This is a genomic window from Pseudomonas sp. NFACC46-3 (assembly GCF_900114515.1).
GTDB lineage: Bacteria > Pseudomonadota > Gammaproteobacteria > Pseudomonadales > Pseudomonadaceae > Aquipseudomonas > Aquipseudomonas fluorescens_Q.
In genome coordinates this window covers 57,672-160,213 of sequence record NZ_FOTH01000014.1, presented here as the reverse complement: position 1 = coordinate 160,213, position 102,542 = coordinate 57,672, and the positions used below count along the sequence as shown (strand labels likewise).

Here is a 102,542-nt window from a genome sequence, read left to right as displayed (position 1 = left end):
AATGCCTGGTAACAATCAAGAACCGGGTTCCTCTACCCCAAGCAACGAACTACATTATGCGATCAGCGTCACTACTCTGGCGATTTCATGCCTGTGCACGAGCTATCAAAGGGCGCGATCGCTTGATCTTCAACGTCAAAAGCCGGCAATCTTGCGCAGCGTCAAATGGACTGCGGCAGCGATAAGGACAACCGATGCTATTCAACCAAGCCTCACGCCTGGCCAAAGTCACCAGCCCCCTGGGACCTGAGGTGCTGTTGCTCAAGGACATGGGCGGCGGTGAAGAATTAGGGCGGCTGTTCAACTACGAGTTGCAGCTGCATTCGCTGGACAATGCCATCGACCTCAACCAGCTGCTCGGCAAGCCCATGTGCGTGAGCCTGCAGCTCGATGGCGGTGGTGAGCGCTACTTCCATGGCATCGTCGCCCGTTGCAGCCAGAACGTCGACCAAGGCCAGTTCGCCAGTTACCAGGCGACGTTGCGGCCGTGGTTGTGGCTGCTGACCCGCACTTCCGATTGCCGGATTTTCCAGAACCTGACCATCCCGCAGATCATCAAGCAGGTGTTCCGCGACCTGGGCTTTTCCGATTTCGAAGACGCCTTGAGCCAGACGTATCGCGAGTGGGAATACTGCGTGCAGTATCGCGAGACCAGTTTCGACTTTGTCAGCCGCTTGATGGAACAGGAAGGCATCTACTACTTCTTCCGCCATGAGCAGGGCCGCCATGTGTTGGTGCTGGCTGACGCCTATGGCGCCCACACCACGGCCCCCGGCTACGGTTCGGTGCCGTACTACCCGAAGAACGAGCAGCAGCGCGAGCGCGACCACATCCACGACTGGCACCTGGCCCAGGAAGTCCAGCCCGGTTCGCTTGAGCTCAACGATTACGACTTCCAACGCCCCAGCGCACGCATCGACGTGCGCTCGGCCATGCCGCGCCCACACACGGCTGGCGACTATCCGCTGTACGACTACCCCGGCACTTACGTGCAAAGCACCGACGGCGAACACTACGCCCGCACCCGCATCGAAGCCTTGCAGAGCCTGCACGAACAGGTGGAACTGGCCGGCAACGCCCGGGGCCTGGGCTCGGGGCATCTGTTCAGCCTCACCGGCTTCAGCCGCCAGGACCAGAACCGCGAATACCTGATCGTCGGTGCCCGCTATTACATTTCCCAGGAAAGCGGCGAGACCGGCGGCGGCGCGCCGTCGGCCCAGTTCGAAAGCAGCTTGACCTGCATCGACGCCCAGCAGAGTTATCGCCCACTGGCGACTACCCACCGCCCCATCGTCAAGGGCCCGCAAACCGCGTTGGTCGTGGGCCCCAAGGGCGAGGAAATCTGGACCGATCAGTTTGGCCGGGTGAAGGTGCATTTCTACTGGGACCGGCACGACCAATCCAACGAAAACAGCTCATGCTGGATTCGGGTGTCGCAATCCTGGGCCGGGAAAAACTGGGGCTCGATGCAGATCCCGCGCATCGGGCAGGAAGTGATCGTGAGCTTTCTCGAGGGCGACCCGGACCGGCCGATCATCACCGGTCGCGTTTACAACGCGGAACAGACCGTGCCCTACGACCTGCCTGAAAACGCGACCCAGAGCGGCATGAAAAGCCGTTCGAGCAAGGGTGGTACGCCAGCGAATTTCAACGAAATCCGCATGGAAGACAAGAAAGGCGCCGAGCAGCTGTACATCCATGCCGAGCGCAATCAGGACATCGTGGTCGAGGTGGACGAGAGCCACTCGGTGGGCCATGACCGCAACAAGAGCATCGGCCACAACGAAACAGTGACCATCGGCAACAACCGCCTGCGCATCGTCAAGCAGGAGGACATCCTCTCCGTTGGCCAGCGCAAGACCGACAGCATCAGCCAGAGCTACGTCATCGAAGTGGGCGAGAACCTGCGCCTGGTGTGCGGTGAAAGCATCCTGGAGCTCAACGCCAGCGGCCAGATCAACCTGAGCGGCGTGCAGATCAGCTTCTACGCCAGCGGCGATGCCGAGTTCAACACTGGCGGCGTGCTGCACCTGAACAACGGCGGCGGCCCCGGTGCCACGCCGGACGGCCAGGGCGTCAAGGGCAGCATCGACGCCAACATCAGCGCCGCGTTCCCCAAGGGCTAACTTCGAGATTTATGCGCCATGACCTACCGCCTCAATGAATTCCAGCTCCAGCTGCCGCCCAGCGAGTTGCTGGACGCGACGATCAACATCCTCAAGTTCCCCGAACTGGGCACCTCCTTGATCGTCAGCCGCAGCCTGCTGGCCGACGGCGAGACCCTGCAAAGCAACCTCGACGACCAGCTCAAGCGCCTGGAAAAACAGGTCCAGCAACTGCGCTGCCAACCGGGCGCCACCGTGCGCGTGGGCGCCAACCAGGAAGTCGAAGCCATTGAATTGCGCAGCCAGTTCAACAAGGGCAACGAAAAGGTCTTCCAATATCAGCTCGCACTGGTACTGCCCGGCACTCGCAAGATGCTTGCCTTGAGCTATGTGAAGGCCGAGAAACTCGGCGATGCCGAAGCCGTGCATTGGGCGACGATCAAGGGGTCGCTGGTGTTCTACACCCAACCCTGACCCTTGTGGGAGCGAGCTTGCTCGCGATAGCGGTGGGTCAGCTTGCATGGATGCCGGATAACGATGATGCAGCCCCGGCTGCTGTCGACGTACAACCCTACCGGCAACACACTGATTCCTTTGGCAGGTTTCAACATGGGACTGGAAGACGAATACGTGGGCGATGACGGTTGGCGAAGTTTTGTACGCTTGTATGAAGAGGATTATCTCGATGACAGCGCGCGTACGTTGGCCAAGGCCATGGATGAGCACCTTGATTTGGCCGTCGTGCTTTATGGTAAAAGAGGGCTCGAAGAAGGGTTGTGGTGGATGGAGCAAAAAGTGCCCGCGCTAGGTGATCTACGCCCTACCGATTGTCTCAAGAAACCAAAGCTGATCAAGCGCCTGAAAATGGCATTAATGGGCATGCCGTAACCCACAAGGACACCGGCGCAATGGAAGGCACCAAATTGCTTGAACCCACGATCATCCGCCCCCCTACCCGCCTGAGCAACGTGCATGTCTGACGCGCTCTGGGCCGCCCGCCTGGGCGATGCACTCAACCACACCTCAATGATGGCCGACATCCTCGGCGGCGTGCTGGAGGTGGCGGCCAATATCGCGATCACCGCCCTGGCGACCGCCGCAGTGGTCGCGGCCACGGGCATCACCGTCGCCACCGGCGGCCTGGGCTGCTTCGTCCTGGGCCTGGTGGTGGGCACCGTCGTCGGCCTGGCCATGAGCAAGACCGGGGCCGACAAAGGCCTGAGCAATTTATGCGAGGGCATCGGCAACGCCCTCTTTCCGCCCACGGTGCAGGCCAACATCCTCACCGGTTCCAAGGACACCTTCACCAACAACATCCCCTCGGCCCGCGCCGCCGGCGCTGTGGTTTCCCATGTGGCGCCGGCCGGCACCGAACTGGAAATGCCCGAGCCGGAAGAAGAACCCAGTTACCTGGACATGGCCGGGAATTTCTTCTCGCAGATGTGGCGCCCCACTGTCGCCTCGCCCGCCCCCGGTACGGAGACCCGACCGGAAGACCTGGTGATCTGCACCAAGCACCCACCCATGCCACCGCAGTTCATGGCCGAAGGCTCGGAGAAGGTCACCATCAACGGCCAGCCCGCCGTGCGCAGCGGCGACCGCAGCACCTGCGATGCGACGGTGGTGTCGGCTGGACTGATCTCGCCCAACGTAACCATTGGCGGCGGCTCGGTGGTGGTGCGCGAGATCCGCAGCGGCAAGACCCCGGGCGTGGGCCTGGCGGTCACCGCGCTGCTGATGCTCAAGGGTGGCAAGGGCAAGTTCTTCAGCAAACTGCCGTGCATGCTGGTGGGCGGCGCGGTGTCCATGGCCGCCAGCAGCGCGGCGAACGCGGCCGCCAACGCCGCCATGGGTTCATCGAACCCGGTGCATGCCGCCACCGGGGCCAAAGTGCTGGGCGCCGACGAGGATCTGGATTTCGTCTTGCCCGGCATCCTGCCGATTGACTGGCAGCGCGTCTACAACAGCCGTGACGAACGTCGCGACAGTTTGTTCGGTGCCGGGTGGAGCGTCGCCTACGAAGTCCAGGTGGAAATCCAGCCTCATCCCGAGGGCGGCGAAACCCTGATCTACACCGACGAACAGGGCCGGCCCATCGACATGGGTTCGATCCCCTTGGGCGGCGCGGTGTTCAGCGCTGGCGAAGGCCTGGCCGTGCGCCGCCATGTGAACGGGCAATTGCTGATCGAAAGCGAAGACGGCCTGTACCGCTTGTTCGAACCTTCGCCAGCCAACCCATCACACTTGCGCCTGAGCCAACTGGGCGACCGCAACGACAACCGCATCCACCTCGACTACGACGACGCCGGACGCCTGGTACGGCTGCGCGACACCTTCGACTTGGTGCACGTCGAGCTGATCCGCGCAGGCGAACGCGTCACCCACATCGAGCGCCTCTACCCCGACCAATCGCGGGAAGTGCTGGTCAGCTATGCCTACGACGCAGCCAACACCCTCGCCGAAGTGCGCGACGCCACCGGCCAGGTGCAACGGCGCTTTTGCTACGACACCGGGCAACGGATGGTCGAGCACCAGTTGCCCAGCGGCCTGCATTGCTTCTACGAATGGGACCTGATCGACGACCAGGAATGGCGCGTGGTCCGGCACTGGACCGACGAAGGCGACGCCTACCAGTTCGACTATGACCTCAAGGCCGGCATCACCCGCATCAGCGACAGCCTGCAACGCGTCAGCACTCGGCACTGGAACAGCCAGCACCAGATCACCCACTACATCGACAACCTCGGCCAGACCTGGCTGTTCGAGTGGAACGATGAGCGCCAGATGCTCAGCGCCACCGATCCACAGGGCGGCCAGTACCAATTCAACTACGACGACGCGGGTAACCTGATCAGCGAAACCGACCCATTGGGCCGCAACGAATCCACCCTCTGGCTCGAACACTGGGCCCTGCCGCTGGTGGACACCAACGCCGCCGGCCACAGCTGGAAGTACCGTTACGATCAACGCGGCAACTGCACGACGGAAATCGACCCGCTGGGCCACGTCACCCGCTACCGCTACGACACCCACGGCCAGGTCGTGGAGATCATCGACGCCACCGGCAAAAGCAAAAAACTGCGCTGGAACCCGTTCGGCCAATTGGTGGAACACGTCGATTGCTCGGGTTACCCGACGCGCTTCAGCTACGACGCGCGCGGTTACCTGCACACCATCACCGACGCCCTCGGCGAGCGCACCCAATTCAGCTACGACGCCCAAGGGCGCCTGCTCGGCAGCCAATTACCGGACGGCCGCACCGAACACTACCAGCGCGACACCGCCGGCCACCTCATCGGCTACACCGACCCGGCCGGGCACACCACGCTCTACCAACACAACCGCCGCGGCCAGGTCCGCCAACGCACCGACGCCCAGGGTCGGCAAGTGCAGTTCACCTACGACAGCTTCGGCCGGCTGCAAGCACTGACCAACGAGAATGGTGAAAGCTACCGGTTTGCCTGGGACGCCGGGGATCGGTTGACCGAACAACAAGACCTGGATGGTAGCGCCAAGCGCTACGACTACGACCGCCTCGACAACGTCGCGGCAGTGACGGCGATGCCCGCGCCCTACGGCACGGGCCTGGCGCTCATTCCCGAAACACCGCCGGCATCCATCGTCCATCGCCTGGAACGCGACGCCGTAGGCCGGCTGATCGCCAAGGTCACCGACGATGGCCGCACCGAATACAGCTACGACCCGCTGGACCAACTCACCGCCGTCACTTTCACCGACCTGCAGGGCAACGCCCAGACCCTGAGCTTCGCCTACGACGCCCTCGGTCAATTGCTCGCCGAAAACAGCGCCGCCGGCAGCCTGCAGCACCACTACGACGAACTCGGCAACCTGATCCAGACCCAACTGCCCGATGGCCGCTGGGTCAACCGCCTGTACTACGGCAGCGGCCATCTACACCAGATCAACCTCGACGGCCAGGTCATCAGCGACTTCGAACGCGACCGCCTGCACCGCGAAGTGCTGCGCACCCAAGGCCAGATCAGCACCCGCAGCGAATACGACCGCAGCGGCCGCTTGCGCACGCGACAACGCCGCCACAGCAGCCAACCCTCGCTGCTGCCGGCGGCGGTGCAAAAACACTTCGAGTACGACCCCGCCGACAATCTCATCGGCAAACTCGACCAGCAACCCGCCGCGCAACAGCGCCAGCTACTGCACTACGACGCCACCGGCCGCATCGTCGCCAGCCAGGACAGCCTGCACGGCCAACGCGAGACCTTCACCTACGACGCCGCCGCCAACCTGCTGGACGGCCCGGCCCCCGGCGCCGGGCTGGTGGTGCACAACAAACTGCTGACCTACCAGGACAAGCGCTACCGCTACGACGCCTTCGGCCGGCTGATCGAAAAACGCAGCGCCAAACGCGGCGTGCAACACTTCGCCTATGACGCCGAAAGCCGCTTGATCGAGGTGCGCAACGACGACGGCAGCGTGGTCAACATGGCCTACGATCCACTGGGCCGGCGCATCGAAAAAACCGAACACGACAGCAATGGTTACCCGCTGGGCGAAACCCGCTTCACCTGGGACGGCCTGCGCCTGTTGCAGGAACACCGCCACCAGCAAACCAGCCTGTACCTCTACGAAGACGACGGCTACGAACCCCTGGCCCGCGTCGATGGCAGCGGCCTGCTGCAAAAGATCCGCTACTACCACAACGACCTCAACGGCCTGCCGGAACAACTCACCGAGGCCGACGGCCACAACGTGTGGCAGGCCACGTATCGGGTGTGGGGCAATACGCTGGAAGAAGTGCGTGAACCGTATTACATCGAAGAGCAGAACCTGCGATTCCAGGGGCAGTACCTGGACCGGGAAACCGGGCTGCATTTCAATACGTTCAGGTTTTATGATCCGGATGTGGGGCGGTTTACTACGCCGGATCCGATTGGGCTGAACGGTGGTCTGAATTTCTACGCCTACAGTCCCAACCCCTTTGGATGGATCGATCCACTGGGTCTATCTTGTCGCCTGAACTCTGTAGGCAGAACCCCTGGGAAGAGCAGCCGTACCGGCAAAGCGGTGATCGCGCGGATGAGAGCCGAAGGAAAAATAATCGGTACCGGGAAAAACATGAGATTCCAGAGCACCGACAAGAAATGGTATTCGATTAAAGACGCTGACATGGCTCATAAAACGGATGCCGTTAAATACTGGAACTCCAAAGGCGGTTTCCATGGGGCTAAAACCAAAGAAGTGAGGGGATGGATGCGCGACCCTGACAATTATGAGCTGGAATATTATTCCCATAACCGGTCCAAAGGCGCGCTCCTGACGGATCGATATAGGGACCCCGGCGATTTTATTGGTCCCGCAGAAAAGCCCATTTACTAGTAAAGGAACGTCATATGAAAGACTTGGCAGATGAAAGCCCGACGCTGGCAGACGAAATAATGCGCATCATGGCGTCGGGTAATGAGCTCGATGAGCAAAGCAAAAAAAATGAAGCTCAAGCCCTGTACCAAAAAGCTTGGGACCTGCTTCCTGAACCGAAGCTGGAGTGGACACCTTTGTCAGCCTGGGTCACAGGTTCTTTTTTCAACCTGCATTTCGACAATGGGGATTTCGCGGCGGCTAAAGACTGGGCACAAAAGACCTTGGATGGCCGGGAGTCGGACATCGATACAGGGCCGCTGATTAACTTGGGAATGGTCTATTTTGAGCTGGGAGACCACGCGCAGGCTTATAGGTACTTTGATGACGCCTACAGCTTCGGCAAGGCTCGAGCCTTTCAAGAAAGACCCAAAAAATATCTGAAGTTTTATTTGGAAAAAAAGGCCTGACCAAGGCATGGCTCTAGAGCCCTCACGGCCATTCGGCGAAACCTCAAGCCAGTGGGGCAAGGTCGAGCAGGATTTAAAGAAGCGCGACTATGCGTTGTACTTCGGGGTGTGCGAGGGCGAAGAGATTTTCTACAACATCACGCGGGTCCCGTCGGACAACCGTGTGCTTGCAAGATATCTGCTGGATAATCCTTGGGGCGGAGGAAAGGGCAAGGCATTGCTCGAGGGGTTTCATTAACGAATCATCTCTCCCGCAGCATGGGCTAGCCGATCCAGTCGGTACTCCCAGGGTCGCACCTCTGCGTCCACTCAATCCAAAACGAAGAAACAAGACGAAGCAGAAAAGCGCGCCCTGGATTACTACCTGCTACCGAAGCCGGAAAAATCCGAAAATGCATCCAAACCGGGCCAGCTATTCACCGTGAAAAAAAACGCCGACAACGAATGCCTGCTCGCCAACCTTAGCGAAAACCTGGCATCCGCCGACGCGATGATCAGCAACCTGGCCTTCGACCTGGAAGGCCCCCGCCGCCACATCGCCCTCGGCATCCAGCAACTGATTGAACTGAGTTCATTGCTGGCCAGCCGTGTGCTGGATAACGTCGACCCACGCTAGCCGCTCCAGCATCAATCCCGTGGCGAGGGAGCTTGCTCCCGCTCGGTGGCGAAGCCGCCCCAAAACGGCCGGCGCATTCCTACAGACAAACCGCATCAGCCGATTTACGACGGCTGCGCCGCCGAGCGGGAGCAAGCTCCCTCGCCACGGATCCTGGGGCATTACGAAGGTTTGTTTATTCTCCCTCCGCAACACTTCCACCAAGCTACGAATCCTTGCGCCATTGCCTACAACTACGCCAGAATCCGCCCGCTTGTGCGCCTTGCTCATGGGTTCTATCGTTTCCCTGCCACTGCCCATCAGTGGTCGGGTTTAGTAGCCCGGTAGTAGTAGTAACGGTTGCATGAGTCTCATCAGTCAGGCATTGCCTGCACTCGATGGTGGCTGTGCGCATGGCGCCTTCGGGCGCGCCGGGATCCGTTACCTCTACCGGTCTACTAACTTGCGCACAGCTGCCTCCTTTCGTTTAGTAGCGAGATGGTTGCGGCCTACTCATTAGAGGTAACGCAACGATGTTCAAAATTACTCCAAATCCTCCTGAAACTGACTCAACGTCTACCCATTCCGGTCGCAAAAACAAAAAGCACGACGAAGCTACCAATCGAGCCTTGGATTACTACCTGCTACCGAAACCGGAAAAGTCCGAAGATGCATCCAAACCGGGCCAGTTGTTCACCGTGGCAAAAAACACCGACAACGAATGCCTGCTCGCCAACCTCAGCGAAAACCTGGCATCCGCCGACGCGATGATCAGCAACCTGGCCTTCGACCTCGAAGGCCCCCGCCGCCACATCGCCCTCGGCATCCAGCAACTGATTGAACTGAGTTCATTGCTGGCAAACCGAGTGCTCGATAACGTCGACCCACGCTAGCCGCTACAGCATCAATCCCGTGGTGAGGGAGCTTGCTCCCTCGCCACGGATCGCCTACACCTCAAAAGCAAGCATGTAACCCGCTGCTCCCCATGATGATCTCTCTCTAGCCACAGACAGCAACCGGCCAAAAGCAGCCATTAACGACCGGCAGCAACAGTAGAAAACGGCCAAAAGCGCCCCATCGGATTACTAGAAAGTCAGAGACTCTTCAACCAATCGCGGATTTGTTCAAAATTTTGCATTGGGAGGATGAGCAACTCAAACGACCATTGCCTAGCTAAATCTATCTTAAGACCGGTATTGTGACTCGAAAATCGGGTACAGTCCGTTAGTGAGCATATCGAAAAAGACAGTTAGTAAGAATAAATTATGGAAGGGTCATCTTGTCTATGGATCAGTCTTTTTCAATAAAAAATCTTAATGACTTACTCAAAGGCGATAGGGAGAAAGGAGGGGATCTTGAAGAACGATATATTCCTGCTGCCTTCGATATAAGAGTCAAGCTCTACGAACTGAACAAACTTAAATCATTTTCGAGGTACCGATTCCGCACTGGAAAAATTACGCCAGCGTTCTATGAGAAGCGTATGTCGCGTCTGACTATGGTTATAGACAAGCGCAAAATTCAGCACGGACGTTTAGTTGACTTTGAGCTTGAAAGAGTCTCTAAGATAATTAGTGGAAAAGAATTCAGAATAAATGTAGCTCTCCTACCTGCTCTGGTTGGAGGGAAAAAAGTTTACGGAGTCGGGAATAGTTTAGAGCAGGTTCTTGCAATTAGATTTGTTCAAAGAGCACTGAAGGTTCTGTACGAGCTCCGCATGCCGCCACGCGATACACTAGTTAGTCAAATAAAGTCATTAGCTTTAGATGGCGTACCCAAGTATATAATAAGGTCGGATGTCGAGTCGTTTTATGAGTCTGTCAGGCACAAGGAGTTGCTTGATGGAATTCACCAGGCTCCAGAGCTATCGGTACTGATTAAAAGGATTTTAACGCGACTTATGAAAGATTATGTCGTTGTTTCGGGGGACGAAAACGGATTGCCGCGCGGCATAGGAATAAGTGCATATCTATCTGAGATATATCTGTCGAGTATTGACGCTGAAATTAGACGGCAAGATAATTTATTTTATTACGCCAGATATGTTGATGACATGGTGCTTATGTATGCCCCCCAGCGAAAGGAGCTTGCAGCGAAATATTTAGAAACTCTCAGCGAAATACTTCATGGAAAGGGGCTAAAATTCAACGATAAAACGAAATCCATTAATTTGCTAGAAGAGTTCAAAGGTAAATTTGATTACCTTGGATATACATTTGACGTATCTAGTAGCACTTCCGGCGTACAACTGAGCCAAAGAAAGATCAATAAATATAGATCGCGTATCGACAAAGCTTTCTCAGACTACAACTCAAAGTTCACATTCATTCCAAAGAAGTCTGAAGAGGAGTTGGTGCTTAGGTGTCTTTTCTTAACCGGAAATATGCGCTTGTTCAATAGGAAAAGCAACGCATTCATCGGTGTTTACTTCAGCAATAAGTATATAACTGACACTAGTCAGCTTTCCGGATTAGATCACTACTTTCGCAATAAAATCAAAGGCGTAGCTAGTCCATCATTGGCGAGAAAGCTCTCGAAGCTATCTTTTGAAAAAGGCTTCAAAGAAAAACTATTTAGAAATTTTGATTCCAAGCAGCTTTCAGAACTTTCGCGAGGTTGGAAGCATGTCTAGAAAAAAAGCATTATCTATAAACTTTCCTGTAGAACGGGTAGTGTTGTCTGATGTGCTTCCATATGAAGTTCCGATAGTTTTTTCGAATAGATATTTTTATAGATTCCTATGTGAGCACGATATAAAGTTTAACGGAAACAGAATTTCATGGCGCTACAGCGATGAAGTGCTAGACAACCTTGTAAAAATGGTTCTAGGTGTTCCGCCTACTACGGCTGTTCGACATGCTGCCGATAACGGCAGACCTGTATCCATAATAGAACTAGAAAAATCAGACCTTGTCCATACTGTTCCTTTCATTTTCTCGACTACGCATAAGCAGGATCAGTTGCGCCAGTTGTCGCTAATGCACCCAAAGGGTCAGTTGCTGGTAGTAGATTTCTATGACCAATTTAAAGATCTGATGATTTATTACACTGGTCGAAGTGAATTCAGCCTACGATCACCAAGGCGAGTTGCTGGGTGTACGTATATTGACTTTCGCTCGCAAATTGAGCGGCAGGATAAATCTGACACTTTGGTAGAAGTAGATGGCGAAAATTATGAGAACTTAAAATCTTTTTTTGTATATGAACGGTTCAGTAATGTTTTCAAATTTTACGAGTCGAGAGAGCACCTCCGTAGCGAGCGCGATTTCAGAACCCTTACAAAGTTTGATGTTTCAGGGTGTTTTGATAGCATATATACTCACTCGCTAGCATGGGCGATATACGGAAAAGATTTTGCAAAGCAGAATCTTAAAGCTATATTAGGATCATTTGCGGGTAAGTTTGACTCATTGATGCAAAAGTTGAATCATAACGAAACGAATGGGATACTAATCGGCCCGGAGGTTTCAAGAATTTTCGCTGAAATAATCCTCCAGGCAGTTGATATTGATATAGCAAGCAAATTGCTTGAAAAGGGATATGTACATAACTCAGACTTTAAGATTTATCGCTACGTAGATGATTACTTCGTCTTCTACAATAGTGATGAAGTCTGTCACCAGATAAAAATGACACTTCAGGAAAGTTTAAAGCTATATAAGCTATCATTAAATAAGGGGAAGGAGGAAACTCTAGGGCGCCCTATAATCACGCCGATATCTATCGCAAAAAAGCGTATCTCTGATCTTTTTGATCGTGCGCTAGCTTATGAGGTCGCTTCAGAAGTTAAGGAGGGTGAAACATTTCCAAGGGGTCAGATTTATATTGGCAGGTCTTCACTTATAACTGACTTTAAGTCCATTCTTGCAACCTCTGGAGTCAACTATGGCGAAATTCTTAATTACTCTCTTTCAGTAGTCGAGCGAAAAATTGGCTCTTTGATTGAATCTTACAAAAAAATAGAGAAAGTTAGCGGTGTCGATAAAAGTTTTTCAAAATCAATGGAGGCTCTTCTAGGCTTTGTATTTTTTATCTATGCGGTATCGCCAAAAGTCAACACAACGATTAAGCTTTGTCGAATATGTCAGCGCGTTCTTTCTTTTTATAAGCTTGAGACCATAGGGCTCAGCTATGAGGCATTAATCTCGCAAGTGATATACGAAAGATGCCGGAGCGTTATGGGTCATAATTCAGACGGTAAAAGCGCGAAAATTGAGGTCATGTATCTTCTGGTTTTAATGCGCCAGCTTGGTAAAAACTATCGTATAGATGAAAAAGTGCTGGGCCATAGCTTCGGCTTTGAATTTTTAGACGGGCATTATCAAGCGAAATCCAGTTTGAATTATTTCTCCATAGTAACTCTTCTTTTTTATATAGAAAACAAAACGCGTTATTCATTACTAAGAAACGCTTTGGAAAAACATATATTGGAGAGATTTAGGCTGAAGCAGGACTCGTTGGTCGGTGACTCTGAAATGATTCATTTAGCGTTAGATCTTATCGCATGCCCCTTCGTGAGTAATGAGACCAAGATTAGAGTTTTACAGTTGTACGGCGTGCCTGCAAACAACCTGCTAAGAATTCAAAAGTATAGCGAATATTGGTTCACCAAATGGGGCGAATTCGACTTTTCTAAAGAGCTAGACGCTAAGGTCAGTCAGGAAGTATATTGAGCGGGATGCATCACGCACACAGAAGACCGTTTGCGGTCGCACACACCAGCATCATGGCCCGGTTGTTCTATGCACGAAAACCTTGCCTCGTTGAATCCTCGTGAGTTCTGCGGTCTTGACTCCTTCACTTTCCTCATAGCTTTAGGCCTACCAGGGGAGTGAAGGATGCTCGATTATCTCAGCAATGATCCCGGATGGCTGCATTTGGCCGATTGCTGGCCCTCGCGACGGGCTGCAATCGACCCAAAGCTGACGATGGCGACGGGCAGAGGTCGGCCAGTACCTGACTTTCAAAGCGTCTACTAAAAAAGGGACGGTTCAGCCAGCTTCTTCAGTAAAAAAACAGACACCATCCAGTGAAACGTCCGCCCAAAAACCGGTTTTAGAATTAGTGTGTTTTTAAAAAACTAATTAATGCCAGTCTCCGACGTATACGGTTTCAACGTATACCTCTGCATTTACACAAGGTAGAGAATCTACGAACTTATCTTTTATGCACACCCAAAAAAGGGCCTTAAATGATATTAATCCAGTGGCCACATCAGTGAAAATTACCGCTAGGACGACAGCTGCAAGTGCGGAATTTTCTGCGCAATTACGAATTGATTTTTCATAGTTGATTATGCTATTCGGCACCGAAATTGCGGCTATCAAGTGATATTCTTGGTCTCGGAGTTGGAACTCAGGATAGTAGAGGTCGAAACTGACACAACCTATTTTTACCGTGTGCCAATCCCATTCCCAGCGAGTAGCAGGAAGGGCATCTGAACGAGCCACCTGCCAAGCTGTTATTTTATTGTCATTACATCCAATTCTCTCTTGATTTTTACCCATCTCATCCACAGCATCCTCTATAGGATCGCAAACGCGTTTAATACGCGCCCCACGCTTTGACTCAAGTTCTGAATTACTTATCGGCTGGGCAGTCTCTTCAGAAAATGATGTTTTTTGTTTGCTTCCCGCGTTATCTTTTGGGCATGCTAGCTCGTTAGGAGTTGGAACTGGCTTGAGGTGGCTCCTCTTAGCCTCCTCCTTCATCAACTTTAAAATGTAATCTTCTCTTAGCCTCTGACGCATTGAGTTTTCTTTGTTTTGATCAAGCCTCCTGTCAGTTAAAATTTTTACTGTGTAGCAGCGTGAACACCCGAATGAAAATGGGCTTATATCTGGATTTAATTTAAGAAATTTGTCTGCATAGCGATCCACATCTCCTTCTGCAAATGTATATGAGCTAAATGCTCGCTCTATTCGACTTTTCACTTCCTCTGAAATGTCATTTTTGATGTACAGGAGTACTGCTGTCGTTATTAGAATTTTCTTGCTAGCCGTTGTACTTATAGTGAATTTGTTTATTTCCTGTCCCTTATCTAGGAGGGTCCAGTACTGTACGACAGTCCATGGAACGTCAGCGCTGGCGATGGCAGTGCCCAACTCGAACGGTTTAATCGTGGATGGATGATAATCAGGAATGTTTTCTGCCGGCGATTTCCAGTCCTGACCAATCGAACCGTGTTGAACGAACGAGACCAACTCTTCACTTGATAAATCAATTTTCGAATTTCCGGAAAAGATCATTTTTATTCCACCTCACATAAGTTATGTGCATGTTTTCTTCGCTAGTTAATGCAGAAACAGTGATGACGGCACATGCATAACTGTAGTCAAGAATCCTCCATGCGAAAGTTTTCAACATGGAACCCGTTCTGTTGCATGACTTCCAGTTGGGAAGAGTCGGTGCGTCCTGCAACTTATCGGCGTCTATGAGGGGGCCAGGCGCAACTTGAGAGCGTCCGCTTTTGGCCGTTAGCGGCCAGATTGTTTGTCCAACCGGGCCTCTTTCTCTGGTCGACACCATCACCCAACACGCCGCCTGCGAAGTGGCCCTCGAGCATAAACATGGCCTGCCGGACCGCCCGGCCTTACTGACCCAACTCATCCAGACCGGTGATCACTTCATGGTCCCCAGCTACATTCCCGCTTGCTGGGCCACTTTGCGCCGCTGGCAGGAAGCGCAAATCGAGGGAAGCACATTGGCGACAAAACGCGAATATGAATGGATCGATCATGCGCTGACACGGATTACCCAACAGTTGCGCGATGAAGAGCGCTACCTGGCAGGACGGCGCGCGCCTAATGGGCGTAGCGAAAGCGCCATCAACATTGCGCTCATCCGTGAGGTCGACAAGCTGCACAACACCCGCGCGCGCCTGGCTACGCTGCGCACCGCGTCGGTCAGCGAAAAAGACGTTTACGGAAGCCTGGTGGAACAACCCGAGCAACTGGCACACAACCTGGCCCGCTGGCAGGCACACCCGGAGAACAGAGTGGCAGAGCAGCTGGCGATGGCACCGACCCTGGATGACGATAGTGATTTGATCCGCGGTGCCCATGGGTATGCGATCGGTAAACCCTATACGCTGGATCTCGATTCCATCATCTGAGCGACAGCTGCTCCGCCGAGTGGGAGCAAGCTTCCTTGTCATGGACTGCGTACGCTTCAGGCCGGGGATGTATGTGATGCCGCCATCGCGAGCGAGCTCGCTCCCACAGGAGGTTGGCGGCGGGTGTCCATGATTGAAACGATGCACTGAATGGCCGATCTCAGGGGGGACCGGTCATTTATTTACTCTCCCACCCTTGCCCTGAGCAGTCTGATCGCTGCTACGTTTTCCAAACGTTCTAAGCCAGCCTCTTCCGGGCAGACCGCATTCACCGACCTGCGACGGCTACGCCGCCGAGCGGGAGCAAGCTCCCTCGCCACAAGATCACCGCCTCGCCATTGAAGCAGCCCATGCCCCAACCCTGCGCACACCCGCGCCAACAAGGGGCGATTTACGGTCAAACTTATTGGCCATTTCGATCCCCTTTTGGCCTCTCCTGCCGTTCTCTGAAACGCCGCGCGCCGCAAGACTGTGTTCAAACCGACTAGCCTTGCGGAGAACAAAAACATGCTGACGATCTACTCAGACGACCACCACCTTCACCACGGGCGCTGCGAGTTGATGGATGGGCAATTGATGCCCTGCTTCGAGATGCCGTCCCGGGCCGATCATGTGTTGGAGCGGGTCAAGGCGCGGGGGCTGGGGCCGGTGGAGGCGCCGCGGGATTTTGGCTTGGGGCCGATCCAGCGCATCCACAGTGCGGCGTACCTGGAATTTTTCAAAGGCGCCTGGGACCGCTGGGCCAAGTACAACCGCGACGGTGATTTGTTGCCCTTCACTTGGCCGGCGCGAACGCTGCGTTCGGTCATCCCCACGAGCCTGCACGGCCAGTTGGGTTATTACAGTTTCGACGGCGGTGCGCCGATTACCGCCGGTACTTGGCAGGCGGCCTACAGCGCCGCGCAAGTGGCCCTCACCGCCCAGGCGGACATCCAGCGCGGCGCGCGCAGTGCCTTTGCGTTGTGCCGCCCACCGGGGCACCACGCCGCGGGCGATTTGATGGGTGGTTATTGCTACCTCAACAACGCCGCCATCGCCGCCCAGGCTTTTCTTGACCAGGGCCATCAGAAGGTCGCGATCCTGGATGTGGATTACCACCACGGCAACGGCACTCAATCGATTTTCTATGAGCGCAGCGACGTGTTGTTCGCGTCGATCCACGGTCACCCCGAGGCGGAGTTTCCGTTCTTCCTGGGATATGCCGACGAGCATGGCGAGGGCGACGGCGAGGGCTTCAATTTCAACTACCCTTTGCCGGCCGGCTCCGGCTGGGACACCTGGAGCGCGGCGCTGGAGCAGGCCTGTGGGCAAATCCGGGGTTACGACGCCGATGTCATCGTCGTGTCCCTGGGTGTCGACACGTTCAAGGACGACCCCATCTCGCAATTCAAGCTCGACAGCCCGGATTACCTGGCGATGGGCAAGCGCATCGCGGCGCTCGGCAAGCCGACACTGTTCGTGATGGAAGGCGGCTACGCGGTGGCAGAAATCGGCATCAATGCCGTGAACGTTCTTGAAGGTTTCCAAAGCGCCCCATGAGGAATCACAGCATGAATAGACTCAAGCGTTTTATGGCTCCAGCCGTGTGCGCCGCGCTGCTTTGCGGCGCTGTCCAGGCCGAGGAGCGCACCTTGCGCGTCTACAACTGGTTCGACTACATCACGCCCAAGGCCCTGGACGATTTCAAGGCCCAGAACAGCCAGGTCAAGCTGGTCTACGACATCTTCGACACCAACGAGGCCCTGGAGGCCAAGTTGCTGACGGGTAACTCCGGCTATGACGTGGTGGTGCCGTCCAACGTGTTCCTGGCCAAGCAGATCGAGGCCGGGGTGTTCCAGCCCCTGGACCGCAGCAAGCTGCCGAACTGGAACCACCTCGATCCCAAGCTGATGAAGCTGATCGAAGCCAACGACCCGGGCAACAAGTTCGCCGTGCCCTACATGTACGGCACCATCCTGATCGGCTTCAACCCGGACAAGGTCAAGGCCGCCCTGGGCGACAACGCGCCGGTGGACAGTTGGGACCTGATCTTCAAGGAAGAGAACCTCAGCAAGCTCAAGCAATGCGGCGTGGCACTGCTCGATTCACCTTCGGAGATCCTGCCCCTGGCCTTGCAGCACCTGGGCCTGGACCCCAACAGCAAGAAGCCGGCGGACTACGCCAAGGCCGAAGCGCTGATGATGAAGATCCGCCCGCACATCACCTATTTCCACTCGTCCAAGTACATGGCCGACATCGCCAACGGCGACATTTGCGTGGCGGTGGGTTACTCCGGCAGCTTTTCCCAGGCGGCCAACCGCGCCAAGGAGGCCAAGAACGGCGTGACGGTGGACATGCGCCTGCCCAAGGAAGGGGCGCCGATCTGGTTCGACATGCTCGCCATTCCCAAGGGCGCCGCCAACCCAGGGGACGCCTACGCCTTCATCAACTATTTGCTGCAACCGCAGGTGATCGCGCCGGTCAGTGATTTTGTCGGCTATCCGAACCCGAACAAGGACGCGACCGACATGGTCGACCCGGCGATCCGCAACAACCCCAACCTGTACCCGACCGAGGCGGCGATGACCACGCTCTATACCTTGCAGCCGTTGCCAAGGGACGCCGAACGGGCGCGGACGCGGGCCTGGACGCGGATCAAGTCGGGCCAGTAGCTCTGCCTGTAGCAAGGTTTGTCTGGCCCGGGGATAGGGTGGCCTCTTACCCGGGCTGACACTGCGCCCTATACATAGTTACCACCCTCCCTGTTTTGCCGCGCCCTAGCATGGCGTTCCCGAAGCGTTCGGCTTTGGGCATGCCATGTATCGCGAGACAGGGAGACTCAGATGACCCAACCCTTAACCCCTACACCCGCCGCACCCGACGCCAGCGTTGGCGACGCGGTGCTCAACCAGTTGCTCGCCGGCCCGACCTCGCCGGAGGTAGCCGCCGCCCTTCTGCGCAGTGCGCTCAAGAAGCTCTATCCCCATTTGCATCTGGACCCGAACAATACTGTGATCGGTGAACCGGACTGGGAAATCGTCGACGGCCAGATCGTTGAGCGGCCCACGCGTTACCAGACACTCAGCAACATGCTGGCGGCACGGATGAATGAGGACTATGCGACGCTGCTGATAGAGGGCTTTCACTTTCTGACCCACCTGCCGCTGACGACCCCCGAGGTGCACCTGCCGGTGCGCATCGCTCAGATCGGCAGCCTGATCAATGAACTCGCGCCCGTCATGGTGTCCGCCTGCCAAGAACAGCAACTGGCGTACTGGAACGCCACGATCGGCACCGCGCCGCCGCGCTGGCATGAGCTCTCCAGCCTGCTGCACAGACTCTGGGACGTTAAGCAGGTCAAGGGCTGGACGGACTCCGACTGTGCCATGGCCAGGCAACTGTTCCTGTACCCCGACCTGCAGGACCGCAAGGCCAACGACCCTTATGACACCCATGCGTACCTGATCGACATCGATGAGGTGGATGGCGACAAGTTGACACGCATGGTCGACAACTCCCTGGTGGTGCTGATCGGAACCGTCGACAAAAAACAGACCATCCTCGCCTACTCGCTGCGTCGCAGCTACGAGAAGTTCGATTCGCTGCAAGCATTCGGGCAGACCCTGCCTGATCATCTGGGCAACGTGGAGGGCAAGAGGATCCAGTGGCGCTTCTTTGAGCCCGAAGGCAACATTTTCGATCACAAGGCCTGCGGCTTGATTGCCACCCAGGTACAGATCCTGGGCTCTCCCGAGATCCTGAAAGGGTTCATGACCGACGACAGCGAGCAGCCCGCGCTCAGAGGCACACAGACCGACACCGGTCCTGATGCGGCCTGGTACGAGAAGCAGATGCCTGACTGGCTCCAGCAAGCATCGACGTCCGACCAGATCCTGTTCGCCCAACACATGAAGAACCTGTCCGCGCTGAGCAGCTCCCATGCCGGCAAGACCTACCTGGACGATATTCCCCCCATCAAACACTATGCGCTGAACGCGTTGAAACAACAGATGCAATCGGAGCATGCCGACGCCGCGACGCTCGACCCGCAACGGATCGAACTGCAAATCCGCAGCCCCGTTGTCTGGGGCACCTTCGTTGTTCCCGGCAAAATCGAGATCACGCGGCTCAACCTCGTCGACCTGGCGCTACAGAACCTGATTGCGCTGCCCCTTGGCGACAAAGTGGTCCGGTCTCTCGACGGCGACAAGCTGCCCGGATGGATGACGGTCGATTACGTCGAAAATCTGGTGACCAAGGTCGACATCGGTCGCGTTTATCCCGAACTGGTCAAGAGCAAGCTACTGGGCGATACCGTCGAATCGACCCGCCGGGAAAATCTCTACACGGCTCAGCTACGCATCCAGTTACCCATGCTGGCTCTGGAGAGCAAGATTCGCGGCGATTGCAACATCGACGAGCGTGGCTACCGTTACATCGCCGCCGTGATGGAGACCGACGAAGCCGAGCGCAAGGTCGACGGGCAGACGATCGTCATGCGCGAGCTGGCTTTCGTCTCCGGCCAGTCCCAGGGCACTGCGGGGGACGTCGTGACCAACATGTTCGTGATCGGTCCGCAGGATTTCGATGCAGGTCCCTGCGTGCTCTATCGCCCGCTGCTGGAACCGCAGCTGTGCCAGTATCCGACGCCGAGCAATCTGATCTACGCCATCCGGCAGACACCCTCCTTGCGTCAATCGGTGCTGGCCTGGCTGCCCGACGGAGTACGCGAGAACTACAGCCGATACCTCTTTTCCGGGCCGATCCCCTCGCCCTGGATGATCGTCGAATTCGCCACCGACCCCTTCTCTTCGTGGACCAACAGCGCCCCCGTCAGCTTGAGCAACCAGACTCTGGGGGCGGATTTCCTGCCGCGGTTGTTCAGGTCCAATGCCGAGGCCTTGACCGCCCTCGCTGATCGTCAGTCTGTGTCCAATAGCGAGAACCGCTGGGAAACCTTCAAACAGGCCAGTTGGTTGATTTTCAACCTGGCCCTGCCCTACCTCGGGGCTGCAGCAGGCACCGCCATCTGGCTTTGGCAAATCCTCGACGACGTTGAAACGATGACACAAGGCGATGAAGAAACCGACAGCCAGGCCACGTGGGAAGCGTTTGTCGACTTGTTGCTGAACATGGCCATGGCAATTACCGCACATGCCATCGAGCGCGCCCGGGAGAATACTGGCAGCCGCGTGACAGAAGCCCCCCAGGTCGTGCCCGAGCTGGAAAAACTGGCCAAGCCTGCGCCCATCATCGAGCAATTCATACCGCCCAAGGACACCAGGCTGCCCGCCGAGCACTACGACACCATTCATTCCAGTGGCGCCTTGGCGGGCAAGTCCGGCGAGCATGCCAAGCTGCTCAGGCCCTTGAGCGTCAACAAGCCCGAGCACGCCGAACAGCTCAAGAGCGAAGGCCCGCTCAAGGGCCTCTACCAACAGGGCGATGATTGGTTCGCCAAAATGGCCGACAAGTGGTTCAAGGTAAAAGTGGAAGGGGACCATGTGTCCATCGTCGACGAAAAAGACCCCTCCCACCCAGGGCCGGCACTGATGCGCCATGCCCACGGCGAATGGCATGTCGACACGCGCCTGCGTCTGCGCGGTAGTGGATCGAAAGGTGCCCGGCAGGAGGTCATCGCCGATGCCAGGCGCCGTGGCACTCAGCTGCTGGCCCAGTTGACTCGCTTCGAAGAAAAGAAAATCGAAGGCCAGAAGTTGCTGACCATGGATGCCAAGGAGCTGGGTAAGGCGTCCGGCTCTGCCAAGGAGCTCAAACGCATCATCTATTTGAGTACGTTGAAGACCCAACGGGAAAGCTACGAAGAAGCGTTGAAGATCCTGACCGAATGGCCGGTCTTTCAATCAAGGCCCGACGCGCCTCAAGTCCGACTCGGCTACTTGAACGCGCAGATCAATTTTACGTTCGAGGAAATAGACGCGCTGAAGGCTCGCTTCACCCCCGCCCTGAGAGAAGCCCTGGACATGGCCACTTCGACAATCGAGGAAATCGAGCAGCAACACGTCGATGCTGCCGATGCCATGATCCGGGTCGGTGACGACATGATCGAGCGCCTGGATTACATGGAAACCCGCTTCTACCGACTCAAGAAGCAGGGGCGCGAAGGCTTTGAATTCCTGCGCCAGCACCGCGGGAAAATGCCGGCCTACAAAAGCGATGCGATCCGCCTGATCCAGTTGGACATGTATCGCCACCTCTGCCTGTCGCTCGACAGCATCCACACCGTGCCTGAGGGGTGGGCAGATCTCAACCAAGTGGTCGATAACATCACGGTTGCATTCCAAAGCCTGCACGACGCCATCGAGGAGCGAAGTGTGATCAGGCTGGACGAACAGATCGATGCATTTGGCAGCCTGACGGAACAGTTCACCGCCATCGAAGAACATCTCGAATACCTGGGCGATGAATATAAGGCCAGTGTGCGCCCGGCAGAACTCAATCGACTGATAAAGCAGATTGGCCAGACCAAGAAACGCGCAGTCCGTCACCTGGCCTGGGCCCTCGATGAGCGAAGCAACCGGCGCAGCCTCGGCAACCCGTACGAGCAGCGCCCCCGGCCTCGGAAAAAGTTCATCAGGGCGCGTTTCTGGGGTCTGGTCAGTGGCGAACCCCGGCTCTCGAAAACCAAGGAAGAGACGGGCTGGGTCGATGTGAAAAACCCGCTTTCAGAAAAAATCATTGCCACGTTTCATCGCAAGGAAACCGGTGAGTGGGTGCCTCACGTCATCGCCGAAGCGCCGGCGCCCGTTCCTGCGTTGGCAACCAGCATCACCAAGGGCAAGGCCCTGATTGACGGGCTGGCAGCGTTCAAGACGCAAATCCAGGAATACGCCAACAAACCCAGTCGATCACCCACCGGCATCGGGATGATTCTGAATGCACACGCAGGCCGCATGGAGAAAGTCGCCGTGGCGATCACCAAGGCGCTGGACAATGCCTCTAACGAAACGGTGGGTGTGTCGGCCCAAGAGCGGCAGTTGGCCGAGTCCACCCGCAAAGCACTCAAGCAGGCGTCCAAGACGCTTTATGAGGAAGGGTTCGAAGGCATCCTCAAGGTCATCAAACAACGGCCACCGACCATGAGTGGCTTGATATGGCTTAAAAGCCGGAACCAGATTTCCATCACTCGGCAAAAGAACCGGCAACGCCTCCGAGGTCCTGTTTATGGCTATCTGGACCGGTACGAGATCAAGGACCTGAAAGAGAACAAAACGCTGTGGTTCGCCGACTTCCGTTATTCCACTGACTGGGCGCCTGCCCATGCTTATCTGTCGGCGCGTTTGAAAACACCGGAACAAGTCAGCCTGGGCCGGGCCGCCGACTCGACCAAGGAGTTGACCCAGCGGCAACTGATCGATCTTTACCGCAGCGAAATCGCCGTGGACCAGGCCAAGGAGGTATTCTTTCCAAAACGACTGTCGTGACGGACAAAGCCAGGCGTCTGTCGACGCCCGGCACTCATGTCGGCCAGGCCTTCGCCAGACGCGCCAGCGCGGCATCGATCGTCGCAGGTGGGACCGCCGCGAACCCCAGCACCAGCCCCGCCCGTACCTGCGTCGGGGCAGTGGCAGGCAACCAGTAGCTGCTCAAGCCATTGACCTCGACGCCGGCTTCGGTGGCCCGGGCGATCAGCTCGCGCTCGCGCTCGATGTTGTCCACCGGCACCGTGACGTGCAATCCGGCGACGACCGTGGGCATGGCGCCGACGCCGTTCAACGACTTCGGCCAACCGGCCAACAGCGCATCACGCCGGGCCAGCGCAGCGCGGCGCATGCGCCGGATGTGCCGCTGGAAATGTCCGGCGGCCATGAACTCGGCCATCACCGCTTGGGTGCTGACTTCCGAATGGCGCACATCCACCGCGCGGCGGCGGGCGAACGCATTGACCAGGCCCGGCGGCAACACCAGGTAGCCCAGGCGCAAGGCCGGGAACGCCACTTTGCCGAACGTGCCGACGTACAGCACGCGCCCCTGGCGATCCAGCGCCGCCAAGGGTGCCAGCGGCGCACCGCTGTAGCGATATTCACCGTCATAGTCGTCCTCGACGATCCAACCATCGTTGCGTTCAGCCCAGGCCAGCAGCTCCAACCGCCGTGCGAGGCTCATGACCACCCCGGTCGGGTATTGATGGGACGGCGTGACGTAGGCCAACCGACAATGGCTCAACGTATCGAGCGCCGAGCAATCGAGGCCTTCGCTGTCGACCGGCACGCCTTTCACCTCGGCACCGGCCACGGCGAACGCATGCCCGGCCGCGCGGTAGCCCGGGTTTTCCACAGCCACGACGTCGCCGGGGTCCACCAACAGCTGTGCACAAAGGCTGATGCCCTGCTGCGCGCCGCTGGTGATCACAATTTGTTCAGCGGTACAGTGCAGGCCACGGGAGCTGCGCAGGTAGGCCGCGATCAGGCCGCGCAAGCGTGCGTCACCTTGCGCGTCGCCATAACACAGTTGCTGCAGATCCGGCTTGCGCCAGAAAGCCGCATTCAGCTTGGCCCAGACGTCGAATGGGAACAAATCGAACGCCGGAACGCCGACCCTGAACGCCTTGGGTGGGCCACTGGGCGGCTGGGGCAAATGGTGTTTTTCGACGCGGTTCAAGGCATCGCTGTGGATAACTTTACTGGATGGGCCCACAGGCAAATCGAGCCAATCTGTGGATAAGGCTGTGGGTAAGCCTGTTGAAAACCCTGTGGGTACTTTTGTGGATATGTTTTTCAGCGGCAGTGTCGTCGAAGACAGTTTCGCCACATAAGTCCCATCGCCCACGCGCCCTTCGATGAAGCCCTCGGCATAGAGCTGGTCGTAAGCCCGCACCACGCTGTTGCGGGAAATCGCCAAGGCCGCCGCCAGGTCACGGCTGGCGGGCAGACGCGTGCCACTGGCCAGGCGCCCGTCCAATACTCGCGCGCGTAACGCCTGATACAGCTGACGACTGAGCCCCTGACGGCGGTCCAGCTCGATTCCGGCGGGGTTGAACGACAGGGGTGGCACGGCGGTGTTCATGATGATCCTCGCAAATGGACCTATCGAATTGGTCATAAGTGGCTCTTACAACAGACCAATAGCCTGCCTAGGATGCTCCCATTCGCCAAGGAAAATCGTCATGTACAACCCAAAAGCCTTTGCCGTCGAAGACCTGCCCCAACTGCATGGCATGATGAATGATTGCCGTCTGGCCGTATTGATCACGCACGGTGAACACGGCTTGCAGGCCAGCCACTTGCCGCTGTTGCTGGACACCCAGCAAGGCCCCAATGGCAGCCTTTACGGGCACATGGCCCGGGCCAATCCACAATGGCGCGACCTGCAAGCCGGCGCCGAAGCCTTGGTGATCTTCGCCGGGGCCGATGCCTATGTGAGCCCGGGTTTCTACCCCAGCAAGGCCGAACACGGCAAAGTCGTGCCAACCTGGAACTACGTGGCGGTGCACGCCTACGGCACGGCCGAGGTGTTCAGCGACCCTCATCGTCTGCGCGACCTGGTCGGCGCCCTCACCGATCGCCACGAAAGCGGTCGCGCCCAGCCGTGGACAATCGATGACGCACCGGCCGAGTACATCGACAGCATGCTCAAGGCTATTGTCGGTTTCGCCCTGCCGATCCAGCGCCTGGAGGGCAAACGCAAACTCAGCCAGAACCGCAGCCCGGCGGATGTCGCCGGCGTGCGCAACGGCCTCGCCGCCAGCCCCGACCCGCAGGACCAGACGCTCGCGCGGCTGATGCCTGATCCATCGTCCAAGGAGTGAATATGAGCCAGACCGAAATCCGCCTCGTCAGCGCTGACGATCACGCCGCCTGGCTGCCGTTGTGGCAGGCCTACTTGCGTTTCTACAACACCGAATTGCCGGACGCGGTCAGCCAAAGCACCTGGAAACGTTTACTCGACGACCGCGAGCCAACCCACGGCGCCCTGGCCTGGAATGGCGACACGGCGGTGGGCCTGGTGCATTTCATCTACCATCGCTCGAACTGGAGCATCGAAAACTCCTGCTACCTGCAAGATTTGCTGGTGACGCAACAGAGCCGCGGCACCGGTATTGGCCGCCAGCTCATCGAGTTCGTCTACCGCACGGCCAAGGCCGATGGTTGCTGCAAGGTGCACTGGTTGACCCATGAAACCAACGCCACCGCGATCCAGCTCTACGAGCGCATCGCCGAGCGTCCAGGCTACATCCAATTTCGCAAAGCCCTTTAAGGAGCGCAGCATGTCGACTTCACTCGCCGATTGGAAAGGTGTCCCGGCGCCGTCTACGCAACTGATCGAAGGGCGTTTCATCCGCCTGGAAAAACTCGACCCGGCCCGCCATGCCGACGGCCTGTGGCAAGCCCTTGAAGGTCCCGGGGCCGACCCGAAGCTCTGGGATTACTTGCCTTACGGCCCGTTCAAGGACCGCGGCGCTTTCGATGCCTGGCTGGACAATCATGCGGCCAATACCGACCCGTACTTCTTCAGCGTGATCGACCGTGCCAGTGGCGACGTGCAGGGCATTCTCAGCCTGATGTCCATCGTCCCGGCCCAGGGTCGCATCGAGATCGGCCACGTGACCTTCGGCGCGCCGATGCAGCGTTCGCCGAAGAGCACCGAGGCGGTGTACTTGTTGGCCAAGGAGTCTTTCGCCCTGGGTTATCGCCGCCTGGAATGGAAGTGCAACAACGGCAACGCCCGCTCCAAATATGCCGCCGAACGGTTGGGGTTCACCTTTGAAGGTGTTTTCCGCCAGCACATGGTGGTCAAGGGGCAGAACCGCGACACCGCGTGGTACTCGATGCTCGACTCGGAATGGCCGGCGATTGGGGCGGGATTCGAGCGGTGGCTGAGTGAGGAGAACCAGCGCGAGGGTGGGCAGGTGCTGGGGTTGGTGGAGTGTCGGTCGTCGGTTGTGGGGGACTGAGGGTCCGCTATCGCGAGCAAGCTCGCTCCCACAAGGGATCTGCGGTGAACGCTGGATCTGTGGACACTGAAGCCCCCCCTGTGGGAGCTTGCTCGCGATGGCGGCGGCACAATCAACATCACCGCCCGACCATCACGAGCACCTCACCGTCACTCAGGTTTAGGCTTCACCTCACCAATCTTCTTGAGTGACTCTGGGGTCACGCCCCGCCTTGCGTACTGCCAGGCCCAGTCCGGAATGGCCAGGTGGCTTTCCACGTACACGGCAAAATCCAGGCGGCTATGGCCCAGGCGATCGGTCGGGAAATCGAAGTTGTACAGATACTGCTGGGCCCGCCGTTGGCCGATGGACAGCAGCCGCTGGATAATCTGGTTCGCGCGGAACTCTTCCGGTGCAAGGCTGCCTCTCAAGGCCAAGGCAAGATGCAACTCGGAATTCAGCGCCCGGGGTTCGGCCAGTGTCTTTCGGATGGTGGCGTCGCTGAAGTGCGGCCCGATCAGGTCGGCCCAGATCTGGCTGGCGTAATCCTTTCGGAGTTTCTGCAGAGAGCTCCACAGATTCGGGGTCTCGAACAACAGGGCAACCCTGGCGTTGGACGGCGGCTGTCCCGCAAAGCTGAACAGTTTTGCGACCGCGGGGATGTCGTTGTCCATGATGTTGCCCCACGCGCCCCCCAGGAACACCAGGAAATCCGCCAGTTCTTCCTGACGCGTGACGATGTTCTCCAGGTTCCGGTCGTCAAACAACTGCATCCAGTCGACATCGATGCTTTCGGTGCGCTGCAATTCGGTGTAGCGGGTGCTCGCATACTCCGCAAGAAGCTGGAAACGCCTATCGGACAAGGCCGGGTTACGTAGCCACCGGGCCACTTCGCCCACCCGCAACAAACCGCCCAGGTTATGCGCGATGATCGGCGACCTGAACAGAAAATTCGCCCGTCTCAGCAAGACGGGGAAACGCCCGAGAGCGGTCTTGAACAAGTTGACAGTCCTATCGGCCCTGTCCGTGTAAATGAAATGATCGAACAGCTCCGAAGTATCACTGACGTACTTGCCAGAATCGGCCACCAACAAACTCTTGGCATCATCCAGATCATCGCTATTGACCAGGTAGGCCCCATCGAGCAGGGCTTCAAGCTGGTCTTCGTCCAGATGACCGTGCAGCGCTTCGTCATACAGGATATAAGCCGAACTGTTATTGGGATGGTGATTGACCAGTTGCCTTGCGGTCACGCCGTACTCCAGCAGGATATGGGCCACGTCAGGAGTGATCAGGAGGAACTGGTCATCAAGCAGGGCCTGGATCAGTTCAGGCTCAACGGGCCGCTCCAGGATGTCCTGGAACAGTTGGTCCATGGATTGTCTTTCCTGCCCTGTGAAGGGAGCGTTGATGCTTGGCACCAATCTGGCCGGAGGCCGATCAGACAATATACGCCCGACTTGCTCGAGGATTTCTGGCGGCAACCTGGTTCCAGGGTGTGCAGTGATCGCCGTGCGCACCGAACTGTTCGCATACAAGTCCAGATAACGCAGGACCGGTTGAAACAGGCGAAGCGGATTGGGCGCGCCATAAACAATCCGAGTGAGATCGAGCATCGCCGCCTGCCCCATCAGGTTGACCAGCGAAGGCGCATTTTCAAAAAGCGCTTCCTGGATCCGGGTGGCTTGCGGCGGCAGGTAATGGCCTAGCTGCGGATGCTGATCGACATAATCGGCCACTTCGTTTCGCAAACCTTGCATCGAAAACGTTTCCTGCGCTTGCCCTTCATTCAAGCCACGCGTCATAGCATTGAAGAAACAATCGCCGTCGGCAGGAATCTCGACGATCTCTTCGCCCAGCACCACGCTGTAATGATTCTGCGCCGTTCGACGCAACACCACATCGGTGTCTGCTCGATCCGGATGGCCATCCATTGGAAAAATGGTTTCGTCCTGCCCAGGGCTATAGCGCACCGACCAGACACGCTCAGGCGTCAACTCATCGATGATCAACAGGCTACGGTTCTGTGGCCAACTCGCCAGACGCGTCATGATCGACGGGACCAGGTCCATGACCTGGGTGTTCCAGGTACCCGGGGTCCGAATCGAAGCGGCAACGGTAGAGAGCGCCATGGCCGGGATCTTGGGCTTGGATGGTCCGGGCTGAGGCGATGAGTCCGCCGGTCGTTTACCGCCTCCCCGACCAAATCCCACGGTGCGCCATTCTCCGTCCGACATTCGCGCCACCGTACTTCTCATGACGCCGCTGGAGCGGATGTTCAACCCTGTCAGCGGATCGACGAGCACGGCCTCGGTGGCGTTCAGCTTCGTCTGGTCGTGCACGCGGAACACCGTGCCATCGGGTTGGCGTACGTACACGGGGCGGGCTATCACGCGACCTGTCGCCACGTCGCTGACCGTCGCACGATAGAAGCCCCGGGCGTCCGCTGCCAGACCTTGTATCACCGAGGTATCCGCCACGGCATAACGGCCGTAGATCGCGCTATCCAACGGCAATCCGGTCAGCGCCTCCTCCGGACTCTGGCGTGCCGTCACCGCGCGGAAAAACGACTGGCTTCGCGTGGGCACCGCCACGCCTGCGGACAGGCGCCATCCGCCGTGGTTCGCTATGGTGTGCACCAGCGCCAGGGTTCTCAAGTTCAGCGGAATGGCCCCGGTCCTGAATATCAGCAAACCGGTCTTGATGGCGCTCTTGAGCATGTGGATACCGGGCGCCAGGAACAGCCCGGCCAGCTCCAGGACAATCTCGATCACCATCTGTCCGAACCGGCCATAGGTTTGATGGCGAACATCCCGGTTGCTGTTGGAGCGGTGATCGGCATGGGCGCTGTGAAAGTACACGTGCGCTCGATGCAGCGCCTCGAACAGGTCGTCGGTGATCAACGCGCCGCGAATCAACGGACGACCACCCTGCTGCCCCAGTGTCCGCTTGATTTCCGCCGGGTTGCTGGTGGAAATGCGTGCCCGGAAATATTCTTGCCAGTCCTCACGGGGCAACAGCTGCGCAATGCCATCGCTCAGATCGGCAAACTCATGGAAGTCTTCCCCCTCGGGCGCATCCGGGAAATAAACGCCAACGGTGCCCTTGATATCCGGCCCCGCCTGATCGGAAAAGATCAGCGCGCCATCGATGCTGGTCGCATTGCTCTGCCTGGCCTGCTGCCCGCCCGCCGCCATGCTGCCACCCAGCAAAAGACCGTAGACATGAACCGCGCGCCCCATGACCGGCGCGCGGTGCCTGGCTGATGGCGAGCGCAGGACGGCGTCGAGCCAGAGGGCGAGCTTCTTTGCCGGTTTCGGAGGATTGAAAGCCTTATCGATCAGGCTGGCCTTGAACACCTCGTCGCCCTTGAGCGAGGCCTCGTAGCCTTTGAATTTCAAATTGGCGAGGTACGCGGTCTGCCAAGTCTTTTTATAGTCCGGTTTATTCATCTCCTCCTTGAGCATGGCTTGATAACTGCCACCGGCATCGATGCTCGTCACCATCCGCGCGAGTTCGCGCCCGGTCAACGTGATGAAATAGCCGTTGGCCGGATTCCGGATGCGTTGGCCGTCCCCATCGACCAGGTAAACGCTCAACACTTCGCGCATGCCGTTCGGGTATTGAGCCGGGCGCAGGTTGTCGAGCAACAGTTGGGTCAGGCTGGTGCTGCGCGACTGCCTTGGATTGGCGCGTTGGCCATAGAAAAACGTGACCAGGCTCTGGTCAGGGTCGGGATCGATGCCGGGGTGCACGGTTTTTTTCAGGTACTCCTTGACCTTCTGGCGGGTGAACTGCAACAAGGTCTGGATATCGCTACTGCCCAACTGATAGGCCGCCTCCAAGACCTGGGTTTCCAGGCTGCGATAGGTCGATTTCTCCGTACGCGTGGCGGTCTTGTAGAAATCGCCACGGCTGTTTTCAACCAGGATTTCCTGACGGACCGCCAGCGGCCCGGCCAGCGACAACATGGGCAAGTCCAGCGCATCCTCAACGTTCAGGGCAAAAGCGGTCAAAGCGACCGTCTCGTTTCCCGGAGCATTCAAATACCTTTCCAGGGCGGTGCTTTGAATCTGCAACAGGTCATCTGCCGCCACTTCAAACACAGACCCGGACAATTCAGAGGCAATATCCCGGATCGCACGTTTCTGCCCTTCGTAGATGGGGCTCACTTTATTGATCAGGTCTTGGACAGAACTGAATCGCCGTATTCCGCCTTCCAGGGAGTACAGGAACAGATAGGGTTGATCGGTCCGTTTGATCACCATCGCCGCCGGCCATTTTTTCGGCGCTGCAGTGCCCATATCGAGCATGACGGCGTACACATGGGGAATCGGGGCCCGCAGCAAGCGGTTTCTGTCGGCCATGGAAGGATGGGTGGTGATGAGGTCCAACAGGCGATCTTCCTCAGCCTGCCGGGTTCGTGCGTCCGGGCTCGATTGGGTGCCTGGATCGCGATCGATTTTGTACAGGTCGAAGAGATGCAAGAAACGTCGTGAAAGCAGATGAGCGAGTGCCGCGTGCGTGGTGGACGCCGGGGTTGGCGTATCGAGAACGTCTGCGCCGCTGCTGTTACGGAAGCGCGTGAGATCGTCGCGCCATTGCTGTTTCAATTCTTCATTGCCGGTGGGCTGGGCGATATAGAACACGGCCTCCAGGGTCGCCGCCGTTTTCGTGTCCAATGGGCTGGCGAAGACGCTGTCGGCCTCTTCCACCGAGTCTGGGCGGCTGAAGAACCCTACGCCGCCGACCGTATAAGTGGGCGGTGTATCCGACACCAGGCAGTCCAGCATCACGTCGGAAAAACGCTGCGACGAGGTCAATGAACGGCTGCCCGTCGCGTCAACAGTAAAGTGGTTCACGTACCAATGATCCGGGTCGATGTCTTGAAGCAGCGATCCACGGAATTTTTTCTGCGGGATCTTCGCCTTGATCCGGCTGGCCAGCAGATTCTTGAGCACCGAGTCGAACGTTGGAAGAGCGGCAAACAAGCGCGCCAGTTTCACCTGATTGGTGTCCAGCAACGCCAATTGCCTGGCCTGTTCCTTTTCACGGGCACCGAGCAGATTGCCCTGGGCATCCACCTCAGTCATGACGGGCTGGCCGATGCCCTGGTAGCCGGGTGCAATGCCGGCGCGCAATTGCTGCAGGACGTCTGGCGCAAGAGCCTTGCCGTTGGCCCGCAGTGCCGAGAAGTCCAGGGACATGTGACTGATGTGGGGATAAATCCAGCCCTCGCGGGGGGAGTGACCAGAGGAAGATCCGCGGCTTTGATGAGCGATCAGAAAGCCTTGGGTCACGGCGTCACGCAAAGGCACCGAGGTGCTCTGGGTGACGGCGGCCGAGTCGATAGTCTCGACTTCTTGATACGTGACGTTGACCTGTGTATCGCCGGTCAGGCCCCATTGACCTAGCCATTGATCGGCGAATACATGCGGTTGAAAGCGAACCCCGTTGGCCAACAGGCTGATGGGTTTCAAGCGCGCGGCAGGAAGAGGCGACGGCGCGCTAGGTTCATGTTCGGAGAAGACAGGCATTGAAGTGTCCCGGTTGTGATGAGGACTGGGACCCTATCGCGCCGTTCGACCGGAAATGACATACATATGTATAGGAGTGGCTGGCGGGCTCGGAGAAAAGCGTAAGGCGGGATGTCCTCGCCACAAAGGCAGTCCAGTGCGTCTCAATGGATGCAGGCGGCAGCTTCTACTTTTGTGGCGAGGGGATTCATCCCCGCTGGGCTGCGCAGCAGCCCCAAAGACGCTGAATGCAATCAACCTGACACACCTCAGCGGCAGGTTTCAGGGCTGCTGCGCAGCCCAACGGGGATGAATCCCCTCGCCACAGGGGTACCGTGTCCCCGGCCCAAACAGGTGATTCCATCGGTTCAGGGTAGCTGTTGCGCCAACACCGCAATATGCTCCGGCCCGATCCCGCAGCAGCCGCCCAAATGGCTCGCCCCGCGCTTCTGCCAGTCAGCCGCCCACTGCAGGTACCCCGGTGGATCGAGGTCTTCGCGCAACGGATCCAGCCCGTCGTTGGCCGTCGCTTCCTTCGGTTGCGGCGGGAAGGCGTTGGCGTACGCACCGATGTGGATCTTCACGCCCAGGCGCTCGAAGGTGTCTCGCGCCGCATCAATGGCCGCGCCGATCACTTCCGGCTGGCTGCAGTTGAACAGCAGGGTCTCGACGCCCAGCTCGGCCGCGACCGCCGCCGCGTCCGCCACCGGTTCGCCGGAGCGCAGGCGCGGCACTTCGTCGGTGTCTTCATCTTTCAGCGTGAACGAGAGCCAGAACGGCTTGCCGTCCTGCGGCAGCCCGGCGTGAATCGCCCGCGCTTCGACGGTAGAGCTTTGGGTCTCGGCCAGCCACAAGTCGACATGAGGCGCCAGGCCGGTCACCAGGGGGGCCAACAGTTCACTGGCGCGGGAAGCATCGAAAAGATCGGGGCGATAGGAACCGAACAACGGCGGCAGCGACCCGGCCACCCGTACCGTCTTGCCCGAAGCCTGCACCGCCCGCCGCGCCAGCTCTCCAGCCAGGGCGGCCAGCGCCTGGCCTTCCGCGGCGAAACGCGCCTCGCCAATATGGAACGGCACCACGGCATAACTGTTGCTGGTGATCACGCTGGCGCCGCTGGCGATGTAAGCCGCGTGCACCGCCTCTACCGCCTGGGGCGCTTCGCTCAAGGCCAGGGCCGACCACTCGGGTTGCCGGAACGGTGCGCCACGGCGTTGCAGTTCGCGGCCCATGCCGCCATCGAGAATGACTGTCGTTGCTGCGCCCATATGCGATTCACTCATAAGCTTATGAAAAATACTCACTACCGGAGTTGTTCTTATAACTATTTAATACGCACCATTCAGTTCACTACAACTTATTTTTCTACCCCAGGGATCTCACGTGAAATTACAACCATTGCTGGCCCTGGGCCTGACTCTACTGGCCGCCTCGTCGCAGGCGTTCGCCGGCGCCACGCTGGATCGCATCGAACAGAAAAAAGAACTGGTCGGCGTGTTGATGGAAAGCTATCCGCCCTTCTCGTTCCTCAACGATCAGAACCAGCTCGACGGTTTCGACGTCGACGTGGCCAAGGCCGTGGCGCAGAAACTGGGCGTGAAGCTGCGCCTGGAAACCCCTTCCTGGGACGTCATCGCGGCCGGGCACTGGAGCGGGCGCTATGACATCTGCATCTGCTCCATGACCCCGAGCAAGGCCCGCGCCGAAGTCTTCGATTTCCCGGTGCAGTACTACGCCTCCCCAGCCGTCATCGTGGTCAACGCCAAGGATGACCGTATCCACGGCGCCAAGGACTTGAGCGGCAAGAAAGTCGGCCTCACCAGCGCCTCCAGCTATGAAAGTTACCTGAACAAGAACCTGGTGATCGAAGGCGCCGAGGATACCCAACTGAGCTATCCCTTCGAGGACGTGCAGGTCGCCCCGTACGATACCGATAACGTGGCGTTCCAAGACCTCGGCCTGGGCGCCGGGGTGCGCCTGGACGCGGTGTTGACCAACCTGGTGACCGCACAGCCGCGCCTGACCGAAGACAAGCGCTTCAAGCTGGCCGGCGAACCGCTCTATTCCGAACCGAACTCGGTGGCCATCGAAAAAGGCGATGCCCAGTGGGACAACAAGGTGCGTGAAGTCTTCGCCCAGTTGAAACAAGACGGCACCTTGAGCAAACTCTCGCAAAAATGGATCGGCGCCGACATCACCCAATGACTTCTTTTCCACCCCCTCAGCCACCGCCAACGGTGGCTGAGTCTCGCCTGCAAAAAATCTTCGGTTTTCGCACCCGGTTGTACCTGACCTGGGCGACGATGCTGGTGCTGTTCGCGAGTTTCTTCCTGAGCTTCGACCTGAAGTTCTCCATCATCCTCGACAAACTGCCGAACCTGCTGGGCGTGCACCTGGCGCCCAATGGCTTTTTGCAGGGCGCGGTGCTGACGTTGTTCCTGTGCCTGTGCTCGATCGTCGCGTCGTCACTGCTGGGCTTCATCACCGCCCTGGCGCGGCTGTCCAGCAGCGCGGTGGCGTTCGGCATTGCCAGTTTCTATGCGTCATTCTTTCGCGGCACGCCGCTGCTGATCCAGATCCTGCTGATCTACCTGGGCCTGCCCCAACTGGGCGTGGTCCCGGGCGCCATCGCCGCCGGGATCATCGCGCTGTCGCTGAACTATGGCGCCTACCTGAGCGAAATTTTCCGCGCCGGCATCCTCGGCGTCCCCCACGGCCAACGCGAAGCCTCCCTCGCCCTGGGCCTGAGCGAAACCGTGATCTTCTGGCGCGTCACCCTGCCCCAGGCCATGCGCACCATCATCCCGCCGACCACCAACCAGTTCATCTCGATGCTCAAGGATTCCTCCCTGATCTCGGTGATGGGGGTTTGGGAAGTGATGTTCCTGGCGCAGTCCTATGGTCGTTCCAGCTATCGCTATATCGAGATGCTGACGACGGCGGCGATCATTTATTGGTTGATGTCCATTGCGTTGGAGCTGATCCAGGCGCGGATGGAGCGGCATTATGGGAAGGCGTATCTCAAGCGCAGCTGAGAAACCACGGCTGGTCAAATCGACATTTCCGAGGATGCTGTAGGGCAAAGCTCTCTGTCATGGAAGCCAGCACGACGATACGCTGCCCCCCCGACCCGCAGCCTACAGATTCGATCTGTCGTGTCTTGCCGACGGCCAGGAGATGGCTGGCATCGCCCTCCCGGCTGAATTTTTAAAGTGCGGACTCCTTTAATGAGAGGCCGCATTCGATGTCTATCCAACACCTATACCCACCCCAACGCCTGGCCCTGACAATCGCCCTGGTGCTCGGTTGCGCCGACGTTTCGATGGCAGGGCAACCTGCTGATCCGCCCGTCGTCCCCAAGACAACAGCCGACTTGCAAGCTCAACTCAAAACGTTCGCCGAAGCAGTGGATACCACATCGCCCAAAGTCACCAAGCCCCACAAAGGCGTAGAGAAACTGGATGACACCAACGATCTGGCCCTCGTCGGCGGACGCGGGAAGTTCAACGGCGCTGTTGATGGTGGCGGAGGAACCAACATGCTGCGATTGGAAGCCAGCAAAGGTGGAAAATTGGAAGGAGCCCATAACTTTGAGGCTTTGCATGTTGCAAAAGGCGAATGGGAACACACCGGGAATTTCACTGGCTGGGGAGTGATCGAGCCGGAAACCACGTTGATCAACACCGGCCATATCGACGGACAAATCGGGGTTCTCGGTACATTCGATAACAAGGGCGTTGTCGCCAACAACGTGATCGTCGAGCAAGACGCAGGCATGAGCAACTCAGGTGCCGTGAATGGCGCAGTCCATGTACTTGAGAAGGCCAGCTTCAGCGGCAACGGATCTGTAGGGTTCCTGAGCGTGGCAGGCCAGCTGAAGGTCGGTCCTGAAGTCGGTGCACCCTCGATCAGCGGAAACCTTGAACTGTTTAAAGGCGCTGAATTGATCTACGGCATCGATGCTGCGGGCGCCAGCGCCACGGTCAATGTCGCAGGCACTGCGACGCTGAACGATGCGACCCTGAGAATCGACGCCGTACAGGTTGAGGACATGGGCACAAGCGAGCACACCGTGATCCGTGCGAAGCAGATCGAGGGGGCGTTCGGCACGATCATCAACAATCTCCCCTTCATGACCGCGACCCCGCACTACAGCGGGACGGAGGTTGGCCTGACGTATGCGCGCAATGGCGTTCCACTCAACGCTGCAGCAAAGAACGAAAATGCAGAAAGACTCGCCGGCAGTATCAAAGAACCACAAACGGCCACGCCACTGCCGCCCAAGCCTGTCGACAATGGAGCGGCTGCTGAGGCACCTACAACCCAAGCAAAAGTCGATGATCCGGCACAACGTCCCCGCCAAGCGTCGCCAGTCGTCAGCATTGAACCGAAACCCACCAGCCTGCCGCACAACATCCCCGTCGCGAAACCCAACGCCGCCATCAACGCCCTGCTCGGCAGCAACCTGGTCACCGCCGCCGATGGCCTCGACCAGTTGAGCGGCTACGACACCGCCGACCTGGGCAACGCTACCCTGAGCAGTGTCACGCCCATCAGCACCGGCATGCTCGCGGCCATGGGCCAGAACACTCCGCAGGGCGCCCATGGCAATGGGCAGGTCTGGGTCCAGGCCATCGGCAACAGTGGCCGCGTCGGCAGGCATCTGGACGATTACGCGCTAAAGCACTCGACAACAGGTTTGCTGTTGGGAACCGACTGGGCGATCAACCCGACTTGGCGCCTGGGGATCATCGGCGCCAAGAGCGAGACGCGGCTGGACGGTCATCGATTCGAGGGCCGGCTCGACAGTTGGCATGTCGGCGCCTATGCCCTGCGTCAGGATGGGCCGCTGGCGCTACGCCTGGGCGCGGTGTATGGCGATCACGACGGCAGCACCAAGCGCCACGTGGCTTTCAACGGTTTCAGCGATCGACTCAAAGGTCGTTACGACGCCAACACGCAGCAGGTCTTCGGGCAAGTCGGCTACAACCTGGACATTGGGCATTTCGATATCGAGCCCTACGTCCAAGTGGGCTACCAGCGCTACCAACGCGATCACTTCACGGAGAAAGGTGGCGACGCCGCGTTGCGGTACAACAGCCAGGCACAGGAAAACTACACCAGCGAGCTGGGCCTGCACCTCGCCCGCCCCTTCGTTCTGGACCAGGGAGCGCGGTTGACGCCACGCCTGAATGTCGGCTGGAAACACCTCTATGGCGACGTCCGAGGCAGCTCCCGTCAACGTCTGGTCGACGGCGGCATGACCTATACCGTCGAGGGCATCGAGCTGGACCGGGACAGCTTGCTGCTGGAAGCCGGACTGGACCTGGCCGTTTCGCCACGACACACATTGGGGGTGAGCTACAAAGGTGAAACCGGCCAGGACAACCGCAACGGTGCGCTGATGGGGCAGTGGCGGATGATGTTCTGACAGGCAAAAAAAAGGGGAGCACATGCCCCCCCGAGGTTAAAACGGTGTATCGAGACTGTTAAATCAGCCTTCGATCTCGATCAGGATCTCGCCCGGATTGACCCGGTCGCCCTTGACCACATGAATCGCGGTGACCTTGCCGGCGATGGCCGCCTGCACTTCGGTTTCCATCTTCATGGCTTCGGTGATCAGGACGGCCTGACCGGCCTTCACCACATCGCCCTCCTTGACCAGCACATCGACGATGTTGCCGGGCATGGTGGTGCTGACGTGGCCCGGCGCAGTGGCTTGCTTGCGCTTGCTGCTGCCGCCGCCGACAAATTCATTGAGCGGTTCGAACACGACCTCTTCGGGCATGCCATCGATGGACAGGTAGAAGTGACGCTTGCCTTCGGCCTTGACGCCCACCCCGGTGATGTCGACGCGGTAGGTTTCGCCGTGAACGTCGATGACGAACTCGGTCGGCACGCCTTCACCGCCCACCGAGCTCACGCTACCCGCCTCAGGGATCGGCAAGAGCACTTCCGGAGTCAAGGTGCCGGCTTCGCGCTCTTCCAGGAACTTGCGACCGATGTCCGGGAACATGGCGTAGGTCAGTACGTCCTCCTCGGACTTGGCCAGCGCACCGATTTCACCACGCAGCTTGGTCATTTCCGGCTTGAGCAAATCGGCCGGACGCACATCGATCACGTCTTCGCTGCCGATGGCCTGGCGACGCAATTTCTCGTTCACCGAACCTGGCGCCTTGCCGTAGCCGCCCTGCAGATAGAGCTTCACTTCGTTGGTGATGGTCTTGTAGCGCTCACCGGCCAACACGTTGAAAAACGCCTGGGTACCGACGATCTGCGAGGTCGGGGTCACCAGCGGCGGGAAGCCGAGGTCTTCGCGCACCCGCGGGATTTCCGCCAGCACTTCATTCATCCGGTTCAGCGCGCCCTGCTCTTTCAACTGGTTGGCGAGGTTGGAGATCATCCCGCCCGGTACCTGGTTGACCTGGACGCGGGTGTCCACCGCGGTGAACTCGCTTTCGAACTGGTGGTATTTCTTGCGCACCGCGTAGAAGTACAGGCCGATTTCCTGCAACAGTTCCAGGTCCAGGCCGGTGTCGAACTCACTGCCTTTAAGGGCCGCAACCATCGACTCGGTACCGGGATGGCTGGTGCCCCAGGCGAAACTGGAGATCGCGGTGTCGATGTGATCGGCACCGTTTTCGATCGCCTTGAGCTGGCACATCGCAGCCAGGCCGGCGGTGTCGTGGGAGTGGATAAAGACTGGCAGCGACTGCTCGCTCTTCAGCGCCTTGACCAGCTCGCCAGTGGCATAGGGGGTCAGCAGGCCGGCCATGTCCTTGATCGCCACCGAGTCGCAACCCATGGCTTCCATTTGTTTGGCCTGGGCCACGAACGCATCGATGGTGTGCACCGGGCTGGTGGTGTAGGCGATGGTGCCCTGGGCATGCTTGCCGGCGGCCTTCACCGCTTCGATGGCGACCTTGAGGTTACGCACGTCGTTCATCGCATCGAAAATACGGAACACGTCGATGCCGTTGACCGCCGCTTTTGCCACGAACGCCCTGACCACGTCATCGCTGTAGTGGCGATAGCCCAGCAGGTTCTGGCCACGCAGCAGCATTTGCAGACGGGTGTTGGGCAGCGCCGCGCGCAGTTGGCGCAGGCGTTCCCACGGGTCTTCCTTCAGGAAGCGTACGCAGGCATCGAATGTCGCGCCGCCCCAGACTTCCAGCGACCAATAGCCGACTTTGTCGAGCTTGTCGCAGATCGGCAGCATGTCTTCGGTGCGCATGCGGGTGGCAAGCAGCGATTGGTGGGCGTCGCGCAGGATTGTGTCGGTAACAAAGATCTTCTTGGACATGGTCATACTTTCCTTACAGGCCTGCGTGGGCGGCAATGGCGGCGGCGATGGCCAGGGCCAGCTCTTCGGGTTTGCGCTTGATCGAGTAGTTGGTCAGTTCCGGATGGCTTTCCACGAAGCTGGTATTGAACTGGCCGCTGCGGAATTCCGGATTGCGCAGGATCTCCTGGTAATACGCTGCGGTCGTCTTGACCCCCTGCAGGCGCATGTCATCCAGGGCTCGCAGGCCACGGTCCATCGCCTCTTCCCAAGTCAACGCCCAGACCACCAGTTTCAGGCACATCGAATCGTAGAACGGCGGAATGGTGTAGCCGGTGTAGATCGCCGTGTCGGTGCGCACACCCGGGCCGCCAGGGGCGTAGTAGCGGGTGATCTTGCCGAAGCTGGGCAGGAAGTTGTTTTTCGGGTCTTCGGCGTTGATACGGAACTGCAACGCAAAACCCCGGTGCACGATGTCTTCCTGCTTGACCGACAGTGGCAGCCCGGACGCGATACGGATCTGTTCGCGAACGATGTCGATACCGGTGATTTCTTCGGTGATGGTGTGTTCCACCTGCACCCGAGTGTTCATCTCCATGAAGTACACCTCGCCTTCGGCGAGCAGGAACTCCACGGTGCCGGCATTCTCGTAGCCCACGGCCTTGGCCGCGCGCACCGACAGGTCGCCGATGTAGGCGCGTTGCTCGGGCGTCAGTTGCGGGCTGGGCGCGATCTCGATCAGTTTCTGGTTGCGGCGCTGGATCGAGCAGTCACGTTCGAACAGGTGCACCACGTTGCCGAAACTGTCCCCCAGGATCTGCGCTTCGATATGCTTGGGATTGACGATGCATTTTTCCAGGAACACTTCCGCCGAACCAAACGCCTTGGTGGCTTCGGAAATGACCCGCGGGAAGGCCTGTTCGAGTTCTTCGCGGCTGTTGCAGCGACGGATACCACGACCGCCGCCGCCGGACGTGGCCTTGAGCATCACCGGGTAACCGATCCGATCACCTTCGGTCAGCGCTTCTTCAATGCCCGATACGTTGCCTTCGGTGCCGGGCGTGACCGGTACACCGGCCTTGATCATGCTGCGGCGCGCTTCGGTCTTGTCGCCCATGCGGCGAATCACTTCCGCCGACGGACCAATGAATTTGATGCCGCGTTCAGCGCAGATGTCTGCCAGTTCGGCGTTTTCCGAGAGAAAACCGTAGCCGGGGTGCAAGGCATCACAGCCGGTTTCCACTGCCAGGTTCACCAGTTTGCGCGGGTTCAGATAGCCGGCCAGCGGATCGGCGCCAATGCTGTGGGCCTCGTCCGCACGCTTGACATGCAACGCATGGCGGTCCGCGTCGGAGTAGACCGCGACCGAGCGAATGCCCATCTCGGCGCAGGCGCGCACGATTCGAACGGCAATTTCACCACGGTTGGCGATCAGGATCTTTGTTATCAATTGGAGGTTCCCTTGAGCCGGTGATACCACGGCCTGGGGTCCAGGCCGACGCGTGACCAGATGTAACAATTGGTCGCAGCACCACACTAGTCCTGGCTGTTGATTAACAAAAATGAATATTTATTGGGTCATGCATAAGCAAAGACTTATAGTTGTGCTAATCGTCCCGGTCGAGAGTGCTTAGAAAATGCGTAAGTCATTGATGCGTATGACATTGCGTCAATTGCAGATTTTCAACGAGGTGTGCGACCTGAGGTCCTACAGCCGTGCAGCTGATGAAATGTCTCTCACACAACCGGCCGTTAGCCTACAGATTCGATCCCTTGAAGAGCTGATTGGCCAGCCACTGTTTGAGTATGTAGGCAAAAAACTCTACATGACCGAGGCCGCCGAAGCACTGCAACGCGCCAGCCGGGACATCTTCGGGCGCCTGGAAAACCTCGATATGCAGCTCTCGGACATGCAGGGCTCACTGCAAGGCCAATTGAAGCTGGCGGTGGAGTCCAGTGCCAAGTACTTCGTCCCGCACCTGTTCGCCGCGTTCAAGCGCCAGCATCCGGAGGTCAACCTGAACCTCACGGTGGTCAATCGCGGCCAGGTCATCCGTCGGCTCTCGGACAACCGTGACGACTTGGTGATCATGTCCATGGTGCCTCAGGACATGGGGTTGGAATTCCTACCGTTCCTCAACAATCCGATCGTGGCCGTAGCACCGCCGGATCATCCGCTGTGCCACATGGGCCCGCTGCGCTTGCAGGACCTGGAGCCCTATACGCTGCTGTTGCGCGAACCGGGGTCCGGCACGCGACTGGCCTGCGAGGAGTACTTCAAGGAGAAACGGGTGCATTTCACCCAGACACTGGAAGTGGCCTCGGCGGAGGCCCAGCGCGAGTGCGTGGTGGCCGGGCTGGGCGTGGCACTGTTGACGCGCCACGCCGTGAGCCGGGAATTGTCGTCCGGCGCACTCATCGAGCTGCCGGTGGAGGAGTTGCCGCTGTATCGCAGTTGGTGCCTGGTGCAGGCCCGGGCCAAACGCCTGTCACCGGTGGCTCACGCCTTCCTGGCATTCGTTCGCGGTGAGCGCGCTCAGATCATCGGCCTGGTTGAGCGTTTCGACGGGAAGCCGCCGGCGTTGCCTGCCAGTAATTGAACTCTGCCGCGTCAGGAAATTCGCTGATTTCGGCCAGGAGCTGGCGCTGTTCATAGCGGTCTTCGATGGCACGACGGAACGCCATGCGGCGCTGGTCTTCCTGCTGACGACGGGTTTTGACGGCGCTGCGTTCTTCGTAGGACTGGGTCATGTCGAGACTCCCAAGACGTATACGGGAGCTTTACGATGACGGCGCGGGATGACGGTTTGGCGGCGCGTGCGTTACAGAACGATGAATTCGGGCGATGGGATCTTTTGGAGGGTAAGCCTGTGGCGAGGGGATTTATCCCCGTTGGGCTGAAGCAGTCCTCCCGAGAAGCCCCCACTTCAAATAGATACCCCTGAGGACAGCTTGGGACTGCTGCGCAGTCCAACGGGGATAAATCCCCTCGCCACAAGAGCGCTTGCCCTACTGACTTGGGATTTAGTCATCCAACGCCTTCACCGACTTGGGCGACAGCCGCAAGCTGCGCAGGCTGCGCTTCACACTCTTGAGATGGTTGACCAGGCTTGGACCACGAGCCATGGCGACGCCCATCGCCAATACGTCAATCACCACCAGGTGGGCAATGCGCGAGGTCAGCGGCGTGTAGATCTCGGTGTCTTCATGCACGTCGATGGCCAGGTTCACCGTGGACAGTTCCGCCAATGGCGTCTGGCTCGGGCACAAGGTGATCAGTGAAGCGCCGCTTTCGCGCACCAGGTTCGCGGTGATCAGCAAGTCCTTGGAACGCCCCGACTGGGAAATGCAAATCGCCACATCGGTGGGTTTCAAGGTCACCGCTGACATGGCCTGCATGTGCGGGTCGGAATAGGCTGCAGCCGTCAGTAGCAACCGGAAGAACTTGTGCTGGGCATCGGCTGCTACCGCGCCCGACGCGCCGAAGCCATAAAACTCGACACGCTGGGCCTGGGACATGGCCGTGACGGCTTTTTGCAACGCCACCGGGTCGAGCTTCTCGCGAACCTCCATCAGCGTATGCAGGGTCGTGTCGAAGATTTTCAGGCTGTAGTCCGCCACTGAATCGTCTTCGTGGATCGCAAACTGACCGAAGCTCGCACCGGCGGCGAGGCTTTGCGCCAGCTTGAGTTTCAGGTCCTGGAAACCCGAGCAACCGATGGCCCGGCAGAAACGCACGATGGTCGGTTCGCTGATGCCGACGCTGTGGGCAAGATCGGCCATGGAGCTATGCATCACGGCCGCCGGATCAAGCAGTACGTGATCGGCGACTTTCAGCTCCGACTTGCGCAGCAAATGGCGTGACTGGGCGATGTGTTGCAACAGGTTCAAGGGGCTGGACTCTTGTTATGGGCAGGTGCTGGGATGTAGCAAGCTTGTAGTTATACTACAAGAATTGGCTTTTTGCCTGCCCCAATACGTAACCGGGTTAGCCTGCTACCCCTTGTTTTCGCGGAGAACGAGCCATGTAGCCACCCAGGAAGGCTCTGATGCGCGAGAAACCTCACTCATCCCTGAACCAGAGGCCTCCGAAAGTGGCTGACTGGTTAGGGAAACGCTGGAAAGACTTCCAAATTGGGTGAAGCACTTGTCTCACACGCACCGAACGGTTGAATTGCGATGAACCAGAGGGTGGTGCGCAAACGGCAATTGAGCCCAGTCGAGGCGCGTCTCACTTGCTCGACCAACTTAAAATGCTGCCCGCCGCCTATCAATCACACAAAACCCACCTCCCAAATAATATTATTTCCGCTGATTTTTTCCGTTTATCAAACGCATTAAACCCACCTGCCTCGTTCACAAAACAGCTGCGTTTACTTAAACCTCAGATTCTGTTACACAAACTCACCCTCGCATTGATAGTGCTTTTCATTTTGTCTTGCTAGCATAAAAATTCCTTACCTTACTCAAAAATTTAATAAACACCAAACAGAAGACTGATAATGGAATACAAACACATATACCTTGCAGGGCTTTTTTTTCTCAACACTCAAGCTTTTGCTGTGTCTCAAGAATTTTGCCCGGAAGCACAAAATATTCATCTTACAGGCGCATACTATTCGGCCGAAGGTGGATGGTTAGGCCAAGCACAAACAGGTGACAATAGTCCATTGCAGCGCTTTGTCGGCGGTATCTACCAGCCCAAGGATGGCTCTTCCAGCCCAACGGGTGGACATATAGCGAGGTGTACCTACACGACCCAAAACGGCAACGAGGTCAATCTACTATACCCACTGAACGCACAGGGAAAAACTGCAGTGGTAAAGCTTGAAAAACTGGAAAACTGGAAAACCGCAGAAGGTTATTTCGGAACAACTATCTATGAGTGCACAACCCAAGCGAAAGGAGCCTGTGCGTTCTCCCGACTCGAAGAATAAACCGCTAACCAAGGGGCTTACCTGCGGTGAGATGCAACTGCCTTGCACCTCACCGCAGGTACACGTTTAAAATTACTGGGAGCTCTTTCACAAGTCTAATTCGGGCGAAACCAACTTATTAGCAGCAGAGAACCACGGACCATTTAGTTCCGCTCAAGCAACAATATTCAAACAGTAGAAACAAGCCCCCTCCTGACAACCAACTTTCGCTTACAATATCAACCACAACAACCCTCACCACTCTCAGTCAAATCCGATATATTGGCCTCGCAGGACGCAATCAACTTAACGTACAGGAGTTACCCACTATGAGCATTACTACTAAAGATTGGACCGCACAAATTGACCGTATGCCCGGCGCCGCTTCGTTCCGCGTCTATGGATCGGTAGAGGTATCGAACAGTGGCATCACACCAAAGTTGGTACTGAGTGAAACACAAGACAAATCCTTCGATCTACGCCTGGATTTGCAACTGGAACAAAGTGATGAAGTTGCACTGCAAGTTATCACGCACAAACAGGTCGAATACAAAGTGCTTGGCGACTCGAACGTAACCGGAGTCAGCATCTTCTTCAACAATCAACTCGTTCATCACATTGATGAAGTCATGATTACCCATTAATACCTCATCATGTTCCCGTCGGAGCGACACCGTGCGTGCCACTCCGACGGGACGTTTCACTCCTGGCGTTGCTCCCGCAGCAGTTGGGCCAGGCCCTCGGCCTCGACCGGCCGGCTGATGAGATAGCCCTGGACCTCGTCGCATCGCTCGGCTTCCAGGAACTCAAGCTGCCCCTGCCGCTCCACGCCTTCAGCCACAACCTTGAGCGACAAGCCATGAGCCATTGCAATGATTGCCCGGGTAATTGCCGCATCCACGCTGCCCTCACCCAGCCCGCGAATGAACGCCTGGTCGATCTTCACGTAATCCACCGGGATGCGCTTGAGATAACTCAGGGATGAGTAGCCAGTGCCGAAATCGTCGATCGCCAGCTTGACCCCAAGGTCACGCAATTGCTGGAACGTAGCGATGATGTGTTCAACGCTGTCGAGCAACTGGCTCTCGGTCAGCTCCAGTTCCAAGTATTGAGGGGCCAGACCGGTTTCCTCCAGTACCTGTCGCACCAGGCTGACCAGCTTGCCCTGGCGCAATTGATGCACCGACAGATTGACCGACACCCTGATCGGCGCGAGCCCCTGGCGCTGCCATTCGCATGCCTGCCAACAAGCCTGGCGCAATACGAATTCGCCGATCGGCCCGATCAACCCGGTCTCTTCGGCCAGGCCAATGAAATCCCCCGGCGGTACCCGACCCATGGCCGGATGATCCCAACGCACCAACGCCTCGGCGGCGTTCAGGCGTCCGGTCGCCAGGCACAGTTTTGGCTGATAAAAAACCTTCAGTTGCTGCTCTTCCAAGGCCTTGCGCAGCTGATTCTCCAGTTGCAGGCGCTCCAGCGTGCTGGCCTGGAGGCTGTCGGTGTAGAACTGGAAATTGTTGCCGCCCAAATGCTTGGCATGTTGCATGGCCATGTTCGCCTGGCTGACCAGCATGGCAACTTCTCGCGTGTTGTCGGGCAACAGGCTGATGCCGATCGAGGCACTGAGCACCAGTTCATGGCCCTCTATGGTCAGTGGCACACGCAGCTTGGCGGCCAGCCGAGTCGCCACCCGCGCCAGGCTCGAAAGGTTGCCATAGGCATCGAACAACACCGCAAACTCATCGCCCGATAGCCGCGCGATGGTATCCGCCTCGGGCAGCGCATTGATCAGGCGTCGTGCCATTTTCTGCAGCAACTGGTCGGCGATGTCATGGCCGAGGCTGTCGTTGAGCAACTTGAAACGGTCCAGGTTGATATGCAGCAACGCCAGGCTGCGCCGTCCGCCCTGGCGCACACGCTGATGAGCTTCGTGCAGGCGCTCACGAAACAGCGAGCGATTGGCCAGCCCGGTCAATTCGTCGTAATGGGTCAGGTAGCGCATCCGCTCTTCGGATTCGCGTCGCGCCGAAAGATCGGCGAAGAAGCCCACGATATGGCTGACATTTCCCCGAGCATTGCGCACGACGTTCAGTTGCAGCCATTGCGGATACAACTCGCCGTTGGCCCGCGCCTCCACCAACTCACCCTGCCAGGTGCCGTGCTGCTTGAGCGCTTGGCGAATGATGGGGTAATGCCGGCGCGCGTCGCGACTGCACGGCAGGTCCACCACGTTGCGCCCGAGCATGTCATCGATATTGAAACCGGTGACCCGCGTGAACGCCTGATTGGCAGCGAGTAGTACGTAGTGGGGGTCGAAAATCACGATACCTTCGCTGGCGGCTTCGAACACCGTAGCCGCCAGTTGCCGTTGCTGCTCCAGTTCCTTGCTGGTGCTGATGTCTCGCCGGGTACCGACCATACGCAGCACCCGTCCGCTGACGCTGCGCTCCACAGCCCGACCGCGGTCTTCGATCCAGACCCAGTGGCCATCGCCGTGGCGCACACGGTATTCGATCTGGTAATCCTCGCTGCGGCCCTTGAGATGTTCGACCAAGGCCCGCTTGAGCGCCGGCAGGTCCTGAGGGTGCAGGCGCGGAGTGAGGTGAGTGAGCATCGCCGTGATGTATTCGGGCTCCAGGCCGAAGAGCTCCTTGAGCTGAGTGTGATGGACTTCGTCAGTCTGCAGGTTCCAATCCCACAACCCCAGCTCACTGGCCTTGAGCGCCAGGGCCAGACGCGCCTCACTCTTGCTCAGGGCCTGGCTGGCGACCTCCAGTTCAAGACTGCGCTGCGCGACCCGCGCCTCCAGGCCAACCTGGGCCGCTCGCAGTTTTTCCTCCGCAGAACGGCGTTGCTCGACCTCCCGGGCCAGCGCGTCGTTGAGCTGGGCGCTGCGGGTTTGTGCTTGCTGCAGATGCTCGATCAGCGCCTGGTTCTGGAAGCGCCGCAACAAGCCGCTTTGGATCAAGCGGTTGACTTGCCAGGCGACCACGCTCAGCGAGACCAGCACGATCAGCCCGAGCCAGCCCCACCCGCGTTGCTGCTCGTCGCCGCCCCAGAAGAGGTAGCCGATGGCCGGTAACAGGCAGGGCAAGGTAAAGGACAGGAATGCGGGAAGGCTCACCGCGTAGGCCACGCTGGCCGACAGGGCGGCCGCGCCAATCAGGCCGAACACCCAGGCCTGCTGCTGGAAACTGTCAGCCGGGACCAGCGCGATACCGGCCCCAGCCAGCGTCAGGCCGGTCATCGCCGAGCCCAGCAAAAACATACGCAACCAGATCGGGTGTGCCTGGCGGCTCGGCATCGCCGAATCGAAAGCCGCCACCTGGATCACCCGTAAGGCCACCAGCGACAACAACCAGACGAGCCAGACGCTGACCAGGAAATAGCGCCGCGGCTCCCATAACAGCGCGGCGCAGACCAGACCATTGAGCAGCATGAACAGCGTAGGCAGCAGCGAGCCTTGATACAACAGACGTGTGCGCTCGACCGCCATCTCCATGGCGTACTGCTTGCAGATGACCCGCGGCTCCACACAGGGGCCCGCCGGATCGGAATTGAGGGTTATTGGCACTGTTTTTGTTCTTATTCAGTGGAGCGTGGAGAACCCGAAACAAGCACCGAGCATACACAAGCCACGGGGCATCCCACACTGCCCCAGCTCATAAAAACACGGAAAAAAGTCGCTGTTTCATTGGGTGGCGACCCTTTCGAGCGAGTCCCGCCAACGCCTGTAGCCCATGACCCACCGGTCATCATCAAGCGGTCTTTTATCGGCTGATGCAAAGCTCGGTTTGCCCGGGATGACGCCGCCCCCTAGAATGCCCCGATGCGCGATGATCTCTCCCTTCTGCTGAACTCCCTCAACGATGCCCAACGTCAGGCCGTAGCTGCCTCCGTGGGTCGTCAGTTGGTCCTGGCCGGTGCCGGCTCCGGTAAAACCCGAGTGCTGGTGCACCGTATCGCCTGGTTGATCCAGGTCGAGAACGCCTCGCCCCATTCGATCCTGTCGGTGACGTTCACCAACAAGGCCGCGGCCGAGATGCGCCATCGCATCGAACAACTGATGGGCATCAACCCTGCCGGCATGTGGGTCGGCACCTTTCACGGCCTGGCACACCGCTTGTTGCGGGCGCATTGGCAGGAGGCCGGGCTGAGCCAGACCTTCCAGATCCTGGACAGCGACGACCAGCAACGTCTGGTCAAGCGGGTAATCCGCGAACTGGGCCTGGACGAGCAGCGCTGGCCGGCCCGCCAGGCCCAATGGTTCATCAACGGCCAGAAAGACGAAGGCCTGCGCCCGCAGCACATCCAGGCCAGCGGCGACTTGTTCCTGGCGACCATGCGCAGCATCTATGAGGCCTACGAGGCGGCGTGCCAGCGTGCCGGGGTGATCGACTTTTCCGAGCTGCTGCTACGGGCGCTGGACCTGTGGCGCGACCACCCAGGCCTGCTAGCCCACTACCAGAAGCGCTTCCGGCATGTACTGGTGGACGAATTCCAGGACACCAATGCCGTGCAATACGCCTGGTTGCGCCTGCTCGCCAAGGGCGGCGACAGCCTGATGGTGGTGGGTGACGATGACCAGTCGATCTACGGCTGGCGCGGTGCCAAGATCGAAAACATTCACCAGTACTCGGCGGACTTCCCGGACGCCGAAGTCATCCGTCTGGAACAGAATTACCGCTCCACCGCCGGCATCCTCAAGGCCGCCAACGCCCTGATCGCCAACAACACAGGGCGTCTGGGCAAGGAATTGTGGACCGATGGCGGCGAAGGCGAAGCGATCAATCTCTACGCCGCCTTCAACGAACACGATGAAGCCCGCTACGTGGTGGAAACCATCGAAAGCGCGCTGAAAACCGGCCTGGCCCGCAGCGACATCGCCATCCTGTACCGTTCCAACGCCCAGTCGCGGGTATTGGAAGAAGCCTTGTTGCGCGAACGGATCCCGTACCGCATCTACGGCGGCCAGCGCTTCTTCGAGCGTGCTGAAATCAAGAACGCCATGGCCTACCTGCGCCTGATCGAAGGACGCGGCAACGACGCGGCCCTGGAACGGGTGATCAACGTGCCAACACGGGGCATCGGTGAAAAAACCGTTGAAGCGATTCGCGATCACGCGCGCCACAGCCACGTGTCCATGTGGGAAGCCATGCACCAACTGGTCGTCAACAAAGGCATGACCGGTCGCGCCGCTGGCGCCCTGAAGGCCTTCATGGACCTGATCGAGGACCTGGCCGCCAAGTGCGGGGAAATGCCGCTGCACTTGATGACCCAGACCGTCATTGAGCAGTCCGGCCTGATCGCCTACCACGAAGCGGAAAAAGGCGAGAAAGGCCAGGCCCGGGTGGAAAACCTTGAGGAACTGGTCAGCGCCGCGCGCAACTTCGAAAGTACCGAAGAAGACAAAGACCTGACACCGCTGTCGGCCTTCCTGGGTCACGCCTCCCTGGAAGCCGGCGACACCCAGGCCGACGAACATGAAGACAGCATCCAGCTGATGACCCTGCACAGCGCCAAAGGCCTGGAATTCCCCTACGTGTTCCTCGTGGGTATGGAAGAAGGCCTGTTCCCCCACAAGATGAGCCTGGAAGAACCGGGACGCCTGGAAGAGGAACGGCGCCTGGCCTACGTCGGTATCACCCGCGCCATGCAGAATCTGGTACTGACTTACGCCGAAACCCGACGTTTGTATGGCAGCGAGACCTACAACAAGGTGTCGCGCTTCGTACGTGAAGTACCGAAGGGCCTGATTCAGGAAGTGCGGCTGTCCAACAGTGTCAGCCGTCCGTTCGGTGGCGGCCAGCAGCAAAGCACCAGCAGCCTGTTCGGCGGCAGCGACATCCCGGAAACCGGCTTCAGCCTCGGCCAGACCGTACGGCATTCGGTATTCGGCGACGGCGTGATCCTCAACTTCGAGGGTGCCGGCGCCCAGGCGCGGGTGCAGGTGAACTTCAGCGAAGGCAGCAAGTGGCTGATGCTGGGGTATGCCAAGCTGGAAGCGATCTAAAGATTTCGTAAGAAGCACCTTGCTGTGGGAGCAAGGCTTGCCCACGAGGCGGTGGCACATTCAACACAGGTGCGTCAGACCGATCGCTATCGCGGGCAAGCCTTGCTCCCACAAGTATTTCTCCCATCCCACATTAGTTTCCGACCGAACTTATTTACTTTTCCTACAGCCCAAATCGAACAAGCCCTCTTGCGCGGTTGAAGCTGAACCTAACCTGTCACGCAAAAGCCCGAAACACTCTGCCGCTAGCCAGCAACACTTCACCTGTGCAACATGGCCCGCGTGCTATCCACAAATGGGAATGCCTTTATATGAAACGTTTTCTTAGCATCGCCATGGCGCTGTGCATTGGCCTGACGATGGCCATCGACGCCAATGCCGCCAAGCGCTTTGGCGGTGGTAAAAGCTCGGGGGCAGCCCCGACTCACCAGACCAGCCAGATGGCGCCGTCCTCTGCCGCCGGCTCTACCGCTGCCACCGCAGGTGCTGCCGGTGCCGCGGGCGCTGCCACCAAGGCAAGCGGTGCTTCGCGCTGGCTCGGCCCCCTGGCCGGCATCGCCGCCGGTGGCCTGCTCGCCTCCATGTTCATGGGCGACGGCTTCCAGGGCATGCAAATCTTCGACATCCTGATCATGGCGGTCATCGCCTTCCTGGTCTTCCGCTTCATTGCCGCTCGTCGTCGCAAGCAGCAGGAGCAATTCGCTCCAGCCGGCCATGCGCCGATGCAGCGTGAGGTGTTCAACCAGCAGCCTGCTGCCAGTGGTTCGATCTTCGGCGGTTCGGCAGCGCCTGCGGCCGCTCGTCCGGTCATCAATGCGCCGGCCTGGTTCAACGAGCAACGCTTCATCGAAGCCGCGCGTAACCACTTCATGGCCCTGCAGCAGCATTGGGACGCGAACGAAATGGACAAGATCTCCGAGTTCGTGACTCCGCAACTACTGGAGTTCCTCAAGCGCGAGCGGACCGAGCTGGGTGATGGCTTCCAGTCCACCTACATCGACAATCTGCACGTGCAGCTGGACGGCGTCGACGATCGCGCCGACAAGACCATCGCCACCCTGACCTTCAGCGGTGTGTCGAAGGATTCTCGCTTCGACAAGGGCGAAGCGTTCAGCGAAAGCTGGAACATGGAACGTGCCCAGGGCGATGACCAGCCTTGGCTGGTGGCCGGTATCCGCCAGAACGGTTGAACCTTTGCCCGTTTTGCATGTTGAAATAAAAGAACCCCGGCTCAGGCCGGGGTTTTCTATTTCGCGGTTGCATCTATAGCGAGCTACTGTATAAACCGCTCCATATAAAACCGCGCCATCGAGAAAGAGGATCCCCGGACGTGGAAGAAATCATCGAACAATTGCGTGAAGCCAACGAGCCCGTACCGGTCCCGCTGGAGTTGCCCGACGAAGACTTGCTGGTAGAGATCGAAGAGCAGCTGTTCATCGATATTCCATTCGTCTTCAGGGAGTTTTTGCTGACCGTCAGCGATGTCGTCTATGGCAGCCTGGAGCCAGTGACCGTCACCGATCCACAATCCCACACCTACCTGCCGGATGTGGCCGCCAATGCCTGGGATGCCGGTGTCGACCGCAGCCTGATCCCGATATGCCAGGACGGCGACGATTACTATTGCGTCGAAGAAGACGGCACTGTGGTGCTGTGGCAGGCCGACGAAGAGCTGATCGCCGAAGAAACCTGGGAATCGGTCTGGCACTGGGCGCGGGACGTCTGGCTGGAAAGCTGAGCCCCATGGCCGGTCAATGCCCGGACGACTCCTTGTGGTTGTCCAGGGTTTCAAGCAAGGCCACCTGCATCCGCGTATGCAGGCGGATGAACCAGCGCCAGAGCAGTGCCGCCACGGCAGTCGCCACCACGGCGATCAGTACGAGCAACTTGTTGGTCGGCAAAATGCTGGCCGACAAGGCTGCCAACAGCAGGAAAATCACCAGCAACGAGAGAATCGGGATCACTTCGGCGATCACCCGACGCACGCGCTGGGTGTGGCGGCCAGCCATCTCCGTCTTCACGCCCATCTCCGCCAGCAGCATCGATAGCGCCTTGAGCTTGCGATAGGCGGCGATCAGGAACGGTAGCGACACCAGCAATGCCCCGCCCCAGATCAATGCCTTGTGCCAGCTCGGGTCGCTGATCCACGCTTGCAGGTAAGCCGATATTCGCTCGGCGAAATAACCGCTCGAGACAAAAATCGCGATGACCAGCGCCAGGTTGACTCCAACCTGCAGCAAAATCCGCCTGATCATCGACGCCATCATCGCTCCTTCGCCGTGGGGCTGGATGCTGCGCAGCCATTCGCCATACATCCCCAGCACACGCGTCAACCGTTGCGGCATGACCGTCGCCAACTTGACGGACAGCGGGTCGGCGGCCCGGATCAGGTACGGCGTCAGCAGTGTGGTCAACACCGAGACGGCGACCGCAACCGGATAGAGGAAATCGCTGGTGACCTGCAGGGTCATCCCCAACGACGCGATGATGAAGGAAAATTCGCCGATCTGCGAAAGGCCCATCCCAACGCGCAGCGAGGTGCGTCCGTCGTTGCCGGCGATAAAGGCACCGAGGCCGCAGGACAACATCTTGCCGAGCACCACTGCACCCGTGATCACCGCAATCGGCCAGGCGTATTGCAGCAAGATCGCCGGGTCGAGCATCAGCCCGATGGCGACGAAGAAGATCGCGCTGAACAGATCGCGCACCGGCTCCACCAGCCGCTCGATTTTCAGCAGTTGCCGGGACTCAGCCATGATCGCACCGATCAGGAACGCCCCGAGCACCATGCTGTATTCCAGCTTCACCACCAGCAGGCAGAAGCCGAAACACAGGCCCAGCACGGTAATCAGCAACATTTCGTTGCTGTCGAACTTCGCCACGTAGGCCAGCACCCTCGGCACCAGCAGAATGCCGATAACCAACGCGACGATCATGAACAACGACAACTTGCCCACGGTGGAAAACACCTCGCCGGAACTCACGGTGCCGCTGACGGCAATGCTCGACAGCAAGGCGATGATGCCAATACCCAGAATGTCCTCGACGATCAACACCCCGAAAATCAGCTGCGCGAAGCGCTCGTTCTTCATTTTCAGGTCGTTGAGGGCCTTGACGATGATGGTGGTGGAGGAAATGGCCAGGATCGCGCCGAGGAACAGCGAGTCCATGGTGCTCCACTCGAACCAGCGGCCGATTTCATAACCGATCCAGATCATCAGCACGATTTCGAGGAACGCCGCGATGAAGGCGGTGGCCCCGACCTTGAACAGTTTGCGCAGACTGAACTCCAGGCCCAGGCAAAACATCAGGAAGATCACCCCGAGCTCGGCCAGGGTCTTGATCGTGTCTGCGTCGTGGATAAAACCGAACGGCGGCGTATGCGGGCCGATGATGAAGCCGGCCACGATGTAGCCCAGTACCACCGGTTGCTTGAAACGATGAAAGAGTACGGTCACCAGTCCCGCAGCCATCATGATGATCGCCAAGTCTTGAATGAAACTGATGGCATGCATGTCGAGGCTCCCTGTTCAAATGACGCACTGCAGAGCTGGAGAAATCCGGTTCCCCTGTAGGAATTGCCCTCACAACGGGCTTTTGAAGGGTAACACCGCGACTTCCGACAAAAAGACAGTGCAATATATGGAAACAGATCCATCGGTGCGTGACGGCAACCACAAGCGCAGCGTCCCGATATCGGTGGTTTTTAAAACCTGGTGACCTGTTGCAGGCCACCCACCAGCACCCGCAGAGGTGCACTCCCGAATTGCTGCCTTGAACCGTGAGTACGTTATGGAACCTGGAAACGCCCAGCTGTCGATGACGGTGTTGATGACCCCCGATATGGCCAACTTCTCTGGCAATGTCCATGGCGGCACCTTGCTCAAATACCTCGACGAAGTCGCTTACGCCTGCGCCAGCCGCTATGCCGGGCGCTACGTGGTGACCCTGTCGGTTGACCAGGTCATCTTTCGTGAGCCGATTCATGTCGGCGAACTGGTGACCTTCCTGGCGTCGGTGAACTACACCGGCAACACGTCGATGGAAGTGGGCATCAAAGTCGTGACCGAAAATATTCGCGAACGCTCGGTGCGCCACACCAACAGTTGCTTCTTCACCATGGTTGCGGTGGATGACCTGCGTAAACCCGCAGCCGTGCCGCCCTTGCAGCCGCAAAACAGCGAAGAAAAACGCCGCTACGAACAAGCCCAGCAACGCCGGCAGATTCGCCAGGAGCTGGAAAAGCGTTATCAGGACATCAAGGCAGACGGGCCTTAACCGACATGTGGGAGCTTGCTCGCGATGGCGATGTCACGGCCAACCTCTATGTTGAATGTGATGCCCTCATCGCGAGCAAGCTCGCTCCCACAAGGGGCTTGCATTGATCAGAGACTGATTGGCACAGCCTCGAACCGCACCCGTGGATGGGCGATCCGGTCCTGGGCACGGACCAGTTCCAGCTCATAGCTGGTGCAGGCCTGGGTTTCCAGCAGCACTTCATGCACCGCCGCCGCGGTGAATTCGAGTGCCGCCACCAGGCTGTCCCCCAATAATATCCGCGCCAGGAACAACCCCGAGGTCAGGTCACCCACACCCACCGGCTGGCGCGGGAAAGCCAGCAGCGGACGGCGCAGGTGCCAATTGCCATCGGCGGTCACCAACAGCATCTCGAAGCTGTTATCCGGCTTGCCAGGGTAGGCCAGGTGCTTGACCAGCACCGCCTTCGGCCCACGGGCCAGCAACGCCCGGGCCATGGCCAGGCAGTCGAGCAAAGACTGCGCCTTGCGTCCCGAAAAACTGTCCAGCTCCAGTTGGTTCGGGCACATGAGGTCCGCCACGGCAGCGGCTTCTTCCAGGAGAAATTCACTCACCTCGGGCGCCACGATACAGCCCTTCTCTGGATGCCCCATAACCGGGTCACACAGGTACAGCGCCTTCGGATTGGCGGCCTTGATCCGCGCCACGCCCGTCAGAATCGCCCGCCCCTGAGCCGCGCTGCCCAGGTAACCGGACAACACCGCATCGCAATGCCCCAGCTCACCGATAGCGGCAATGCCTTCTACCAATGCCGGTATCTGCTCCGGCGCCAGCACCTCACCGGTCCATTGGCCGTACTGGGTGTGATTGGAAAACTGCACGGTATTGAGCGGCCAGACGTTCACGCCGACCCGCTGCATCGGAAACACCGCGGCGCTATTGCCAGCGTGACCGAACACCACGTGGGACTGAATGGCAAGCAGATGAGGCGTACGTTTCATGCGGGAAGTTTCCGTAAAACGATTGAAATTCAAGCCGCGCAGTATGCGACTAAACGCAGCCTGTACGACAGACCGGCGAGGCAGTTAAGCTGACAGCAACTTGTTGGAGCACTTCGTTCATGCTGACCCTTGGAAACATCTTCGTGCTGATGCTGCTGGCTACCGGCGGCGCCTGGCTGTGGCACAACCATGGCTTGCGCGAACGGGCGTTGGCGAGGGTCATGCAGCATTGCACCAACCTCAAGATCGAACTGCTGGACGGCAACGTGGCGCTGAAAAAAATCGGCTTCATGAAGGACGCCAATGGTCGGCGACGCCTGGCTCGCGTCTACACCTTCGAGTTCACCGTCACCGGAGAAAGCCGCCATTCGGGCACCATCACCCAATTTGGTGCCCACAGCGCACACATAGAGCTGGCACCCTACCCGATGCCCTTTGAAGAAACACCGCCAACGCCCATCGAACCGGTCCAGACCAGGCCCAGGGCTGAAGTTATCGAATTGAGCCAGTGGCGCCAGGAACACAACAAGTGGAAGCCTTGAAACAGCGTTGACTCAGCGACACCGACAGTTCGCCAGCTCGGCCTGCAGGCGATCGACGTCTTGCACCTGATCGAAAATCAGCTCGATCCGAGAATCCTGGCGCCACTCGCTGGTTTGCCAACCCGACACCGCCCCTTCCAGCGCATTGGCTGAAATCCAACCGTCGACGCTGTGGATAACCATTTTCGCCCGTTTCCAGTCTTGGCCTTGTAGCCATCGCGTCAATGCCGCTGCGTCGAATTGCTGGCTGGGATGCCAGCGCCAACCAATACTCCAACCACCGTCCTGCTGCTGATACAAGCAGATCGGCAGCGTCGGGTCGGACCAAATGGCCGGCATCTGGCCCAAGCGCTTTGGTAGATTCAAGTTATCCACAGCCCCACTGCCCCGAGCCGCAAGGCCTGGCAATCGATCGATCGGCAACGCAGCCTGTTGCGTCCAGTACAACGCACGCCCTGGCAGCTGCGCCGTCAGCCATTCACGATCGGCTTGTGTGAGGGACTCGGACTTGTTCAGCACCAGCAGTCCGGCAGCCGCCAGGGTTTGTTGCTGCGCGTCGGGCAAAGGCTTGCCGTCCGCCATCGCCCGGGCATCCAGCACCAGCACACAGGGTTGCACCGCCAGCACGCCGAGCCATGGCGCTTCACTCAGTTGTCGCATCAACTGTGCCGGATGCCCCAGGCCCGAGGGTTCGATGAATAGCCGATCCGGCCGGGCCTTGCGCAGCAAACGCCCAAGACCGATCTGAAACGGCGCACCGTTGACACAGCACAAGCAGCCGCCGGCCACTTCGCCCAGTGCGATACCATCGCCAGCCTGGGTCAGCAACGCGGCATCCAGGCCGATCTGGCCAAACTCATTGATCAGCACCGCCCAGCGCTCATTGGCCGGGCGCTGCGCCAGCAGATGCCTGATCAGGCTGGTCTTGCCGGCGCCCAAGGGACCGGCGATGACATGGGTGGGAATGTGCTGCAACATAATCGACGACTTTCGATGGAGGTGAATATGCGAATGATCGGCTGGTTATTACTGGCACTGACTTCCAACCAGGCACTGGCCCAGGCCTGTGTGGTGCACAGTCAGGCGGAACGGCTGGATGTGAAGGTCTGCCAGCAGAACCGCAACATCCCGCAGAAGCTGTTTGCCGATGGTTTCTGCCAGCCAAACCTTGCCGGCCAGAAAGTCGAGGTGCAATACGTCGATCAATGCCCTGGCGGCGCGTTCGGCATCTGCAGCAACGCCCAGGTCGCCAATATGCCTTACCGCCAGGATATTCACTATTACGGCGTGGCGACCGATGCCGCGTACCTGCAGCCATTTTGCGAAGGGCAAAGCCAAGGCACCTGGCTCAAGCCTTAAGCCAGCCAATCCAGCGTTAGAATCAATCGACGCTCTCCCGGCGCCGGCTCCGGTGATCGATGAATCAGGCCAAGGCCTTCGTTACCGCGCCATTTTTCGCCTTTAAGCAAACCCACATCACCGCAACGAAACTGCTGGATCACGCGTGGGTCACTGGGCTCAGCCTCAGGCTCGGCAAGTCGTCGACGGTCCATGACACCTTCCTCGAGCCACTGGCTGCCGACACCCGCATAGGTGGTCAGCAGCCGCACCGGTACGTGGTCAACGTGGAAGCGTGGGCACATCGCCTTGTCCAACGTGCGCAGGCGCAGGCCGACACGTTGGGCACCCAATAGGCAGGCAAATGCACTGACGAGCCAGGAGACATCGGCGATAAAGCCTTCATAGCCTTGCAGGTCGCTGAAACCTGCAGCCAGGCCCTGCAACGCCGGCTGCGAGTCTTCCTCCGGCAACTCAAGCACGCGTGATTCGGCCAAGGACTGGTCCATCGCCAACACCATGACCGCAAAATCGCTGATGTGCGCAGGAAGCTGACGCTGCCAGACCGCCAGGTTGGTGCCGTCGTCCAGGATCTGCGTGAATACCCCTGGCGTATCACCTTGGACCTGTCGTGCCTGCGTAGCCTTTTTCAGACTGGGCGCCAGCATCACGCCGCGACCTCGTCATGCCACGGGCCGAACGGATCCGGCAACAGCCGCCAGTTTTCGACCCCGAGGGCCATTTCCGCATCGGTGAGCAGGCAAGCGTCCAGTTCAGCGGCGAGTTGGCCAAAATCAATGTCCTGACCAATGAAGACCAGCTCCTGACGGCAATCGCCTGTGGCGGCCAGCCAGTTCTTCATGATCACCGCTGTGCTCTCTTCATCCTGCGGCCATTGGTTTTTCGGCACGAACCGCCACCAACGCCCGGCGAAGCCATGTCGCATCAAGCCGCCAGCCTGGGACCAGCTGCCCGCTTCTTCAGGTTTGCTGGCCAGCCAGAAGAACCCCTTGGAGCGCAGGAGTTTACCATTGGGCCACGGACGGTCGATAAAATTGAAGAACCGCTCGGGATGAAATGGCCGGCGTGCTCGGTAGGCGGTCGAGGCGATGCCATATTCCTCGGTTTCTGGCACGTGCTCGCCACGCAGTTCCTGTAGCCAGCCAGGTGCCTGGGCGGCGCGTTCGAAGTCGAACAGGCCTGTGTCGAGGATTCTGCCCAATGGCACCTGCCCCATGACCATCGGAATGATCTGCGCCTGGGCGTTGAGACGCTGCAGAATCGCAGTCAACTCTTCCCGCTCATGCTGACTGATCAGGTCGATCTTGCTGATCAGAATCACGTCGGCGAACTCGATTTGTTCGATCAGCAGGTCTGTGATTGAGCGCTCATCCTCCTCACCCAGGGTTTCGCCCCGTGACGCCAGGCTTTCGGCAGCCTGGTAATCCAACAGGAAATTCACCCCATCGACCACCGTGACCAGGGTGTCGAGTCGCGCCACATCGGCCAGGCTTCGGCCTTCTTCATCACGAAACGTGAAGGTTTCCGCCACTGGCAACGGTTCGGAAATACCGGTGGATTCGATCAGCAGGTAATCGAAACGCCCTTCCCTGGCGAGTTGCCCGACTTCTTTGAGCAAGTCCTCGCGCAACGTGCAGCAGATGCAGCCGTTGCTCATTTCCACCAGTTTTTCTTCGGAACGACTCAGGGTGACATCTCGCTGGACTTCGCTGCCATCGATGTTGATCTCGCTCATATCGTTGACGATCACCGCAACTCGTAGATTGTCGCGATTACGCAAAACGTGGTTGAGCAGTGTGCTTTTACCGGCACCGAGGAATCCGGAAAGCACGGTTACGGGAAGACGATTGGGCATCAGGTATATCCTCATCGGGCGGCCGCTTCGACTACGGCTCGTTTCCAGGTCTGACCAGGTTCAGGGGTCGCGTTTATGTTATAGTATAACAACACAATTCAACCACCCCGCCGTCCCGCATTGGTTGGAGATCATTCCATGCGCAGTCATCTGAAATTCGTATTGGCAAGCCCGTTGTTGCTGTGGATGTTAAGCGCTTCGGCACAAACCCCGCTCCTGGCGAACTGCACCCGCAGTGCGAATCTGCTGGCGTGCGCGGACATTCAGGGCAATGCCTACAGCGTCGCAACGGCGGGAAGCACAATTTATTTGCGGGGATTTGAAGCCGCCAGTCGTCGTTATTGGGCGCAAACAACCAGCCGTTACGGTCAGCTCACCTTCTTTACTGGTTTGGCATCGGATGGAGAAAGTTGGGTCGGATACAGCCGGCGTGTGGGCTGGACGACGCTCAATCGTTTCTCGAGCTCTGGTGGTAGTGCGGGTGCATTTGTATGCGGACGTATGAACGGCTGCCAGGATTCATCGCGCTGATGTTTCACGTGGAACGTGAACGTTTGGGGAAATGAAAATCCCTTCATGGAAAAGGCTTTTTTAAATTAGACGTTATACTATAACATCTAATTTTGAACCTTCGATGGACCTTGACCATGAACGCGTTAACCCTGCCCGACATCGCTGCGCAGGCTTCACGTCAAGCCCTACCCCTTGATTGGGTGGGTATGTGTGGCATCGCAACACCGGTGTTGATTGACGGCCAGCGGCTGAGCGCAATGGCCGACGCAGGTGTCAGCCTTGACGACGGTGAGGCGCGCGGCATTCACATGTCACGCTTATACCTGACGCTGGAACTGCTCGAAGAGACTGCGCTTTCGCCAGCGTTATTGCGCCGAATCCTTCAGCAATTTCTCGACAGCCACGAAGGCTTGTCCCACGCGGCGTCGCTCAGTGTGCATACCGATCTGCTGCTCAAGCGTCCGGCACTCATCAGCCCGCTGATGGGTTGGAAACGTTACCCCGTGAGCATCGAAGCCCACCTGAAAAACGCAATGTTCCACGTGGAACTGAACATCCAGATTCCCTATTCCTCCACCTGCCCTTGTTCGGCCGCACTTGCCCGGCAATTGATCCAACAGCAATTCGTCGACGACTTCGCTAACAAGAAGCTTGAACACGCCGAGATCCTGGCCTGGCTAGGTTCATCGAACGGTATTGTTGCCACCCCTCATAGCCAACGCAGTACGGCGTTCCTGAGTTTGCGCCTGAACGCCGATGCCGACGATTTGCCGCTGCAGTCTTTCATCAACGAAGCCGAAGCAGCCCTCGGCACCGCTGTGCAAACCGCCGTCAAGCGCGCCGATGAGCAGGCCTTCGCCCTGGCCAACGGCCAAAACCTGATGTTCTGCGAAGACGCCGCGCGGCGATTAAGCATCGCCCTGAGTCGGTCACTCGACATTGTTGCTCTGAATGTACGCGTCGTTCATGCCGAAAGCCTGCACGCCCATGACGCCGTGGCGCAAAGCCGCTGGACCCGGGAGGCATCATGATCAACTGCCAAGCGCTACGCTGGGGCGCCCCCGGACAACCTCTCACACCGCCGCTCACGATGCAGCGACCGGCAGGCAGTCTTACCGCCATCATCGGAGCCAACGGCTCGGGCAAAAGCAGCCTGTTGAAAGTGCTCGCGGGGATGCAAAAACCGCTCTCCGGCAAAGTCACCTTGGATGTTCCACGCCGTGGTGGAGTTTCGTTCATGCCGCAGCAGCAACATCTGGATCGGCAATTTCCCATCAGTTTGCAAGCGTTGGTGGCGGCCGGTTCCTGGGGTAATCGACACACGCCAGCGAAGCGAAGGCAATTGCTCCAGACCGTGCTGGCCGACTGGGCGCTGACCGGACTCGAACATCGTCCGCTAATGGCGTTGTCTGGAGGCGAGTTGCAACGCGCCCTGCTCGCTCGCCTCAGCCTGGCCGAAGCGCCACTGCTATTGCTCGACGAACCCCACGCCGCCCTCGACGAACAGGGCCAGGCGCTGCTGTGGAAACACCTCCATCACTGGCATGCCCAGGGCCGAACCGTCGTGGTGGTGTGCCATGACCTGGCAGCGGTCCGCCAACATATCCCCCATACGCTGCTGATCAGCAACACCGGCTGCGTGCTGGGCGGCAGCGTCGACTTGATCGCTCAACAACCCCACACGTGGGTGGCCTGATGCTTGCGGCCACTCATCTCTGGCAACCGTTTCAAGAGTTTGTCTTCATGCGTCGGGCCTTGCTTGGCGGCCTGGTGCTGGCATGCAGCACGGCGCCGTTGGGTGTGTTCCTGATTCTTCGGCGCATGAGCCTGATTGGTGATGCCGTGGCGCACGGCATTCTGCCTGGCGCCGCCCTGGGTTTCTGGTTCGCCGGGCTGAGCCTGCCAGCCTTGACCATCGGCGGCCTGGGCGCGGGCCTGAGCATGGCCGGGCTCGCCGCCTGGATTACCCGGCGTACCGGCCTAAGGGAAGACGCCAGCCTCGCGGCGATTTATCCCATTTCCCTGGCGGCCGGCGTGTTAATCCTCGGCATGGCCGGTAAACGCCTGGACTTGCTTCATTTGCTGTTCGGCTCGGCATTGGCGGTAGATGGCCCGACACTCACCGGCATGCTGTGGGTTTCTGGAGCCAGCCTGTTGGCGATGGCGTTGATTTATCGACCGTTGCTGCTCGATACGCTGGACCCGCTGTTCCTGCAAACCGTCAGTCGTCTCGGCCCGTTGGCCCATGGCGTGTTCCTGACCCTGGTGGTGTTGAACCTGGTGATCGGCTTCCAGGCCATCGGTGCGCTGATGGTGGTAGGCCTTATGATGCTGCCGGCCGCCGCGTCGCGATTCTGGAGCCGTCGCCTGCCACTGCTGATGCTGATCGCGGCGCTGCTCGGTTGCCTCTCGGTGTGGCTTGGCCTGTTGTTGTCCTTCTACTACTCACTGCCCAGCGGGCCGTCCATCGTACTGGTGGCGGGCGCGTTATATCTGCTGTCGGTGGTATTCGGGCCGGTGCACGGTTTGCTGCGCCGCCCGCCTTTGCTCACATCCCAATGAGGTGTTTCCCGATGCGCGCTCTGCTCGTGCTATTCAGTCTGATGCTGTCCATGTCCCTGTCCGCCGCCGAAAAGCTTCAGGTGGTGACGAGCTTCAGCATCCTCGCCGACATGACCCGACAGGTCGGCGGTGAGCATATCCACATCACCAACATGGTCGGGCCGGACGCCGATGCACACACCTACGAACCCACGCCAGACGACGCCAAGGCATTGCTCAAGGCAAAACTGATCATCAAGAACGGACTGGGCTTCGAGCCATGGTTGGATCGCCTGGTGACCAGTACTGAAACCACAGCCCCGGTGGTCAGCGCCAGTCGCGGCGTCATCCCGCGCTCACTGGATGAGGATGGCGAGACCATCCCCGACCCGCACGCGTGGCACAACCTGGCGAATGCCGAGTTGTATGTCAGCAACATCACCAAGGCATTGGAAGCAGCCGACCCGGCCAACAAGGCCGACTACGAACGCAACAGCCAGGCGTACCTGAAGAAAATCTACGCCCTGCTCGCCGAAGCCAAGGCCAAGCTCGGTGCATTGCCTGCCGGCAATCGCAAGATCGTGACCTCCCACGACGCATTCGGTTACCTGGGCCAGGCCTATGGCATCGAGTTCATGGCGCCCCAGGGTTTATCCACAGAGCGTGAACCGTCGGCGGCAGAAGTCGCGGCACTGATTACCCAGATCCGTCAGGCGAAGGTCAAAGCGGTGTTCATGGAAAACATCAAGGACGCACGCCTGCTCAAGCAGATCGCCGACGAGAGCGGCGCGCACATCGGTGGTACGCTGTACTCCGATGCACTCGCGACCAGTGGACCGGCCAGCACCTTTACTGGTCTTTTCGAATACAACCTCAATACGTTGTATGAGGCGCTGAGTCGGCCTTGAGAGCATTCGTGGGAGCAAGGCTTTGCCGCGATGAACGGTGACGCGCTTGGCGACTCACCGAATTGCCTGCATCGCGAGCAAGCTTGGCTTCCACAGGCTCACCAAGCGATCCCTTCAAATAAGCTTCAAGCCCTCGGCTTGACCGTCCCGCAATCCTGCCCCAGCCACACTGCACGCGTGTCGAGGCTACCGTTCTGCTGGATGCCGGTGGCATTGAACGTGCCGTTGACCTTGGTGGTGAATTCACGATCGCTCTGGAACGTCGCGACGCCGTTCCCCTGGGCTTTCGGGCAACTGAAGCGAAACTTCCACTGATTGCCGGTACGCTCGGTGATCTGCTGCTTGCAACCCGATTGCGGGTCTTGCAGCGGAATGTCATTGGTTTGCACCTGCGCCGGGGTCAGGCAGACGCGGATGCCTTTACCGCCCATGGTAATGCCCTGCTTTTCCAGCATCGCCCGTTGCTCCGGAGTCATCTGGTTCTGCACCTGGCCCAGGATCAGTTGCAAGTCCGGAAGGTTCTGGTTATCGACCTTCATGTTACTGGTAGTCAGCTCCCATAACCCCGGCTGGAGCATCTGCGCCTGAGCCGCCATCGGAACCGACAACCCCATCACCAAGGCCACACCCAGCAGACGAACATTCATTGCATAAACTCCAGAGGACAAGTGGCCGTTAGACGCCGCCCTCAGCCTTCGGTTCAGGCCCGGGACGAGTGAATTAAATAGCGACATTCGCCATGGAACATGGTCTGTTAAGCATTGAAACTTCCGGAGCAAGAATGCCCCATGGATTATTTCGGCCCGCATGTTTTCGGTTACCTGATCGCGCTGCTCCACACCCTGGGCTTCATTGCCGCCGTCCACGCCGTATTGACGGTGCGCACGGCCCAAGGCTCGATTGCCTGGGCCCTGTCGCTGCTGTTTATTCCCTACCTGACGTTGATCCCTTACCTGGTTTTCGGGCGCAGCACTTTTGATGGCTACATCAAGGCGCGCCGACAAGCCAACGAAGAGATGCGCAAGGCGATCTCCGAGCTGAACTGGCGGCCGTGGGTTGAAGAGGCTTTGACCGCCCGTGCCTCCCAGGCCTACGATTCGTTACGGGCCATGCCCAAGCTGGGGCGCACACCGTGCCTGGCGAACAATCAGGTGCGTTTGCTCGTCAATGGGCAGGCCACGTTCGAGGCAATCTTCCAGGCCATCGATAACGCGCGGCAGGCCGTGCTGATTCAATTTTTCATCATCCACGACGACCACCTCGGCCTGCGCCTGCAGACACTGCTTCTGAAAAAAGCCGCCGAAGGCGTGGCGGTGTATCTGCTTTATGACCGCATTGGCAGCCACTCCCTGCCCCACCGCTACGTCCAGGCGTTGCGCGACGGTGGCGTCCACGTGAAAGCCTTCGCCACCCGCAGCGGCTGGCTCAATCGGTTCCAGGTCAACTTTCGCAACCACCGCAAGATCGTGGCGGTGGATGGCGTTCTAGGCTTCGTTGGCGGGCACAACGTGGGCGATGAATACATGGGCGAAAAGCCGCCCCTGGCGCCTTGGCGCGACACCCATGTCGAAGTCTGCGGCCCGGTGGTGGGGAGTATGCAAGAGTCGTTTGCCGAGGACTGGTTCTGGGCGGCCCGTTCGCTGCCACCGCTGATCCTGCCAGACACCTACCCGGACGACGGAGTGCTCTGCCAGTTGCTGACCAGCGGCCCGGCCGATGCCTACGAAACCTGTTCGCTGTTTTTCGTCGAGGCTATCCATGCGGCCAGCGAGCGAGTCTGGATCACAACGCCTTACTTCATCCCCGACGAAGCGGTGTTCGCGGCCTTGCGCCTAGCGGTGCTGCGTGGGGTGGACGTGCGCATCCTGCTACCCTCGCGGCCAGACCACAAGATCGTCTACGCCGCGTCCAGCCTGTATGCGTTTGAGGCGGTGCGGGCCGGTGTACGGATGTTCCGTTACGCGCCGGGCTTCCTGCATCAGAAAGTGGTGCTGATCGACCGTGAAATCAGCGCCATCGGCAGTGCGAACCTGGACAACCGTTCGTTCCGCTTGAATTTCGAAGTCATGCTGCTCACGGTGGATATTCCGTTCGCCACCGAGGTCGAGCAGATGCTTGAGCAGGACTTCGCCCAAGCCGTGGAAATCGACAAACAGGAAAGCCGGGAGACCCACCGCCTGCAAAAGATCGGCATGCGGATCGCCCGGCTTATTTCCCCGATTCTCTAAGGGGTGTAGATGTCGTCGCGGGTCCAGGGCAACTCATGGCTACCGTCGGCGTGGGCCTTCACCGCCAGGATCTGGTGCAGATTGATCCAACCCTTGGCGAATGCGTAGGCGCAGCCGGCCAGGTACAGACGCCAGATCCGCAACGCCTGTTCCGGCACTTCCTTCGCGGCGGCCTCGAGATTGTCCTCCAGGCGTTCACTCCAATGATCGAGGGTGCGCGCGTAATGCAGGCGCAGGCTTTCCACGTCGACGATCTCCAGCCCCGCTTCGCTGATCTCGGCAGAGATCATCGACAGGTGCGGCAACTCGCCGTTGGGGAATACATACTTCTCGATGAATTCACCGGCACCACGACCGACCGGACGACCGTCGGTGTGCTTGGCGGTGATGCCATGGTTCATCACCAACCCACCCTCACGCACCGCGCCGAACAGCGTTTTGCAGTACTGCTCGAGGTTAGCGTGGCCAACATGCTCGAACATACCGACGCTGACCACTTTGTCGAAACGACCGTCCTGAGGCAGGTCGCGGTAATCCAGCAATTGCAACTCGACCGAATCCTCCAGGCCTTCTGCCTTGACCCGCTCCCGCGCCAGTGCCAGCTGCGCCTTGCTCAGGGTAATCCCGAAGACTTTGGCACCGAACTCGCGTGCCGCGTAACGGGCCAGGCCGCCCCACCCACAACCGACATCCAGCAGGTAGTCACCCGGCTGTAATCGCAGCTTGCGGCACAAGTGGCGGAATTTGGCTTGCTGGGCCTGTTCGAGGCTTTCACTGCCCGTCTCGAAATAGGCACAGGAATAGGCCATGTCACTGTCGAGCCATAGCTGATAGAACGCGTTGGAAAGATCGTAGTGATAGGAGATCGCCTTGGCGTCGGTTTCCTTGTCGTGGAGCGATCGCACCGGCGGATTGTCGACGTCATCCTCGACCAAGGCCTGGCTCAATTCATCGCAGACACGAATGACTTCGTGAATCGAACCTTCGAGTTCCAGTTTGCCTTCGACGAATGCCGCTCCTAGCGCATCCAGGCTCGGATGGGTGAATTGCGCGACCATTTGTGGGTCCTTGACCACGATCGTGACACTGGGGTCGTCGCCCAGTGAAAACTCATGGCCATCCCAGAGCCGCAACCGAAGCGGTAGATGTAGATTCTGTAAGGCCGGTGGAAGTTGCGCGAGCATGAATAATCCCCCCTTGTTTCAGACGTCTGAAATGAGGGTAGACCATCATAGAAAAATAGCAGGCTATCGAATTTATAGCCTTTCTCTATCACTGTCCCAAATTCACTCCTTGTGCCGGGTAACGCCAGTATGGGTACGCCCTCTCCAACAGAGACTGCAAGGGTGACGCACAGTTCGCCAAGGGTTATCCAACGGCTCCCTTCGCTTGGATTTTCAGGAGCGGCTCCTGGAATCGCAGCAATCGCCCCGCATTACCTAACACTAGCAGGGTACTGAGATTATGCAGCAGCGCGGCGATCATCGCCCCCGCCGCACCGAGCCAGCCGAAGGCGGCAAAGGCGACGATTGCCAGTGTCCAGCCCAAGCCAATGATCACGTTGACCTGCAACGTGCGCCTGCATTGGCGGCTCAATCGCACGCAGGTGCCGAGGCGGCGCAAGTCGCTGCCGATCAGCACGATGTCTGCCGACGCCAGTGCGATGTCTGCACCGCCTGCGCCCATTGCGACACCCACCACTCCGGCCTTGAGCGCCAGGGAATCGTTGATGCCATCGCCCACCACCATGGGGCGGAACCCATGGTCGATTTCGGCCATGACCCGTTTGAGTTTGTCTTCAGGGAGGGCCTGGGCTTGCAGGTCGCCGATGCCGACATCCCGGGCCAGGGTCGTGGCCACGCTCTGGCGGTCGCCGGTCAGTAGCAACTGACGTCCCAGGCCCAGCTCGCGCAGCTCGGCCATGGCAACCCGCGCCTCCGGCTTGACGCTGTCGGCCAGCAACAGCCAGGCGAGGAACTGCCCGTCCAGGGCCAGGCCGGCAATCGGGCCGTCATGTTCCGGGACCGCTGACGTTTGAATGCCCAGTTGTGCAAACAACTCCGGTCGCCCCAGCGCCGCTTCGCCCTGGACGGTCATCGCGACCACCCCCAACCCCTGGCGTTCATGAATGTCCGTCAGCGCCAGGCTGTCTTCCTGCTCCGCCAGCCCTGCCAACGCCCGACTGACCGGATGACTGCTGGCCGAACCGAGGCTGGCAGCCAAAGGCAACAGCAACGATGAGGGAGCATCCTGGGCATGTTCGATGGATTGCAGGCGCAGGACGCCGTAGGTCAAAGTACCGGTCTTATCGACAACCAACGACGTCAGGTCCGCCAGTTCTTCCAGGAAAGCCGAGCTGCGGATCAGGATCCCGTGGCGCGCCGCCACCGCGATCCCGGCAATGGCGGTGGCCGGCGCCGAAAGCACCAACGCACAAGGACAAGCGGCGACCAATACCGCCAGCATCGCCTGGGCATCGTTGGTCACGAACCAGGTCACCGCCGCCAGCAGCAACACCAGCACCAGGTAACTGCCGGCGTAGCGTTCCAGCAAGCGAGTGATGGGTGGCTTGGAGCGTTCGGCGTTTTGCATCAGGGCGATGACTTTGCCCAGGGTTGATTCTTCGCCGGTCCGGGTCACTTCCAGGCGCAGCAGGCCATCCAGATTGATCGCGCCACCAAAGACTTCTGTGCCGACCACAGCCTCCAACGGCACCGACTCACCCGTGATGGGCGCGGTGTCGAGGCTGGCCTGGCCGGATAACACCCGACCATCGGCCGGCACTCGATCGCCAGCGCGCACCTCCACGACATCGCCGGGCTGGAGTGTCGCGTTGTCGACGTCGATGATCGAACCGTCGGCCTGCACCTTGCGACCTTGGCTGCGGGTCAGTTGGCCAAGGGCATGGATCGCCTCCTGAGAGCCAATGACGCTGCGCTCTTCCAGCACATGCCCGAAGATCATGATGATCGGCAACAACGCCGCCGTCAGCAGGTCGCCAGTGGCCCAGGCACCGAGCATCGCCAGGGCGATGAGTTGGTCGGTAATCCCGTGCAGGCTTGGGTAACGCAAGCTGTACCAGGCCGAACGCATCACCGGCACCGCCACCAATAGCGAGGCGAACCCCAATAGCAGTTGGCTGACACCGCTCTGCTCTGGCGACCAGCCGCGCCATACCAGCCCCAATGCGAGCAAGCCGAGGGCAAGCATCGCCAAGGTCAGTTGCCTGGCGGCGATGCGTTGTTCCGTCGAGGACAACATTGGTGCGGCGCTGGTTTGGGCGGTCATTGTCCGGCTCCCTGGATGATCAGACGGGCATCGTCTTTCGGGTCGACCGTCGTCACTGAACCGGCCTGGCGAAGGATGGCAGGCATGCGTTCGCGATACAGGCGCAGCAGCATTTGCGGATCGCTGCCTTGGGTCTTCGCCAAGCCCAGCACCGTGGCCGTGTCGGCCGAAGCCTTGGCGAGTCGTTCGCTGGCCTGGGCATGGGCAACTTGCACGGCACGGTCGGCGTCTTGGCGAGCGGACTGGGAGAGCTTTTCGGCTTCTGTGCGCGCGTTGGCCACGGCTTTATCGGCCTGCTGGCCGGCCGTCAGCACCGCGTTGAAGGCACTCACCGCCGGCCCCGGCAAACTCGATTGCACATCGACCCGCACCACTTCGATGCCCAACCCCTGCCCCGTCGCCGCCAGGTCAGCCAGGCGCCGGTTAAGCCCCTGCACCAGATCGCCACGCAAGCGTTCGCGGCGTTCGGCCGCCTGGTTGTCGCTGCCCATCAGTTCGGGGCGAGCCACCAGAATGGTGTCCAAGTCCCGGGCTGCGGTCAGGGCCACGGCACTGCGGGTCGCCAATCGGTCCAGTGCCGGCAGGACATGTTCACCTTGCAAGACGAAGGCGTAAGGGTCGGTGACTTTGTAGAACACCCGCACATCGAGTTGCACCACGCCGGCATCACCGGTCAATAAATAACCAGAGCCGGCCAAAGCATCGCTAACCGGCGTGGCGAAACTGGCCACACGATCAGCCTGCAGGGCCGCATCCGAGCGCAGCAGATTCTCCACCCGCCGCTCAAGCACCCGATCCGCAGCGGGCAGCAAGACGACTTGTTCCACAGGACGAGGCCACGCCAACAAAAGACCGGCATTCTGGATGCGATCCAAGGCGCCAAAGTGCAGCACCACCGCGCGATTCTGCGGATCAATCTGCCGCACGTTGGAAAAGACCCAGGCCAACGCCGCCAACACCGTGACGGCGTAAAGCGCAAGAAATGCCAGGCGTCCGGCCTGGATCCACGGGCTGGATAACTCGTTTGTTCCACGTGGAACCAAACTCATGGTTGTGTTCCACCTTTGCCGTCCACGGAAACCGGACCGTCCACCAGGACACGGAATGGTGCCGCATCGGTGCGCAAAATCAGCTTCGTCCCTGGGCTGACAATGGTGCCCAAGGTGTCCAACGAACGGAGCAGATTGTAGAGCTGCGGGGAGCCGGCGTATGCCCGACCATAGATCTCAGCGGCTTCTACTCGCGACTGCGCTTCGATATCCGCGGCTTTCACCGTGGCATCGGCTTGCAAGACTCGCGCATCACGTTCTGCGGCGGAGCGAATCTGCGCCGCTTCGCGCTTGCCGATGGCGGTGCGTTCGGTGGCGATGGTTTCACGCTCGGCGCGCATGCGATCCACCGTCGCCGTCAGCGTCACCGAGGGCAAGGTCAGGCGCTCAACGCCGACTTGCAACACGCGCACGCCATAAGTGGTGAGCAACTGCTGATCAATCTGCTGACGCAGCTGAGCTTCGAAATCGGCGATGCGCACCTGGCTGGCATCGGTGTTAACCAGGTTCGCCAGGTCAAAACTGGCGGCGGTGGTTTCCAGCGCCGAGCCGACGAAGGTGCGGATCTGCCGTGCGGCTTCGTCCGGTTGGTTCTGCACCGCGCGCATGAAACGCTGCACGTTTTCCGGGTCACCCTGCACCTGCCACGCCACGTAGGCCTGGACGATGATCCGCAGTCCATCACGAGTGCCAACATCCTGCAAACCGCTGGACGTAGTGCGCAACCGCAGGTCCACCGGAATCGCCGCCTCGAACGGTGCCGGCCAGCGCCAACCCAAGCCAGGTTGCAGCAGCACCCGCGCCGGATTGCCGAAACGGGTGATGACCGTGGCCTCCCCCGAGCGCACTTGCACCAGGCTTGCGGCCGCGACGGCAAACGCCACCAGCAACGCTGCCCAACCCATGCGCCGCCACGGGAACGGACCGGCCTGCTGCGGATCGCCATGATGGTGGTGATGATGACCATGTTGATGACCAGCATGGCCGTGATCGTGACCAGCGTGGTCGTGGTGATCGTGTGAAGAGGACGGGCTCAATGGGCAGCTCCTGGCGGGACAGGGTTACGCGGCGACGCAGGGTCTGCCGGCAGCGTGAAGGTACGCAAGTCGATGGTCGGCGCGTTGCCGCTGCCGCCCAGGCGATGATCGAGAATCAGCAACCGGGCATTGGCGAGGCCCTGGCTGAGTTGGCCCAGGTAATGCTCCAGCACAAAAGCGTGTCCCGCGGTGGCGTAGGCTTTGCGGTCGGCACTAAAACTCAGGTCGGCGGCCTGGGCGGTTGCGTTGATTTCCCGGGCGGTGGCCGTGGCTTGGTCATGGGCGACGCTGGCTTGCAACTGTGCCTGGTTGGTCTGTTCGGCCGCCGCGCCGCGCTCTCGGGCGATCAATGCCTGCGCGCCGATCTGCGCCGCCTGCACGCCGTGGTAGGCATTGGCCGCACCAGCCGGTGGATGAATCGCCTCCACAACGGTCGCCAGGATTTCCACACCGCTATCGAGCGATTGCAAATCAGCCTGGACGGCGCGACCGATTTCATCGGCGAGGCTGACACGGTCAGCACCCAGCAAACCATCCAGCGTGCGCGATGCAAACTCATGCACCAGGATGCGGCTGGCGGTGCTGCGGATCAGCGTCGGCACATCGGCGCTGTTGTAGGTCGCCGCCAAGGCCGCGGCGTCCGTCAGGCCGATGCGGTAGACAAAGCGCACGTCCATGTTGACGATCTGGAAGCTCTGCTGGTCGGCACGACGACTGGCAATGACCTGGGACTTGTCATTCACATGGCTGGCGTCCCACAACCGATTGGCGATTGCCGGCGCCGGTCCCTCCGCCGGTTCAGCCTCGACCATTGCTCGATTCTCCGCGACGCTGGTCGCCAGTTCATGCACAACGCCATTCTCGACGTTGAGCACCCTGCCCCACGGCCAAGGCAACGCGACATGCAAGCCCGGGCCGAACACCTCTACCGGTTTGCCAAAGCGCTCATAGATGCCACGCCCCTGCAGCGGCACTTCGTGCACGCCAGTCAACAACCAGCCCACCAGCACCACCAGCGCCACCACCGGCAAAAAAGCCCGGCGCATGTAGCTGAAGGCCCAGATCTGGCGCAAGTCGATGCCAAAACGGTTGTGCAGTTCATGTTGCAAGGCCAGCAACGGTTGCGGCGGCCAGCGCAGCAGATCGGCGATCACACTGCGGCCCAAGAGCGTCGGTTCCAGGGCGTCCCGGCGCGGAATGAATAACGACAGCACAGCCCGCAGCAAAAACTCGGCCGCCACCACGCCCGGCAACAGCCCCATCAGCACGGCCAGGCGCAGCGGCCAGATGGACGTTTCTGCGACGAACAACAAACACAAAGCGCCGAGCACCAGCACGATGATCGCCACCCGCGTCAGTTGCGCCAGCGGCGGCGCTTCCGGCCACTCACCGGGAGATTGCTGGGCCAATTGCCGCTCGAACACTAATAGCCCGAATGCCAACAACAACGACAACACCGCCCCCACACTGGCGGGGACACCAAGGGCGGCAGCCGGCAGTTGCAAATTCCAGGCTTGCTCCAGGCCCAGCAATACCAGCAATGACCAACCGGCCAGCCACAACGCAGGCGCACCGATCAGTTTCAGCAGACCGACCCCGCGTGCGCCGATTCGCTCCAGCAGCCGCTCATACCAACCCAGGTTATCAACAGGCTCGTTTTCCACAGGCGGGTTATCCACAGCTGGCAGCAGCGCCCTGCTACGCCATTGCGTCACCCACCAGGCCGATTGCAAACCCGCTACCAACACCAAGAGTCCCGCACCTTGGCTGACCAGCAGAACCGGCCACAGCGATTGCGGCGAAAACACCCCGATAAAAAATGCCAGTACCAGCCCCAAACCCGCCACGCTTCCCAGGGCGAAGGCGATCTGCTTCAAGCGGCGCCCTTGGAACGACGCCTGCTGAAAACGCGGCCATTCGGCCACCTGTGCCCCTTCGACATCAAGATCGACTTGCATACCACCCCAACACTCGTGGCGATCAAAATCCGGCCCGTGGACAAATGCCCACTGAGGCTGCGTTATATGCCGTTACCTTATAACGATTCCTGTGAAATTTCCGTTTTGAATTCTTCATGACAAGGCCAACGCAGGCCTCTTGACTTAAGCCTTGACCGAAATCTGCGGAAACGCTCATATTACGAGCATAATTTTCTATCAGGCCAAGCAGGAGAGCAGCGATGAGCAACTACGACGTGATCATTCTGGGCGGCGGACCCGGCGGGTATAACGCGGCGATTCGGGCCGGGCAGTTGGGGTTGAAAGCCGCCTGTGTCGAAGGCCGAGCCACCCTGGGCGGCACGTGCCTGAATGTCGGCTGCATGCCCTCCAAGGCCTTGCTGCATGCCTCGGAACTGTACGAAGCCGCCACGGGAGCGGAATTCGCCAACCTGGGCATTGAAGTCAGCCCCACCCTCAACCTTGCGCAGATGATGAAGCAGAAAGACGAAAGCGTGGCCGGCCTGACCAAGGGCATCGAGTTTCTGTTTCGCAAGAACAAGGTCGACTGGATCAAAGGCTGGGGCCACATCGACGGGCCCGGCAAGGTGATCGTTACCGGCGACGATGGCGCCAAGACCGAACTCAGCGCCAAGGACATCGTCATCGCCACGGGCTCGGAACCTATGCCGCTGCCAGGCGTGCCAATCGACAACCAGCGCATCCTCGACTCCACCGGCGCCTTGTCCCTGGGTGAGGTGCCCCGGCATCTGGTGGTGATCGGCGCTGGCGTCATTGGCCTCGAGCTGGGCTCGGTCTGGCGGCGCCTGGGTGCCCAGGTGACCGTGGTGGAATACCTCGATCGCATCTGCCCGGGCGTGGACGGCGAGGCCGGCAAGACCTTGCAGCGGGCCTTGGCTAAACAAGGTATCCAGTTCAAGTTGAGTTCGAAGGTCACCGGCGCCACGACCTCGGCCAGCGGCGTGCAATTGCAGATCGAACCGGCAGCGGGCGGCGAAGCACAGTCCCTGGATGCCGATTACGTGCTGGTCGCCATCGGTCGTCGGCCTTACACGCAAGGACTGGGGCTGGAGAACGTCGGGCTGAGCCCTGACCAGCGCGGCATGCTCGCCAACCAGAATCACCGGACCGAAGCGCCCGGCGTCTGGGTCATCGGTGATGTGACGTCCGGACCGATGCTGGCCCACAAGGCCGAAGACGAAGCCATGGCCTGCATCGAACAGATCGCCGGCAAGGCCGCCGAGGTCAACTATGCGCTGATTCCCAGCGTCATCTACACCCGTCCGGAACTGGCCAGCGTCGGCAAGACCGAGGAACAACTCAAGGCCGAAGGCCGTGCCTACAAGGTCGGCAAGTTCCCCTTCACCGCCAACAGCCGAGCCAAGATCAACCATGAGACCGAAGGGTTCGCCAAGGTCCTGGCCGATGAACGCACCGATGAGATCCTTGGCGTGCACCTGGTAGGCCCGAGCGTCAGTGAGATGATCGGTGAATACTGCGTGGCCATGGAGTTCAGCGCCTCAGCCGAGGACATCGCCCTGACCTGCCACCCACACCCTACCCGCTCGGAGGCTTTGCGCCAGGCGGCCATGAATGTGGAGGGGATGGCGACACAGATGTAGGAACAACGCAAAGCGGGAATGAACACCTGTGGCGAGGGAGCTTGCTCCCGCTGGGTGGCGCAACCGCCCCAAATCGGCTGACGCGATTTTCGGGCAAATCGCATCAGCCGATTCTACGACGGCTTCGCCGCCGAGCGGGAGCAAGCTCCCTCGCCACAATCGGTGTTCGCCCGTTAGCTAGCCGACATCCGCGCCTTGCGCCGGCGCCGACTGATCAATCCCAACGCCACGGCCACCACCAGCACCGCCCCGCCCACTTCCAACCAGGCCTTGTAAGGTCGCAGCGCCGAACGCATCGGGTCCAAGGCCTGGGTCACGTAGCGTTTGTTCGCCTTGCTGAAGTCCGGTTCCTGGCATTGATGACCGAAATCCCCGGCCCAATCCACATACGGACCTTCCTTCACATAGCGTTGATACAGCGCGCTTTGTTCCTCAAGGCTGGAGTTGTACCCCACCGCTTTGCACAGCACCGCCGCAAACGCCTGGCTGGTATGCGGCAAATGATCCGCCGCCTGGCTCGCCAGCGCCGTGGCGACGAACCGGTAGTGATAACGCACATCCGGCTGCGCGGCGCTGGCCTGCTGGCGTTGCACTTCGCCTTCGGCCACCAGCGGCCCGACCTTCAGCTCAACCGGTTCCAGGCTGTAATTGCCTCCCAGGCTGGCGTAATCCGGCGCCATCTCATAGCCAAGCAACTCCATGCCCCATTTGCGCGCCATCCAGGACGCATTGAAATAGGCCTCGGCCCGTCGGGTTGGCCACCATTTGGACTCCGCGTCCTGGCGCAATTGCCCATAGGCGCGGGCCTTGTTCTGCAAGTCTGCGTTATCGAAATAAGCCGGTGCCTCATCAAAGCGCCCCTCCCTCAGCAAGCGACGACCCAGCAGATTGCGCAGGCTCGCAGCCACCGGCAGCGGCACGTAGTTGTCCCGATCCTCCTGACTCAACGCCGGTGGCGCCGGAACTTGGGCGTCGACGTACTGCTTGAGCTCATCCACCGTCAGCACACGCTCGGCAACTGCGGCAGCGTCGTACCAATAGTTGCTCTGGCCGCGATAGAGCTGATCGAAGGCTTGCAGGTAATCGCCGCGCTGCAAGGCCAGGATCGCGCTTTCACCTTCGACCCGGCACTTGGGCTGCACCGACTCGAAGTTCCAATCCGGTGTCCGCCGGCTGCCCCAGGATTCATCGTTCGGGAAAGCCTGGGCAGCCTTGGCATAAGCCGCCGCCGCGGCCACTTTGTCGCCGTCGCGCAAGGCCAGCTTGGCACGCACCCACCAGGCCAGGCCGGTGTCGGCAGCCTTTTGCGCAAAAGCCTGGGCACTGGCGTAATCGCCGTGCTGGTAACTCACCGCCGCCAAACGGTCGGCATCGCCCAGATTGTCCCGGGCGTTGGCTTGCAACAGTTCGAACAGCCTTTTCTCGCCCGAGGGTTCTTCACCGTCCCACCAGCCGACGCGGCTGAGCAGGTAGGCGGTGACCAACCGCTGCACCAACGGGGTCTTGAGCAGTTCGCTCAAGCGCTCATCCGGCTGGACGCTCAAATCACCGGCCAATTGCAGCAACGAGCTGTAGCCGACCGAAGACCCTTGCAGGTTCTGGATCGCATACAGGCCGATGGCACTGTCCCAATCGTCAGCGGTGTAGGCCACCCGGGCTTCTTCGCCAAGGCTGGCGACGCCCAGTTCCAGCGGATCGCTGAAGCCGGCAATGCTCAACTCGCGGGCCAGGCGAAACGCCGCTCGCGCCTGGTCCTGCAAGACCACAGGGTCGCCGCTGCCGGCCTCGGTGCTCACGGCAAACAACGCCCGGCCAAGGGAGTATGCGGCCCAGGTGCTGCGCAACCGACGTTGGTCAGCCGGTAACGCCAGCAATTGCTGGAACGCCTCCACAGCGCGCTGATGCTCACCGATGTTGAAAGCCGCCGCGCCAATCGCATACAAGCGCAGCTCATCAGGCAGGTTGGCCGCTTCGGCTGCCACCTGGTCAACATCGGTCAGGGCTCGCAGGCGCTCCACCACCGCTTGCTGCGGCGGGGTCAGGCCGATCTGCTCGGCCTGGTTGCGTTGTTCAACGTAGGAAGGCGGGTCGTCATAGCTGTAGTCCGGGTTGCGTGTCGCCTCGGTGGCCGGCTTGAGCCCGGCAATCGCCTGGCCGAGACGGCTGACCTCGAAGCGAAAGCTGCCTTCGGGTAATTCGGCCAGCGACTGGGCGCGGTTATCCAGCAGGCGCATCGGGAAATCCGGCCCGCAAGCCAGCGCCGGGCCCAGCGGCAGGCAAAGGCTCAGGCACAGCAGGTGACGAGGCCACTTACGGGTAAACATTGAAACCTCCTTGGTCAATTTTCGTACAGCGCGCCCAACCGATTGCCCGTTGGCTGCCAGCCGCCAAGCGGCCTTCCTGAATGCGGGTGAAGGTAAGCAGTCCGGGGGTTTGTTGCAACGTATAGCCGGCCAAGGCATCGACGCCGTCACACGCGCCGACAGCCAGCGTCAGGCGCTGGGGCCAGGGACTGTCGAGATTGCCCTGGTTAACCAGGCGGATATCGTACAAACCACCCTGCTCCCCCCACTGCAACGCCAAGCGACTGTCCAGGTTATCTCCCCGGGCGACGGCGCCGAGCGTGGTCAGGCTCCATGCCCGTCGGTCGCCGGCCAGCGGCAGGCGAAACCAGATCAATCCAGCGAGATGTTTCGGTGGATCGGCACGCAAATCTGCCGCAAGCCCGGCCACTTGTTGCGGATCGGCCAGCAACTCCCGCCGCTCGCCACCGCGATCGATCGGCACTTCGCTTTCCACCATCGGCGCGCCACTCTCCTGGGTCAGCAGCGCCACGCCGTATGCCGGCAGGGCCAGATAAAACGGCCGTGTGGTGATGTCGCTCCAGCGTTGCGCCCAGTGCCGAGCCTGTTTCGGATCGAACAATCCCTGCCTCGGGTCGCTCACCGCGTGGACCTGCAGCACGCTGCTGTCCACCGTTTCCAACAACCCAGGCAATGCTGGGCTGTCGAGCCAGGCCGGTAGCGCGGTAATACTCAGCCGCACGTTGGCCGGCAGGACATGCCGCAGTTGGCCGAGGAACTTTCCATAAGCCGGCAACCGCGCGTTGCCCGCATCGTGGTCGATTTCTACCCCTGCCGGGGTGAGGCCTTGGGCTTGCCAATCGCCCAGCACCTGCTGGATCTGCGCGATCACCTCGTCCTGGTCCAAAGCCTTGAGCTGACCGTCCAGGCGAATCACAGCGATCAGCGGACGGCCATCAGCCTTGAGCAAGGCCGAATCGATCCGCGCACGGCTCCAGCCCGCCCCGGGAAAAGCCTGCAACGCCAGCACCCGCAGCGTGGAAAAATCTCCCCGGCTTTGACGCAGCGCCAGCGCGTGGGCCGGGATCCATTGGCGTTGCCAGATGTAGAGCTGTTGATCGAGGGCCGGGGCCGGAGGTTGTTCGCAGGCCCCCAAAAGCAACAAGGCAAGGGCCAGGGAGAGCCGGAAAAAAACAGTCATGAAGCCTTCCACCCATAAAGCCCGGCAGATTACGCCACCCGGATCCCTCGCCACAGGCGCTATGAAAGCCCGCCCGGCTTACGCGCAATAATCACCTGACTCTTGGCCACCACCGCGTCCAGCGCCTGCTTGATCTGCGCCCCACGCGGTGAGTTCAGCACCGCTTGCCAGGTGGCGGCCCAATGATTGAGCAACGGGTGGTCGGCGTTGCTGAGATCGACCTTGGCTTCCCAGAACAACAGCATCCACATCGACCAGTAGAAACCGTATTGGCTGTGGCTCAACACCGTAAGCCCGGCCTCGCTGACCATCGCCTTGAACTGCTCTTCGCTGATGATGCGAATGTGGTTGGGCTTGCGGAAGTACTCCGGCGCGGCAATGTCTTTCTGCAGGTCTTCGGAGCTGGGGTGCGGCACGCTCAACAGGTACAGCGCCCCGGGCTGGCCGACCCGTACCAGTTCGGCAAGGAACTGCGCCGGGTCGTCGACATGCTCGATGACTTCGGTGGACACCACCCGCGTGGCCGTGGCATCGGCAATCGGCAGCGGGTTGCAGTCGGTCACGTGGCACTCGACTTCGCGCGCAGGGGTGTCGCTCAAGCGTTGGCGAGTGGCCTCGACCTTGGCCGCGTCGATGTCGGCGATGATGATCTTCGCCCCGCGCATCGCACAAAAATGCACGTTACCGCCATCGCCGCATCCCACGTCCAGCAGCGTGTCTCCAGGGCTCACCGGGAAACCGGTGAACAGCTCGTCAGTTTGCTGGTTGAACCAGCCGCTGAGCACCGCATCGTGCAACCCGAGCATGTACGGGTCGACCTTGTCGGCGACCGGCTCAGCGGGCGCGGGCGTGCCCATGGTGAGTTTCTTCAAAAGGCTCAGCATGACGGGGCTCCAGAGGCAGGAAGGACGGTCCGGTTGGCGGACAAGCGTTGCACCAGTTGAGCACCACGAGCGCGCAAGGGCATTTCCACCAGACGATAGTTGAGCTCGCTCAGCAGCCCAATCAACGACAACCCGCAGGTCAACGCCAGCCAGGGGTGGCTCGCCATGTCAGGCGATCCCAGCGGTGAGAAACGGAACCACAGCTCACGTAGCAGGAAAAACACCGGAATATGAATTAAATAGATGCCATAGGATCGGCTGCCAACCCAGGTCAACGCTGTTTTCACCGGACTGGGCGGCAGCAGGTAATCTCGGTCGTAGGAAGCCACCCAGACTAGCACGGCACTGAGTAGCGCTATGACCCCTATGCGATAGAACGACAAATTGAAATGCTCAGTCGCGATCACAGCCATTACGCCACCGAGCCCCATTATCAACAGAGCACCCAGGCCCGACCGGCGTAACCATTTTGGTTCGAACCGCTCGTAATCCGACCGCAGGCTCCAGACCGAGAGCAGCACACCAAGGGCCAGGGCGTCGGTACGAAAAACCATCAGCCACAAGCCTCTCATGGTGAACAACTGCAACAGCACCACCGCCAGCAACACCCAGACCAGGTAACGGCGCGAGACGAACACCAGCAAAGGCAAAATCAAATAGAACTGCTCTTCCAGCGACAGCGTCCAGTACACGAAGCTCGCGCCGTATTCATAACGCATGAAGGCATCGCCAAAGCGTACGTTGGCAAATTGCAGGAATCCGGCCAGCGTCGCCTGCAGGTTGGCCTCGACACTGCCAAACGCGCCAGAGCGATTGAAGAAAAACACCGCGAACAACACCAGTAACAACCAGAGCCAGGCCGAGGGCAACAGGCGAAACGCCCGGCGAATCCAGAATTCACGGGTAGTGGCCCAGAATTGTCGAGGCGTGTCGCAGCGGCGTAACTGAGGAATCAGGTTGCGACCAATGACGAATCCGGAAATAGCGAAAAACAAATCCACCCCCCACCACAGCTGAAAAATATCGGCCGTGGCTGCCAGACGCGGCATCCCACCCGGTAGCGGCATGCTTTGTATGTGATGGAACAGCACGCCGATTACCGCAATGGCGCGCAGCAATTCGATATCCATGATTCGCTTGCTGCTCATGATGCGTTCCCACACGAAGGGTTGGGTTTGCGAGCAATGATGACCTGGCTCTTGGGCATGAATTGGTCGAGTATCTGTTTGATAGCCAGGCCGTCGGGTTGCGTCAGCAAGTCCTGCCAGAGGCTGGCCCAACGTTCCATTAGCGGCGGGTACGGCGCCCGGATACGATCATGCACGGCGCCCTTGAGGTCCCGCCCCGCCGCCTTTTCGCTAGCCCAGAAGAAAATCATGCCCATGACCCAGAAGAATCCGCTGGCCTGGCGATGCTCAATGACCAGTCCGGCGTCCTCCACTAAAGCGGCAAACCGGTCGGCACTAAAAATCCGCACATGGTTGGGTGTTTGAAAGTAGCCAGGTGGCGCAATACCTTTCTGCAAATGCTCGCCCACCGACGCGGGCACGCTGAGCAGATACTGCGCCCCGGGTTGACCCATGCGCACAAGTTCAGCCATGAACAATTCCGGGTGGTCGACATGCTCGAGCACTTCCATACACGCAATTTTGTTCGCACAACCATCGGCCAGAGGCAGCGGCAGGCTGTTGCTCACCAGCCCCAGGAAGGGCGCGCTCGTCTGGGTCGCGACCTGACGCGCCAGGTCCCGCACCTTGTCATGCTCACTGTCGGTAAAGATCAGAGATGCCCCCTGGCGCAGTGCGAAGGACGTCGCCCAGCCCTCACCGCAGCCGACATCCAAGAATGTGTCGCCGGCTTTTATGGCAAAGCCTTTAAGCAGTTCACCGGTTTCATTAGCAAACCAGCCATCAAGAATTGCATCGCTGAATCCAACGTTACGGGGCGAAACGCCTCCTTCGGACGGCAACACAGGTTCAGTCGAAGGTCCGGGCCGGGGTTGATCCGCGTTCCGACGTCGCTCGTACATGTCCGCCAAGAACGTGCGCATCTGCCGTTCGGCATTGGCCTGGCTGCAGTACATCTCAAGCTTGCGCACAGCATGGGCCGACATCCGGCGATAACGTTCGGGGTCGTTTTTGGCTACGTCATAGCTAGCGCGATAGGCAGAGCACAATGAGTCCCAATCCGTGACATAACGCAAGGTACGGTATGCCGAACGTGGATCGTGTGGCCAGGCCGTCGACTCCTCACAGGAGTCCACCACAAAGGCATTATCGTGGTCGATATAATCGGCCATCGCCGTGTTCAGAGGTGCAATGGCCGGTCGCCCGCAGGACATGAACTCCATCAGCGGCAAGCACTGCCCTTCGCCGTAGGAGCTGTTGACCACATACCGCGTAGCGCCCACCAGTCGCTCGTAATCCGCGTCCGCCAGGTAGCCATGAATCAATACGATGCGACAGCGGTACGGCTGGCTCCGGTAAAGATGGTGCAGCATGTCGGTGAGCGCGCCGGCAATATCATGATGGGTCAGCTTGAGCACCAGGGTCGCGTCGGCAATATCACGGAATGTGGCACAGAACGCGCTGATCATATCCTGCCAGTTCTTGCGCCCATCATAAGGATTGAACACCGACGTATAGATCACACCGTCAAGTACCAACTCGCAGTCCTGGGCCGCAGTTTCAAAAACCACGGGGGCACCGGGCAGATGCTCCGGCGGACCATAGGGCCGCAGGTCGGCGGTGCGACTGTCGATCAACAGACCCCGCAACTGCAGGTGCATTTGATCCACTGTCGGCCTTTGCGCCAACACCGTACCGCGAGCGGCAAAGCGGTCCCACACCGGTGCAGCGATAGCGGCAATCGGAAAATCCGCCCCCATCACGTCACGCACGGCATTGACGGTAAAACTGGAATGGGTAATCGCCATGCCGGTCGCGCCGAGTACCATGCGCCAGTCGTGACGAGGTTCACCTTGCCAGCTTTCAGTGGGAATGGTGCTGAACTCCCAGGCAAACACGGGAACCGTAGGGCAGGCGTAGTGGATCGCGGTGCGATGGGGTGGGGAAAACGAAAAAAATACGCAGTCCTCACCACGAGTGAGGCAATCGGCATACAGCTGATCGACTTCTTCATCCGGCCGGGACACTTCAATGACCCGCCCCAAACGCTCCAACACCGGACGGAATTCCTTGAGTACGAAGTAGTAGCTGTATTCGGGTTTGCCGAGATTTTCCAGGATATTGGTCTGGTTGGTTTCTGAATAAATAATGATCAGCATGATACGGACCCTGGCTGGACTATGAACGCCGGCGTTTCATCGCGACTTGGTCCCGCGAGAAAAGCCGCCAGCCGTTGCTCAGCCGGAGCGAAATCGCAATGGCGACGCATGCGCTCGCTCGCCGCCGACGCCATGGCCTGGTAGGCATTCGGCTGATGCCGGGCCATGGCATAGCTTTGTTGATAGGCCTGCTTCAATGAGCCCCAGTCAGGCCGATAGCTCAGGGTGCGATACAGCAGACGCGTGTCTTGCGGCCAGGGCGTAGGCTCACGGCTGGACTTGACGACAAAAGCCACCTCGGCGTCGATGTAATCACGCATCGCAGTATGATCCGGCGCAATCGCCGGACGTGCGCAAGACATGTATTCCATCAGCGGCAGACACACCCCTTCACAGCGGGACGCATTGACGTAATAAGTCGCCGCACCATACAAACGGATAAGCTGCTCATCCGCCAGGTCGCCGTGCAACACCACCACCCGACAATTGAATGGCGATAGCTGGGATAGCAGAGTCAGCAACTCGACGTAGTAGGCCGACAAGTCCTTCTGCGTGATTTTCAGCAACAACGTGGCATCCTCGACATCACGCAGGGCCCAGCAGAAAGCCGTTATCAGGTGAAGCCAGTTTTTTTGCCCATCCAGCGGGTCGAGTACGCTGACATAGACGACACCGCTGACTTCAGTCTCTGCCGTCTGGCTGGTATCCGGCAAAACGGCCTGGGGATGCTCCGGCGGGACAGGTTCCCGGACAGGTTCTGGCAATGGCTCGACCACCACGGTAACCGGCGGCGCAGGGGTTCCTCGAAGGACTCTACTGAGCAACACGCGCGCAAAAACAGGCATCAGGTCCCGGACCGCTTCGCGATACCAGCACAGCAGGTTGTGCTTGATCAGCCACAACGTCCCCTGCTCACCATCACTGTTGAAGGCTCTGAAAATTTCCCTCAGGTAATGCCGACTAATGAACCCACGACGTCGCCAGGTCGGGACCGGCGGCTCGATGACAGGCTCGATGACCACCTCGGGAGCCGTGAACACCTGCTCCGGCCTCTCTTCAATGAGAGGTGCAATCAAACCATCGGCCGACAACCCAAGAAAGCGACTGTCGATGATGCAGCCCTTGATATGCAGGGCCATGCCCGGATTGACCGGCCTGCTTGGATATTGCTCACGAACCACCGCGAAACGCTCCCACAACGGAGCGGGCAGGACCAACACGGGGAAATCCTCGCCCAACGCACGGCGAATAGCCTCGGCTGCGTGGCCTGACAGCGCAATCACCCGGCCATGGCGGTTCAAAGTACGACGCCAGTCCCGCCCAGGGTCATCGCCAAAATGCTCGGTCGGGATCGAGTCGAACGCCCAGGCGAGCACGCAGACCATCGGGCATAGCAGATCCGTGGGCGTGTTGTGAGGGGGTGAAAATGAGAGAAACAGGCAATCCTGGCCCGCCTCTTGAAATCTCTGGTAAAGCGGATCGACCTCGGCCACTGAGGACACCACGTGCACCCGTCCCAGGCTTTCCAGCATGGGACGATAGGCCGTGAGCAAAAGGTAAGGGCTGTTCTCAACACAGTCGAGGGCCTGGCCGACGGAGAGATCGTTAACATCCGAGTAAAGAATGAAGTTCATGGTACCCCATCATGGAATCGCCATCCCGGCGATCCCAATTCAGGACGGTCAAGTCATGGATCGAACCGGCCCGGGGCCACGCCCACCCATCGTCTTGTTACCCGTCTCGTTCTTGTTTTTAGTCAGTCATTGGCCTGCGGTTCGGCCTGAAAATCAGGTTCGGTGGGCGTCGTGACGAGGGCATTCTAAACACATCCACCAAGGGTTCGTGAACCGCTCGGCGAGAATAAACCCGCTATAAATATGAGAACTGACCGGTCACGGTTTGCGCTGTTGAAATTACTTCGAAATTGGCACAGATTGGCAACCAAACAACTACAACAAACGCTTCTCCAGATCGATCGTTGAGTGATTTTTCCCCGATCTTACGGAAATTTCCCACTCAGTTCGCGCTAGACGAAGCAGCCGTCGAAGGGGGCTGGTGCTTGAAAAAACGTCTGTTCGTTACGGGCCTCAGCGGTTTCGTTGGACGTCACCTCAAATCTCGACTGAACGGTCATGATTCGGCGTGGCAGGTGATGCCTGTCGCTGCCCGCTACGACCTGACGGATGCCAAGACCCTGGAAGGCCTCTGGCCCGAGATTCCCGACGCCGTGATCCACCTGGCGGGACAGACCTTTGTCCCCGAAGCCTTCCGCGATCCGGCACGCACCCTGCACATCAACCTGCTGGGCACCTTGAACCTGCTCCAGGCCCTCAAGGCCCGGGGTTTCACCGGCACATTCCTGTATGTCAGCTCCGGTGATGTCTATGGCCAGATCAGCGAAGACCACCTGCCGATTACCGAACTGCAACTACCCTCCCCGCGCAACCCGTATGCCGTGAGCAAGCTGTCGGCCGAACTGCTGAGCCTGCAATGGGGCATGAGCGAAGGTTGGCCGGTGCTGGTGGCCCGCCCGTTCAATCACATCGGTCCCGGGCAGAAGGACAGCTTCGTCATTGCCAGCGCCGCCCGGCAAATCAGCCGGATCAAGCTGGGCCTGCAACCGGCTCGGCTGCAAGTGGGCGATATCGACGTGACTCGCGATTTCCTCGATGTCGGCGATGTGATTTCGGCCTACCTGGCCCTGCTGGACAAAGGCGCCCCGGGACAGGTCTACAACATCTGCTCGGGCCGCGAGCAGAGCATTCGCAGCCTGATCGAACAACTGGGCGATATCGCCCAGGTCGACGTGCAACTGATCCAGGACCCTGCGCGTCTTCGCCGCGCAGAACAGCGTCGCGTCTGTGGTAGCCCAGCCAAGCTACGACAGGCCACCGGATGGACGCCTGAAACAACAACACAACAATCCTTGCGGGCGATCCTGTCCGACTGGGAGATACGGGTACAACAAGAATGAAAAGTGCATTGATCACAGGGATCACCGGTCAAGACGGCGCGTATCTGGCCAAGTTGCTGCTCGACAAGGGTTACAAGGTTCACGGCCTGGTGGCGCGACGCAGCAGCGACTCGCGCTGGCGACTGCGAGAAATGGGTATCGAACAGGACATCGTTTACCTGGACGGTGACATGGCCGATGCCTGCTCCGTGCAACGGGCCGTGATCAAGTCGGCGCCGGACGAGGTGTACAACCTGGCCGCGCAAAGTTTCGTCGCGGCCTCCTGGGACCAGCCGGTGACCACCGGCATCGTCGACGGGCTGGGGGTCACCCACCTGCTCGAAGCCATTCGCCAGTTCAGCGTGCATACGCGCTTCTACCAGGCGTCCACCAGCGAAATGTTCGGCCTGATCCAGGCCGAACAGCAGGACGAGCACACCCCGTTTTACCCACGCAGCCCCTATGGCGTGGCGAAACTGTACGGCCACTGGATCACCGTCAACTACCGGGAAAGCTTCGGCCTGCATGCCAGCAGCGGCATCCTGTTCAACCACGAATCACCGCTGCGTGGCATCGAGTTCGTCACCCGCAAGGTCACCGACGCCGCTGCACGCATCAAGCAGGGCAAGCAGCAGGAATTGCGCCTGGGCAATATCGACGCAAAGCGCGATTGGGGCTTTGCCGGCGATTACGTCGAGGCCATGTGGCTGATGTTGCAACAGGACACCCCCGACGATTACGTAGTGGCTACCGGCGTCACCACCACCGTGCGCGAGATGTGCAGGATTGCCTTCGAACACGTGGGCCTGGACTACCGTGACTTCGTCAAGATCGACCCGGCGTATTTCCGCCCGGCCGAAGTCGAAGCGCTACTCGGCAACCCGGCCAAGGCACAACGCGTCCTGGGCTGGAAGCCCAGGACCGACCTCGACACCCTGATCCGCATGATGATGGATGCGGACATGAAACGCGTCGCCAAGGAGTAGGCCATGCTCATTCCAGTGATTCTCTCCGGCGGGGCCGGGACGAGGTTGTGGCCGGTGTCCCGCGAAGGCCACCCCAAACCCTTCATGCTCTTACCCGATGGCCAGTCGCTGCTGGGCAAGACCTATCGGCGTGCCGCGGGGTTGTTCGATGGCCGGGGCGACATCGTCACCGTCACCAATCGCGAGTACTACTTCCAGAGCCGCGACCACTATCAAAGCGCCCACCTGGAGCGTCATCGCGGTCACTTCGTGCTCGAACCGACAGGTCGCAACACCGCGCCGGCCATTGCTACCGCCGCGCTCGCGGTGCAGGCCCTGCACGGTGACGATCCGATCCTGGTAGTCATGCCTGCCGACCACCTGATCCAGGACGAGGCCGCCTTCCAGACCGCCGTGGCGCACGCCGTGGAACTGGCCAAAAACGGCCACTTGGTGACCTTTGGTGTACTGCCCTCGGCGCCGGAAACCGGCTTCGGCTATATCGAACGGGGCAAGCCCCTGGACACCAAGGGCGCGGCCAAGGTCGTGCGCTTCGTCGAAAAACCCGACCTGCAGACCGCTACGCAATATCTGGAAAGCGGCCGCTTCCTGTGGAATTCGGGGATGTTCTGCTTTTCGGTCAAGACCCTGCTGGCGGAGCTGCAAGCCCACGCCCCCGAGCTGCTGGAACAGGCACGCGCCTGTGTCACCGCCAGTACGGCGGTGGAAACCTCAGGGTGTGTGCAGCAGGAATTGTCCGCGGCGCATTTCGCCGAAATGCCAGACATCTCCATCGACTATGCCTTGATGGAACGCTCCGCCAATGTCGTGGTGATTCCCGCGGCATTCGACTGGAGCGATATCGGCTCCTGGAGCGCCGTCGCCGGCCTGGTGCCCGCCGATGCGCAAAACAACCGCGCCACCGGCGAGGCCCTGTTTATCGACAGCCAGAACAACTTCGTCCAGAGCGACGGCCGCCTGGTGGCCGCCCTGGGCGTGGAAAATCTGATCATTATCGACACCGCCGATGCCGTGCTGGTGGCCCATGCCGACCGCGCCCAGGATGTTCGTCGCGTCGCCCGGCAACTCAAGGACAAGGATCACGAAGCCTATCGCCTGCACCGTACGGTCAGCCGGCCATGGGGCAGCTATACCGTGCTCGAAGAGGGTCCACGCTTCAAGATCAAGCGCATCGTGGTCAAGCCTGGCGCATCGCTGTCGCTGCAAATGCACCATCATCGCAACGAACACTGGGTGGTGGTCGAAGGCATGGCCAAGGTCACCAACAACGGCTCGGGTTCGCATCTGGTCGCCAAGAACGAATCGACTTTTATCCCGGCCGGCCACAAGCATCGCCTGGAGAATCCCGGCGTGATCGATCTGGTGATTATCGAAGTGCAAAGCGGCGAATACCTGGGGGAAGACGACATTGTTCGCTTTGAAGATCACTATGGCAGGGCTGACTCATGTTGCTGAGCTTGCACTACTCATTATGGAGTTACCGCGGTTTTATCCTTGGCAGCGTCAAGCGTGAATTCCAATCGCGCTATCGCAACTCGCTGTTCGGCGCGTTGTGGACAGTGCTCAACCCGCTGTCGATGATTCTCGTCTACACGGTGATTTTTTCCCACATCATGCGTGCCCGCCTGCCCGGGGTGGAAGACGGCATGGCCTACAGCGTCTACCTCTGCGCCGGGCTGCTGACCTGGGGGTTGTTCGCGGAAATCACCACCCGCAGCCAGGGCATGTTCCTGGAAAACGCCAACCTGCTGAAGAAGATCAGCTTCCCCCGGATCTGCCTGCCAGTGATCGTGCTGTTCAACGCCGGGATCAACTTCGCGATCATCCTCGGGCTGTTCCTCGGTTTCCTGTTGATCACCGGGCGCTGGCCGGGCATTACCTTGCTGGCACTGGTGCCACTGCTGGCCCTGCAAGTGATGTTCGCCGCCGGGCTGGGCATGCTGTTGGGGATCCTCAATGTGTTTTTCCGTGATGTCGGGCAGTTGTTCGGCATTTGCCTGCAATTCTGGTTCTGGCTCACGCCGATCGTTTACCCCATGACGATCCTGCCGCCGCCGATCCAGCAACTGCTCGCCTTCAATCCCATGACCGCCCTGATGCAGAGCTACCAGAACCTGTTTCTCTACAACCAATGGCCGGTCTGGAGCTCGCTGGTGCCGTTGCTGGTGGTCGGCCTGCTGTTATGCACCTTGGGCTTGCGCATGTTTCGTCGGCGCGGCGGTGAAATGGTGGACGAACTCTGATGGGACATTTGCGCGTCAGTGGCCTGGGCAAGGCCTACAAACAGTACCCGAACCGCTGGAGCCGGCTGTTCGAATGGTTGATCCCCTTTTCCCGCCAGCGTCATCAATTGCACTGGATCCTGCAAGGCGTGGATTTCGAGATCCAACCCGGGGAAGCCGTCGGCATCGTCGGGGTCAACGGTGCCGGCAAAAGCACGTTGCTCAAGATGATCACCGGTACCACGCAACCCACCTGCGGCCACATCCAGTTGCAAGGTCGTGTCGCCGCGCTGCTGGAACTGGGCATGGGCTTTCATCCGGACTTCACCGGTCGCCAGAACGCGTTCATGGCCGGTCAGTTGCTGGGTATGCAGGTAGAGGAAATCGAAGCCTTGATGCCCGAGATCGAAGGGTTCGCCGAAATCGGCGAGGCCATCGACCAACCGGTACGCACCTATTCCAGCGGCATGCAGATGCGCCTGGCCTTCAGCGTCGCCACCGCCCGGCGTCCGGACATCCTGATCGTCGACGAAGCACTGTCGGTGGGCGACGCCTACTTCCAGCACAAGAGCTTCGAACGCATCCGCAGCTTCCGCAAGGCCGGCACCACGCTGCTGATCGTGTCCCACGACCGCTCGGCGATCCAGTCGATCTGCGACACCGCCATCCTGCTGGAGCACGGACGCATGGCCATGCGCGGCAAGCCGGAAGAAGTGATGGATTACTACAATGCCATGCTGGCCGAGCGCGAGGGGCAGATAGTGCGCCAGGAAATGCTCGCCAGCGGCCAGGTGCGCACCATTTCCGGCACCGGTGAGGCCGCCATCCTTGATGTACAGCTCTTGAACACTAAGGGCCAGGCGGTGGAAGTAACCGAGATCGGCCAGCCTGTTGTGTTGCAGGTCAGGGTCGAAGTGCGCCAGAACATAGATCGGCTGGTGCTGGGCTTCATGATCAAGGACCGACTCGGTCAGCCAATGTATGGCATCAATACTCATCGTCAGGAAAAGGCCCTGACCGATCTCAAGGCGGGTGAACAGATTGTCTACCGCTTCAGCTTCGACATGCGTCTGGGCAAGGGCAATTACTCCGTTGCACTGAGCCTGTCGCGACTGGATTCGCATCTGGACGGCAATTTTGAATGGCGCGACTACGGGTTGGTGTTTCACGTGATCAATAATCGCCAGGAAGATTTCGTCGGCTGTTCCTGGCTCCAGGCCGAGACCTGCATCCAGCGTTCGAGCCAGACTGCCGTCGAGGCGTTACCGCAAAAGGAGTTGCCATGAGCCGCCTGTTGGTGGAATGCACCTACGTATTCGAACACCCGGAAATCAATTCCGGCATTCAGCGCGTCGTGCGCAATGTAATTCGCGAACTGCCGGCCAAGGATGGCGAGCGTGAATGCATTCCCGTGGTCATGCTGCAGGGCAAATTATACGAGGCCAAGAGCCTGGCCCCGCTGTCGATCGATAAACTGGATCTGGTCAGCCTGAGGATACGCTGGGAACAGATGGCCAACCTGTTCTGGTTCTGGCATCGGACGCTCGCACGGCAGTGGCCCTTCAGCCGATCATTGTGGGCCCGTCGCCTCCTGTACATTGGCTGCCGCCTGTTCGCCTTCGGCTTCTTGAGCATACCGATACGTTTGCTCGACCGCGCCCTGAAAGGCCAAGAGCTGCCTAAGCGTTGCGTACCGCTGGAGCATCGGGCCGGCGATCAGCTGGTCTTGCTCGACTCATCCTGGCACTCGGATATCTTCCCCCTGGCCGAACAGCTCAAGCGCGATGGCGTCGGGATCATCTCGGTGGTCTACGACCTGATCCCCCTGTCTCATCCACAATTCTGCGATGCCGGGCTGGTCAAGGTGTTCAACCATTGGTTCGACTGGATTGCCCGCACCGCCGACGGCTACATCGCCATCTCCGCCACTATCCGTGACCAGCTGCGCCAGGAAATGGTCCGGCGCATTGGCGAGCAGCAGGTACAAGAACGCTGGTTCGATTATTTCCACCTGGGCAGCGAACTGGACCAGATTAACGCCGCCCACGCCGTCGACCCGAAGTTGCTGCGGTTGTTCAAGCGCCCCGAGCCGGTGTTCCTGATGGTCAGCACCATCGAGCCGCGCAAAAACCACGCCTATCTGCTCAATGCATTCGAGCGGGCCTGGGCTGCCGGTTCCCAGGCGCGGCTGTGCATCGTCGGGAAGATCGGCTGGAAGTGCGAGGCGCTGATCGAACGTATCGAGCGTCATTCACAACTCAACAGCCGCTTGTTCATGTTCAACAACCTCTCGGACCAAAGCCTGGAACACGCCTATCGAAACGCCACTGCGCTGGTGTTCCCGTCCTATGTGGAAGGTTTCGGCCTGCCGCTGGTGGAGGCCATGCAGCGCGGCTTGCCGGCAATGGGCAGCGACATTGAAGTGTTTCGGGAAATCGGCGGTGATTTCATGGCTTATTTCGATCTCGACGAACCCCAAAGCCTGGCGGACCTGGTCACCGACATGGAACATACCGGGGTATTCCCGGCCAAGCGCAACCTGGATCACTGGCAATGGCTGAGCTGGCGCCAGGCCAGTGCGCAATTGGTGGAGCGGATCGAGGGCCACGTTAACGAAGTCATCGTCGACCGGGAAACAGCATGCGGATAGCCCTCAACGCGCGCATTCTCCAGGCGCCTCGCACTGGCATCGGCCATTACGTAGCGGAGCTGGCCACTGCCCTGGCCCGGCAGCCGGACGTGCAGTTGTCACTGTTTCATGGCTGGGGTTGGAGCTCGCAATTGCCGCAAACGGCCGCGCCTGGCTATTCAAAGCTAAGCCCCTGGCTTCGGCGGGTTCCGGGAGCCTATCAGGCGCGGCGCTGGCTGGAGCAGAAACGCTTCGATCAAGGCCGTTCAAAGGCCATCGACCTGTATCACGAACCCAGCCTTTGGCCGCTGGCCTTCGAGGGGCCGACGGTGATCACCCTCCATGACCTCACGCACCTGCGCTACCCAGAAACGCAACCACCGGCACGCCTGAAGGAAATCGAGCGACGGCTCGACCGTGCGGTGGAGCTGGCGCAACTGATTCTGACCGACTCGCAGTTCATCGCCAATGAAGCGCAACAGCATTTCGGCCTCCCCGCCGAGCGCCTGCGGGTCGCGCCGCTGGGCGTGTCGGCGCGTTTCCATCCGCGCGAACCCGCAGCCATCGACACCGTACTCAAGGCCCATGGCCTGGAGCACGGCCGTTACTTTCTATGTGTCGGCACCCTGGAACCGCGCAAGAACCTGTCACTGGCCCTGCGTGCCCACGCCGGGCTTCCTGAATCCGTACGTCAGACCTTTCCTTTGTTCATCGTAGGAATGAACGGATGGCAACAGGCACAGCTCAATGATGAGTTGAAAGACGCCCTGGCTAGCGGTCATGTTTGTCTGGCGGGTTACCTGCCTGACGAACAGGTCGCCCAGCTATTGGCGGGGGCACGGGCATTGATTTTCCCGTCCTACTACGAAGGCTTCGGCCTGCCGGTGCTTGAAGCCATGGCCAGTGGCACACCGGTGATTACCACCCGCTGCTCGGCGATGCCCGAGGTGGCGGGGCCAGCCGGTAATTACTGCGAGCCGGACGATCCGCAAGGCATGCGCGAAGCCATGGGCCGGTTGATGGAAGATCCCCAGCACTGGCAAGCGTGTCGCGAAGCGGGGCTGCAACAAGCGGCGCTTTTTTCCTGGGAACGCTGTGCGAAGGTCACCGCCCAAGCGTATCGCCAGGTCTTGGGAGGTTGAATGCGAGTCCTGCACTTTTACAAAACCTATTTGCCCGACTCCATGGGCGGCATCGAACAGGTCATTTTCCAGCTGTGCGACAGCACTGACCGGTTGGGTATCGATAACACCGTGCTGGCCCTGAGCGGGAAGCCGGCGCCCGAGCCAATCAAGATCCGACAGCATGTCGTTCATCAGGCGCGATTGGACTTCCTACTGGCGTCCACCGGCTTCTCCTACAGTGTGTTCAAGAAATTCCGTGAGCTGGCCGCCGAAGCGGACGTGATCAACTACCACTTCCCCTGGCCGTTCATGGACCTGGTGCATTTTTTCACCGCCGTGAAGAAACCCTACGTCGTGACCTACCACTCGGACATCGTTCGCCAGCGGCACCTGCTCAAGCTCTATCGCCCCTTGATGCGGCGCTTTCTGAACGGCGCCGAGCGCATCGTCGCGGCGTCGCCGAACTATGTTCATACCAGCGACGTGCTCAAGGAATACCCCGCCAAGACCCGGATCATCACCTACGGCCTGAACAAGACCAGTTATCCACAGCCCGACGCCGAGCGCATGGCGGGGTGGAAGGCAAAACTGGGCGAGCGTTTCTTTTTGTTCGTGGGGGTGATGCGTTACTACAAAGGCTTGCACATTCTGCTCGACGCCCTCAAAGGCGTGGATTACCCCGTGGTCATCGTGGGCGCCGGCCCGCTGGAAAAACAACTGCATGCCCAGGCGGCGGCATTGGGCCTGCGCAATCTGCATTTCCTCGGACGCCTGGGGGACGAGGACAAGGTCGCGCTGCTGGAATTGAGTTATGCCATCGTGTTTCCTTCGCACTTGCGCTCCGAAGCCTTTGGCATCTCGCTGCTCGAAGGCGCGATGTTCGGCAAACCGATGATCTCCAGCGAAATTGGCACAGGCACCAGCTACATCAATGTCCACGAAGAAACCGGCCTGGTAGTGCCACCGAGCAATCCCGAAGCTTTTCGCGAGGCGATGCGCACCCTGTGGGAAAACCCGGCACAAGCCCAGGCCATGGGCGCCCGAGCCGAAGCCCGCTACCGACAGTTGTTCACCTCCGAAGAGATGGGCCAAAAGTGGGTGCGGCTATACGAGGAACTGCTGGAGGAAAAGGCGCTTTCCTACGCCTGATCCTCCAATGGATTCCCTGTTTGGGCAGGGTTGCCTATTCAACGGCTCATGAATGCTTTTGCAACCCGACAACCGTACGCGGCATGCCCACGAACCCGGGCAAGGCTTCGATCCGCGCCAACCAGGCCCGCACATGGGCATAGTCCTCCAACGACACATTGCCTTCCGGTGCGTGGGCGATGTAGCTGTAGCCGGCGATGTCCGCGACAGTCGCAGCGTCACCCGCCAGATAAGCACGGTTGCTCAATTCTTGATCAATAACTTTCAGCACGTTGTGGGAACGGGCGATCACGTCCTCAGCGTTGTAGGCCGCGCCAAACACCGTGATCAGTCGCGCCGTGGCCGGGCCCGCATGGATCGGCCCAGCCGCCGCCGACAACCAGCGCTGCACCCGGGCGGCGCCAACAGGATCGGTCGGCAGCCAGCGACCCTTGCCATATTTGTGCGCCAGGTACACCAGGATCGCGTTGGAGTCCGCCAGCACCACGCCGTCATCGTCAATGACCGGTACCTGGCCAAACGCATTGAGCGCCAGGAAGTCCGCCTGTTTGTGCGCGCCCTTGGCCAAGTCGACGAAGACCTCTTCGACCGCTAGCCCGAGCAACGAAAGCATCAATTGAACGCGATGGGAATGGCCGGAAAGCGGGAAGTGATAGTGCTTGATAGGGTTCATGGTCGACTCCGCAGGAAGTGACGCCATCAGCACAACGGCGTCGATGGGGTCATCTTCCGCTCCAGGCAAAACCAAGAGAATCACCCAGAAATGCAATCCATTGTTTCAGCCAGCGAAACAATGCTTCAACCGCTCAAGGCCGGATGTTCGCGCAGTGCACCGACGACGAAATCGACAAAACTGCGGACCCGCGCCGGCGCATTTCGCCCGCCCTGGTACACCACATGGATCGGCAGAGGCGGCAATTCAAAATCGGCCAGGACGATTTCCAGTTCCCCGGCCGCCACGTTGCCTGCCACTTGGTAAGACAGGACCCGCGTCATCCCCAACCCCTGGCAGGCGGCGGTGATCGCGGCCTGGTTGGCCGTCACCACCAGCCGAGGCGCGGGCCGGACGGCCAACGGTTGGCCTGAATCGATGAAGGTCCAGCTTTTGACCTGGCCAATGGCCGAGGATGCCACCACGGGCATTCGCTCCAAATCCTCCGGATGCCGGGGCCGCCCGTGGCGTGCGAAGAAATCCGGGGAGCCGCACACCACTCGCCGTACTTCACCGACCCGCACGGCGTGCAGGTTGCTGTCCGGCAGTTCGCCAATGCGCAGGGCAACGTCGATGCCCTCCTCCACCAGGCTGACCGTGCGGTCCAACAGCAAAGCGTTGATGCTGACCTCAGGGAACCGATGCAAGTAATCCACCAGCAGCGGCGTGACGAACGACTGACCGAACAGCACGGGCGCGGTAATCGTCAACTGCCCCCGGGGTTGGACGTGGCTGCCGACCGCTGAATCCTCGGCTTCCTGCAAGTCGCTCAGGATCCGGCGACTGTCCTCGAGAAAGCGCTGGCCAGCTTCGCTCAAGTACACGTTGCGGGTGGTGCGCACCAGCAATGGCGTGCCGATGCGTTGCTCCAACGCCGCCACCGCCCGCGTGACGCTGGCCGCCGACAGGCCCAGGCGCCGGGCTGCCGCGGAAAAGCCCGATGCCTGGGCCACGGCAAGGAAAACCTGCATTTCCTGGAACCTATCCATCCACTCCCCCATGAAGCATTTTGATACAATTCTCGGCGTACCCCAAACCAGCGCTGCTGCGGCCGTGGTAGAGGCATGAGCCAGTGAACCACAGCGTAGCGCAGCCGGACACCGGGACATTGGCTCGGCCAGGGGCGATTACCCTTGGTACCATCCCGCTCCATGACAATTTCATGACCGAAGGAAGAACCTTCTGTGGGTGTGTTGTTCAATGGATTGGCTTCAACGAAAGGCCTGTGTCTTATGAATATTTTTTACCGCGCTTTAAGCCACCCCCGGATCGCCCTCATCGCCCTGATTGGCTGCGTATTATTCGTCCCTATGGGCCTGCGTCTTGCCCTGGACTGGTCCGACCCGCTGGGCTATCTCTCGGACCTGGGTATCGGCGGGTTGCTGATCGTGCTGCTCAATCGTCGTCCCGTGTGGCTGGCATCCCCGGTATTGCTGGCCTGGAGCGCGTTGACCCTGGCCAGCATCGAGTTGGTCAGTGCGGTCGGGCGGATGCCCAATCCTTCGGACATTCATTACCTGACCGACCCCCAGTTCGTTGGGAACTCCACCAGCGGCGGCTTCGCCCATCCGTGGCTGGCCGCGACCCAGTTGGCAGCGCTGGCGTTCTGGCTGATGACCCAATGGACCAGCCGCCCACGCCAGGCGCCACGTTTGCCTCGTCACGCCTGGGCCGTGCCTGTGTTGCTCCTGTTGAGCCATGGCGCGCTGCAAGCCTGGCGCCCCAGTGAGGCGGACCAATGGAATGTGTTCAACCTGCCTCACCAACTCGTCACGGCGGGTATCGCCGCCGGGCAGGACCACGCCCGGCAATGGCTCGATGGCGATGCCGTGGACCCAGCCCCGCCCATGGCGGGCCTGACCCGCCTGGACCTCGATGGCAACAGACTGCTGGCCGGACCGGGGCGTGCACGCAACGTCCTGGTCATCGCCCTGGAGGGTATTCCCGGGGCCTACGTGGGCGCCAACCGCCAGGCCTTGAAAAGCAGCTATCAGGAAAACCTGATGCCACACCTCAGCGCCTGGGCCGAGCGCGGCATGAACACCCCCGATTACGTCCTGCACAGCCACCAGACCATCCGTGGCTTGTACGCGATGCTGTGTGGCGACTACGACAAGCTCGACGACGGCACGCCCAAAGGTGTCGAAATGCTCAACCAGACCCAGCGCAACCAGGCCTGCCTGCCGGCTCAGTTGCGCCAGAACGGCTTTTCCACGCACTTCCTCCAGGGCGCGGGCCTGCGGTTCATGGCCAAGGACCGGATCATGCCGCACATCGGCTTCGACACGACCCTGGGCATGGAGTGGTTCACTCGCCCCGCCTACCTGGAATTCCCCTGGGGCAAGGACGACAAGACTTTCTTTGAAGGCGCGTTGGACTACGTCGGGCAACTGCAACAAGCGGACAAGCCCTGGATGTTGACCCTGCTGACCGTGGGCACGCACCAGCCCTACTCGGCGCCGGATGACTACCTGCAACGCTACGACACCGCCAAGCAGGCAGCGGTAGGTTACTTGGACGATGCCCTGGAAAACTTCCTCGCGGGCCTGGAGCGCCAGGGCATCCTGGACAACACCCTGGTGGTCATCACCTCGGACGAATCCCATGGCATCGACGACGTGCGGCTGGCCTCGTCCTGGGGATTCAACCTGACGCTGGCGCCGGAGCCGTTGCCCCGGATCAAGTCAGGCACCTACGGCCACGTCGACTTGACCGCCTCGATCCTCGATTACTTCGGCTTTACGGTGCCCACGTCGTTGTCTGGCCGCTCGATGTTCAGGGACTACCCAACGGGCCGGGAAATCATGTCGTTCACCAACGGCAAACTGCGCTACCACGATGGCAAGGGGACGTTCACCGAGTGCGATTTCCTCCAGCATTGCCGTTACTACACCAGCGAAGGCTTCATCGCCGACCGCGCCACCTACGGCGGGCAATACAGCGGCCAGCGCGCCAGGCTGATCGGCGCCCGGGCCACGGCCCTGGACCAGACGCTGTTGCGCACGCCCTTGAACCAGCATTATCAATTCGGCAGTACGGATAAAATCCCGCTGCCGGCCCAGGTCACCAACGACTGGACCGACAACCTGATCGGTGCCCAATACCTGGAAATGCCCAAGGGTTCGCAGACCCGCGTCAGCCTGACCATCCGCGCCGTGGACGCTGATCACGCCGCCTACATTTCCCTCAAGGCCAAGGAGTTCGAGCAGGATGTGTCGATGGACCTGCCGACAGACGTGGCGGTGACACCCGACCAGCCGCTGGTGATGAACCTCCGTTTCGACAACCCGCAGCAGCGCAAGGCGTTTTCCTTCCATCTGCTCGGTCATGGCGTCGGCGCCATCGAGATCAGCGACTTCAGCGTCGTGACCGAACTGCCGGACCAGACCGACCAGCCGCAATACCTGGACGATATGCAGGAAGACCGCGAGGCCCAATCCAGTTGAACAAAAAACGCGCAGCCATGGCTGCGCGTTCTAATGTTCGGCTCGTGCTTGATCAAGACTTGATCAATTGCATGATTTCGAATGCGTTCAATGCAGCACCCCGCAGTAACTGATCACCACTGATAAACAGGTCCAGCCCGTGCTCGCCGTAGATCAGGTTGTAGCGAATCCGCCCGACTTCCACCGCATGCTTGTAGGTGGAGGTCATGGGCATCGGATAAGCGCCGAACTCGGGCTCATCCACCACTTCAACCCCCGGCGCCGCGCGCAACAAATCACGCACCTGCGCCAATGACTGGATGGGCTTTTTGAAGCGCAGGCTCAGGCTCTCGGCATGGGAACGCAGGGTCGGCACCCGCACAGCCGTGGTGCTGATAGCCAACCCCGGTTCGTCCAGGACCTTGCGCAGCTCCCAGACCACTTTCATTTCCTCACGGGTGTAACCATTGGCTTCGAACGAATCGACCTGGGGAATCACGTTGAAAGCCAGGTTATGGGCGAAGTGCTCGCTGTCATCACGGTCGCCATAATCACTGAAGGACTTGGCTTTCTCTCGCAGTTCCAGCATTGCCGGCTGCCCCGCACCGCTGGCGGCCTGATAAGTGGAAATGATCGCACTCTCCAACCCGAAGGCCTGATGCAGCGGCCCCAGCACCATCAGCGCAATAGCCGAGGAGCAATTGGGGTTGGCGATCAGTTTTTCGCCCATGTAACGCTGACCGTTGATGGGCGGCACCAGGAGCGGAATCGCCGGGTGATAACGGAAGGCCGAGGAGTTATCGATGACGTAGGCATTTTCAGCCAGACGCTCGCCATACTCCAGGGCGAAGGCCCCGGAGACACACAGGAAGACGATGTCGCACGAGGCGCACCCCTCGACCGAAAAGGCTTCGATCAGGTGCTCGACCTGACCCACCTTCAGGCGCTTGCCCGCCGAACGGCCAGAGGCCATGCACACCACTTCATAATCGGTATTTTCAAGCAATTGCAGCATGGTCATGCCCACTGCACCGGTGCAGCCCACCACGGCGACTTTCTTCATTTCGATTCCTTATCCTGAAAAACCTGCGCCATTCCCGGAAAGTGACAGCGCTGCGGGTATGTCATGCCGTACGCAACTGCGCGGACACGTTGGCGGCTGCCGCTGCACGCTGGGCCCGGATGGAGTTCCAGGTAAACAACGCAAGCGCCAGCCAGATGAACGAAAATGCCGCCAGTTTCAATGCTGAAACCGGCTCGCCATAAACGAACGCAGCCAACAGGAAGTTGCAAATGGGCGGCACAAATTGCAGGAAGCCCAGCGCGATCATCGACAGCTGCTTGGCGGCCAGGCTGTACCACCACAGGGGCAGTACCGTGATCAGCCCCGTGGCGACCAGCAACAGGTCGCGAGTGCCTGACTGCAGGAATTGATGGCCCACGCCGTGGGCCTGTGCCAGCAGCAGGAATACCGCTGCAAACGGAAGCAGGACTGCGATCTCGAGCGTCTGGATAACCACCGGGTCGCCCGGGACTTTCTTCTTGAAGAGGCCGTAGAAGGAATAGCAAAAACCGATGACCAGGGCGATCCAGGGGAAGGAGTGCAGGTTCAGCAACTCGAACGCCATCAGCGTCACGCCCGCCACGGCCAGGAAAATGGCCCAGGTCTGCAAGACGCTGAGGCGTTCCTTGAAGACCAGGCGTGACACCAACATGCTCATGATCGGGCTGAGGAAATAGCCGAAGGCAACCTCCAGCACTCGCCCCGTCATGATTGCGTAGATGTACATCAGCCACCACAGCCCTAATACCGTAGAGACCGTCAGCACGTTGACCGGGCGAACCGTCTTAAGCGTGGAACGCAAGGTTGAGACTCGTGCGGTCAGCAAGACCAGTGCAACGAGAAACAGCTCGGCAAACACCACCCGCCAAGACAGCAGATGGTACGCGTCGAGCCCGGCCAGCGGTTTGTACCAAAGCGGGTAGGATCCCCAAAGCAGCGTAGCGCCGAGCCCGAAAGCCACGCCTTGTCCGGATTCATTTCTGGCTGTCATGGGCCACCTCGGTGTTGAAAGCGCGCATAGCGTTATCCACAACTATTGGGGAGAAGAATGCGCAGCCGAGGAACGACGGAAACTGACAAGGCGTGCCTTGGCAGCCACCCGTTCCGGGCCGACATCGGTCATGCTGCTGTCACCGTCACAAGGCGCAGCCAGCCTGGGTGTTGCCAGCGATTGTAGGAGGGCGGGACAGTCCGCTACAGTGCGGCAGACGACAATAAACGGTAGCTTTACGCCAAATGCTGACACCTCCAGGAACAGTGGCCATCCTCGCCTACGAAGGCCTTTGCGTATTCGAATTCGGTATCGCCCTGGAGATATTCGGCCTGCCGCGTCCGGAACTGGACATTCCCTGGTACACCCATCAAGTCGTGGCCGTCGATCAGGGGCCGATGCGTGCGTTCGGCGGCCTGCAGATTGGCGTCGACGCCGGGCTCGGGGCACTCGAAACCGCACGCACCATCATCGTTCCCGGTTGGCGCAGCCGTCAGGAGCCGCCTCCCGAAGCCCTGTTGCAGGCCTTGCGCAAAGCCCATGCCCGCGGCGCACGCTTGCTATCGATCTGTTCGGGAGTATTCGTCCTCGCAGCCACCGGCCTGCTCGACGGCGAAACCGCAACCACCCATTGGCAATTTGCCCAAGAGCTTGCCGAACACTACCCGCTGATCAACGTCGACCCGAACGTGTTGTATGTGGACGCCGGGCAATTGATCACTTCAGCCGGAAGCGCGGCGGGCATCGACGCCTGCCTGCATCTGATTGCCCGCGACTGCGGCACCCACGTCGCCAACTCGGTGGCCCGGCGCCTGGTCATGGCCCCACAACGCACCGGCGGCCAGGCCCAATTCATCGTCGCGCCCGTGAGCAAGTCGCCACGCAATGAACTAAGCGGTGTTTTGCAATGGATTCGCGAAAACCTGGATCAATCCCCCAGCGTGGGCGACATGGCCGCCCGCGTCGCCATGAGCGAGCGCACCTTCCTGCGACGCTTCATCGAGACGACAGGCCTTGCACCCAAGGCCTGGCTGCAACAGGAGCGCCTCAACCGGGCACGGGAACTGCTGGAAAGCACCGACCAGCACACAGCCAGCATTGCCCAGGCTTGTGGGTATCGCTCGGTGGAAAGTTTCCGCGCAGCCTTCCGCAACGCTGTGGGTTTGCCACCCTCCGCCTACCGTGAACGGTTTGGCAGACGTGAAGCCAGTCCCCAGGCAGCCCTGAAGGCTAATCCAGCAACCGATGCAACTTGGCGTACTGCAACAGCATGATGGTCTTGCCGTCGCAAATCTCACCGCGCTCGATCATGTCCAGGGCCTGATCGAGCGACATTTCCAGCACTTCGATCTCTTCACCCTCGGCTTCCAGGCCGCCGCCTTCGTGCTGCTTGTCTTCGTCGAAATATTCGCCGACGAAAAAATGCACCCGCTCAGTCACCGAACCCGGACTCATGAAAGCGTCGAACACTTTGCGCACGTCCTGGATGATATAGCCGGTTTCTTCCTGGGTTTCCTTGCGGATGCAGGTGTGCGGGTCGTCGTTATCCAGCAGGCCGGCGCAAGTTTCTATCAACAAGTCGTCGTGCCCGTTGACGAAGGCCGGGAAGCGGAATTGCCGGGTCAACACCACGGTCTGCTTGGCCTTGCTGTACAGCAGGATGGTGGCGCCGTTGCCACGGTCGTAGGTCTCGCGCGTCAGCTCGCGCCATTGGCCGTTGCGACCGAGGTAGTCGTAGGTGGTCTTGCGCAGCACGTACCAATCGTCCGAGAGGACTTCGACGTGCTTGATGCGTACGCGATCCTTGATGCCGATTGCCTGTGTCATTTACCCACTCCGTTCGGGACCCGAGGTCCCCTTTGAAAACTCCATTCGCACCTCTTTCAGGCTCACAAGAAAACTCACGATGGCCCATCGTTTTTTCTAGTTCGACAAAATCTGTCCGCTCATTAAATCTTCGACCAGCCCTGAGCCTGCGGGGATTCCATCAATAAAAAAGAAACCGGACGAGAATTCCTCATGGGCATCAATCTGAAATTTGGCCACAAGATTCTTCTGGGTGCCTGCGTCATCGTGATGGCGGTATTCCTGTCTTTCTCGTTGTTCAACGACCATCGCCAGCAAGCCAGCACCCGCGAAGCATTGCACCGCAACCTACAGGCCACCGGCCAGTTGCTGGGCGCGAACCTCGACAGCTGGCTGGCCGGCCGCATCCTATTGATCGAAGGTGCCGCCGAAACCATCGCCGCCGATCCCACCCCGCAGACCATCGGCGCAATTCTCTCCCAGGACATCATTACAAAGACCTTCATCGCCAGCTACGTCGGCCTTGAAGACAGTCGTTTCTTTATCCATCCCGAGCGGGTAATGCCCGACGGGTATGATGTTCGCCAGCGCGCCTGGTACAAAGACGCGGCTCGCAGCCTTGAACCCGTGCTGACCGAACCCTACATCGGTGCCGGTATTGATTACCTGATCATGACCCAAGCGGCGCCGATCAAGGTCGATGGCAAGGCCGTGGGTGTGCTGGGGGCGAGCCTGAGCCTGGAGCAACTCGCCAAAATCATCAATGCCGTGGACCTCAACGGCATAGGCTACGCCTTCCTGGTCAGCGACGACGGCAAGATCCTGGTGCACCCGGACAACACACGAGTGACCAAGACACTCGCCCAAGCGTTCCCCGAAGGCCCGCCGAGCATCAACAGCGCCTTGAATGAAGTGCAGGAAAACGGCCGAACGCGGATCGTCACTTTTACACCCATCAACGGCCTACCCTCGCTGCATTGGTCCATCGGACTTTCAGTGGATAAAGACAAAGCCTACGCCGTACTCCACGCGTTTCGCACTTCGGCGTTGGTCGCCACATTAATCGCCATGCTGGTGACCGTCGGTTTGCTCGGCCTGTTGATCAATGCCCTGATGCGACCATTACGCAGCATGGGCTCGGCCATGCAATCCATAGCCGATGGCGAAGGCGACCTGACCCAGCGCCTGCACAGCCTCTCCCGGGACGAGTTCGGCATGATGGCCGGGGGGTTCAACCGCTTCGTCGAACGTATCCAGCAGTCGATCCGGGAAGTCCTGGCGTCCAGTGTCCAGCTCACCCAATTGGCGGCACAGGTCAGCCAGGCGTCAAACGCATCCCTGAAAAGCTCTGACACCCAAGCGGCGCTGACCCATAACGTCGCCACGGCTATCAATGAGCTTGGGGCCGCAGCCCAGGAAATCGCTCGCA

78 protein-coding genes and 1 pseudogene (1 of these 79 only partly in view) are annotated in these 102,542 nt (G+C 59.6%); 47 read left to right on the top strand and 32 right to left on the bottom strand.

Annotated elements, in window-relative coordinates; translation table 11 throughout:
• Positions 1-194 precede the first annotated feature (194 nt).
• The 10 genes from tssI to drt3b all read left to right on the top strand — a co-directional run bounded on the left by tssI (position 195) and on the right by drt3b (position 13,177).
• Positions 195-2,126 (top strand): type VI secretion system Vgr family protein, encoded by a 1,932-nt coding sequence (gene tssI / locus BM300_RS16090; RefSeq protein WP_092463306.1) that lies wholly within the window; start codon positions 195-197, stop codon positions 2,124-2,126.
• Positions 2,127-2,144: 18 nt separating this feature from the next.
• Positions 2,145-2,579 (top strand): DcrB-related protein, encoded by a 435-nt coding sequence (locus BM300_RS16085; RefSeq protein ID WP_092463304.1) that lies wholly within the window; start codon positions 2,145-2,147, stop codon positions 2,577-2,579.
• A gap of 63 nt (positions 2,580-2,642) precedes the next feature.
• On the top strand, positions 2,643-2,993 hold the full coding sequence (locus BM300_RS16080; protein WP_256575836.1) for a hypothetical protein: 351 nt from the start codon (positions 2,643-2,645) through the stop codon (positions 2,991-2,993).
• 84 nt (positions 2,994-3,077) lie between these two features.
• Positions 3,078-7,460, top strand: coding sequence for an RHS repeat-associated core domain-containing protein (locus tag BM300_RS16075; RefSeq protein ID WP_092463302.1), 4,383 nt, complete (start codon positions 3,078-3,080; stop codon positions 7,458-7,460).
• Between the two features lie 14 nt (positions 7,461-7,474).
• Positions 7,475-7,909: a tetratricopeptide repeat protein gene (locus BM300_RS16070; RefSeq protein WP_092221220.1), complete on the top strand. Its 435-nt coding sequence runs from the start codon at positions 7,475-7,477 to the stop codon at positions 7,907-7,909.
• A 7-nt stretch (positions 7,910-7,916) separates the two neighbouring features.
• Complete coding sequence (locus BM300_RS16065) at positions 7,917-8,147, top strand: hypothetical protein (RefSeq protein WP_177344949.1); 231 nt, start codon at positions 7,917-7,919, stop codon at positions 8,145-8,147.
• 6 nt (positions 8,148-8,153) lie between these two features.
• A complete protein-coding gene (locus BM300_RS16060; protein ID WP_092463300.1) occupies positions 8,154-8,525 on the top strand; it encodes a DUF6124 family protein in 372 nt (123 codons plus the stop codon).
• A gap of 512 nt (positions 8,526-9,037) precedes the next feature.
• Positions 9,038-9,397, top strand: coding sequence for a DUF6124 family protein (locus BM300_RS16055; RefSeq protein ID WP_092463298.1), 360 nt, complete (start codon positions 9,038-9,040; stop codon positions 9,395-9,397).
• A gap of 392 nt (positions 9,398-9,789) precedes the next feature.
• Positions 9,790-11,136 carry an antiviral reverse transcriptase Drt3a gene (gene drt3a / locus BM300_RS16050; protein ID WP_092463296.1) on the top strand — a complete coding sequence of 449 codons (1,347 nt, stop codon included), beginning with the start codon at positions 9,790-9,792 and terminating at the stop codon, positions 11,134-11,136.
• Positions 11,129-13,177 carry an antiviral reverse transcriptase Drt3b gene (gene drt3b, locus BM300_RS16045; RefSeq protein ID WP_092463294.1) on the top strand — a complete coding sequence of 683 codons (2,049 nt, stop codon included), beginning with the start codon at positions 11,129-11,131 and terminating at the stop codon, positions 13,175-13,177. Before drt3a ends, drt3b begins: the two co-directional genes overlap by 8 nt.
• Positions 13,178-13,588: 411 nt before the next feature.
• On the opposite strand, the gene BM300_RS30340 is transcribed toward drt3b, so the two are convergent.
• Positions 13,589-14,752, bottom strand: a complete 1,164-nt coding sequence (locus tag BM300_RS30340; RefSeq protein WP_139232364.1) for a hypothetical protein — start codon at positions 14,750-14,752, stop codon at positions 13,589-13,591.
• A gap of 221 nt (positions 14,753-14,973) precedes the next feature.
• Here BM300_RS30340 and BM300_RS16040 point away from each other — a divergent pair, with 221 nt between their 5' ends.
• The 4 genes from BM300_RS16040 to BM300_RS16025 all read left to right on the top strand — a co-directional run bounded on the left by BM300_RS16040 (position 14,974) and on the right by BM300_RS16025 (position 23,042).
• Positions 14,974-15,618, top strand: a complete 645-nt coding sequence (locus BM300_RS16040; RefSeq protein WP_177344948.1) for an ATP-binding protein — start codon at positions 14,974-14,976, stop codon at positions 15,616-15,618.
• 507 nt (positions 15,619-16,125) lie between these two features.
• Positions 16,126-17,157, top strand: coding sequence for a histone deacetylase family protein (locus BM300_RS16035; protein WP_092463292.1), 1,032 nt, complete (start codon positions 16,126-16,128; stop codon positions 17,155-17,157).
• Between the two features lie 11 nt (positions 17,158-17,168).
• Positions 17,169-18,269, top strand: coding sequence for a polyamine ABC transporter substrate-binding protein (locus tag BM300_RS16030; protein WP_092413323.1), 1,101 nt, complete (start codon positions 17,169-17,171; stop codon positions 18,267-18,269).
• Between the two features lie 171 nt (positions 18,270-18,440).
• Positions 18,441-23,042, top strand: coding sequence for a dermonecrotic toxin domain-containing protein (locus tag BM300_RS16025; RefSeq protein WP_092463290.1), 4,602 nt, complete (start codon positions 18,441-18,443; stop codon positions 23,040-23,042).
• A gap of 34 nt (positions 23,043-23,076) precedes the next feature.
• Here the strand turns inward: BM300_RS16025 and BM300_RS16020 are convergent, their stop codons facing one another.
• A complete protein-coding gene (locus tag BM300_RS16020) occupies positions 23,077-24,624 on the bottom strand; it encodes a MocR-like pyridoxine biosynthesis transcription factor PdxR (RefSeq protein WP_092347323.1) in 1,548 nt (515 codons plus the stop codon).
• A gap of 100 nt (positions 24,625-24,724) precedes the next feature.
• Here BM300_RS16020 and BM300_RS16015 point away from each other — a divergent pair, with 100 nt between their 5' ends.
• The 3 genes from BM300_RS16015 to BM300_RS16005 are packed head-to-tail and all read left to right on the top strand — an operon-like array spanning position 24,725 to position 26,512.
• Positions 24,725-25,366: an FMN-binding negative transcriptional regulator gene (locus tag BM300_RS16015; protein WP_092347326.1), complete on the top strand. Its 642-nt coding sequence runs from the start codon at positions 24,725-24,727 to the stop codon at positions 25,364-25,366.
• Between the two features lie 2 nt (positions 25,367-25,368).
• Positions 25,369-25,815, top strand: coding sequence for a GNAT family N-acetyltransferase (locus BM300_RS16010; RefSeq protein WP_092221203.1), 447 nt, complete (start codon positions 25,369-25,371; stop codon positions 25,813-25,815).
• Positions 25,816-25,825: 10 nt separating this feature from the next.
• The gene (locus BM300_RS16005) at positions 25,826-26,512 is read left to right on the top strand and encodes a GNAT family N-acetyltransferase (protein WP_063323726.1); all 687 of its coding nucleotides are present in this window, start codon (positions 25,826-25,828) and stop codon (positions 26,510-26,512) included.
• Between the two features lie 149 nt (positions 26,513-26,661).
• Here BM300_RS16005 and BM300_RS16000 read toward each other — a convergent pair whose 3' ends face one another.
• Both BM300_RS16000 and BM300_RS15995 read right to left on the bottom strand, forming a co-directional pair.
• The gene (locus BM300_RS16000) at positions 26,662-32,028 is read right to left on the bottom strand and encodes an OTU domain-containing protein (protein WP_092347329.1); all 5,367 of its coding nucleotides are present in this window, start codon (positions 32,026-32,028) and stop codon (positions 26,662-26,664) included.
• Between the two features lie 347 nt (positions 32,029-32,375).
• On the bottom strand, positions 32,376-33,275 hold the full coding sequence (locus BM300_RS15995) for a homocysteine S-methyltransferase family protein (RefSeq protein ID WP_092221197.1): 900 nt from the start codon (positions 33,273-33,275) through the stop codon (positions 32,376-32,378).
• 115 nt (positions 33,276-33,390) lie between these two features.
• On the opposite strand from BM300_RS15995, the gene BM300_RS15990 reads away from it, so the two are divergent.
• The 3 genes from BM300_RS15990 to BM300_RS15980 all read left to right on the top strand — a co-directional run bounded on the left by BM300_RS15990 (position 33,391) and on the right by BM300_RS15980 (position 37,438).
• On the top strand, positions 33,391-34,212 hold the full coding sequence (locus BM300_RS15990) for an ABC transporter substrate-binding protein (protein ID WP_063323723.1): 822 nt from the start codon (positions 33,391-33,393) through the stop codon (positions 34,210-34,212).
• On the top strand, positions 34,209-35,042 hold the full coding sequence (locus BM300_RS15985; RefSeq protein ID WP_072343546.1) for an amino acid ABC transporter permease: 834 nt from the start codon (positions 34,209-34,211) through the stop codon (positions 35,040-35,042). The genes BM300_RS15990 and BM300_RS15985 overlap by 4 nt, the downstream gene beginning before the upstream one ends.
• A 209-nt stretch (positions 35,043-35,251) precedes the next feature.
• The gene (locus tag BM300_RS15980; RefSeq protein ID WP_092347333.1) at positions 35,252-37,438 is read left to right on the top strand and encodes an autotransporter outer membrane beta-barrel domain-containing protein; all 2,187 of its coding nucleotides are present in this window, start codon (positions 35,252-35,254) and stop codon (positions 37,436-37,438) included.
• A 63-nt stretch (positions 37,439-37,501) separates the two neighbouring features.
• Here the strand turns inward: BM300_RS15980 and oadA are convergent, their stop codons facing one another.
• Both oadA and BM300_RS15970 read right to left on the bottom strand, forming a co-directional pair.
• Positions 37,502-39,310 carry a sodium-extruding oxaloacetate decarboxylase subunit alpha gene (gene oadA, locus BM300_RS15975; protein ID WP_092147661.1) on the bottom strand — a complete coding sequence of 603 codons (1,809 nt, stop codon included), beginning with the start codon at positions 39,308-39,310 and terminating at the stop codon, positions 37,502-37,504.
• A gap of 13 nt (positions 39,311-39,323) precedes the next feature.
• Entirely contained in the window at positions 39,324-40,739 is a 1,416-nt protein-coding gene (locus tag BM300_RS15970) for an acetyl-CoA carboxylase biotin carboxylase subunit (protein ID WP_063323719.1), read from the bottom strand.
• 187 nt (positions 40,740-40,926) lie between these two features.
• On the opposite strand from BM300_RS15970, the gene BM300_RS15965 reads away from it, so the two are divergent.
• Positions 40,927-41,889 (top strand): LysR family transcriptional regulator, encoded by a 963-nt coding sequence (locus BM300_RS15965; protein ID WP_013694598.1) that lies wholly within the window; start codon positions 40,927-40,929, stop codon positions 41,887-41,889.
• Here BM300_RS15965 and BM300_RS15960 read toward each other — a convergent pair.
• A complete protein-coding gene (locus BM300_RS15960; protein WP_018613928.1) occupies positions 41,831-42,040 on the bottom strand; it encodes a PA3496 family putative envelope integrity protein in 210 nt (69 codons plus the stop codon). The two genes, BM300_RS15965 and BM300_RS15960, sit on opposite strands and share 59 nt — an antisense overlap.
• 273 nt (positions 42,041-42,313) lie before the next feature.
• Positions 42,314-43,180: a transcriptional regulator HexR gene (gene hexR / locus BM300_RS15955; protein WP_003187110.1), complete on the bottom strand. Its 867-nt coding sequence runs from the start codon at positions 43,178-43,180 to the stop codon at positions 42,314-42,316.
• A gap of 611 nt (positions 43,181-43,791) precedes the next feature.
• Here hexR and BM300_RS15950 point away from each other — a divergent pair.
• Entirely contained in the window at positions 43,792-44,226 is a 435-nt protein-coding gene (locus BM300_RS15950; RefSeq protein WP_092147656.1) for a DUF3757 domain-containing protein, read from the top strand.
• 308 nt (positions 44,227-44,534) lie between these two features.
• On the top strand, positions 44,535-44,849 hold the full coding sequence (locus BM300_RS15945) for a hypothetical protein (RefSeq protein ID WP_092147653.1): 315 nt from the start codon (positions 44,535-44,537) through the stop codon (positions 44,847-44,849).
• Positions 44,850-44,905: 56 nt separating this feature from the next.
• Here BM300_RS15945 and BM300_RS15940 read toward each other — a convergent pair whose 3' ends face one another.
• The gene (locus tag BM300_RS15940) at positions 44,906-47,776 is read right to left on the bottom strand and encodes an EAL domain-containing protein (protein ID WP_092221191.1); all 2,871 of its coding nucleotides are present in this window, start codon (positions 47,774-47,776) and stop codon (positions 44,906-44,908) included.
• 261 nt (positions 47,777-48,037) lie between these two features.
• On the opposite strand from BM300_RS15940, the gene uvrD reads away from it, so the two are divergent.
• The 3 genes from uvrD to BM300_RS15925 all read left to right on the top strand — a co-directional run bounded on the left by uvrD (position 48,038) and on the right by BM300_RS15925 (position 51,959).
• On the top strand, positions 48,038-50,221 hold the full coding sequence (gene uvrD, locus BM300_RS15935) for a DNA helicase II (protein WP_063323716.1): 2,184 nt from the start codon (positions 48,038-48,040) through the stop codon (positions 50,219-50,221).
• A 311-nt stretch (positions 50,222-50,532) separates the two neighbouring features.
• Positions 50,533-51,411: a Tim44 domain-containing protein gene (locus tag BM300_RS15930; RefSeq protein ID WP_092147647.1), complete on the top strand. Its 879-nt coding sequence runs from the start codon at positions 50,533-50,535 to the stop codon at positions 51,409-51,411.
• A gap of 140 nt (positions 51,412-51,551) precedes the next feature.
• Positions 51,552-51,959 carry an SMI1/KNR4 family protein gene (locus BM300_RS15925; RefSeq protein WP_030139083.1) on the top strand — a complete coding sequence of 136 codons (408 nt, stop codon included), beginning with the start codon at positions 51,552-51,554 and terminating at the stop codon, positions 51,957-51,959.
• Between the two features lie 13 nt (positions 51,960-51,972).
• On the opposite strand, the gene BM300_RS15920 is transcribed toward BM300_RS15925, so the two are convergent.
• Positions 51,973-53,736, bottom strand: coding sequence for a cation:proton antiporter (locus tag BM300_RS15920; protein ID WP_092147644.1), 1,764 nt, complete (start codon positions 53,734-53,736; stop codon positions 51,973-51,975).
• Between the two features lie 277 nt (positions 53,737-54,013).
• On the opposite strand from BM300_RS15920, the gene BM300_RS15915 reads away from it, so the two are divergent.
• Positions 54,014-54,499, top strand: a complete 486-nt coding sequence (locus BM300_RS15915) for an acyl-CoA thioesterase (protein ID WP_003206993.1) — start codon at positions 54,014-54,016, stop codon at positions 54,497-54,499.
• 107 nt (positions 54,500-54,606) lie between these two features.
• Here the strand turns inward: BM300_RS15915 and pdxY are convergent, their stop codons facing one another.
• Complete coding sequence (gene pdxY / locus BM300_RS15910; protein WP_092221187.1) at positions 54,607-55,479, bottom strand: pyridoxal kinase PdxY; 873 nt, start codon at positions 55,477-55,479, stop codon at positions 54,607-54,609.
• Between the two features lie 119 nt (positions 55,480-55,598).
• Between pdxY and BM300_RS15905 the strand changes: the two genes are divergently transcribed.
• Complete coding sequence (locus BM300_RS15905; protein WP_092347339.1) at positions 55,599-56,021, top strand: DUF3301 domain-containing protein; 423 nt, start codon at positions 55,599-55,601, stop codon at positions 56,019-56,021.
• A gap of 12 nt (positions 56,022-56,033) precedes the next feature.
• On the opposite strand, the gene BM300_RS15900 is transcribed toward BM300_RS15905, so the two are convergent.
• On the bottom strand, positions 56,034-56,999 hold the full coding sequence (locus BM300_RS15900) for a CobW family GTP-binding protein (RefSeq protein ID WP_092347342.1): 966 nt from the start codon (positions 56,997-56,999) through the stop codon (positions 56,034-56,036).
• Between the two features lie 27 nt (positions 57,000-57,026).
• Here BM300_RS15900 and BM300_RS15895 point away from each other — a divergent pair, with 27 nt between their 5' ends.
• Positions 57,027-57,380 carry a hypothetical protein gene (locus BM300_RS15895; RefSeq protein WP_063323710.1) on the top strand — a complete coding sequence of 118 codons (354 nt, stop codon included), beginning with the start codon at positions 57,027-57,029 and terminating at the stop codon, positions 57,378-57,380.
• Here BM300_RS15895 and BM300_RS15890 read toward each other — a convergent pair.
• Positions 57,377-58,027 carry a DUF1826 domain-containing protein gene (locus tag BM300_RS15890; RefSeq protein ID WP_092221181.1) on the bottom strand — a complete coding sequence of 217 codons (651 nt, stop codon included), beginning with the start codon at positions 58,025-58,027 and terminating at the stop codon, positions 57,377-57,379. The genes BM300_RS15895 and BM300_RS15890 overlap by 4 nt on opposite strands.
• Entirely contained in the window at positions 58,027-59,235 is a 1,209-nt protein-coding gene (zigA, locus tag BM300_RS15885) for a zinc metallochaperone GTPase ZigA (protein WP_092147629.1), read from the bottom strand. The genes BM300_RS15890 and zigA overlap by 1 nt, the downstream gene beginning before the upstream one ends.
• Before the next feature lie 138 nt (positions 59,236-59,373).
• Between zigA and BM300_RS15880 the strand changes: the two genes are divergently transcribed.
• The 5 genes from BM300_RS15880 (at position 59,374) to BM300_RS15860 (ending at position 63,197) form a co-directional block, all read left to right on the top strand.
• Positions 59,374-59,766 carry a glutamine synthetase gene (locus BM300_RS15880; protein WP_092347345.1) on the top strand — a complete coding sequence of 131 codons (393 nt, stop codon included), beginning with the start codon at positions 59,374-59,376 and terminating at the stop codon, positions 59,764-59,766.
• Between the two features lie 116 nt (positions 59,767-59,882).
• The gene (gene folE2 / locus BM300_RS15875; protein WP_092347348.1) at positions 59,883-60,779 is read left to right on the top strand and encodes a GTP cyclohydrolase FolE2; all 897 of its coding nucleotides are present in this window, start codon (positions 59,883-59,885) and stop codon (positions 60,777-60,779) included.
• Entirely contained in the window at positions 60,776-61,444 is a 669-nt protein-coding gene (locus tag BM300_RS15870) for a metal ABC transporter ATP-binding protein (protein ID WP_092347351.1), read from the top strand. Before folE2 ends, BM300_RS15870 begins: the two co-directional genes overlap by 4 nt.
• Entirely contained in the window at positions 61,444-62,310 is an 867-nt protein-coding gene (locus BM300_RS15865) for a metal ABC transporter permease (protein ID WP_003207012.1), read from the top strand. The genes BM300_RS15870 and BM300_RS15865 overlap by 1 nt, the downstream gene beginning before the upstream one ends.
• Positions 62,311-62,321: 11 nt before the next feature.
• Complete coding sequence (locus BM300_RS15860; protein WP_092347354.1) at positions 62,322-63,197, top strand: metal ABC transporter substrate-binding protein; 876 nt, start codon at positions 62,322-62,324, stop codon at positions 63,195-63,197.
• A 125-nt stretch (positions 63,198-63,322) separates the two neighbouring features.
• On the opposite strand, the gene BM300_RS15855 is transcribed toward BM300_RS15860, so the two are convergent.
• Complete coding sequence (locus BM300_RS15855; RefSeq protein ID WP_092147614.1) at positions 63,323-63,844, bottom strand: DUF3617 domain-containing protein; 522 nt, start codon at positions 63,842-63,844, stop codon at positions 63,323-63,325.
• 141 nt (positions 63,845-63,985) lie between these two features.
• Here BM300_RS15855 and cls point away from each other — a divergent pair, with 141 nt between their 5' ends.
• Positions 63,986-65,425, top strand: coding sequence for a cardiolipin synthase (gene cls / locus BM300_RS15850; RefSeq protein ID WP_092147611.1), 1,440 nt, complete (start codon positions 63,986-63,988; stop codon positions 65,423-65,425).
• Here cls and cfaB read toward each other — a convergent pair.
• The 5 genes from cfaB to BM300_RS15825 form a co-directional block, all read right to left on the bottom strand.
• Positions 65,422-66,609 (bottom strand): C17 cyclopropane fatty acid synthase CfaB, encoded by a 1,188-nt coding sequence (cfaB, locus tag BM300_RS15845; RefSeq protein ID WP_092147608.1) that lies wholly within the window; start codon positions 66,607-66,609, stop codon positions 65,422-65,424. The genes cls and cfaB overlap by 4 nt on opposite strands.
• A gap of 184 nt (positions 66,610-66,793) precedes the next feature.
• On the bottom strand, positions 66,794-68,713 hold the full coding sequence (locus BM300_RS15840) for a heavy metal translocating P-type ATPase (protein WP_092463287.1): 1,920 nt from the start codon (positions 68,711-68,713) through the stop codon (positions 66,794-66,796).
• The gene (gene hflK, locus BM300_RS15835; protein ID WP_063323700.1) at positions 68,710-69,762 is read right to left on the bottom strand and encodes a protease modulator HflK; all 1,053 of its coding nucleotides are present in this window, start codon (positions 69,760-69,762) and stop codon (positions 68,710-68,712) included. Before hflK ends, BM300_RS15840 begins: the two co-directional genes overlap by 4 nt.
• Complete coding sequence (hflC, locus tag BM300_RS15830) at positions 69,759-70,799, bottom strand: protease modulator HflC (RefSeq protein ID WP_092463285.1); 1,041 nt, start codon at positions 70,797-70,799, stop codon at positions 69,759-69,761. The genes hflK and hflC overlap by 4 nt, the downstream gene beginning before the upstream one ends.
• Complete coding sequence (locus BM300_RS15825; RefSeq protein WP_092463283.1) at positions 70,796-72,757, bottom strand: protease modulator HflK; 1,962 nt, start codon at positions 72,755-72,757, stop codon at positions 70,796-70,798. The genes hflC and BM300_RS15825 overlap by 4 nt, the downstream gene beginning before the upstream one ends.
• Positions 72,758-72,978: 221 nt before the next feature.
• Here BM300_RS15825 and lpdA point away from each other — a divergent pair, with 221 nt between their 5' ends.
• The gene (gene lpdA, locus BM300_RS15820) at positions 72,979-74,379 is read left to right on the top strand and encodes a dihydrolipoyl dehydrogenase (RefSeq protein WP_092463281.1); all 1,401 of its coding nucleotides are present in this window, start codon (positions 72,979-72,981) and stop codon (positions 74,377-74,379) included.
• Positions 74,380-74,552: 173 nt separating this feature from the next.
• Here lpdA and BM300_RS15815 read toward each other — a convergent pair whose 3' ends face one another.
• The 7 genes and pseudogenes from BM300_RS15815 to BM300_RS15790 all read right to left on the bottom strand — a co-directional run bounded on the left by BM300_RS15815 (position 74,553) and on the right by BM300_RS15790 (position 83,687).
• Positions 74,553-76,703: a hypothetical protein gene (locus tag BM300_RS15815; protein WP_092463279.1), complete on the bottom strand. Its 2,151-nt coding sequence runs from the start codon at positions 76,701-76,703 to the stop codon at positions 74,553-74,555.
• Positions 76,690-77,883, bottom strand: coding sequence for a DUF3142 domain-containing protein (locus BM300_RS15810; protein WP_092463277.1), 1,194 nt, complete (start codon positions 77,881-77,883; stop codon positions 76,690-76,692). Before BM300_RS15810 ends, BM300_RS15815 begins: the two co-directional genes overlap by 14 nt.
• Positions 77,884-77,942: 59 nt before the next feature.
• Complete coding sequence (locus BM300_RS15805) at positions 77,943-78,767, bottom strand: class I SAM-dependent methyltransferase (protein WP_092221153.1); 825 nt, start codon at positions 78,765-78,767, stop codon at positions 77,943-77,945.
• Positions 78,761-79,915 carry an acyltransferase family protein gene (locus BM300_RS15800; RefSeq protein WP_092221150.1) on the bottom strand — a complete coding sequence of 385 codons (1,155 nt, stop codon included), beginning with the start codon at positions 79,913-79,915 and terminating at the stop codon, positions 78,761-78,763. Before BM300_RS15800 ends, BM300_RS15805 begins: the two co-directional genes overlap by 7 nt.
• On the bottom strand, positions 79,912-80,739 hold the full coding sequence (locus BM300_RS31165) for a class I SAM-dependent methyltransferase (RefSeq protein WP_371914663.1): 828 nt from the start codon (positions 80,737-80,739) through the stop codon (positions 79,912-79,914). The genes BM300_RS15800 and BM300_RS31165 overlap by 4 nt, the downstream gene beginning before the upstream one ends.
• Positions 80,740-80,763: 24 nt before the next feature.
• Positions 80,764-82,053 (bottom strand): annotated as a pseudogene (locus tag BM300_RS15795) (glycosyltransferase); the annotation flags it as partial.
• Positions 82,047-83,687 carry a glycosyltransferase gene (locus tag BM300_RS15790; RefSeq protein WP_092221148.1) on the bottom strand — a complete coding sequence of 547 codons (1,641 nt, stop codon included), beginning with the start codon at positions 83,685-83,687 and terminating at the stop codon, positions 82,047-82,049. The gene BM300_RS15790 and the pseudogene BM300_RS15795, both read right to left, overlap by 7 nt.
• Before the next feature lie 425 nt (positions 83,688-84,112).
• Here BM300_RS15790 and BM300_RS15785 point away from each other — a divergent pair, with 425 nt between their 5' ends.
• From BM300_RS15785 to BM300_RS15750, 8 genes are read left to right on the top strand one after another with little or no spacing between them, the layout of a single operon-like run.
• Positions 84,113-85,027 (top strand): GDP-mannose 4,6-dehydratase, encoded by a 915-nt coding sequence (locus tag BM300_RS15785; RefSeq protein ID WP_063323688.1) that lies wholly within the window; start codon positions 84,113-84,115, stop codon positions 85,025-85,027.
• Positions 85,024-85,992, top strand: coding sequence for a GDP-mannose 4,6-dehydratase (gmd, locus tag BM300_RS15780; RefSeq protein WP_092221143.1), 969 nt, complete (start codon positions 85,024-85,026; stop codon positions 85,990-85,992). Before BM300_RS15785 ends, gmd begins: the two co-directional genes overlap by 4 nt.
• A 3-nt stretch (positions 85,993-85,995) precedes the next feature.
• Positions 85,996-87,447: a mannose-1-phosphate guanylyltransferase/mannose-6-phosphate isomerase gene (locus tag BM300_RS15775; RefSeq protein WP_092463275.1), complete on the top strand. Its 1,452-nt coding sequence runs from the start codon at positions 85,996-85,998 to the stop codon at positions 87,445-87,447.
• Positions 87,438-88,235 carry an ABC transporter permease gene (locus BM300_RS15770; RefSeq protein WP_063323685.1) on the top strand — a complete coding sequence of 266 codons (798 nt, stop codon included), beginning with the start codon at positions 87,438-87,440 and terminating at the stop codon, positions 88,233-88,235. Before BM300_RS15775 ends, BM300_RS15770 begins: the two co-directional genes overlap by 10 nt.
• Complete coding sequence (locus tag BM300_RS15765; RefSeq protein WP_092463273.1) at positions 88,235-89,500, top strand: ABC transporter ATP-binding protein; 1,266 nt, start codon at positions 88,235-88,237, stop codon at positions 89,498-89,500. Before BM300_RS15770 ends, BM300_RS15765 begins: the two co-directional genes overlap by 1 nt.
• On the top strand, positions 89,497-90,864 hold the full coding sequence (locus tag BM300_RS15760) for a glycosyltransferase family 4 protein (RefSeq protein WP_092463271.1): 1,368 nt from the start codon (positions 89,497-89,499) through the stop codon (positions 90,862-90,864). The genes BM300_RS15765 and BM300_RS15760 overlap by 4 nt, the downstream gene beginning before the upstream one ends.
• On the top strand, positions 90,855-91,985 hold the full coding sequence (locus BM300_RS15755) for a glycosyltransferase family 4 protein (RefSeq protein ID WP_092463269.1): 1,131 nt from the start codon (positions 90,855-90,857) through the stop codon (positions 91,983-91,985). The genes BM300_RS15760 and BM300_RS15755 overlap by 10 nt, the downstream gene beginning before the upstream one ends.
• A complete protein-coding gene (locus tag BM300_RS15750) occupies positions 91,986-93,116 on the top strand; it encodes a glycosyltransferase family 4 protein (protein ID WP_092463267.1) in 1,131 nt (376 codons plus the stop codon).
• Between the two features lie 46 nt (positions 93,117-93,162).
• Here BM300_RS15750 and BM300_RS15745 read toward each other — a convergent pair whose 3' ends face one another.
• Positions 93,163-93,789 carry a glutathione S-transferase family protein gene (locus tag BM300_RS15745; protein WP_092463265.1) on the bottom strand — a complete coding sequence of 209 codons (627 nt, stop codon included), beginning with the start codon at positions 93,787-93,789 and terminating at the stop codon, positions 93,163-93,165.
• A 125-nt stretch (positions 93,790-93,914) separates the two neighbouring features.
• Entirely contained in the window at positions 93,915-94,817 is a 903-nt protein-coding gene (locus BM300_RS15740; protein ID WP_092463263.1) for a LysR family transcriptional regulator, read from the bottom strand.
• Between the two features lie 243 nt (positions 94,818-95,060).
• On the opposite strand from BM300_RS15740, the gene BM300_RS15735 reads away from it, so the two are divergent.
• The gene (locus BM300_RS15735) at positions 95,061-97,274 is read left to right on the top strand and encodes an LTA synthase family protein (RefSeq protein WP_092463261.1); all 2,214 of its coding nucleotides are present in this window, start codon (positions 95,061-95,063) and stop codon (positions 97,272-97,274) included.
• A 52-nt stretch (positions 97,275-97,326) separates the two neighbouring features.
• On the opposite strand, the gene BM300_RS15730 is transcribed toward BM300_RS15735, so the two are convergent.
• A complete protein-coding gene (locus BM300_RS15730) occupies positions 97,327-98,316 on the bottom strand; it encodes an aspartate-semialdehyde dehydrogenase (protein WP_092463259.1) in 990 nt (329 codons plus the stop codon).
• 61 nt (positions 98,317-98,377) lie between these two features.
• Positions 98,378-99,307 carry an EamA family transporter RarD gene (gene rarD, locus BM300_RS15725; RefSeq protein ID WP_092147571.1) on the bottom strand — a complete coding sequence of 310 codons (930 nt, stop codon included), beginning with the start codon at positions 99,305-99,307 and terminating at the stop codon, positions 98,378-98,380.
• A 245-nt stretch (positions 99,308-99,552) separates the two neighbouring features.
• Between rarD and ftrA the strand changes: the two genes are divergently transcribed.
• Entirely contained in the window at positions 99,553-100,581 is a 1,029-nt protein-coding gene (gene ftrA / locus BM300_RS15720) for a transcriptional regulator FtrA (protein ID WP_092463258.1), read from the top strand.
• Here ftrA and nudK read toward each other — a convergent pair.
• Entirely contained in the window at positions 100,538-101,134 is a 597-nt protein-coding gene (nudK, locus tag BM300_RS15715; RefSeq protein ID WP_092147565.1) for a GDP-mannose pyrophosphatase NudK, read from the bottom strand. The genes ftrA and nudK overlap by 44 nt on opposite strands.
• 192 nt (positions 101,135-101,326) lie before the next feature.
• Between nudK and BM300_RS15710 the strand changes: the two genes are divergently transcribed.
• Positions 101,327-102,542 carry the 5' portion of a methyl-accepting chemotaxis protein gene (locus tag BM300_RS15710; RefSeq protein ID WP_092147563.1) on the top strand. The gene runs 674 nt beyond the window's last position, so the window shows 1,216 of its 1,890 coding nt (coding positions 1-1,216); it begins with the start codon at positions 101,327-101,329; its stop codon lies off the right edge, out of view.

What these genes read in the sequence shown, in the direction of transcription:
- tssI (WP_092463306.1), top strand. Translation starts at nt 195, where the DNA reads ATGCTATTCAACCAAGCCTCACGCCTGGCCAAAGTCACCAGCCCCCTG.
- BM300_RS16085 (WP_092463304.1), top strand. Translation starts at nt 2,145, where the DNA reads ATGACCTACCGCCTCAATGAATTCCAGCTCCAGCTGCCGCCCAGCGAG.
- BM300_RS16080 (WP_256575836.1), top strand. Translation starts at nt 2,643, where the DNA reads ATGATGCAGCCCCGGCTGCTGTCGACGTACAACCCTACCGGCAACACA.
- BM300_RS16075 (WP_092463302.1), top strand. Translation starts at nt 3,078, where the DNA reads ATGTCTGACGCGCTCTGGGCCGCCCGCCTGGGCGATGCACTCAACCAC.
- BM300_RS16070 (WP_092221220.1), top strand. Translation starts at nt 7,475, where the DNA reads ATGAAAGACTTGGCAGATGAAAGCCCGACGCTGGCAGACGAAATAATG.
- BM300_RS16065 (WP_177344949.1), top strand. Translation starts at nt 7,917, where the DNA reads ATGGCTCTAGAGCCCTCACGGCCATTCGGCGAAACCTCAAGCCAGTGG.
- BM300_RS16055 (WP_092463298.1), top strand. Translation starts at nt 9,038, where the DNA reads ATGTTCAAAATTACTCCAAATCCTCCTGAAACTGACTCAACGTCTACC.
- drt3a (WP_092463296.1), top strand. Translation starts at nt 9,790, where the DNA reads ATGGATCAGTCTTTTTCAATAAAAAATCTTAATGACTTACTCAAAGGC.
- drt3b (WP_092463294.1), top strand. Translation starts at nt 11,129, where the DNA reads ATGTCTAGAAAAAAAGCATTATCTATAAACTTTCCTGTAGAACGGGTA.
- BM300_RS30340 (WP_139232364.1), bottom strand. Translation starts at nt 14,752, where the DNA reads ATGATCTTTTCCGGAAATTCGAAAATTGATTTATCAAGTGAAGAGTTG.
- BM300_RS16035 (WP_092463292.1), top strand. Translation starts at nt 16,126, where the DNA reads ATGCTGACGATCTACTCAGACGACCACCACCTTCACCACGGGCGCTGC.
- BM300_RS16030 (WP_092413323.1), top strand. Translation starts at nt 17,169, where the DNA reads ATGAATAGACTCAAGCGTTTTATGGCTCCAGCCGTGTGCGCCGCGCTG.
- BM300_RS16025 (WP_092463290.1), top strand. Translation starts at nt 18,441, where the DNA reads ATGACCCAACCCTTAACCCCTACACCCGCCGCACCCGACGCCAGCGTT.
- BM300_RS16020 (WP_092347323.1), bottom strand. Translation starts at nt 24,624, where the DNA reads ATGAACACCGCCGTGCCACCCCTGTCGTTCAACCCCGCCGGAATCGAG.
- BM300_RS16015 (WP_092347326.1), top strand. Translation starts at nt 24,725, where the DNA reads ATGTACAACCCAAAAGCCTTTGCCGTCGAAGACCTGCCCCAACTGCAT.
- BM300_RS16010 (WP_092221203.1), top strand. Translation starts at nt 25,369, where the DNA reads ATGAGCCAGACCGAAATCCGCCTCGTCAGCGCTGACGATCACGCCGCC.
- BM300_RS16005 (WP_063323726.1), top strand. Translation starts at nt 25,826, where the DNA reads ATGTCGACTTCACTCGCCGATTGGAAAGGTGTCCCGGCGCCGTCTACG.
- BM300_RS16000 (WP_092347329.1), bottom strand. Translation starts at nt 32,028, where the DNA reads ATGCCTGTCTTCTCCGAACATGAACCTAGCGCGCCGTCGCCTCTTCCT.
- BM300_RS15995 (WP_092221197.1), bottom strand. Translation starts at nt 33,275, where the DNA reads ATGGGCGCAGCAACGACAGTCATTCTCGATGGCGGCATGGGCCGCGAA.
- BM300_RS15985 (WP_072343546.1), top strand. Translation starts at nt 34,209, where the DNA reads ATGACTTCTTTTCCACCCCCTCAGCCACCGCCAACGGTGGCTGAGTCT.
- BM300_RS15980 (WP_092347333.1), top strand. Translation starts at nt 35,252, where the DNA reads ATGTCTATCCAACACCTATACCCACCCCAACGCCTGGCCCTGACAATC.
- oadA (WP_092147661.1), bottom strand. Translation starts at nt 39,310, where the DNA reads ATGTCCAAGAAGATCTTTGTTACCGACACAATCCTGCGCGACGCCCAC.
- BM300_RS15965 (WP_013694598.1), top strand. Translation starts at nt 40,927, where the DNA reads ATGCGTAAGTCATTGATGCGTATGACATTGCGTCAATTGCAGATTTTC.
- BM300_RS15960 (WP_018613928.1), bottom strand. Translation starts at nt 42,040, where the DNA reads ATGACCCAGTCCTACGAAGAACGCAGCGCCGTCAAAACCCGTCGTCAG.
- BM300_RS15950 (WP_092147656.1), top strand. Translation starts at nt 43,792, where the DNA reads ATGGAATACAAACACATATACCTTGCAGGGCTTTTTTTTCTCAACACT.
- BM300_RS15945 (WP_092147653.1), top strand. Translation starts at nt 44,535, where the DNA reads ATGAGCATTACTACTAAAGATTGGACCGCACAAATTGACCGTATGCCC.
- uvrD (WP_063323716.1), top strand. Translation starts at nt 48,038, where the DNA reads ATGCGCGATGATCTCTCCCTTCTGCTGAACTCCCTCAACGATGCCCAA.
- BM300_RS15930 (WP_092147647.1), top strand. Translation starts at nt 50,533, where the DNA reads ATGAAACGTTTTCTTAGCATCGCCATGGCGCTGTGCATTGGCCTGACG.
- BM300_RS15920 (WP_092147644.1), bottom strand. Translation starts at nt 53,736, where the DNA reads ATGCATGCCATCAGTTTCATTCAAGACTTGGCGATCATCATGATGGCT.
- BM300_RS15915 (WP_003206993.1), top strand. Translation starts at nt 54,014, where the DNA reads ATGGAACCTGGAAACGCCCAGCTGTCGATGACGGTGTTGATGACCCCC.
- pdxY (WP_092221187.1), bottom strand. Translation starts at nt 55,479, where the DNA reads ATGAAACGTACGCCTCATCTGCTTGCCATTCAGTCCCACGTGGTGTTC.
- BM300_RS15905 (WP_092347339.1), top strand. Translation starts at nt 55,599, where the DNA reads ATGCTGACCCTTGGAAACATCTTCGTGCTGATGCTGCTGGCTACCGGC.
- BM300_RS15900 (WP_092347342.1), bottom strand. Translation starts at nt 56,999, where the DNA reads ATGTTGCAGCACATTCCCACCCATGTCATCGCCGGTCCCTTGGGCGCC.
- BM300_RS15895 (WP_063323710.1), top strand. Translation starts at nt 57,027, where the DNA reads ATGCGAATGATCGGCTGGTTATTACTGGCACTGACTTCCAACCAGGCA.
- BM300_RS15890 (WP_092221181.1), bottom strand. Translation starts at nt 58,027, where the DNA reads ATGCTGGCGCCCAGTCTGAAAAAGGCTACGCAGGCACGACAGGTCCAA.
- zigA (WP_092147629.1), bottom strand. Translation starts at nt 59,235, where the DNA reads ATGCCCAATCGTCTTCCCGTAACCGTGCTTTCCGGATTCCTCGGTGCC.
- BM300_RS15880 (WP_092347345.1), top strand. Translation starts at nt 59,374, where the DNA reads ATGCGCAGTCATCTGAAATTCGTATTGGCAAGCCCGTTGTTGCTGTGG.
- folE2 (WP_092347348.1), top strand. Translation starts at nt 59,883, where the DNA reads ATGAACGCGTTAACCCTGCCCGACATCGCTGCGCAGGCTTCACGTCAA.
- BM300_RS15870 (WP_092347351.1), top strand. Translation starts at nt 60,776, where the DNA reads ATGATCAACTGCCAAGCGCTACGCTGGGGCGCCCCCGGACAACCTCTC.
- BM300_RS15865 (WP_003207012.1), top strand. Translation starts at nt 61,444, where the DNA reads ATGCTTGCGGCCACTCATCTCTGGCAACCGTTTCAAGAGTTTGTCTTC.
- BM300_RS15860 (WP_092347354.1), top strand. Translation starts at nt 62,322, where the DNA reads ATGCGCGCTCTGCTCGTGCTATTCAGTCTGATGCTGTCCATGTCCCTG.
- BM300_RS15855 (WP_092147614.1), bottom strand. Translation starts at nt 63,844, where the DNA reads ATGAATGTTCGTCTGCTGGGTGTGGCCTTGGTGATGGGGTTGTCGGTT.
- cls (WP_092147611.1), top strand. Translation starts at nt 63,986, where the DNA reads ATGGATTATTTCGGCCCGCATGTTTTCGGTTACCTGATCGCGCTGCTC.
- cfaB (WP_092147608.1), bottom strand. Translation starts at nt 66,609, where the DNA reads ATGCTCGCGCAACTTCCACCGGCCTTACAGAATCTACATCTACCGCTT.
- BM300_RS15840 (WP_092463287.1), bottom strand. Translation starts at nt 68,713, where the DNA reads ATGACCGCCCAAACCAGCGCCGCACCAATGTTGTCCTCGACGGAACAA.
- hflK (WP_063323700.1), bottom strand. Translation starts at nt 69,762, where the DNA reads ATGAGTTTGGTTCCACGTGGAACAAACGAGTTATCCAGCCCGTGGATC.
- BM300_RS15825 (WP_092463283.1), bottom strand. Translation starts at nt 72,757, where the DNA reads ATGCAAGTCGATCTTGATGTCGAAGGGGCACAGGTGGCCGAATGGCCG.
- lpdA (WP_092463281.1), top strand. Translation starts at nt 72,979, where the DNA reads ATGAGCAACTACGACGTGATCATTCTGGGCGGCGGACCCGGCGGGTAT.
- BM300_RS15815 (WP_092463279.1), bottom strand. Translation starts at nt 76,703, where the DNA reads ATGTTTACCCGTAAGTGGCCTCGTCACCTGCTGTGCCTGAGCCTTTGC.
- BM300_RS15810 (WP_092463277.1), bottom strand. Translation starts at nt 77,883, where the DNA reads ATGACTGTTTTTTTCCGGCTCTCCCTGGCCCTTGCCTTGTTGCTTTTG.
- BM300_RS15805 (WP_092221153.1), bottom strand. Translation starts at nt 78,767, where the DNA reads ATGCTGAGCCTTTTGAAGAAACTCACCATGGGCACGCCCGCGCCCGCT.
- BM300_RS15800 (WP_092221150.1), bottom strand. Translation starts at nt 79,915, where the DNA reads ATGAGCAGCAAGCGAATCATGGATATCGAATTGCTGCGCGCCATTGCG.
- BM300_RS15790 (WP_092221148.1), bottom strand. Translation starts at nt 83,687, where the DNA reads ATGAACTTCATTCTTTACTCGGATGTTAACGATCTCTCCGTCGGCCAG.
- gmd (WP_092221143.1), top strand. Translation starts at nt 85,024, where the DNA reads ATGAAAAGTGCATTGATCACAGGGATCACCGGTCAAGACGGCGCGTAT.
- BM300_RS15775 (WP_092463275.1), top strand. Translation starts at nt 85,996, where the DNA reads ATGCTCATTCCAGTGATTCTCTCCGGCGGGGCCGGGACGAGGTTGTGG.
- BM300_RS15770 (WP_063323685.1), top strand. Translation starts at nt 87,438, where the DNA reads ATGTTGCTGAGCTTGCACTACTCATTATGGAGTTACCGCGGTTTTATC.
- BM300_RS15765 (WP_092463273.1), top strand. Translation starts at nt 88,235, where the DNA reads ATGGGACATTTGCGCGTCAGTGGCCTGGGCAAGGCCTACAAACAGTAC.
- BM300_RS15760 (WP_092463271.1), top strand. Translation starts at nt 89,497, where the DNA reads ATGAGCCGCCTGTTGGTGGAATGCACCTACGTATTCGAACACCCGGAA.
- BM300_RS15755 (WP_092463269.1), top strand. Translation starts at nt 90,855, where the DNA reads ATGCGGATAGCCCTCAACGCGCGCATTCTCCAGGCGCCTCGCACTGGC.
- BM300_RS15750 (WP_092463267.1), top strand. Translation starts at nt 91,986, where the DNA reads ATGCGAGTCCTGCACTTTTACAAAACCTATTTGCCCGACTCCATGGGC.
- BM300_RS15745 (WP_092463265.1), bottom strand. Translation starts at nt 93,789, where the DNA reads ATGAACCCTATCAAGCACTATCACTTCCCGCTTTCCGGCCATTCCCAT.
- BM300_RS15740 (WP_092463263.1), bottom strand. Translation starts at nt 94,817, where the DNA reads ATGGATAGGTTCCAGGAAATGCAGGTTTTCCTTGCCGTGGCCCAGGCA.
- BM300_RS15735 (WP_092463261.1), top strand. Translation starts at nt 95,061, where the DNA reads ATGAATATTTTTTACCGCGCTTTAAGCCACCCCCGGATCGCCCTCATC.
- BM300_RS15730 (WP_092463259.1), bottom strand. Translation starts at nt 98,316, where the DNA reads ATGAAGAAAGTCGCCGTGGTGGGCTGCACCGGTGCAGTGGGCATGACC.
- rarD (WP_092147571.1), bottom strand. Translation starts at nt 99,307, where the DNA reads ATGACAGCCAGAAATGAATCCGGACAAGGCGTGGCTTTCGGGCTCGGC.
- ftrA (WP_092463258.1), top strand. Translation starts at nt 99,553, where the DNA reads ATGCTGACACCTCCAGGAACAGTGGCCATCCTCGCCTACGAAGGCCTT.
- nudK (WP_092147565.1), bottom strand. Translation starts at nt 101,134, where the DNA reads ATGACACAGGCAATCGGCATCAAGGATCGCGTACGCATCAAGCACGTC.